Source organism: Nocardioides sp., from assembly GCF_964228225.1.
In the GTDB taxonomy this organism is placed as follows: Bacteria; Actinomycetota; Actinomycetes; order Propionibacteriales; family Nocardioidaceae; genus Nocardioides.
The window spans coordinates 1-85,522 of record NZ_CAXQZB010000025.1 but is presented as its reverse complement, the minus strand read 5'-3'; the positions used below and the strand labels follow the sequence as shown (position 1 = coordinate 85,522).

The window sequence follows — 85,522 nt, the reverse complement described above, 5'->3', positions numbered from 1 at the left end:
TTGCGGTGCGTGCTGCGGGTGCCGCGGATCCCGAGGGTGCCGCGGGTCTCGTTGTTGTCCCACGCCACGACGCCGCCGCCACGCACGGTGCCGAAGGTGTAGCCCGCCGCCAGCACGCCGGTGGTCTTGGCGGCGCCGCCCGTGGGGGTGAGGAAGGCGATCGTGCGGGGGCCGTCGAAGTCACGCTGGATCGCGGCACGGTCGTGCTCGTAGGCGATCTCGGCGGGCCCCATCGCCGGCCTGATCAGCCCGCCCGACCAGCGGCGCACGCGCCCGCGCCAGCCCCAGGTGGCCGGGCCGAGCTCCTTCTCGCTGTCGCGGCGGTCGAGGAAGTCGGTGGCGCTCATGAACCGGGGCACCTCGCCCTGCGGGATCGCCCCGGGCGCCTCGACCGCCGGCGACGGCGGACCGACGGGCGGCGGCGACAGCGGGACGGACGACGGCACGGGGGCCGGCGCGGGCGGCGGTCCGCTCAGGGGCGGGGACGTCGGCGGTCCGACCGGCGGCGCCACCGGCCACCCGGCGGGCGGAGCCGCAGGCGGGGCAGCGGGCGGGGCGGCGGGCGGAGCCGCGGGCCGGGCGGCGGGCTGGTCGATCTGCTGGTCGAGCGCCTGGTCGAGCGGTTGGTCGAGCGGCTGGTCGAGCGGCTGGTCGATCGGGTCGGTGAGGGGGTCCCCCATCCCGTCGCGGGCGGCCAGCTGGCGGCGGGCGAACTCCTCCAGCTCCTCGGGGCTGTAGAGCCGGTCGCTGGTGTCGCGGACGGGGGCGGAGGGCTCGGTGCCCGGGACGTCCGGGCTGCCCTGCGACCCGTCGGTCTCCTGGATGCTCGTCACGGCGTCCTCCTGGTGGCGCACGGCGCCCGGGCGGGTCCCGGGCCTCCCCCGCCGTGGTGCCCGCCCGAGGGCCCGCGGAAACGCGGACCGGGACGCCACCGCCGGCGCGGGCCGGGGCCCACGCCGGCGGCGTGCGGTGCGGATCAGGTGCGGATCAGGTGCGGATCAGGTGCGCAGGAGCCGCGGGGCGGCGTGCCTCAGTCGCGCGCGGCGGTGACGGCGGGATCGCGCCGGATGGCGCCCAGGACGCCGTTGACGAACGTCGGGGAGTCGTCGGTGCTCAGCTCCTGCACCAGCGCCATCGCCTCCGCGATCGCCACCGGCGGCGGGACGTCGTCGGCGTGCAGCAGCTCCCAGACGCCCAGGCGCAGCACGTTGCGGTCCAGGGCCGGCATCCGCTCCAGCGTCCAGCCGGTGGAGTGCCGGCTGAGCAGGTCGTCGATCTGCTCGGCGTCGGCCGCGACCCCCTCGACCAGGGTGGTGGTGTAGGGGTTGGCCGGAGCCTGCCCCTCGGCGATCACCCGGGCGAGGGCCTCGCGCGGGGTCTCACCGCGCAGCTCGGCCTGGTAGAGGACGTCGAGGGCGCGGCGACGTGCCTTCGAACGAGCCGCCATCAGCTCTTGACGCGACCCAGGTAGGAGGAGTCGCGGGTGTCGACCTTGATCTTCTCGCCCTGGTTGATGAACAGCGGGACCTGGATCTCGTGGCCGGTCTCGAGGGTGGCCGGCTTGGTGCGGCCCGTGGCGGAGTCGCCGACGACGCCGGGCTCGGTGTAGGTGACCTCGAGCTCGACCGAGGCCGGGAGCTCGATGAACAGCACGCGGCCCTCGTTGGTGGCCACGATGGCGTCCTGGTTCTCGAGCAGGAAGTTGGCGGCGTTGCCGACGATCTCGGGGGCGATCTCGGTCTGCTCGTAGGTGCCGGTGTCCATGAAGACGTAGGAGCTGCCGTCGTTGTAGAGGTACTGCATGGTGCGGCGGTCGACCGTGGCGGTCTCGACCTTGGTGCCGGCGTTGAAGGTCTTGTCGACGGTCTTGTTGGACTCGACGTTCTTCAGCTTGGTGCGCACGAAGGCGGGGCCCTTGCCGGGCTTGACGTGCTGGAACTCCACCACGGCCCAGAGCTGACCGTCGATGTTGAGGACCATGCCGTTCTTGAGGTCGTTCGTGGTTGCCATGCGCGTGCGTCAGCCTTTGCTCGGTGGGGTGCGTTCGTGGTGCGTGCGGATCGTGCCGCGGGTCGCGCCGGTCGTGCGGGAGCACGGGCCGCGGCGCCAGCGGCCGAGTCTAGCGGTCGGTGCCGGAGGAGCCGGATTCGCCGGTCAGCGCCGCGAGCGCCTCGAGCGCCTGCCGGTAGCCGTCGACGCCGTGGCCCGCGATCACCTGCGCCGCGTGGGGCGTGACGACCGAGGTGTGGCGGAACACCTCGGGCCGCTGCAGCGGCTCGGAGAGGTGCACCTCGATCAGCGGCGCGGTCAGCTGGGCGCAGGCGTCGTAGATCGCGTAGGAGTAGTGGGTCCACGCGGCGGCGTTGAGCACCACCGGGGTGCCGGTGTCGGCGGCGTCGTTGAGCCAGTCGAGCATCTCGCCCTCGTGGTTGGTCTGACGCACCTCGACGGCCAGACCCAGGGCCGCGCCCCAGGCCACGCACCGCTGCGCGAGCTCGGCGTGGGTGGTGGTGCCGTAGATCTCGGGCTGGCGCCGGCCGAGCCGGCCGAGGTTGGGGCCGTTGAGCACCAGCACCGGCCGGCTCATCCGGACACCCCGGCGAGCGCGGCGTAGGAGGCGCGCAGGTGCTCCTCGTCGGGGCCGGCGAGCACGGCGGGACGGCCCACCTCGGTGAGCACGATGAAGCGCAGCTGGGCGCCGCGCGACTTCTTGTCCACCCGCATCGTGGCGAGCAGGTCCTCGAACGGCGCGGCGTCGTAGGTGGTGGGCAGGCCCACCTTGCCGAACAGCTCGCGGTGGGCGGCGACGGTCGCGGCGTCGAGCAGTCCCGCGCGGCCGGCGAGCTCGGCCACGAACACGCAGCCGATGGCGACGGCCTCGCCGTGCCGGATGCCGTAGTCCTCGGCCCGCTCGATGGCGTGGGCCAGGGTGTGGCCGTAGTTGAGGGCCTCCCGGCCGGGGTGGCCGTCCACGCCGCCGGTCTCCTTCAGGTCGGCCACGACGACGTCGATCTTCACCCGGATCGCGCGCTCCACGAGCTCGCGCAGCACCTCGGAGCCGGGCGTCAGCTCGTCGGCGTCGTGCTCGCGCACCAGCCGCAGGATCTCGGGGTCGGCGATGAAGCCGCACTTCACGACCTCGCCGAGGCCGGCGATCAGCTCCTCGCGGGGCAGGGTCTCGAGCAGCGCGAGGTCGCACAGCACGCCGCCGGGCTCGTGGAAGGCGCCGACGAGGTTCTTGCCGGCTCCGGTGTTGATGCCGGTCTTGCCGCCCACAGCGGCGTCGACCATGGCCAGCAGGGTCGTGGGCACGTGCACGACCTTCACCCCGCGCAGCCACGACGCCGCGACGAACCCGCCGAGGTCGGTGGTGGCGCCGCCACCGAAGGTGACCACGACGTCGGAGCGGGTGAAGCCCTCCTCCCCCAGCGCCTCCCAGCACTCCACGGCCACCTCGGCGGTCTTGGCGTCCTCGCCCTCGGGGATCGCCAGGACGGTGACCTCGTGGCCCTCGAGCAGCGGCTCGGCGAACTGCTGGGCGAGCTCGACCAGCGACTCCGCGCAGATCACGGCCACCCGCAGCGCGCCGGCGACCATGTCGGGCAGGTAGCCCGCCAGGTGGTGCCCGACGACGACGTCGTAGGGCGAGGCCCCGCCGACGTGCAGGGTGGTGTCGGGGGCGTGCTCGTGGGGGTTCGGTGCGGTCATGCCAGCGCCTCCTCGATGCGGGCGGCGACCGCGACGGGGTCGAGGTCGTCGGTGTCGACCACCACGGTGGCGACCGAGGTGTAGATGGGGGTGCGCTCGTCGAGCAGCGCCTTCACCCGGGCCCGGACGTTGCCCAGCAGCAGCGGGCGTCCGGCGCCGAGCCCGACCCGCTTGACGGCCTCGGCCAGCCCGACCTGGAGGAACACCACGCGGTGGCCGGCCAGCAGGGCGCGGGTGTCGGGGTCCAGCACGGCGCCGCCGCCGAGCGACAGCACGCCATCGTGCTCGGCCAGGGCGGCCGCGACCGCGGCCTTCTCCAGCGCCCGGAAGGCGGCCTCGCCGTCGTCGACGAAGATGTCGGAGATGCTGCGGCCCTGCGCGGCCTCGACGTCGTCGTCGGTGTCGCGGTGGGCCACGCCCCAGCGCTCGCTGAGCACGCGGGCCACCGTCGACTTGCCCGCGCCCATCGGGCCGACGAGCACGACGCGGGGACCGCTCACGCGAACCTCAGGTTCGCCAGGTAGGTCTCGACGTTGCGGCGGGTCTCGCCCACCGAGTCGCCGCCGAACTTCTCCAGCACGGCGTCGGCGAGCACGAGGGCCACCATGGCCTCGGCGACGATGCCGGCGGCGGGCACGGCGCACACGTCGGAGCGCTGGTGGTGGGCCACGGTCTCCTCGCCGGTGGCGACGTCGACGGTGCGCAGCGCCCGCGGCACGGTGGCGATGGGCTTCATCGCCGCCCGTACGCGCAGCACCTCGCCGGTGGTCATGCCGCCCTCGGTGCCGCCCGAGCGGTGGGAGACGCGACGGATCCGGCCGTCCTCGCTGACGATCTCGTCGTGGGCCAGCGAGCCCGGGGTCGCGGCGACCTCGAAGCCGTCGCCGATCTCGACGCCCTTGATGGCCTGGATGCCCATGAGCGCACCGGCCAGCCGGGAGTCGATGCGACGGTCCCAGTGCACGTGGCTGCCCAGGCCCGGCGGGAGGCCGTGCACGACGACCTCAACGACGCCGCCGAGGGTGTCGCCGTCCTTGTGGGCCTGGTCGATGCGGGCCACCATCGCCGCGCTGGCCTCGGGGTCGAGGCAGCGCACGGGGTCCTCGTCGAGACGGGCGACCACCCCGGCGTCACCGGCCTCGGGCCACACACCGCTCGGGGCGCGGACGCCGCCGAGCTCGATCACGTGGGACACCACGCTGGCGCCGACGGTCTGCTCGAGGAAGTTGGAGGCCACCCGACCCAGCGCCACGCGGGCGGCGGTCTCGCGGGCGGAGGCCCGCTCGAGGATGGGGCGCGACTCGGTGAAGTCGTACTTCTGCATGCCGGCGAGGTCGGCGTGACCCGGGCGGGGGCGGGTGAGCGGGGCGTTGCGCGCCGAGCCCTCCAGCGCCTCCGCCGGCACCGGGTCGGCGGCCATCACGGTCTCCCACTTGGGCCACTCGGTGTTGCCGACCTCGATGGCGACGGGGCCGCCCTGGGTGAGGCCGTGGCGCACGCCGCCGACGATCCGGACGGCGTCCTGCTCGAACTTCATCCGCGCGCCGCGGCCGTAGCCGAGGCGGCGGCGGGCCAGGGAGTCGGAGAGGTCGTCGGTCGTGACCTCGACGTGGGCCGGCAGGCCCTCGAGGATCGCGACCAGGGACGGGCCGTGGGACTCACCCGCGGTCAACCAGCGCAGCATGGCACCAGTGTCCCACCGACGCCGCTCCCCCGGTCGGCGCCCACCCCGTCGGCGAGACGTCAGGCCCGGTCAGGCGGGCACGAGCAGGGCGCCGACGGCGAGCGCGAGGCCGTAGCCCAGGATCAGCGGCGGCCCGAACGGCAGGTGGGTGCGCCACGTGAGACGCCGCGTGGCGACGCCGACGAGGGTCACGGCCACGAGCAGGATCGGCCCGAGGAGCACCAGCAGCAGCACGAACCCCGATCCGAGGTAGCCGGTGGCGAGCCCCAGCAGGGCGATCAGGCGCACGTCACCGAAGCCCAGGCCGGAGCCGAGGAACCACATCAGCCAGAACACCGACCGCACGACCGCGGCCAGCACCAGCGCCCGCAGGAGCGCGGCGGCGTCGTCGGTGACCAGGGCGTCGAGACCGAGCAGGAGCACCAGCCCGAGGGTCGCGCCGAGCACGAGCGATCGGGGCAGGTGGCGGGTGCGGGCGTCGACGACGGCCAGCACCGCCAGCACCGGGGCGAGCAGACCCAGGCCGACACCCAGCGCCCCCGGGCCGGCCAGGCCGCAGCCGAGCGCCCCCAGGAGCGAGGCCAGGGCCGCGGAGACCGCGACGAACGCGGGACGGACGGCGAGGTCGGCGTAGAGCGGCTTCGGCGGCTCGGCCTCGCGGACCGCCCGTTGGGCGTCGCTGAGCCGGGACAGGTCCGGCGGCGGTGGTTCCGGCAGTCGGGCCACCACCCGGGCCAGCAGCGGGACGAACGCCGGCGCGGTGAGTGCGCCGACGACGGCCCCGAGCAGGTCCACGGCCGCCTCAGCCCTCGGTCCGGGCGGCGAGGTCGGCCTCCCCGGCCGCGCGCATCGCGGCCAGCGGAGCCGGTACCCCGGTGAACAGCGTGAACTGGAGCGCGGCCTGGTGCACCAGCAGGTCGAGTCCGCTCACCAGCGCGCGCCCGTCGGCGAGCGCGGCGGCCGCGAGCGGGGTGGGCCAAGGGTGGTAGACGACCTCGAAGACCACCGGCACCTGCGCGCAGCGCGCGACCAGGGCGTCGTCCTGCGCGCCGGCGGGCACGGTGGAGATCAGCAGCTCCCCCACCGGGCGCGCGTCGAGGCCGAGGACCTCCACCACGGGCGCGGCGGGGTGGGCCCGCAGCACCGCGGCCGTGGGAGCGGCCCGCTCGGCGTCGCGGGCGATCAGGCGCAGCCGGCGGGCGCCGCGCTCGACGGCGGCGAGTCCGGTGGAGGCGGCCGTCGCGCCGGCGCCCAGGATCGTGGCGGCGGTGAGCGGCGCGTCGTGACGCTCGGCCACGGCGGCGACCGCGCCGGGCAGGTCGGTGTTGTCCAGCCGCGTCGGTCGGCCGTCCCGGGCGAGCACGACCGTGTTGGCGCCGCCGGCGAGCTCGACCCGCGGGTCGCGGTGCGGCACGAGGTCGAGCACCTCGCGCTTGAGGGGCATAGTCAGCGACAGGCCGCGCCAGGAGGGGTCCTCGGCGATGCCGTCGAGGAACGCCGTGAGCCCGCCGGCCGGCACCCGCACGGCGTCGTAGCGCCAGTCCAGGCCGAGGGCCGCGTAGCCGGCCCGGTGCAGGGTCGGGGAGAGCGAGTGCGCGATGGGATCGCCGAGCACCGCGCAGCGCGGCACCCCGGCGGGCGGTCGATCAGGGACCTCAGCAGGCATCGCTGCTCGTCCGGCAGTACTCCTGGTACTCGGCCTTGAAGCGCAGGAACTCGTCGTAGCTGGTGGCGAACTTGGTCTCACCGGTGCTGAGGTCGACGGTGACGTAGTAGTACCAGTCGCCCTCGGCGGGATCGGCGGCCGCCTTCAGCGCCGCGTCGCCCGGGCTCTCGATCGGTCCCGGCGGCAGCCCGGCGTTGAGGCGGGTGTTGTAGGGGCTGTCGACGGCCAGCTGCTCGGGCGTGAGCGCCGTGCCGGGGTTGAACCCGAGGGCGTAGGCCACGGTGGCGTCGATCTCCAGGCGCCCGATCGTGCCGGCGGTGCCGGGGTTCTCGAGGCGGTTGTAGATCACGCGCGCGATCTTGGGCATGTCCTTCGGGAAGCCCTCGGCCTCCACGAGGCTGGCGATGGTGACCAGCTCGTGCTCGGTGTAGCCCAGGCGCCGTGCCGCGCGGGCGAGGCCGGCGTCCTCGGCCGCCTGCTCGAAGCGGTCGACCATCGCGGCGAGCATGTCGGTGGGCGTGGCGTCGGGCGCGAAGGCGTAGGTGGCCGGGAAGAGGTAGCCCTCGGGCTCGCCCTGCGCGGAGGCGGGGAGGCCGATCGCGTCGGGGTCGCGCAGCGCCCGGCGGAAGTCCTTGGCCGGGTAGTCGGTGTTCTCGGCGAGGACCTGCACGATCTGGGCCACCGTGTAGCCCTCCGGGATCGTGATCTGGTCCTGCACCACCTGGTCGGGATCGGTGAGGATCGCGACGACGGCGTCGGCCGCCATCTGCTTCCTCAGCTGGTAGAAGCCGGCCTGGATGCTCGCACCGTCGGCGGCATCGACGAACGCCTCACCGGAGGCGACGATGCCGGCCTCGGTGAGCTTGTGCCCCATCGCGGTGAGGCTGTCGCCGGGCGCGACCTCGAAGGTGACCGAGCCGCGGCCCGGGCCGTCGAAGTCGGCCGCGGGGCCGAACTGGTCTCGGATCGCGTCGATCCCGCGCGTCACCGCGAGGTAGCCGCCACCACCGAGCAGGGCGAGCACCAGCAGCACGGGCACACAGCCGCTGCGGCGCTTGCGACCGCGACGGGAGCCGCGGCGACCGGCGGCGTGCCCGGCAGCACCGCCGGCCGGCGCGGGAGCGAAGAACCCGTCGTCGGGGACGACGTCGTCGGGTCCCGGGCCGGTGGGGTCGGTGGGGTCGCTCACGGGGTCTCCTCGGTGTGGACGAGCTCCCCCGGAGGAGCACCGGTGCCGCGCTCGCGGTCGAGCGCGCTCTGCAGGATCACGACGGCCGCCGCCATGTCGACCACGGACCGCCGGTCCGCGCCGTGGCGGCCGCGCTCGCGCAGCATGGCCTCGGCGGAGACGGTGGTCAGGCGCTCGTCGCACAGCCGCACCGGCAACGGACGCACGGAGTCGGCGAGGCGCTGGGCGAACTCGCGCACCTTGTCCGCCGCCGGTCCCTCACGGCCCGACAGCGAGCGCGGGAGCCCCACGATCACCTCGATCGGCTCGTGCTCGCGGATGAGACGGCGGATCCGCTTGAGGTCGCCGGGACCCCGCGGCACGGTGTCGACCGGGCTGCACAGCACCCCGCCGGCGTCGCAGCGCGCCACCCCGATGCGGGCGTCGCCGGGGTCGAGACCCAGCCGGACGCCGTAGCGGAACGGGCGCGGCCCGCCGTCCTCCACCTGCTCGCTCACGCGCCGGCGCCCACCGCACGGGTGATCGCGGCCAGCGCCTCGGCGAGCCGGGTGGTGTCGCCACCGCCGCCCTGGGCGACGTCGGCCTTGCCGCCGCCGCGACCGTCGATGAACGGACCGACCGCCTTGACCAGCTCACCGGCCGCCAGACCGCGCGCCTGGGCGGCGTCGTTGAGGGCCGCGACGACGGCGACCTTGCCGTCGGCCACCCCCAGCAGGACCACGACGCCCGGCCGGTCCTGCGGCAGCCGGCCGCGCACGTCGAGGGCCAGGGTGCGCACGTCGCCGGCGCCGGCGCCGTCGACCTGCTGGGCCACCAGCTGCACCCCGGCCACGTCGACCGCTGCGGCGGCCAGCCCGGCACCGCCGGCCAGCAGCTGCTGCAGGCGGATCCGCTCCAGCTCCTTCTCAGTGGCGCGCAGCCGCTCCACGAGGTCGCCGACGCGCCCGAGCAGGTCGTCGGGCTGGGTCTTGAGCAGGGTGGTCAGCTGGGCCACGACGTCGCGCTCGCGGGCGAGGTAGGCGAACCCCTCGACGCCGGTGAGGGCCTCGATGCGGCGGTTGCCCGACCCGACGGAGGACTCGCCGGTGACCACGACGGTGCCGATCTGGGAGGAGTGGTCGACGTGCGTGCCACCGCACAGCTCGCGCGACCAGGGCCCGCCGATCTCGACGACCCGCACCTTGGTGGAGTCGTAGGTCTCGCCGAACAGGGCGACCGCGCCCCAGTCCTTGGCCTGCTCCAGGGTCATGTACTGCCAGCCCACCGGGAGGTCGGCGCGCAGCGCGCGGTTGGAGACCTCCTCGATGTCGCGCACCTGCGCCTCGGAGAGGCCGCTGGTCCACCCGAAGTCCAGGCGCAGGTAGCCGGGGCGGTTGTAGGAGCCGGACTGCAGCGCGGTGGGACCGAGCACCTCGCGCAGCGCGGCGTGCACCACGTGGGTGCCCGAGTGCGCCTGCCGCGCGCCGATGCGCCACTCGGGGTCGACCTGGGCGTGCAGGCCGCCGCGCACGGCATCGGGGGTGAGCTCGCCGTCGACGACGCGCACCTGGTGCACCACCAGGCCCCGCACGGGGCGCTGGACGTCGATGACCTCCAGCCGACCGCCCTCGAAGTCGATCACGCCGGCGTCGGCCACCTGGCCGCCGGACTCGGCGTAGAACGGGGTGCGGTCGAGCACGATCTCGCCGACCTCGTCGGGGCCGAGCGCGGCCGCGGGCTGGCCGCCGCGGAGCAGGGCGCGCACGCGCGACTCGGTGGTGAGGGTCTCGTAGGCCAGCCACTCGGTGGGGCCGTGCTCGTCGAGGATCCCGCGGTAGATGCCGGTGTCGGCGTGCTGGCCCTTCTTGGCCCGGGCGTCGGCCTTGGCGCGCTCGCGCTGCTCGGCCATCAGCGAGCGGAACCCGGCCTCGTCGACGGTGAGGCCGGCCTCGGCGGCCATCTCCAGGGTGAGGTCGATGGGGAAGCCGTAGGTGTCGTGCAGCGCGAAGGCCTGGTCGCCCCCGAGCACGGTGGCGCCCGACTGCTTCACCTGCGCCGCCGCGGTGTCGAAGATGGTGGTGCCCGAGGCCAGCGTCTTGCGGAACGCCTCCTCCTCGGCGTAGGCCACCCGGGCGATCCGGTCCCAGTCGGTGACGAGGTCGGCGTAGGTCTCGCCCATCTTGTCGCGGCTGATCGGCATCAGCTCGGGTAGCGCGGGGTCGCCGTAGCCGAGCAGGCGCACCGAGCGCACGGCACGGCGCAGCAGCCGGCGCAGGACGTAGCCGCGGGCCTCGTTGCCCGGGGTGACGCCGTCGCCGATGAGCATCATCGAGGAGCGCACGTGGTCGGCGATCACGCGGAACCGGACGTCGTCGACGGGGTCGGCGCCGTAGCGCTTGCCCGTGAGCTCCTCGGCCCGCTGGATGACCGGGTACATGACGTCGATCTCGTACATGTTGTCGACGCCCTGGAGCAGGAACGCGACCCGCTCCAGGCCCATGCCGGTGTCGATGTTCTTGGCCGGGAGCGAGCCGGCGATGTCGAAGTCCTCCTTGGACCGCACCGCGCTGAGCTCGTCCTGCATGAACACGAGGTTCCAGATCTCGAGGTAGCGGTCCTCGGCGCCGAAGTCGCCGTCGGGACCGAAGGCGGGCCCGCGGTCGTAGAGGATCTCCGAGCACGGGCCGCCGGGACCGGGCACGCCCATGGACCAGTAGTTCTCGGTCTTGCCCAGGCGGATGATGCGGTCGTCGGGCAGGCCGGTGACCGTGCGCCACAGGTCGACCGCCTCGGGGTCGTCGGTGTAGACGCTGGGGTAGAGGCGGCTCTCCTCCAGGCCCCAGCCGCCCTCGGCGAGCGGCTTGGTGACCAGGTCCCAGGCCAGCTCGATGGCGCCCTGCTTGAAGTAGTCGCCGAAGCTGAAGTTGCCGCACATCTCGAAGAACGTGCCGTGGCGGGTGGTCTTGCCGACGTCCTCGATGTCGGGGGTGCGCACACACTTCTGCACGCTGGTGGCGCGCGGGTACGGCGGGGTCTCCTGCCCGAGGAAGTAGGGCTTGAACGGCACCATGCCGGCGTTGACGAACAGCAGGTTCGGGTCGTCGAGCAGCAGCGAGGCCGAGGGGACGACGGTGTGCCCGGCGCGCTCGAAGTGCGCCGTGAATCGTCGCCGGATCTCGGAGGTGTCCATCAGTCGGTGCCTGCTTCCTGTGCGTGCGGTGCGTGCGGGGACGGCTGGTGCGGCTGGTCGGGCGCGGGGTTCGGGGCGGCGGCCAGGGCCTGGGGAGTCGGCGTGCTGCCGGGACGGGGGACGCCGAGCCGCTCGCGCACGACGGGTTCGGCCTCGGCGCGGCCGCGGGCGACCTCCTCGCGCAGCAGCCGGAGGCCGAGCACCGCGGCGCCGGCGCGGTCCTGCAGCCCCTCGACGCTGAGGGCCTGGGCGGCGCGGCGAGCGCGGACGCTGGCGTACACGCCGGCCCCGGCGCCGGCCACGAACCAGACCGCGCGCCTCATGCGACGTCCATCGCGGTGCGCTGGCGGGCGGCCTGCTCGCGCAGCAGCCGCTTGGCCTCGGCGCGACGGTGCTTGCGGGCGCGCTTGACCTCCCGGCGCATCTCCACCCGGATCCGGGCCCGGGTCTCGGGCGCCAGGGCGCGCTTGACGCCGGCCGCCAGGGAGGTGGCGTGCACGACGGTCTCGCGCAGCACGGTGTCGGCGAACAGCGGCGGCGCCACGGTGGGCACGGGCCCGGGGGCCGACGGCTCCTCGCCCAGCGTGGTGATCCGGAACTCCGCGACAGCGGGCGCAGCGGCACCCGTCGGGTCGGCGGGGTCGCGGGAGGCGCGCGCACCGGCCGGGGCACGCCGCCCCTGCCACCGGGCGACCTCGGCCGCGAGGGCGGCGACCTCGGCGCGCAGCACGTCGTCGGCGAGCCGGGAGGCCGCGCGGTCGCGCCGCCCCACCAGCAGGGCGACGGCGGCCAGGAGCAGGGCGAGCACCAACCCCAGCACCGTGGCCAGGACCGCCCAGGCGGGAAGGGTCCAGGTCGCGGTCACGGTGGGTAACCCTACCGGCCGCGCACAGCCCGGCGGAGCCGCTCCCACCGGTCCTTGATCGCCGCCTCGGCGCCGATCTCCTTGGGCCGGTAGTAGGTGCGGTCGGCGACCTCGTCGGGGGCGTACTGCTGGGCGACGACGCCGTACGGGCCGTCGTGGGCGTACTGGTAGCCGACGCCGTGCCCCAGCTTCTCCGCGCCCCGGTAGTGGGCGTCGCGCAGGTGGGAGGGCACCGCGCCGAGCCGACCCGCGCGGATGTCGGCGCTCGCCTCGCCCAGCGCGACGGTCACGCTGTTGGACTTCGGAGCCACCGCGAGGGCGATCGTGGCGTGCGCGAGCGGGAACGCCGCCTCGGGCATGCCGAGCAGCTGCACCGCCTGCGCGGCCGCCACCGCGGTGGTGAGCGCGGTCGGATCGGCCAGCCCGATGTCCTCCGAGGCCAGGATCACCAGCCGCCGGGCGAGGAAGCGCGGGTCCTCCCCCGCCTCCATCATCCGGGTGAGGTAGTGCATCGCGGCGTCGGCGTCGGACCCGCGCACCGACTTGATGAAGGCGCTGACGATGTCGTAGTGCTGGTCGCCGTCGCGGTCGTAGCGCACGGCGGCGCGGTCCACGGCGGTCTCAGCGGTGGGGAGGTCGATCGTGCTCGCCTGCTGCGAGACCGCGGCCCCCGCCGCCGCCTCGAGGTAGGTCAGGGCCCGGCGGGCGTCGCCTCCCGCCAGCCGCACGAGGTGGTCGCGGGCCTCTGGCTCGAGCGTGAGGGCGCCGCCGAGTCCGCGCTCGTCGGCCAGTGCCGTGTCGACGACGTCGCCGATGTCGGCCTCGGTGAGCGACTCCAGGCGCACCAGCAGACTGCGCGAGAGCAGCGGGGCGATCACGGAGAACGAGGGGTTCTCGGTGGTGGCCGCCACCAGCGTGACCCACCGGTTCTCGACCCCGGGGAGCAGCGCGTCCTGCTGGGCCTTGCTGAAGCGGTGCACCTCGTCGACGAAGAGCACCGTCTCGGCCCCACCCGCCACCAGCTCGCGGCGTGCGGCGTCGATAGCGGCGCGGACCTCCATGTCGCCGGCCGCGACGGCGGAGATCTCCACGAACCGGCGGCCGGTCTGCTGGCTCAGGATGGAGGCGATCGTGGTCTTGCCGGTGCCGGGCGGACCCCACAGCAGCAACGACATCGGCTGGTCGCCCTCGATCAGCCGCCGCAGCGGCGAGCCGGGCGCCCGCAGCTGCTGCTGGCCGACCAGCTCCTCCAGGGTGCGGGGCCGCATCCGCACCGCCAGCGGGGCGGAGGCGTGGGCGGTGGAGGACAGCGAACCGGCCCCACCCACGACCCGGCTGGGGTGGGTGGGGCCGGTCGGCGCGTCGAACAGACCCTCAGGCTCGGGCAAAGGTCTTGGTGTCGAGGTCGAACCAGCGGTCGGCGTAGCCCGGGGTGACCGGCGGGACGTCGGTGGTGCCCCCGGCGTCGCGGTTGCCGGCGGAGTCGACGCCGAGCAGTCGCGCCGTCAGCGGCTCGGCGGGGTGCTTGCCCAGCTCTCCCGGGAAGTGGCAGGCCACCTTGTGACGCCGTCCGATCTGCAGCAGTGGCGGCTCGTGCTTCGCGCAGATCTCCGCCGCGATCGGGCACCGGGTGCGGAACCGGCAGCCCGAGGGCGGGTTGATCGGGCTCGGCACGTCGCCCTGCAGCCGGATCCGCTCACGGCGTCCGCCGATCGCCGCCTGCGCGACATCGGGCACGGCGGAGAGCAGCGCCTGGGTGTAGGGGTGGTGGGCCCGGCCGTAGATGCTGTCGCGATCGCCGATCTCGACGATCTTGCCGAGGTACATCACCGCGACCTCGGGGCAGAAGTGCCGCACGATGGCGAGGTCGTGGGCGATGAAGAGGAAGGCGACGTCGAACTCGCGCTGGATGTCCTGGAGCAGGTTCACGACCTGCGCCTGGATCGAGACGTCGAGCGCGGAGACCGGCTCGTCGGCCACGAGCACCTTGGGCTGCAGGGCCAGGGCGCGCGCGATGCCGATGCGCTGGCGCTGGCCGCCGGAGAACTCGTTGGGGTAGCGGTTGTAGTGCTCGGGGTTCAGGCCGACGACCTCGAGCAGCTCCTGCACCCGCGAGAGCACCTGCTTCTTGGGCACGACCTTGTGCACGAGCAGGGGGGCGCCGACGATCGAGCCGACGGTGTGGCGCGGGTTCAACGAGCTGTACGGGTCCTGGAAGATCATCTGGATCTCCCGGCGGTACGGCATCATCTCGCGCTTGTTGAGCGTGGCGAGGTCGGCGCCGTCGAACTGGATCCGCCCCGCGGTGGGCTGGTAGAGCCGGGTGAGCAGTCGGCCGGTGGTGGACTTGCCGCACCCGGACTCCCCGACCAGACCCAGGGAGCCGCCCTCGGGCACCTGGAAGGAGACGCCGTCCACCGCCTGCACGTGCCCGACGGTGCGACGCACGAGGCCGCCCCCCTTGATGGGGAAGTACATCTTGAGGTTGTCGACCTCGAGCACCGGCGGCCGGGAGGTGTCGAGCTCGGCGGGGGCGTGCGGAGCGAGGGCCTGCGTGCTCAGGTCGGCGACGGACCCGTCGGTGGTCGGGTCGATGGGCTCGTTCTCGGCGCTCACGCCGTCTCCTTGCTCTGACTCGGGTCGACGACCGGCAGCACCCGCGCGCGGTAGGTGGCCAGCGGATCGGGGAGGTGACAGCGACGCAGGTGGCCCGCGCTGCTGCCCGGCACCAGCTCGGGCAGCACCGTGCTGCACAGGGCACCGGGCACCTCGGAGGCGTACACGCAGCGCGGGTGGAACGCACAGCCCGACGGCGGCGACAGCAGGCTCGGCGGCGTGCCGGGGATGGGCACCAACCGCTGGGTGGTGTCGGCGCTCAGCTCGGGGATCGAGGACAGCAGACCCCAGGTGTAGGGCATCTCGGGCTGCACGAGGATCTCGCGGGTCGGGCCGTACTCCACCGGCCGGCCGCCGTACATGACGAGCACGTCGTCGGCCATCTCCGCCACGACGCCGAGGTCGTGGGTGATGATCACGATCGCGGAGTTGTACTCGCGCTGCAGGTCCTGCAGCAGGTCCAGGATCTGGGCCTGCACGGTGACGTCGAGCGCGGTGGTCGGCTCGTCGGCGATCAGCAGCCGCGGCGAGTTGATCAGCCCCATCGCGATCATCACGCGCTGGCGCATGCCGCCGGAGAACTGGTGGGGGTAGTCGCGCACCCGGGCGTCGGGCTGCGGGATGCCCACGCGGTCCAGGGCCTCGATCGCCGCCCTGGTGGCGTCGCGCTTGCTGGCCCCCCGGTGGTGCAGCTGGTAGGCCTCCACCAGCTGGGCGCCGATGGTGAAGAACGGGTGGAGCGAGGCCAGCGCGTCCTGGAAGATCATCGCGACGTCGTTGCCGCGGATCTTGGCCAGCTCGGCCTCCGACATGCCGACGATCTCGCGGCCGCCGACCTTGATGGACCCGCTGATGCGGGTGCGCTTGGCGTCGTGCAGGCCGAGCACGGCCATGCTGGAGACCGACTTGCCGGACCCGGACTCACCGACGATGCCCAGGGTGCGGCCCATCTCGACGGAGTAGCTGAGGTTGGAGACCGCGCTGACGACGCCGTCCTCGGTCGGGAACTTCACCGTGAGGTCGTCGACGACCAGGTACGGCTCGGAGGCACCCACGTGACTCCCCTTCGGGCTCGGGGCGGCGGTCACGACAGCTTCACCCGCGGGTCGAGGAAGCTGTAGACGATGTCCACCACCAGGTTGGCGGTGATGATGAAGAACGCGGCGATCAGGACCGTGGCGGTGACGACCGGGATGTTCGAGGGGTTGCCGGTGATCGCCCGCAGGCCCCAGTTGCCGATGCCGTCGATGTCGAAGATGTACTCGGTGAACACCGTGCCGCCGAGCAGGGCGCCGAGGTCGAGCCCGAAGATCGTCACGACCGGCACGATCGCGGCCCGCAGCGCGTGCTTGTAGATCACGACCCGGGAGGACTGACCCTTGGCGACGGCGGTGCGGATGTAGTCCTCACCGATCGTCTCGAGCATTTGGCCGCGGGTGAAGCGGGAGTAGGCCGTGGCGTTGGTGAGGCCGAGCACGAGCCAGGGCAGGAGCAGTCCACCGGCCCAGGTCAGCGGATTCTCGAGGAACGGGTGGTAGGTCGTCTCCGGGAAGACCGAGACCTTCTGGGTGAGGAAGATCCACGCCAGCAGCGCGACGACGTAGTACGGGATGGCGGAGACCACCAGGGTGGAGGCCACGAGGAACCGGTCGCCGAGACTGCCGCGCACCCGCGCGGCCGACACCCCGATCGCGACGCCGAGGAGCAGGTAGATCGCGGAGCCGCCCAGGGCCAGCGACAGGGTCGCGGGGTACTTGTCCTTGAGCTCGTCGGTGACCAGCGCGCGGGTGTTGTAGGACACGCCCAGGCAGGGGGCGCTGCAGTCGTACTTCTCCGCCTCGGAGAACTCGATCTGCCGACCGGCGACCAGGCCCTTGGACCACTCGCCGTAGGCGACCAGCAGCGGCTTGTCCAGGCCCATCGAGGCGGTGATCGCCTCGAGTCGTTCCGGGGTGCACCGTCCCCGGGCGTCGCACAGCGCCTGGGCGGGGTCGCGCGGACCCTTGAAGAAGAGCGTGAACACGATCAACGAGGTCAGTGCGAGGACGAGCAGGGCGGCGATGAGACGCCGCAGGATGAAGCCAGCCATGGGGGCCTTCCGTCGGTCACCGAGTGTGGACGTGACTCCGGTTCGCCCGCCGTGGAGGCCGGGCGAACCGGATCAGATCGACACTCGTGGTCGAGATCCGACCGGGGACGGTCGTGTGGACCGTCCCCGGCCCCGGGTCCTCGACCCGCGGCGGGCGCGGAGCCCGCTGCGGGATCGAGCGACGCCGGATCGGGTCTGGATCAGCTCTGGGTCAGCCAGATGCTCTTGAACGTCGGCATGCCGAAGACCGGGTCGTCGTAGTGGCCGTTGACGTTCGAGCCGTGGGTCTGGATGACGCCGTCGTACCCGGTGACGATGAGCGGGTAGTAGGTGTCGTGGATGTACTTGTCCAGCTCGTCCCAGGCGGCCGGCTGCTCCTCGATCGGCAGCTCCTGGATCGACGCGATGCGGTCGTCCACGTCCTGCTCGGAGAACACGGCGTAGTTCTGGGAGATCTGACCCTGGGCCTCGAGGTCCTCGGTCTTGAGCAGCGGCGGGAACCATGAGCCACCCGAGGGCCAGTCCGAGCACCAACCGGCGGAGCGCACGTTCACCGGGGCGTCGGGGTCCTCCCGGTCCGCGGTGGCGTTGGCCAGCGTGGTCGGGATGGGCTTGGCGGTGAAGCCACCCTCCTCCAGGCCCTTGACGATGGCGTCCTTGGTGGCGACGGCGGCGGGGTCGTCGGAGATGAAGAAGAACCGCAGCTCGTAGCCCTCCTCGCCGGCCTCGGCCAGCAGCTCACGGGCCTTGGCGGGGTCGGTCTCACCGACCGACACGCCGGGCAGCGGCTCGTACTCGGTGCGGCCGGGGGTGCCCGGGGGCATCAGGTTGGAGCCGGGGGCACGGTTGACGCCCTCGATCAGGCCGGCGGCCTTGATGGCGGCCTTGTAGGGGAACGCGTAGCCGATGGCCTGGCGGACCCGGATGTCGGTGATCTGGCGGTAGTCCGGCGCCCAGTAGCGGGTGCAGGGCGTGCCGCCGACGACGAGCCGGTCGGAGGCGTTCTCGGTGAAGGCGCGGTAGTTCGAGCCCTGGATGTCGTCCATCGTGAAGGTGTTCTTGGCGTCACCCTCGTCGTTGAGCAGGATCTGGTCGACCTTCTCGCTCGGGACGGTGTAGTCGAACTCCCAGCGGTCCGGGTACGCGGTGCGGCCGGGGTCGGTGGCGGGGTCCCAGTTGGGGTTGCGCACCAGGGTCAGCTTCTCGCCCGGGGTGTAGTCCTCGAACATGTAGGGACCGGTCGCCAGGGGGTGCAGCTTGTACTTGGCGGGGTCGGACTTGGCACCGGCCGGGATCGGGCCGTTGGCCGGGAACGCCGCCCAGTACGCCATGTCGGGGAAGGGCTTGGCCATCGTGATGGTGATGTCCATGCCGTCGACCTTGATCGAGTCCAGCTCCGCACCCTTGCCGGTGTACGGGCCCTCGTAGTCGGCGCCGCCCTCGTAGTAGTCCTTGCTGTAGAAGCCGGGGGACTCGGGGAAGGTCGAGATGTCCATGGTGCGCTCGAGGCCGAACTTGATGTCCTCGGGCGTGACGGGGGTGCCGTCCTCGTACTTGATGCCGTCACGCAGGGTGAAGGTCCACTCGGTGAAGTCCTCGTTGGGACGACCCGTGTCGGTGGCGAGGTCGGGGACCAGGGTGACGCCCTTGGTCTCCGGGTCGTAGACGTACTGCGTCAGCGACCGGGTGACCAGGCCGCTGAGCAGCGAGGCGGTGTGGACGTAGTAGGACTCGCTGGGGTCCATCGTCTCGAGCGGGGTCACCGAGATCATCTTCACGGTGCCGCCGGTCTGGGCGCCCTCGATGGTCACCGGGCCCTGACGGGTCGGGTCCTGGGCGTCGCCGAGGTCGCCACCGGTCTGGAGGCCGGAGTTCTCGCCGGGGCCGTCGGACCCCTCGTTGTCGTCACTCCCGCCGCACGCGCTCAACGCGAGCCCGAGCGCGAGCGAACCGGCCACCAGCCGGGTTGTCCTTCGCATCATGCATGTCACCTTTCGTGGATTCCCGACCGGGCGAACCTTGATCACCGGCGAGTCTTGGGGTCGAACGCGTCGCGCACCGCGTCGCCGAGGAGATTGAGCGCGAGCACCAGGACGGCGATCAGCGTCACCGGCGCGAAGAGGTAGAGCGGGTACTGGTCGTAGTACTTCGAGGCCTGGTTGATCATCTGGCCGAGCGAGGGCCGGCCGGTGATCCCGATGCCGAGGTAGGACAGCCCCGCCTCCGCCGTGACGTAGGCCGGCAGCCCGAGCGAGATCGCGATGACGATCGGCGCCACGAGGTTGGGCAGCAGCTCGCGGAACAGGATGCGCGAGGTGCGCGCGCCCATGACCTCGGCGGCCTGGACGAACTCGCGCTCGCGCAGGGAGAGCACCTGGCCGCGCACCAGTCGCGCCAGGCTCATCCAGCCGAAGGTCACCAGGATCGCGATGAGGGCGATGAACTGGGCACGGGCGAGCTCGGCAGCGCTGGCCCCGAAGCGGTCGACCAGGATCGGGGTGAGGGCGAGGGCGCCGAGCAGGAACGGGAAGGACAGGAACAGGTCGATCACGAACGAGATGACCCGGTCGACCCAGCCGCGGGAGAACCCGGCGACGAGGCCGATCACGACGCCGAGCACGGTGCTCGCCACCGTGGCGATCGTGGCGATGATCAACGACGTCCGCAGTCCGACCAGCAGGGTGGCGAGGTTGTCGGTGGCCGTGGCGGGCGCGATGCCGAGCGGGTGGTCCCAGGTGAACGGGTGCAGCGGCGGCCCGAAGGCCGGCAGGCCGTCGAACTCGGTGGCGGTGGCGATGTCGAGGGAGTACTTGCCGTCGACGGTCGCGGAGATCTTGAGCAGGTCGGTGATCAGGCCGGAGAAGACCGCCAGGAGCACCAGCAGGGCCACGATGGACAGGCACACCATCGCGACGGTGTCGCGACGCAGCCGGCTCAGGGCGATCCGGAACGGCGAACGACCGTGGAACCGGGCCGCCTCGGAGGCCGACACCGTCTCGGTGTCGTCCGAGGGCCCTTCGGCCGCCACCTGCTCCAACATCGCCATCGAGGCGCCTCCTTCGAGGTGGTGCGCACGGCGCGCACCGCCTCGAAGGACATTAGGCGATCAGGTCTCGCAAGTCGGGTTCGAAGAGGTAACGATCACGTCTCGATCCCCGGTCCGGGCGAGCGGCCGAATCAGGGCGAAAACAGCGCCGGACTACTTCCCCGCCGCAAGATCGGCGGTCGCCTCGTCGTCCTCCGGGACGATGTCCACCCCGGCCTCGGCGCGCTGCTGGGCGCTGATGGCCGCGGGGGCGTCGGTGAGCGGGTCGACGCCGCCGCCGGACTTCGGGAACGCGATCACCTCGCGGATCGAGTCGGTGCCGGCGAGCAGGGCCACGACCCGGTCCCAGCCGAACGCGATGCCGCCGTGCGGCGGGGCGCCGTACTTGAAGGCGTCGAGCAGGAACCCGAACTTCTCCTGCGCGGCGTCCTCGTCGATCCCCATGATCGCGAAGACCCGCTTCTGCACGTCCTCGCGGTGGATACGGATCGAGCCGCCCCCGATCTCGTTGCCGTTGCAGACGATGTCGTAGGCCCAGGCCAGGGCGTGGCCGGGGTCGGCGTCGAACCCGTCGAGGTCCTGGGGGGAGGTGAAGGCGTGGTGCACCGCGGTCCAGGCACCGTCGCCCACCGCGACGTCGCCGGCCGCCGTGGCGTCGTCGGCCGGCTCGAAGAGCGGGGCGTCGACGACCCACAAGAAGCTCCAGGCGCTCTCGTCGAGCAGGCCGCAGCGGCGGCCGATCTCCAGGCGCGCCGCACCGAGCAGGGCGCGGCTGGGCTTGGGCAGTCCGGCGGCGAAGAAGATGCAGTCGCCGGGCACGGCGCCGACGTGGGCCGCGATGCCGGCCAGCTCGGTCTCCGAGAGGTTCTTGGCCACCGGGCCGGTGAGCGAGCCGTCCTCCTGCACCAGCACGTAGGCGAGCCCGCGCGCACCCCGCTGCTTGGCCCACTCCTGCCAGGCGTCGAGCTGCTTGCGTGGCTGGCTCGCTCCCCCGGGCATGACGACGGCGCCGACGTAGGGCGCCTGGAAGACGCGGAAGGTGGTCTCGGCGAAGAAGTCGGTGCACTCGACCAGCTCCTGGCCCATCCGCAGGTCGGGCTTGTCCGAGCCGTAGCGGGCCATCGCCTCGGCGTAGGTCATCCGGGGCAGCGGGAGCGGGACGTCGTGGCCGATCAGCTTCCACAGCGCGGCGACGATCTCCTCGCCGAGCGCGATGACGTCGTCCTGGTCGACGAAGCTCATCTCGATGTCGAGCTGGGTGAACTCCGGCTGCCGGTCGGCGCGGAAGTCCTCGTCGCGGTAGCAGCGCGCGATCTGGTAGTACCGCTCGAGGCCACCGACCATGAGCAGCTGCTTGAACAGCTGGGGGCTCTGCGGCAGGGCGTACCAGGAGCCCGGGCGCAACCGCGCGGGCACCAGGAAGTCGCGCGCACCCTCGGGGGTCGAGCGGGTCAGGGTGGGGGTCTCGACCTCGACGAAGTCGTGGCCGGCCAGGACGGTGCGGGCCGCCTGGTTGACCCGGCTGCGCAGCCGGATCGCCTGCGCGGGACCGGAGCGGCGCCGGTCGAGGTAGCGGTGCCGCAGCCGCGACTCCTCCCCCACCTCCACGTGGTCGTCGATCGGGAAGGGCAGCGGTGCCGCCGCGCTGAGGACCTCCAGCTCGGAGGTGATGACCTCGATCTCGCCGGTGGGCAGCGCCGGGTTGGCGTTGCCCTCGGGACGACGCGCGACCTCCCCGACGACCTTGATGCAGTACTCGCTGCGCAACGCCGAGGCGACGGCCTCGTCGCGCACGACCACCTGCACCACGCCGCTGGCCTCCCGCAGGTCGAGGACGGCCACCCCGCCGTGATCGCGACGCTTGGCGACCCACCCCGCGAGCGTGACGGTGGTGCCGATGTGCTCGGCGCGCAGGGCGCCGGCGTCGTGGGTGCGGATCACGAGTCCTCCTTGACGATGACCCGAGGCCGCAGGTCGGCCTCGGGCGGGGTCCAGACGGCGGGGTCGGCCGCGGTCTGCTCTCCTGAACGGATGTCCTTGACCTGGTGGTCGGCCGGGTCGCCCTCAGGGCCGGGGAACCAGACGTAGGGGATGCCGCGCCGCTCGGCGGTGCGGATCTGCTTGCCGAACTTCGCCGCAGTCGGGGCGACCTCGCAGGCGATGCCGCGGGACCGCAGGGCGTCGGCGACGGCGTCGCTCTCGGCGCGCCGCTCCTCCTCCACCACCGCGACGAGCACGACGCTGGGCACCGAGCGATCGCCCACCAGGGCGCCGCGGCCCAGGATCGGCACCAGCACCCGGCTCACGCCCAGCGAGATGCCGACGCCGGGGTAGGTGGCGCGTCCGTCGCTGGCCAGGGCGTCGTAGCGGCCGCCGGAGCAGATCGAGCCCAGGCCCTCGGCGCCCACCAGGCGGGTCTCGAAGACCGTGCCGGTGTAGTAGTCGAGGCCGCGGGCGATGGAGAGGTCGGCCACGACGGTGACGCGCTCGCGCCCCGGGGCCGCGGCGAGGGCGGCGCAGCCGCGCCCGACCTCGGCGAGCTCGGCGAGACCCTCGTCGAGCAGCGGGTGCTCCACGCCGAGGGCGCGCACCTGCGCCACGAAGCCGTCGTCCTCGGTGCGGATGGCGGCCAGGGCGAGGCACTGCTCGGCCTGGGCGCCGGTGAGCCCGGCCTCCGCGACCAACAGCTCGGCGACCTTCTCGGCCGGCAGCTTGTCGAGCTTGTCGACCAGCCGCATGACCTCGTCGACGTCGGGGGCACCGAGACCGGCGTAGAAGCCCTGGATGAGCTTGCGGTTGTTCACCTGCAGCCGGAAGCCGGGCAGGAAGTCCAGCCGCGAGAGCGCGTCGAGCATGACGCGCGCGACCTCGACGTCATGGTGGAAGGGCAGCGTGTCGCGCCCGATGATGTCGATGTCGGCCTGGGTGAACTCGCGGTAGCGCCCGTCCTGGGGCCGCTCGCCGCGCCAGACCTTCTGGATCTGGAAGCGGCGGAAGGGGAACTCCAGCTTCCCGGCGTTCTCCAGGACGTAGCGGGCGAAGGGCACGGTGAGGTCGAAGTGCAGGCCTAGACCGGCCGTGCGGTCGGCGTCGGCCCTCTCCTGCGGGGCCTCCTGCAGGCGGCGCAGGACGTAGACCTCCTTGGAGGTGTCGCCCTTGCGGAGCAGCTGGTCCATCGGCTCCACCGCGCGGGTCTCGATGCCGGCGAAGCCGTGCAGCTCGAAGGTGGCGCGCAGGGTGTCGATCACCTGCTGCTCGACCACCCGCTGGGCGGGCAGCAGCTCGGGGAACCCGCTGAGCGGGGTCGGCTTGGCCATGGCTCACAGACCCCGCGTGACGGGGCCCGCGCCCGGCCGGCCGTCGTCGAGGAGGTCCAGCAGGTAGGGGTTGGTGGCGCGCTCGCGGCCGATCGAGGTCTGCTCGCCGTGACCGGGCAGCACGACGACGTCGTCGGCGAGCGGCAGCACCTTCTCGCGCAGGCTGCGCAGCATGGTGGCGTGGTCGCCGCCGGGCAGGTCGGTGCGACCGATCGAGCCGGCGAAGAGCAGGTCGCCCGAGAACATGACCTCCGAGACCTCGGGGGCGTCGTAGGGCGTGCGGAACGCCACCGAGCCGGCGGTGTGGCCCGGCGCGTGGTCCACGACGAAGCGCAGGCCGGCCAGCTCCAGCTCCTGGGCGTCGGTGAGCTCGCGGACGTCGTCGGGCTCGGCGAACTCGTACTTCCCGCCGAGCAGCATCGCGGTGGTCTCGCGAGACATGCCCTGCATCGGGTCGGCGAGCAGGTGCCGGTCGGCCGGGTGGATCCAGGCAGTGGCGTCGTAGGTGCCGGCCACGGGGGCGACGCACCACATGTGGTCGACGTGGCCGTGGGTCACCAGCACGGCGACCGGCTTGAGGCGGTGCTCGCGCACGACCTGCTCGACACCGGCGGTGGCGTCCTTGCCGGGGTCGATGATCACGCACTCCGTCCCGGGTCCGGTGGCGGCGACGTAGCAGTTGGTGCCCCACGGTCCTGCGGGGAAGCCGGCGATCAGCACCGACTCAGGGTAGCGAGACCGTCTCGTTCCGCGCCTTCGGGTATCGCGGGGGCCCCCCCCTGCTGCCGTAGGGTGGCCTGCGTGCCCGCCGGGACGCGCGGGTAGTCGGTACCGACGAAGAGGATCCGCAGTGACGAGCAACGACTGGGGCCGGGTCGCCGAAGACGGCACGGTGTACGTCAAGACCATCGAGGGCGAGCGGGCCGTGGGCTCCTACCCCGCCGGCACCGCCGAGGAGGCGCTGGCGTTCTTCACCGAACGCTTCGCCGCGCTGGCCTTCGAGGTGCAGCTGCTCGAGCAGCGCATCGCAGGCGGGAAGCTGGGCCCCGAGGAGGCCGCCTCGTCGGTCAAGACGGTGCGCGAGCAGGTCACCGGCGCGAACGCCGTGGGCGACCTCGCCGGTCTGGTGGGCCGCCTCGACGCCCTCGCCCCGCTCATCGCCGCCCAGCGGGAGGCCCGACGCGCCGAGCGCGCCCAGGCCACCGCCGCCGCCAAGGAGGCCAAGGAGGCGCTGGTCGGCGAGGCCGAGGCCATCGCGGCCGGCACCGACTGGCGGGGCGGGGCCAACCGCCTGCGCGACCTGCTGGACCAGTGGAAGGCGCTGCCGCGCATCGACCGCGCCGCCGACGACGCCCTGTGGAAGCGCTTCTCCGGCGCCCGGACCTCCTACACCCGCCGCCGCAAGGCGCACTTCGCCGAGCAGGACCAGCGCCGCGAGGGTGCGCGCGCGGTGAAGGAGAAGCTGTGCACCGAGGCCGAGGCGCTGGCCACCTCCACCGACTGGCGCGCCACCGCCGAGCGCTACCGCGACCTCATGCGCGACTGGAAGGCCGCCGGCCCGGCCCCCAAGGACGTCGACGACGCCCTGTGGAAGCGGTTCCGCGGGGCGCAGGACGCGTTCTTCGGTGCCCGCGAGGCCGCCAACGCCGCCCTGGACGCGGAGTTCGAGCAGAACGCCGTGGTCAAGGACGCCCTGCTGGTCGAGGCGGAGGCACTGCTGCCGATCACCGACCTCGACGCCGCCAAGAAGGCGCTGCGCGACATCGCCGACCGCTGGGAGGCCGCGGGCAAGGTCCCCCGGGCCCGCATGAAGGAGCTCGAGGGCCGGATGCGCGCCGTCGAGCAGGCCGTGCGCGCCGCCGAGGACGACCAGTGGCGCCGCTCGGACCCCGAGAAGTCCGCCCGCGCCGACGACATGGTGTCCAAGCTCGAGGCCGCGATCGCCCAGGTGGAGGCCGACCTCGAGAAGGCCCGCGCCGCCGGCGACGAGAAGAAGGTCGCCTCCCTGGAGGAGAACCTCGCCTCCCGCGAGCTGTTCCTCGAGACCGCCCGCCGCGCCTCGGCCGACTTCGGGCGCTGACCCGGCCCGCACTTCGGCGATGACCCGCGACGACGACCCCCGGCTCGACACCCGGTTCGAGCCGGGGCCCAGCGGCGGGATGGTCTGCCTGATCTGCCGCGCGATCGTGCGCTCCGGCCGCGCCGACCTCAAGGTGCACCTCTCCTGGCACGACGACGTCGCCCGCCGCTAGCCCCGACGTCCCTCGGGGTCGCCCGGGGTGGTCGTCGTACCAACCGCTGCTGCTGTTGCGCGGCCGCGGAACAGCACCGACGGTTGGTACGACGCCCTACTGCGTGACCCGGTAGGCGTCGAAGACGCCGGGCACCGAGCGCACCGCGGCCAGCACGGTGTCGAGGTGCTTGGCCTCGGCCATCTCGAAGGTGAACCGCGACTTCGCGACGCGGTCGCGGGTGGTGGACAGGGTGGCGGAGAGGATGTTCACGTGGGCGTCGGAGAGCGCCATCGTGATGTCGGAGAGCAACCGGGCCCGGTCCAGCGCCTCGACCTGGATGTTGACCAGGAAGGTCGACTGGCCGGTGGGCGCCCACTCCACCGAGAGCACCTTCTCGGGCTGGGTGCGCAGCTCGGCGGCGTTGGTGCAGTCCTCGCGGTGCACCGACACGCCCCCGCCCTTGGTGACGAAGCCGAGGATCTCATCAGGCGGCACCGGGGTGCAGCACTTGGCCAGCTTCACCCACACGTCGGGCGCGCCCTTGACGATGACGCCGGCGTCGCCGCCGGTGGGCATCCGGGAGCGGTGGCGCCGGCCCGTGATCGTGACGGCCTCGGCGAGGTCCTCGCGCGCCCCTTCGTCGCCGCCGTGGAGGTCGACGACGCGCCGCACGACCGCCTGGGCCGAGAGGTTGCCCTCCCCCACCGCGGCGTAGAGCGCGGTGACGTCGGCGATGTGGAAGTGGGTGGCGACCTCGGTGAGCGTCTCGTGCGAGAGCAGGCGCTTGAGGGGCAGGCCCTCCTTGCGCATGAGCTTGGCGATCTGCTCCTTGCCGCGCTCGATCGCTTCCTCGCGCCGCTCCTTGGTGAACCACTGGCGGATCTTGGAGCGGGCGCGCGGGGACTTCACGAACGTCAGCCAGTCCTGGGAGGGACCCGCGGTGGGCGACTTGGTGGTGAAGACCTCCACGACGTCGCCGTTCTCCAGGGTGGACTCCAGCGGCACCAGCCGGCCGTTCACCCGCGCCCCGATGGTGTGGTGGCCGACCTCGGTGTGCACCGCGTAGGCGAAGTCCACCGGGGTGGCGCCCGAGGGCAGCGCGATGACGTCGCCACGGGGGGTGAAGACGTAGGTCTCGGACTGGTTGATCTCGAAGCGCAGCGACTCCAGGAACTCCCCCGGGTCCTCGACCTCGTTCTGCCAGTCGAGCAGCTGGCGCACCCAGGACATCTCCTCGGGGCCGGCCTGCTTGTCGGTGTCGCGGCCCTCCCGGCCGTCCTCCTTGTACTTCCAGTGCGCCGCGACGCCGTACTCGGCGCGGCGGTGCATCCCGAAGGTGCGGATCTGCATCTCCACCGGTTTGCCCTGCGGCCCGATCACGGTGGTGTGCAGCGACTGGTACATGTTGAACTTCGGCAGCGCGACGTAGTCCTTGAACCGCCCCAGCACCGGGTTCCAGCGCGAGTGCAGCACGCCCAGCACCGAGTAGCAGTCGCGGTCGTCGTCGACCAGGATCCGGATGCCGACCAGGTCGTAGATGTCGGAGAACTCCCGGCCCCCCACGATCATCTTCTGGTAGATCGAGTAGTAGTGCTTCGGGCGGCCGGTGACGGTGGCCTTGAGCTTGGCCTCGCGCAGGTCGCGCTCGACCTGGCTGATCACCTGGGCCAGGAACTGGTCGCGCGAGGGCGCCCGCTCGGCCACCATCCGCACGATCTCGTCGTAGATCTTGGGGTGCAGGGTCGCGAACGCGAGGTCCTCGAGCTCCCACTTGATGGTGTTCATGCCCAGCCGGTGGGCCAGCGGGGCGTAGATGTCGAGGGTCTCGCGGGCGGTGCGCTCCTGACTCTTGAGCGGCACGTAGCGCAGGGTGCGCATGTTGTGCAGCCGGTCGGCGAGCTTGATGACCAGCACGCGGATGTCGCGCGACATCGCCACGATCATCTTGCGGATCGTCTCGGCCTGCGCGGAGTCGCCGTAGACGACCTTGTCCAGCTTGGTGACGCCGTCGACCAGGCGGGCGACCTCGTCGCCGAAGTCGCGTCGACACTGCTCGAGGGTGTACTCGGTGTCCTCGACGGTGTCGTGCAGCAGCGCAGCGACCAGGGTCGGCTCGGTCATGCCGATGCCGGCGAGGATCGTCGTGACCGCCAGCGGGTGGGTGATGTAGGGGTCGCCGCTCTTGCGTGTCTGGGTGCCGTGCAACCGCTCGGCCATCGTGTAGGCCTTCTCGAGCAGCGCGAGGTCGGCCTTGGGGTGGTTGGCCCGCACCGCCCGGAACAGCGGCTCGAGCACCGGGTTGGTCGACGACGGCCGGCTGCCGACGCGCGCGAGGCGGGCCCGCATGCCCCGACCCGACCCGCCCGCGCCCCCTGGGACGCCGGGGGTCGACGGCTCGGACGCGCTCGCCCCACCCGGCGTGCGGGGATCCGCAGGGGCCGTGGTGCGCTCGGTCGTCATGACCCGATCCTAGTCGCCCGACACGATCTCGACGGCGTGCACCGGCAGATCACCGAGGCGTGAGCGACCGGCCAGGAACCCGAGCTCGAGCAGGACGGCCAATGCCGTCGGCACCGCCCCGCCGGCGCGGACGAGGTCGCAGGCGGCGGCCGCGGTGCCGCCGGTGGCCAGGACGTCGTCGATCACCAGCACCCGCGCGCCGGGGGCGAGGGAGTCGCGGTGCACCTCGATCTCGGCGGCACCGTACTCGAGCTCGTAGCTGACGGCGTGGGTGGCGCGGGGCAGCTTGCCGGCCTTGCGGACCGGCACGAACCCGACCCCGAGCTCCAGGGCGACCGGGGCGCCGAGGATGAAGCCGCGGGCCTCGAGCCCGACGACGACGTCCACCGCCGTCGCACCGGTCGCGTCGCGCCCGGCGTCGGCGAGCGAGGCGACGACGGCGCGCAGCCCGGCGGCGTCGGCGAAGACCGGGGTGAGGTCCTTGAACACCACCCCGGCCTCGGGGAAGTCCGGCACGTCGACGGTGAGCGAGCGCAGGGCCCGCCCCGCGGCCTCACGCCGCAGCACCACCGCGGGATCGGACACGGACTACTTCTTGCCGCGCTTGGAGCGCGCCTTGCGGCTGGGCTGCACCCGACCGGCGCTGCCCGAGCGCTCCACGGGCCCGCGGGCCTCCGGCACCGTGCGGCCACGACCGGGTCCCGAGGGCTCCTTGTCCAGCCGCGGCGGGGCCTGGAACGGCTTCTGCGGCACAGTCGCGACCGGCACGCCGGCGCCGTCCTCGCCCTGCTCCATCTCGGCGTCCAGCCCCGGCGGGGCGGCGGCGATCGGCATGTCCTCCCGGAAGGTCGGCACCGACGCATAGCGGTCGGCCTTGGCCCGCTCGCGCGCCTTGGCGCGCTTGGCGGCGAGGACGACCTCGGTCTCGGTGGACTTCAGGTGCACCAGCACGCGCGGGGCGAGGATGACCGAGGAGTAGACGCCCACGGCCATGCCGACGAACTGCGAGAGCGCGAGGTCCTGCAGCGAGCTGGCGCCCAGCTGCACGGCGCTGACGTAGAGGATCGCGCCGATCGGGATGAGCGCCACGATGCCGGTGTTGATCGAGCGCACCAGGGTCTGGTTGACCGCGAGGTTGGCGGCGTCGGCGTAGGAGAGCCGGGTCTTCGGCATCTCGTGGGTGTTCTCCTTGACCTTGTCGAACACCACGACGGTGTCGTAGAGGGAGAACGCCAGGATGGCGAGCAGACCGGTGACCGCCGACGGCGTGACCTGGAAGCCCGAGAGGGCGTAGATGCCGATGGTGATCGTGACGTCGTGGGCCAGCGCGACGAACGCGGCCACCGACATCTTCCACTCGCGGAAGTACAGGGCGATGAAGATCAGCACCAGGACGAGGAACACCGCGACGCCGAGCAGCGCCCGCTGGGCGACCTCCTCACCCCAGCTGGCGCCGATCTCGGAGGTCGTGATGTCGTCCGGCGCGACGCCCGAGGCCTCGCTGAGGGCCTGGGAGACGGTGTCGGTCTCACCGACGGTCATCTCCTCGACCTGGATCAGCACGGCGTCGCCCGCGGTGGTGACGATGGGCGCGTCGGCCGCAGCGATGTCGGTGCCGGCGACGCTCTCGCGCAGCCGGTCGGCGTCGTCCTGGCTGGGCGCGCTGATCGGCACGCGGAACTCGGTGCCACCGGTGAACTCGATGCCGAAGTTGAGGCCCTTGACCACGATGGCGCTGGCCGCGAGGGCCACCACCGCACCGGTGATGGCGTACCAGAGCCAGCGACGACCGACGAAGTCGATCGACCGGCGGCCGTTGTAGAGCTGGTTGCCCAGCCGTGACATCTTGCCCATCAGGCCTTGCCTCCCGCCGCGGCCGGCACCCGTGCCGGCTGGTCGTCGCCGTCGATGCCGAGCGTCTCGGGGCTGAGCCCGGAGAGCCGGTGACCGCTGTTGAAGAAGTGGAACCGCGCCAGCCAGGACACCATCGGCTTGGTGAACCAGAACAGGATCGCGAGGTCGACCAGGGTGGTCAGGCCCAGCGCGAAGCCGAAGCCCTTCACCGCTCCGGTGGCGAAGATGTAGAGCACCAGCGCGGAGAGCATCGAGACCACCTGGGCGGCCAGACGCGTGACCCGCGCGCGACGCCAGCCGCTCTCGACCGCGACCCGCATCGACTTGCCCTCGCGCATCTCGTCGCGGATGCGTTCGAAGAAGATGATGAAGGAGTCGGCCGTGATGCCGACCGCGATGATCAGGCCCGCGATGCCGGGCAGGGTGAGGGTGAACCCGATGCCCTCGCTCAGCAGGACCACGAGCGCGTAGGTGGTGGCGGCCGCCGCGAGCAGCGAGGCCACGACCACCAGGCCGAGGCCGCGGTAGTAGAGCAGGCAGTAGATCAGCACCAGGCCCAGGCCGAACGCACCCGCGGTGAGGCCCGCGGTCAGCTGGTCGCCGGCGAGCGAGGGACCCACGGTCTCGGTGGTCGGCTCGAAGGAGATCGGCAGGGCGCCGAACTTCAGGCTCGTGGCCAGGCTCTCGGCCTCGGTGGTGCTGAAGGTGCCGGTGATCTGCGCGTCGCCGTTGGGGATGCTGCCGTTGAACGTCGGCGCCGAGAGGACGACGCCGTCGAGGACCATCGCGAACTGGTTGTCGTTGCCGGCCCACTGGGCGGAGAGGTCGGCGAAGACCTGCTTGCCCGGGTCGCCGATCTTGAGCTGCACCACCGGGGCCACGTCGCCCGACGGGATCGTCCACGACGCGTCGTCGAGGTCGGTACCGGCGATGACCGACGGGCTGAGCAGGTACTTGGTGGCGGGCTGGGCCGGGGACCGGCTCGTCTCGGCCTGTGCGGGCGCGCACGCGACCAGGGGCTCGGTCGGGGCGTCCACCGGGGTGGCCGGCACGTCGGCGGGGGCGCCGGCGGCCTTGACCGTGATGCCCTCGTCGGTGCACTCGTAGGCGTTGAAGAGGTCGACGTCGGCTTGGGTGAAGCCGCCGTTGAAGAACGCCAGGGCGTCCTGGAGCGACACCACCGCGTTGGGGTCGGCGACATCGGCCGCGTCGTCGGCGGGGGCCGGGGTCGGCTCCGCGCCCGGGCCGGCCGACGGGCTGGCGGACGGGCTGGCCGACGGGCTGGCGCTACCGCTCGGGCTGGCGCTACCGCTCGGGCTGGGCGAGCCGCTCGGACCCTCCGCCTCGGCGAGGGAGGGAGCGAGGCCGAACGGGGCCACGCGGTTGGCGCCACCGCTGGCGGGGGCGCTGGGCTGGCCGCCCTGACCGCCCTGGCCGCCCTGGCCGCCCTGCTGGCCGGCACCGGTGCTCGGGGCACCGCTGGGGGCACCGCTGGGGGCACCGGTCGCGTCGGGGGCCTCGGTGGGCAGGATGCTCGGGTCGATCGGCGTCTGCGCGCCGCCCGCGCCACCGGGCGTGCAGCTCGGGTTGATCGCGCTGGGGCAGGTCACGAGCCGGAACCGCAGCTGCGCCTGGCGCTGCACGGTCTCGATCAGGTCGCGGCGCTGCTCGCCCGGGATCTCCACCACGACGGTGTTGCCGTTCTGGGTGGTGACCTCGGCCTCGGCGACACCCGAGCCGTTCACACGGTCGTCGATGATGCGGCGGGCCTGCTGCAGCGCCTCGTCGTTCGGGACGCTGTCGGCGGTGAGGGTGATGCGCGTGCCGCCCTGGAGGTCCAGGCCCAGCTGCGGCTTCCAGACGCCGTTGAGGGCCACGAGGCCGAAGAGGATCGCCAGGCCCAGGAGGAAGGACACCAGGGTCCGACCGGGCCGGTACTGCTTGTTCGCCATAGCCTTGCGTCAGCCCTTCGGGGTCTGGTCGGTCGGGTCGATCGGGTCGTCTGAGCCGGTCGAGCCGGTGGAGTCGGTGGACGGCTCGGGGTCGCTCAGACGCGCGCCCACGGCGCCGCGGGCGACGGTGAGGACGACGCCGGGCGCCACCTCCACCCGCACGCGGTCCTCCTCGAGGCCGCGCACGTGGCCGTAGACGCCGCTGGTGAGCATGATCTCGTCGCCCGGGCCGAGTGCGTCCTGGAGCGCGACGTGCTCGGCCTGCCGGCGGCGGGCCGGGCGGAGGACGAGCAGCCAGAAGACGGCCACCGCTCCCACGAGGGGCAGGAGCTGGAGGAGCTCGGGCACACCGTCGCCTTCCTGTGGTCGTGCGCCGACGACCCGGTCGTGGGGTGTCGTGCGGCGGCGCGGACGGGGTGCCCGCGGTCCGACGGGCAAGCATAGCCAGGGGGGTGAGGCGGTCCCGCATCGCAGCCCTCCCGCTCGGCGGGCGCCGGACTCAGCCGAACAGGGTGGCGCCCTCGGTGGGGGGCGGGGGTCGCAGCCCCAGGTGCTCCCAGGCCGCGGGGGTCGCGACCCGCCCGCGGGGGGTGCGGGCGAGGAAGCCGGTGCGCACGAGGAAGGGCTCGGCGACCTCCTCCACGGTCTCGCGCTCCTCCCCCACCGCGACCGCGAGGGTGGAGACGCCCACCGGTCCCCCGCCGAAGCGCCGGCACAGCACGTCGATGACCGCGCGGTCGAGCCGGTCCAGGCCGAGCCGGTCGACCTCGTAGAGATCCAGGGTGGCCTGGGCGACCGCCAGGGTGACGACGCCGTCGGCGCGCACCTGGGCGTAGTCGCGCACCCGCCGCAGCAGCCGGTTGGCGATGCGGGGGGTGCCGCGCGAGCGCGAGGCGATCTCGGCGGCGCCGTCGTCGGTGAGGACGACGCCGAGGAGGCCCGCCGAGCGCCGCACGATGGCGTCGAGCTCGGTGGGGTCGTAGAACTCCAGGTGCCCGGTGAACCCGAACCGGTCGCGCAACGGCCCGGGCAGCAGACCCGCCCGGGTGGTCGCGCCCACGAGCGTGAACGGCGGGATCTCGAGCGGGATCGCGGTGGCGCCGGGACCCTTGCCGATCACGACGTCGACCCGGAAGTCCTCCATCGCGAGGTAGAGCATCTCCTCGGCCGGGCGCGACATCCGGTGGATCTCGTCGATGAAGAGCACGTCGCCCTCGTTGAGCCCCGAGAGGATGGCGGCGAGGTCGCCGGCGTGGGTGATCGCCGGACCCGAGGTGAGGCGCAACGGCACGCTCATCTCGGCGGCGATGATCATCGCCAGCGTCGTCTTGCCCAGACCGGGCGGGCCGGAGAGCAGCACGTGGTCGGGCGCCCGCCCGCGCTGGCGGGCCGCCTCGAGGACCAGGCTGAGCTGGTCGCGCACCCGGGCCTGCCCGACGACCTCGTCGAGACTGCGCGGGCGCAGCGCTGCCTCGACCGCGCGCTCGTCGCCGTCGGCGTCGGCGGCGGTGAGGGAGCGCAGGTGCGACTCCTCGGCCTGCTCCAGCTCGTCCTCGTGGAAGGGCACGCCCGATCCTCTCAGGCCTTGGAGAGCAGCCGCAGGGCGGCGCGCAGCAGCGCGCCGACGTCGGGCACCGGCCCGGCCTGGTCGGCGACGGCGTCGACGGCCCGCTCGGCGTCACGGGGGTTGTAGCCCAGGCCCACCAGGCCCTCGTGCACCTGCGCGCGCCAGGCCGCGGCCCCCACGGGCGCGCCCGAGGACACGGCCCCGGTGGGCGCGCCGATGCGGTCCTTGAGCTCGAGGATGATCCGCTGGGCGCCCTTCTGACCGATACCGGGCACCTTGGTGAGGGTCTTGACGTCCTCGGAGGCGATGGCGGTGCGCAGCCCGTCGGGCGAGAGCACCGCCACGATGGCCTGGGCGAGCTTGGGTCCGACCCCCGAGGCGGTCTGCACCAGCTCGAAGAGGACCTTCTCCTCCTCGTCGGCGAATCCGTAGAGGGTGAGGGAGTCCTCGCGCACGATCATGCTGGTCGGCAGGGTGGTGCTCTGCCCGGGACGCAGCGTGGCCAGGGTCGCGGGAGTGCACAGCAGCTCCAGCCCCACCCCGCCGACCTCCACGACGGCGCTGGACAGGCTGACGGCGGCCACCTGGCCGCGCACGAAGGCGATCATCGGGCTCCTCCGGGGAGTCGGGACTGGATCGGGGGATGCGTGGTGCGACGCCCGGCGGCCGGGCCGCCGGTGCCGCGCGCGGCGGCCACGGCGTCGTCGAGCCGCTGCTGGCTCGCGCCACGCCAGATGTGGGTGATCGCGAGGGCGAGGGCGTCGGCGGCGTCGGCCGGCCTCGGCGCGGCGTCGAGGCGCAGGATCCGGGTGACCATGGCCCCGACCTGGGCCTTGTCGGCCCGGCCGTTGCCGGACACCGCGGCCTTGACCTCGCTGGGGGTGTGCAGGGCGACCGGCAGCCCGAGGCGCGCCGCGCAGACCATCGCGATCCCGGCGGCCTGGGCGGTGCCCATGATCGTGGAGACGTCGGAGCGGGCGAAGATGCGCTCGATCGCCACCGCGTCGGGACGGTGCTCCTCGATCCAGGCCTCGATCCCGCGCTCGATCGTGACCAGTCGCTGGGGCACCTCGAGGTGCGCGGAGGTGCGCACCACGCCGACGTCGATCAGGTGCAGCGGTCGCCCGACCGTGCCCTCGACCATCCCCAGGCCGCACCGGGTGAGTCCCGGGTCGATGCCGAGCACCCGCACGCGCGCCACCTCTCGTCCGAACACATGTTCGCACGCCACGCTAACGGATCGGCCGGGACCGCAGGCGTCCGACACGCCCGCCGGTGGGGCGGGCGACGGGCGATCCGGTCAGGCGTCGAGCGCCTCGAGCACCTCGGCGGGGATGTCGGCGTTGACGAACACGTTCTGCACGTCGTCGAGGTCGTCCACGACGTCGACGAGCCGGAACACCTTGCCCGCGGCCTCCGGGTCGGCGATCGGGATGTCGAGGGAGGCCACGAACTGCACCTCGGCGGAGTCGTAGTCGATGCCGGCGTCCTGCAGGGCGGTGCGGACCGCGACGACGTCGCTGGGACCGGACTGCACCTCGAACGCCTCACCGAGGTCCTTGACCTCCTCCGCACCGGCGTCGAGCGTGGCCTCGAGGACGTCGTCCTCCGAGACCTCCTTGCCCTCCTGGGTCTTCGGGACGACGACGACGCCCTTGCGGTCGAAGAGCCGCGAGACCGAGCCGGGGTCGGCCATGGTGCCGCCGTTGCGGGTGACCGCGGTGCGGACCTCCATCGCGGCGCGGTTGCGGTTGTCGGTGAGGCACTCCACGAGCAGCGCCACGCCCTGGGGCCCGTAGACCTCGTACATGATCGTCTCGTAGTCGACGCCGCCGCCCTCGAGGCCCCCGCCGCGCTTGACCGCGGAGTCGATGTTCTTGTTCGGCACCGACTGCTTCTTCGCCTTCTGGATGGCGTCGAACAGCGTGGGGTTGCCGCCCGGGTCGGGGCCGCCCATCTTGGCCGCGACCTCGATGTTCTTGATCAGCTTCGCGAACAGCTTGCCGCGCTTGGCGTCGATGGCGGCCTTCTTGTGCTTGGTGGTCGCCCATTTCGAGTGCCCGGACATCGTTCCCTCTTCCTGCTGGCTTGCTGCTGCTGGGGCCGCCCCGCCGCTCGGCGTCAGGCGGCGGCCGCCATCTCGGCGAACATCGCGTGGAGCCGGTGGTCCTCGCCGACCTCGGGATGGAAGGAGGTGGCGAGCACGTGGCCCTGACGGACGGCCACGATCCTATCCAGCGCCGTGCCGAGCACCTCGACCCCCGGCCCGACCTGCTCCACCCAGGGCGCCCGGATGAAGACCCCGTGCACCGGGTCGTCGAGCCCGGCGATCGCGACCGGCCCCTCGAAGGAGTCGACCTGGCGGCCGAAGGCGTTGCGCCGCACGGTGACGTCGAGTCCGCCGAGTCCGCCCACCCGCGCCTGCTCGGCGGTGCCGTCGAGCACGCGGTCGGCGAGCAGGATCAGGCCGGCGCAGGTGCCGAAGGCCGGCATCCCGGCGGCGATGCGGGCGCGCAGCGGCTCCCACAGGTCGAAGGCGAGGGCGAGCTTGACCATCGTCGTGGACTCCCCGCCGGGCAGGACCAGCCCGGCCACGGCGTCGAGCTCGGCGCGCCGCCGCACGGTGACGGCCTCGACCCCCACCCGCTCGAGCGCCTGCACGTGCTCGCGGACGTCGCCCTGCAGGGCCAGCACACCGATCCTCACGGTCGGCATGGTCCCATCCGTCGCGTGCCCGCTGTCGCACCGGGGGCCCGCGGTGGAACAGTGGGGAGGTGGCCACCCCCCGCACCGTCGTCCGCCGCGACACCCACCCCCGCACCCCCACCGTCCCCCGCGCGCTCGTGGCCGTCGTCCTGCTGGTCGCGGCCGGGACCGCCGGCTGCGGCGACGACCCCGGGGCGCGCGGCGTGGCGGCCACCCCGGCCACTCCGGTCGCTCCGGCGCCTGCGACCACCGGCGCTTCGGCGGAGCCCGGCGGGGCGTCGGCGTTCGACGTGACGACGCCCGACGGTGCCTACGGGGCGTGGTTGGCCGCGCTCGCCGACCGCGACGCGGTCGCCGCCTGCGCCCGGCACGCCCCCGAGTTCACCATCGCGCTGCGGCAGGAGGCGATCCTGCGCGACCGCGCCGAGCTGGGCGACCCGTGCACCGGGTTCGCGGCGCTGCTGTGGGAGGACCCCGCGCGCGAGACCGACCCCACCTCGGTGGAGGTGACACTGCAGACCAGCGAGGACGCCGTGGTCGCGGCCGGTTTCCCGGGCGGCGACCGGACGGTCACCCTGGAGCGCCGCGACGGCGCCTGGTTCGTGCTCACCGACGTGCCGCGCGCCGGGACCGGTGCCGCGGCCGGGGCCGCGACCGCCCGCTGGCGGGACGCCTGGTGCACCCTCGAGGTCGGCATGGGGGTGGAGGACCTCGTGGCCGCGATGGGCGAGCCGAGCGGCACCTACACCGTGCGCGACGGCGGCGAACCGCAGCTGTACTGGGCGCAGGCGCCCTACGACTTCCGGGCCTACCTCGACGCCGACCCCCCGCTGGGTCGGGTGCTGGACCTGGTCGGCGACTACGACGCGCTCAGCGCGACCGACCGCGCCGCGCTCCCCTGCCCCGAGCTGCGCTGACGGCGGCGCCGCTCGACCAGTACGTCCTCAGCCCGGATCCACCGACCTGCGACGCCTGAGCCCCACCATCTCGGCACGACAGCAGCGTTGCCGACGCTCGACAACCGACCAGGGTGCCCTCGCATCGGGCGCCTTGCTCTCGCACCCATCTGGTGACGCTCAGCGCGCCGGATGCCGGAGGATCAGGGCTCAGCGGGTGACGACGTCGAGCACCCGCAGCCGGCCCAGCGCCGGGTCAGGTGTCTCCGCGCGCGGACCGCGGGGGGTGAACACCAGCAGGCCGTCGTCGTCGGCCCGGGGCCAGGCCGGCAGGCCCGCGACCTCCGGGCGGCCGGTGCGGGCGAAGGCCACCCAGTACTCAGCGAGGCTGGGATCCCGCTCACCGGTGTCGTCGAACAGGAAACCGACCTCGCTGCCGTGCCGTGAGGCGCCGCGCTCGGCGGCGAAGACGAAGCGGTACGTGGGCGCGCGTCGCGCGTGCCACCGGGCCAGGCGCAGGGCCGGGAGGCGGAACAGGGCGTCGTCGAGCACCTCCTCGGCGTACCGCGAGCCGTAGGCGGCGACGAGCCGCCGGTGCTGCGGGCCACCGAGCGCCGCTCGCAGCGCGTCGGGATCGGTGTCGAAGGAGCGGAAGTCGGCGTCGTCGAACTCGGTGGCGGTGGAGCCGAGGACGTAGGGCACCGCGGTCTCCTCACCGCGGGCGAAGGCCTCGACCGAGGGCCGCGGGAGGACGTCGTCGAGGATCGGGGCGCTGCCGGAGAGCACGTTGAACCGCGAGTCGAGCAACCGGTCGGCCGGGAGCGCGCGCAGCGCCCCCGCGCCCAGGCCGGGGAAGCGCCGCTCGCCCGCGCGCCGGGCCTGCGCCAGCGCGACGGCGTTGTGGTCGCTGGGGGCGGACTGCGCGATGGCGGCGTCGAACAGCCCGGCGGCCCGCGGGGCGGCCATGAGGGCGTTGACCGACATCGCCCCGGCGGAGCCGCCCACCAGCGTCACCCGGGCCGGGTCGCCCCCGAAGGCGGCGGCGTTGTCGCGCACCCAGCGCAGGGCCGCGATCTGGTCGAGCAGGCCGTAGTTCGCCACGCCTCCCGGCAGCGCGGGGTGGGCGAAGAACCCGAGCAGGCCCAGGCGGTAGTTGATGCTCACCAGCACCACCCCGCGTCGGACGAACGCGTCGGCGGCGGCGTCGGCGGTGGCACCGGAGCCGGCGAAGAACCCGCCGCCGTGGAGCCACACGACCACCGGCAGGGGGCCGTCGTCCGCGGGGGCGATCGGGCGCGCGACGTTGAGGTAGAGGCAGTCCTCGCTGCTGCCGGGGCGCGGCTGCAGTCCGCTGGACCCGAAGGCGTAGTCGACCGTGGGCTGCAGGCACGGGGCGCCGTAGGCGTCGGCCGCGCGGACGCCGTCCCAGGCCGGCATCGGCTGTGGCGGCTGCCAGCGCAGCGCCCCGACCGGCGGACGGGCGTAGGGCACCCCGCGCCAGTGGCGCACGCCGTCGTCGTCGACGCCGCGCACGAGCCCGGTGCGGGTCTCGACGGTGCGGGACTCCCCGCCCGACCGGACCGACGGGTCCCCCTCCCGCAGTACGACCGCCCCGAGGACGGTGGCCGCGACGAGGACGAGCGCCCCCACCACGGCCACCGTCACGCGGGACGGCCGGGCGCGACCCGAGATCAGCGGGACCTACCAGCCGCGCTCGGCGAGCCGGTGGGGCTGCGGGATCTCCTCGACGTTGATGCCGACCATGGCCTCGCCCAGGCCGCGGGAGACCTTGGCGATCATGTCGGGGTCGTCGAAGAAGGTGGTGGCCTTGACGATCGCCTCGGCGCGCTGGGCGGGGTTGCCGGACTTGAAGATGCCCGAGCCCACGAACACGCCGTCGGCGCCCATCTGCATCATCATCGCGGCGTCGGCGGGGGTGGCGATGCCGCCGGCGGTGAACAGCACGACGGGCAGCCGGCCCTCGCGGGCGACCTCGGCGACCAGCTCGTAGGGCGCCTGCAGCTCCTTGGCCGCGACGTAGAGCTCGTCGGCCGACAGCGAGCTGAGCCGACGCAGCTCACCGAGGATGGTGCGCATGTGGGTGACGGCGTTGGACACGTCGCCGGTGCCGGCCTCGCCCTTGGAGCGGATCATGGCCGCGCCCTCGGTGATGCGCCGCAGCGCCTCGCCGAGGTTGGTGGCACCGCACACGAAGGGGACGGTGAACTTCCACTTGTCGATGTGGTGGGCGTAGTCGGCCGGGGTGAGGACCTCGGACTCGTCGATGTAGTCGACCCCGAGGCTCTGGATGACCTGGGCCTCGACGAAGTGGCCGATGCGCGCCTTGGCCATGACCGGGATCGAGACGGCCTCGATGATGCCGTCGATCATGTCGGGGTCGCTCATGCGCGACACGCCGCCCTGGGCACGGATGTCGGCGGGGACCCGCTCGAGCGCCATGACGGCGACCGCGCCGGCGTCCTCGGCGATCTTGGCCTGCTCGGGGGTGACGACGTCCATGATGACGCCGCCCTTGAGCATGTCGGCCATTCCGCGCTTGACCCGAGAGGTGCCCTGAAGGTGCTGCTGATCCTGCGACATGACGCCGATCCTACGGCGTGGCCGCTCCCCCTTCGGCGGGGAGGTCGACGGCCTGACGGTAGACCTTCCTCACACGGAAGATCACCGTGTAGGTGTTGGCGACGACCAGGATCCACAGGGCCGCGTACATCAGGAACGGGACGTCGAACAGGTCGCCCAGACCGGTGGCGACGAGGATCAGCACGAGGCGGTCGGCGCGCTCGGCGAGCCCGCCCTTGGCGTCCATGCCGAGCGACTCCGCACGCGCCCGGGCGTAGGAGGTGACCGAGCCCATCACGAGGCAGTAGAGGCTGACGCACAGGTAGAGGTAGTCGTCGCCCTGGTTCTCACCGGTGCCGGCGAAGTAGAGCGCCAGGCCGCCGAACACCGCGCCGTCGCCGATGCGGTCCAGGGTGGAGTCCCAGAACGCGCCGAAGCGGGAGGAGCGCCCGAGCTCGCGCGCCATCTTGCCGTCGATGAGGTCGCTGAACACGAAGGCGGTGATGAACAGGACGCCGGCGAGGAGGTGGCCCTGGGGGAAGAAGATCAGCGCGCCCGCGACCACCCCGAGGGTGCCCACGAAGGTCACGGTGTCGGGACTGATCCCGAGCCGGATGAAGAGTCGCACGAACGGCAGGAGCACGACGCCCTGCCAGAAGCCCTTGAACCTGTCCAACATGGTGGCTGCAACCTAGTGGACGACGCCGCCCGCCGTCGCATCGTGCACGATCCGGCGACAGCGGGCACGCGACGGTTTGCTCGGCTGACCGAGGAAACCGTCGCGCCCGGCGCTCAGCCCTGCCAGTGGGCGGCGAGCAGGTCGCGGGTGTCGCCGAGCAGCTCGGGCAGGGTCTTGGTGCGGCCGATGACGGGCATGAAGTTCTGGTCGCCGGGCCAGCGCGGGACGACGTGCTGGTGCAGGTGGGCGGCGATGCCGGCGCCGGCGATGGCGCCCTGGTTCATGCCGAGGTTGAAGCCCGCGGCGTGGGAGACCGCACGCAGGGTGCGCATCGCCTGGCGCGTCAGGTCGGCCATCTCGGCGGCCTCGGCGTCGGTGGTCTCGGTGTAGTCGGCGATGTGGCGGTAGGGGCACACCAGCAGGTGGCCCGGCGCGTAGGGGTAGAGGTTGAGGACGGCGAACACCAGCTCGCCGCGACGCACGACCAGGCCGTCGGGCTCCTGCGCCGACGGGATGCGGCAGAAGGGGCACTGCCCCGCGCTGGCGTCGTCGGGCTTGTTCTCCCCGCGGATGTAGGCCATCCGGTGTGGGGTCCACAGCCGCTCGAGCTGGTCGGGCTCGCCGACGCCGTCGTGCCGCACCTCCCCCGGTGCGCTCACGCGCCGTCACCGTCGACGGCGAGCAGCTCCTCGGGCAGGTTGAGCAGGTGGGCCATGGGCAGGTCGGGGTCGATCTCCAGACCGAGGCGCCGGATGTGGCCGTCGAGCAGGTTCCAGACCGACATCGAGAGCAGCTCGGCCAGCCGCGCGGCGTCGGGCACCCTCTCCTTACGGGAGAGCCAGCGCAGCACCGTCGCGAACACCGCGCCGACCAGGCCGTGGGCCAGCGGGTCGACCAGCGCCTCCTCGTCGGCGTCGAGGTCGGCGCCGAGCATCGCGATCGCGATCTCGAGCAGGTCGGCGAGCGCGGAGGCGATGCGGTGCAGCCCGAACTCGACGGCGCCGCCGGTGTCCTGCACCGCGAAGGTGTGCAGCGTCGGGTGCTCGACGGTCCAGTCGACGTAGGTGCTGATGATGCGCCGGATGATCTCGTTGATCGAGCCGTCGAGGTTGAGCGCCGGCAGCATCTGCTGGGTGAGGTCGTCCAGCACCCGCGCGCGGATGGCGAGGTCGAGGTCGGTGCGGTCGGTGAAGTGGCGGTAGACCACGGTGCGGTTCAGGCCCGCGCGCTCGGCGATCTGCTGCACGTGGAACTCCGCACCGGCGGGCTGCTCCTCGATGACCGCGATGGCGGCGTCGAGGATCTGCGTGCGGCGCTCCTCGTTGTGCTTGGTCCAGCGTGCCTGCCGACCGTCCTGCGCCATGTCACCTCCGCCTGTCCGACCCCCGGATGATCTCTCGCACCGAAGCGTAACGACGAACGGCAGCCGCGGCACCGCCGCCCCGCCCGGCCCGGCCCGGGCGGCCGGGGCCGGTCGCCTCACCCGCGCGGGCGAGTCGGCGCATCTCGGCGAGCTCGACGACCTTGGCACGGGGCCGGCCGCGGGCCGCGCCGCGGCGCCGCTCCTCGGCGTCCAGGCGCCGCCAGCCGGCGAGGTCGATCACCTCCGGGGCGCGCTCGGCGACCACGGTGGCGATGGTGTCGGCGGTGCCGACCGGCGCGGGCAGACCGGGCCGCCCGGCGTCGAGGTCGTCCAGGATCGCGGTGACGGTCTCCTGGGCGCAGGTCTTGTTGGTGCCGATGAACCCGGACGGGCCGCGCTTGACCCACCCGGCCACGTACAGGCCGGTCTCGACGCGGCCGGCGTCGTTCGGCACGGTGCCGGTGGCCTCGTCGTAGGGGAGGTCGGCCACCGGCAGGCCGCGGTAGCCGATGGCCCGCAGCACCAGGCCGCAGTCGAGGTCCTCCTCGACGCCGTCGCGCACGACCCGCAGGCCGGTCACGGCGTCCTCGCCGAGCACCGCGACCGGGCTGGTGTGGAAGCGCAGCACCAGCCGACGCCGCCCCTCCACCGGGGTGCGGGAGGCGATCTCGCGCAGCAGCTCCAGCTTGGCGCCGTCACCGGGCGCCCCGGGGGCCAGGCTCGCCGGGTCGGCGTCGACGACGACGTCGACGTCCTCGAGCGCCGCCAGGCCGACCAGCTCGGGCAGGGTGAAGGCGGCGTCCGCGGGACCGCGACGGCCCAGCACCACGACCTCGCGGATGCTGCTGCGCTGCAGCGCCGCCCAGGCCAGCGCCGACATGTCGGTGCGCTCGAGCGCGGTGAGGTCGGCGGTGAGGATGCGGGCGACGTCGAGGGCGACGTTGCCGTTGCCGATCACGACGGCCCGCTCGTGCTCGAGCGGCACGGGGAGGTCGGCGCGGTCGGGGTGGCCGTTGTACCAGGCCACGAGCTCGGTGGCCGACAGGCTGCCGGGCAGCTGCTCCCCCGGCACGCCGAGACGACGGTCGGAGGCGGCACCGGTGGCGTAGACGACGGCGTGGTACTGCTCGCGCAGGTCGGCGAGGGTGACGTCGCGGCCCACCTCGACGCCGAGGAAGTAGCGGAAGCCCGGCAGCTCCTCCACCGCGCGGAACAGCTGCTCGACCTGCTTGGTGTGGCCGTGGTCGGGCGCCACGCCGTAGCGCACCAGCCCGTAGGGCGTGGGCAGGCGGTCGTAGACGTCGACGCCCTCGATCTCGGGGTGCTTGAGCAGCTCGTCGGCGGTGTACAGCCCGGCGGGACCGGCACCGATCACCGCGACCCGGAACGGACCGGGCACCTGCAGGCGCCGCTGCTTCTCGATGATCGCCAACGGGTGCCGGTCGGCGTGCGGGAAGCAGTCGTAGTAGGCGGCGTTGAGCGCGAGGAACGGCTGCTCGGCCGGGGTGAGGGTGGTGTGCGGCTTGATGGCCTCCACCGGGCAGGCGGTGGCGCACGCGCCGCAGTCGACGCAGGACTTCGCGTCGACGTAGAGCATCTCGGCGGTCCCGAAGCCGGGCTCACCCGGCGCGGGGTGGATGCAGTTGACCGGGCAGGCCTGCACGCAGGAGGCGTCGGCGCAGCAGGACTGCGTGACCACGTAGGGCATCGGGACTCCGGAGGTCGGGAACGGGATCGGCGTCCGACCCGGGGGCCGGACGCCGATCGGAGGATCGGGGGACTCAGGCGGCGGCGGAGGCCGGCTCGCTGCGGAACCGCGAGGGGCGGCCTGCGATGCCCATCAGGCGCCACACCCGACGCGAGACCGGGTTCATCATCCCGGTGTCCTCGGCGAGCATCCGGACGTCGCCGAACAGGTCGCGCAGGAACTTCTGCGACTCCGGCTGGTCCCAGTACAGGTCCTTGATGACCGACTTCGGGATGCCCATGTCCTTCTGGGCCTTCTTGCTCGGCACCAGGATCTCGTTGCACAGCCACTTCATGATCACCGGCACGAGCACCGACAGGACCGCACGGTCGGCCTTGGACAGCTTCGGGGCGTTGTGCTCGAGGAACTGGTGGGCGAAGCCGATGTGGCGCGCCTCCTCGGCGATGTGGATCTGCATGATCCGCTGCAGCAGCGGGTGCTGGTTCTCCCCGCTGCGCACGATCGACTTCTGCACGTGGTCGATCGGCTCCTCGCCGGCGAGCACGCCGTAGAAGAAGCCGAACGGCACGACCCGGGCGGCCAGCGGCAGGAACGGGCTGAGGGCGTGGAAGAGACGCGAGCCGCCGGCGACGTCCTGGCCGGAGCGGTTCACGAACTCCTGGAACATCTGGGTGTGGTGGCACTCCTCGGTGGCCTCGTGCGTGGAGTAGCGGAACTCCGCGCTGCCGTTGGGGAGGCTGAAGGCGTAGTTCATCAGCCCGGCGATGAGGATCTGCTCGAACTGCAGGCCGACCTTGGTGATGTTGGCCTGGCGGTACAGGCCGATGCGGATCTGCTCCTCCTTCGGCAGGCTCCGGTACCACGGGTGGCCGCCGAGCGGGTCGATCGAGGGCAGGATCCACCGCTCGTCGGTGGGGTCGATGGCGTTGGCCGGGTTGTCCCAGTCGATGTCGAGGAACGCGTCGAAGTGCTGGTGCACCGAGGCCTCGGACAGCGTCCGCAGCCGCTCCTCGTAGGTCTGGAACGGGGACTCCTCCACGCGGCCGGACTCGGCCAGGAGCTCGGTGGTGGGTTCCAACGTGCTGGTCATCGCGTCTACCTCTTCCGGTCTCGCTCATCCGCGGTCGACTGCCTTGTCGACCCGACACGTCGAGGTTAGTGCGACGCCGCGTTGCATGTAAAGGATATCCGCGACGTTACGTCACAGTAACTTGGCGCGAGTGCATGTCGAGGCGGCCGCCTCACCCGAAGGGCGGGCGGTGGAGGACGTGCCGGACGCCGGGGCGCCGGGCGGTGCGGCTCAGCCGTCGGCGAGCCGCGCGGGGAAGCCCCCGGTCGCGATCGGGCCCCACGCGGTGGGGGTGATGCGCAGCAGCGACTTGCCCTGGTCGCGCATCGCCTGGCGGTACTCGTCCCAGTCGGGGTGCTCCCCCGCGATCGCGCGGAAGTAGTCCACCAGCGGCTCGATGCTCTCCGGCAGGTCCAGCACCTCGCAGGTGCCGTCGACCTGCACCCAGGCGTCGTCGAAGTCCTCGCTCAGCACCAGCACCGAGACCCGCGGGTCGCGGCGGGCGTTGCGGGTCTTCGCGCGTTCGGGGTAGGTCGAGACCACCAGGCGGCCGGCGTCGTCGACTCCCCCGGTGACCGGGGACAGCTGGGGCGAGCCGTCCCGCTTGCGGGTGAGCAGGATGAACCGGTGGCGCGGCCGGAGGAACTCCAGCAGGGCGTCGCGGTCGACGGTGGACGTGGTGGCGATGCGTCGGGCCATACCTCCACCTCATCACCCCCGACCAACCGTTCGAACGGCTGACCGGTCGACCAGTCGATCAGCCGACCCGCAGGAAGCGGACCGGCCCCGGGTGAGCAGTGTGCTCCCCCGGGGCCGGACGGCGCCGTCGTCGGCGGGGTCTGGGCTGGGATCAGACCTGGGCGCGGGTGGCGACGGCGTCGAGCACGCGCTGGATCGCCTCCTCCACGGGGACGCCGTTGTCCTGGCGGCCGTCGCGGTAGCGGAAGGAGACCGCGCCGGCGGCGATGTCGTCCTGCCCGGCGATGAGCATGAAGGGCACCTTCTGCAGCTGGGCGTTGCGGATCTTCTTCTGCATCCGGTCGTCGGAGTCGTCGACCTCCACGCGCAGGCCCCGGGTGCGCATGGTGCGCGCGAGGTCGTGGAGGTAGTCGGCGGCGAAGTCGGCCACGGGGATGGCCTGCACCTGCACGGGGGCCAGCCACGGAGGGAAGGCGCCGGCGTAGTGCTCCACCAGCACACCGAAGAACCGCTCGATCGAGCCGAACTTGGCCGAGTGGATCATCACCGGCTGCTTCTTGGTGCCGTCGTTGGACTGGTACTCCAGGCCGAAGCGGGCGGGCTGGTTGAAGTCGTACTGCACGGTGCCCATCTGCCAGGTGCGGCCGATGGCGTCCTTGGCCTGCACGGAGATCTTGGGGCCGTAGAACGCCGCACCGCCCGGGTCGGGCACGAGGTCGAGCCCGGTCGCGGCGGCGACGTCCTCGAGCACCTTCGTGGCGACCGCCCAGTCCTCGTCGGAGCCGACGAACTTGTCCTTCTTGGCGTCGTCGCGGGTGGAGAGCTCGAGGTAGAAGTCGTCGAGCCCGAAGTCGCGCAGCACGCCCAGCATGAAGTTGAGCAGGTGCTGCACCTCGGCGGGCGCCTGCTCGGGGGTGCAGTAGGAGTGGGAGTCGTCCTGGGCGAAGCCTCGCACGCGGGTGAGGCCGTGGATCACGCCGGACTTCTCGTAGCGGTAGACGCTGCCGAACTCGAACAGCCGCAGCGGCAGCTCGCGGTAGGAGCGCCCGCGGCTGCTGAAGATGAGGTTGTGCATCGGGCAGTTCATCGCCTTGAGCTGGTAGTTCGCGCCCTCGAACTCCATCGGCGGGAACATCGTGTCGGCGTAGTAGGGCAGGTGCCCGGAGGTGTGGAACAGCCCGTCCTTGCTGATGTGCGGGGTGCCGACGTAGGAGAAGCCCTCCTCGATGTGGCGCTGGCGGACGTAGTCCTCCATGACCCGCTTGATGACGCCGCCCTTGGGGTGGAAGACCGGCAGGCCCGAACCGATCTCGTCGGGGAAGGAGAACAGGTCGAGCTCGCGGCCCAGCTTGCGGTGGTCGCGGCGCTCGGCCTCCTCCAGCCGGTGCAGGTGGGCCTCGAGGTCCTCCTTGGAGGGCCAGGCCGTGCCGTAGACGCGCTGGAGCTGCTTGTTCTTCTCATCGCCGCGCCAGTACGCCGCAGCACTGCGCATCAGCTTGAACGCCGGGATGCGCTTGGTGGTGGGCAGGTGCGGGCCGCGGCACAGGTCCTTCCAGACGACCTCGCCGCTGCGCCCGACGTTGTCGTAGATCGTCAGCTCGCCCGCGCCGACCTCGGCCGAGGCCCCCTCGGCGGCGTCCGCGGCCGAACCCTTGAGGCCGATCAGCTCGACCTTGTAGGGCTCCTCGGCCAGCTCGACCAGGGCGTCGGCGTCGGTGGTGACGCGGCGCGAGAACCGCTGGTTCTCCTTGATGATCTTGCGCATCCGGGTCTCGAGCTTGTCGAGGTCGGCCGGGGTGAACGGGGTCTCGACGTCGAAGTCGTAGTAGAACCCGTCGGTGATCGGCGGACCGATCCCGAGCTTGGCCTCGGGGAACAGGTCCTGCACGGCCTGGGCCAGCACGTGGGCGCAGGAGTGGCGCAGGATGTCCAGACCGTCCTTGCTGGCCATCGGCACCGACTCCACGACCTCACCCGCGGCGAGCTCGTGGGAGAGGTCCTTGAGCGCGCCGTCCACCCGCGCCGCGATGACGTCGGCGTCGTCGGCGAACAGCTCCCAGGCCTTGGTGCCCGTGGTCACCGTCCGGTCCTCACGCACCTCGGCGTGGACGCGGACGACCTGGATCTCGGACACAGCGGGGCTCCTCAGCACTGATGACGGGGACGACGTCGTCGCCGCCGTGATCGTAACGAGCCCGCACCGGGGGCGTCGCACGGGTTTGGCGCGGTGGTCGGCGCGGCGCGGGCGTCACCGGGAACGACGACGGCGGGCCGCCCCCGAGGGGACGACCCGCCGTCGCGCGCAGCGGTGGGGCTCAGACGAGCGCGGAACCGTCGGCCGCGTTGACCTTGCGCAGCACGATCAGCACGAAGTCGATGATCGCCCAGATGCCGGCGCCACCGCAGGTGACCAGCTTGAGGATGCCCAGGCCGGTGTAACCCAGGTAGAAGCGGTCGACACCGAGGGCGCCGAGGAAGAACGAGAGCAGGACGGCGGTCGTGAACGACTTGCTGCCGGCCGGCGCGGGAGGAGCGGGGTGCGTCATGGTGATCCTTCGCGGAGATGGGAGAGGGAGCAGCCGCCGAGACGACCGCGAGAGACGCTAAGCGCTGATCAGGCGCGTGGCAACCGGCGCGCGCACGAACCCACGTGAGTGGGAGCCACCTCACAGGTCCGACGGCGCGTTCCCGGCGGTGACGGCTGCGGACAGCACACGAGCCGCCCTCCGGATCGGAGAGCGGCTCGAGTAGGTGTCGGTGGGCGATACTGGGTTCGAACCAGTGACCTCTTCGGTGTGAACGAAGCGCGCTACCACTGCGCCAATCGCCCGACTGCGACGCGAGCGCCGCGATCACGGACTGTAACGCATGGCACCGGTGGGACGACAAACCGGCCCCTCCCCCGATCTGCGTGCCGCCGCGGCCTCCGGGCCGCCCCGGCCCTCTCCCGGCGGCCGCACCGCCCGGTGCCACCTGATCGACGCGCCATCGAGTCCCGTCGATCACCACGCTGGCCACCACCCCCGGGGACGTCCGTCCGGCACCTCCTCCCCCATCACGCCACGCCGCCACCTCGTCGGCGGAAGCTCGTTCCTGCAGGTCAGGGACCCGTGGACCCGGGATCCGGCACGCCGATGGACCCCGGTTTTGGCACGACCCCGGGGTTGGGCTAATGTTCTCAACGCGCCAGCCGCCAAGGCGAAGCGCAAGCGGACGTAGCTCAGTTGGTAGAGCGCAACCTTGCCAAGGTTGAGGTCGCGAGTTCGAGCCTCGTCGTCCGCTCGAGAGGCCGGTGGAGGCCAGCCTGTCTCCGTGGTGGGTTGGCCGAGAGGCGAGGCAACGGACTGCAAATCCGTGTACACGGGTTCAAATCCCGTACCCACCTCCACCACGCCCCATCAGGGGTGGACAACTCCAGACCCGGGCGATTGGCGCAGCGGTAGCGCGCTTCCTTGACACGGAAGAGGTCACTGGTTCAAACCCAGTATCGCCCACCAGAGACAGCGCAGAGGCCCTCCGGGGCCTCTTGTGCTTTCCGGGGTCGGAGCGGACGTCCTCCGACGTCACCGTCGCGTCCTTCCCGAATCTGCCACGGCATGGCGACCGAGCCCCATCTTCGGCGCATGATCGGTCTCGGGACCACGAACCCCCGGCGCACCAGGGCCCGACGGGCCGCCCTCGTGCTGCCTCTCCTCGCGCTCGCCTCCTGCAGCGACGGTGACGCCGACGCGGAACCCTCGGAGCCGACCGCAGTGGAGCTCACCGAACCCGATGGACGGACGACGACGCTCACGCCGACGTCGGTGGAGTGCGGCCCGAGCAGCTACGACCCCGACACCGAGGTCGTCCTCGTGCGTCTCGTCGCCGAGCAGACCGCCCTGACGGTCGAGGTCGTGCCGGCGGATGTCGCTGACGGGGGTTCCTTCGATCTCCCGCTCGATGCGGGGAGCGGGACGGACGGCCCGGCCAACGCGTCCGTCTTCGTCGGCAGCGAGCGCTTCCAGGCATCGTCCACGGAGGAGGAGTCGACCGGGACCCTGGAGGTGACTCGGGCGACGTGCGATCCCGTCGCCCTGGACCTGAGCATCGAGGCCACCCTGGGCCCGGAGAGGTCCGACGGGTACGGCGTGCGGGTCGAGGGTCGCATCTCGCTGAACGGCTGACCCCGGGAGCAGGCAGCCGGCGCCGGCCCGCGGAGGGCAGGTGGTCGTCGGGGCGGGCGGGTGCCCCGGCACGATCGGGCCCCGTCGTCACCGCCACCGCACCCGACGACGGGCGCGCCGCTCCCGGCACCGCTGTCCCGGCACCGCTGTTCCGTCGGCGCGGCCAGGGAGCAGCCGCGCCGACGGGTGGAGGTCAGCGGATGACGCGCACCCGGACCGGTGCGGAGGTAGAGGGTGCGGTGGTCCGGGTACCGGGGAACACCGCGCGGAGCACGTGGACGCCGGGCGCGAGCCGCGGGAGCCGGACGGCGCGCGAGCCGTCGTCGCCGGCGGCCAGGCGGACGGTGTCGAGCACGCGGTCGCCGTCGAGGATCCGCACGACGCCGGCGGGGTCCAGCCCCACGGCGGCCAGACCGAGGGTCACGACGGGTCGGACGTCGGCCGGGACGCGGGCCGGCGCGTCGAGGGAGAGAGTCGACAGCGCCCGGGCGACGGTGACGGCGGCGCTGGTGGCGTAGCCGAGGTCGGCACCGGTGAGCGGGGCGGCGACGAGGGCGCTGATCCGGCGTCCGGCGTCGGCGGCGACCGGGGTGTACTGCGCGCCGGTGGCGCCGGGGATGACCGTGCCGTCGCGCAGCCAGCGGTACAGGAACACGTCGGGAGCACCCGACCAGGTGCCCGTCGTGGCGCTGAGCAGGCCGCCCGGGCGGGCGCTGCCGGAGATCGCGGGCGCGACGCTGGCCACGAGGGCGTCCGCGAGGTCGACCAGGACCGGCGCGCTGGAGAACGCACCGGTGGCACCGGCCTTGGTGCCGATCACCTTCACCGCGATCTGCTTGGCGAGGTCAGCGGCCGTGAGCCGGTAGGTCGCCGACGTCGCACCCGGGATCGGCACCGAGTTGCGCAGCCACTGGAAGGTGGTCGACACCCCGCTGGTGGCCCAGGCCGGCGAGGCGGCGCTGAGCAGGCTCCCGACCTTGCCCGCGCCGGTGAGGGTGGGCAGGCCGTCGGCGGTGAGCGAGGAGGCGAGGTCGCCCACCCCGAGCGCGCCGGTGAGCACCGACACCACGGGGATGCCGGCCAGGGTGCCGGTCACCAGCGCCGAGATGTCGGTGCCGCTGAGCGCCTCGGTGAGCGGCAGGCTCAACCCGGTGGCGCCGGGGATCGGCAGGCCGTTGCTGAGCCACTGCACCGAGCTGGTGACGCCCGGGACGCTGAACTCCCCGGGGACCAGGGTGAGCACGTCACCGACGACCGGGACCCCGGAGAGCAGCGGGGCGACCGTCGCGACCACCTGGTCCACGACGTCCGCACCCGGGATCGTGGCGGCGCTGCTCAGCACCGACGTCGGCAGCAGGCCGAGCAGCCGGCCCGTCACCAGCGCGGTGATCTGCCGGCCCGCATCGGCCGCCACCGGGACGTACTGCGAGCCCGTCGCGCCGAGGATCGGCACGCCGTCGCGCAGCCACTGCACCGACGTGACGACGCCGGGCAGGTTCCACTGCGTCGCCGACAGGCTGAGCACCTGCCCCACACCCGGCACCCCGCTCAGCAGCGGCAGCACGGTGGCGAGCAGCGAGGTCGGGTCGGGCAGACCGGAACCGCCGGCGATCGGGAGGACGTTGCTCAGCACCGAGACGGGAAGCAGACCGAGCAGCTTCCCGGTGACCATGCCGGTGATCTGCCGCCCGGCGTCCTCGGCCACCGGCAGGTAGGTCGCGCCCGTCGCCCCCGGGATCGGCACGCCGTCGCGCAGCCACTGGTAGGAGTTGGTCACCCCCAGCAGGCTCCACACCGGGTCCGCCAGCGTCAGCACCGAGCCGACGTCGCCCGCCCCGGACAGCACCGGCAGCTGGACGGCGGACAGCAGCGAGCCGAGCAGCCCCCGCTGCGCGACGGGCGCACCGGGAGCGACGTGGGCGACCGGCGCGTCAGGGGCGGCACCGGCCGGCGCGACCACCCCGAGGGCGGCGCCGGAGCCGAGGACCGCCGCAGCGACCAGGCCGGTGAGCGGGCCGGCGAGCGGGCCGGTGAGCGGGCCGGTGAGCGGGGTGGACAGCGGACGTGAGGTGCGGAGCATCGGATCCCTTCCCGACGGACGACATCGGGCCACCGTCGGCCCGATACCCCGGAGGGTATGGACCCGAACGCCTCGCGCACACGAGAACCACCCCCACTCTGGGCGACCGACGTCGCACCTGACCCGATCGGAGGAGTCGAGCAGGCCCGAACGGCTCTTGCGCACGGCCCCGGCTCCCCCGGCCGGCCTGGTTAGGGTCGGGATCATGCCCTCCACATCTCGGGACCCCCACGACCTCCCCGACGACGCCGCCCCGGGCGTCCTCGCCGCCTACGTCGGCGAGGACGTCGGGCGGCAGCTGATGGTGCGGCTCTGCCTCGGCGTGGCCGCCCTCGGGCTGCTGGCCGGGGCGTTCAGCGAGGCCTCCGACGCTGCGCGCACCGCCGTCGCGGTGGTGAGCGGCCTCGGGATCGTGCTGCTCGCGACCGCCGGCCTGGCGCGCTGGTCGCGACCGCGCCAGTGGCTGGCCATCGCCGCGGTGCTGGTCACGACCACGCCCCTGGTCGCCCTCGTCCTGGCGCAGCACCGCGACGCCTGAGGGTTTGCGGCGGGGGCGATCGGGCATCGCCCCGGGCACCAGATCCACCACTCTCGGGGGGACCACCATGCCTGTCGCCGACGACCACGCACCCACGACCTCGCGCCAGCTCGAGGTGCACCTGCCCACGATGCGGGGCTATGCCGCGTACCTCGACCGCACCAGTGCCGACCTCGGCGCGATCGCCCACCGCGCCCGGACCTCGTGCTCGAACGCCGACTTCGGTCGGATGCTGGAGGACCTGTGCGGCGACTACGAGACCCTCCTGCCGGTGCTGCACGAGATGCTGGCCGAGCAGGAGCGCATCATGCAGCGCTACGGCGTCGCCGTCGACGCCCTCACGATGGACTTCGAACGCACCGACGACGGCGTCGCGCAGGCGTTCGGCGGCGCCGACTCCATCACGGGCGGCGGCTCGACCTCCACCGCCTTCGCCGGGCTGGGGCCCACCGGTTCGGTCCCCACCCCCTATCCGACCGAGAGCGAGATCCCGGAGGTGTCCTTCGGGTTCGTCTTCGACAAGCTGGCGTGGGCGCTGGAGGAGTTCTGCGGCTTCGACGTGCGCCGTGAGGTCACCGACTACCTCGCCGGCGACGTCGTCGGGCTGACCACCCAGGCGATCTGCTGGGAGCAGATCGGCACCCGCGTCGGCCAGCACCGCGACGGCCTCGTGGTCGCGCAGCGGCTCGCCTCCACCGACTGGGAGGGCGACGCCGCGACCAGCCACTTCGCGGCCATGATCGGCTGGGACCAGCCGCTGGAGGACCAGACCACGAAGCTGCCCGAGCTCGGCGGCTACCTGCGCGACCTGGGTCGCCAGGCCGTGCACACCGCGCAGTTCGTGGTGGACTGCATCCGGCTCGCGATCGACCTCATCCTCGGCGCGTGGTCGCTGATGTACATCCCGATCGTCGGCCAGGCCCGGTTCGTGAAGAAGGCCTGGGACGCCTACAAGCAGGCCAGCAAGGCCACCGCCTACCTGCGGATGCTGTGGTCGTTCATCCGCACGGTCAAGGACTACTTCGTGGTCCTCCACGACACCCTCACCCCCGCCCACCTCCCCGCGGCACCGCAGACGGTGGCCCGATGACCCGCCTCGACGACGTGCGGGCGGCGATCGCGCAGAGCAGCGCGGCCCTGAGCGAGCAGCTGGCCCGCGGCCGCGCCGAGCTCGACGCCGATCGGGCGCGACCGCTCTTCACCGACGCCGAGCGCCGCGAGCTCCAGGAGGTCGCCGAGGGCGGCGCGATGGGGCCACGGATGCGCGAGTTCGCCGACGCCGTCCGGCGCGGCGAGGCCGACTGGGACGACTTCGTGCGTCGCCAGGACGGACGCGAGGGACTGCTCGAGGACCTGGTGCAGGAGAGTCAGGACCGGTTCGGCGAGGAGGCCGCGCGGGCGTTCGCGGCCTCCGAGGCACCCGAGGACGTCGTGGATCCGCGACCGCGCCCGCACGACCCCGACCACGCCTGACCGGCTCGGCCTGCGCAGGTGGCCGGCCGGGAGGTCAGTCCAGGCAGAACTCGTTCCCCTCGACGTCGGCCATGACCAGGCACGACTCGTTCACGCCGTCGGCCTCCAGCAGGCGCAGCCGGCGGGCGCCCAGCGCCTCCAGACGTGCCCCCTCGGCCTCGAGCACCGCCAATCGCTCGGCGCCGACCTTCCCGGCGCCCACCTTGACGTCGAGGTGCAGCCGGTTCTTGACGACCTTCCCCTCGGGCACCCGCTGGAAGTACAGGCGTGGGCGCAGCCCGGCGGGGTCGGCGCAGGCGTAGGCCGACCCCCGCTGGTCGGCGGGCAGGGTGTCCTCGAACCGCTCCCAGGAGTCGAAGCCCTCCGGCGGGGGCGGCTCGGCGTAGCCCAGCACGTCGCGCCAGAACCGACCGACCCGGACCGGATCCGCACAGTCGAAGGTCACCTGCACCGCGACTCCGCTCACCGGTCCACCCTACGGCGATCCCCGCCATCGGGTGCTCCCCCACGTCCCCGGTGGGGCCGCAGGCGCCGTCGTACGCCGCCGGGACCGCTAGCCTCGCACCCGTCGGACGGCACCGGGCCGTCAGGAGGAGGCGGATCATGCTGCGCTGGGCCAACACCATGGCCGCACTGCTGACGGCGCTGTGCGTCGCCGTCTTCGCGGTGGTGGAGGACCTCTCGGCGTTCCTGTGGGTCGCCGTGGTCGTCATGGTGGTCAGCGGCGTCGCGGCCGACGTCCTGCGCGCCCGCACCGGCCGGAGCTGACGCGGGCGGGGAGGACGGGGTGACGCCGGTCGGACCTGCGGCCTCGGACCTTCGTCGCACGCGGCTGTCACACCTGCTCCCGGACCGGACATGAACCGGTCGTGACCCTCACCGACGACTCGCGCGAGGCCCGCTTCAGCGGGCTGTACGCGAGCACCTTCGACGCCCTGCTGGGCTTCGCGCTGCGGCGCGTCGCCCGTCCCGAGGACGCCGCCGACGTCGTGGCCGAGACCTTCCTCGTCGCGTGGCGCCGTTTCGACGACATCCCACCCGGGGACGAGGCCCGCCTCTGGCTCTACGGCGTCGCCCGACGCACCCTGGCCAACCAGCGTCGCGGCTCGGAGCGGCGGATGGCCCTCACCGAGCGCATCGGCAGCCGGCTGCGCCGGGAGCTGGCGGCCGCCGTCCCCGACCCGGCGGACCGGATCACCGAGCAGGTCGTCGTGCGCGAGGCCCTGGACCGGCTCGCCGACCGCGATCGCGAGGTCCTCGAGCTCACGGCCTGGGAGGGCCTGACCGGACCCGAGATCGCCGTCGTGCTGGGGGTCTCCGAGGTGGCGGTGCGCGCACGCCTCTCGCGGGCCCGACGACGGTTCCGCGAGGCCGGCGGTCACGGTCCACCCGAGGACGGACATGTCCCGGTCAAGAGCATCACCACCGCCCACGTCCACGAGGAGCACCGATGAGCGAGCAGCCCCGTCCCCGGATCACCGACGCCGAGGTCGCCGCCCTGCCCATCGCCGCGGGACGTGCCGAACTCCTGGAGCAGATCATGGCCGACACCACCACCTCGACCCGCCCGACCTCGACCTCGCCGACCGCTCGGACCACCGGCTCCGCCCGGCGCTGGCTCGTGCCCGCCACGGTCGCCGCCGCCGTCGGCGTCGTCGCCACCCTCCCGCTGTGGGTGGGCGGCGACGGCGCGGGCGCCGACCGCGGCGCCGTCGCGACCACCCCGCCCTCCCCCACCGCCCCGGCCGTCGCCGGCACCCTGCCGGCCCTCGTGGCCCCCGGCTGGACCCTGCACGACATCGAGGCACGGCCCGGCGACGGCGAGATCGACTACCGCGACGCCCGGGACCGCGAGGTCCTGCTGCAGTGGGACCCGATCGCCGCCGGCGACCCCGCCTACGACCAGTACTACGACGGTGACGGCCTCGGGAAGGGCCGGCCGGTCGAGTTCGCGGGCGGTGAGGCCCGGCTGTGGGGCACCGATGGCGACGTCCGCATCGTGCGGGAGGCCGTCGGCGGCCACCTCATCGTGTTCCGCGCCGAGCTGCCCGAGCAGCAGGCACTCGACGTCGCCGCCCAGGTGCGCCTGGTCGACCTCGACGGCCTGGCCGCGCTCATGCCCGACGACGTCGTGACCCCCGACACCGCGGCGCAGGCGATCGCCGACGCGGCGGCCGACGTGCCGCTGCCGCCCGGACTCGACGTCGAGGACATCGAGCTGCCCGGGGTCAACGACCGGTACGAGCTGGGCGTCGCGGTGACCGGCACCGCCGTCTGCGGCTGGTCCGAGGCCTACTTCGCCGCCCGGGACGCCGGCGACGACGCCGGCGTGCAGGCGGCCGTCACCGCGCTCTCCGGCTCGCAGCAGTGGGCCATCCTCCAGGAGATGGCGGCCACGGGCGACTGGGGCAGCGTGGTGGCCGAGGTCGGCGACGCGATGGCGGCCGGCACGCTGCGACGCGACGACGTCGACACCAGCCTGGGCTGCGCGGAGCTCCGCGCCGGCTGAGTCGTCCTGGGTCCTCCTGGGCCTTCCGCATCCGCGGATCGGAGGGCCTCAGGGCCGCCAGCGCTGCCCGATCCCCGGATCCGTCCCGTCGCGCCCCGTCCCACCCGTCCCGGGTGCGGCGGGGCCTGACGGCGTCGGGCGCTGCTCCGTCTCGGACCCGGCGACCTCGGCGAGGTGGTCGGTGTACGCCACCAGCGCAGCCAGGAGCACGAGCGGGGCCAGCACTCCCCCACTCCGCCGCGGGCGCCGGCTCCGGCGCGGCGGAGCGCTGCGGCGTCCGGACCGCCTCTCGGGCCGGCCCGGACGCCGCACCGGCGTGGGTCCCGGCAGGGGCGCCGCCACCGTCTCCGGCCGCGCTCGTGCCGCCTCGACCGTGCTGCGCAACCGGGCCTGGAGGGTCAGGACGGCGTCGGCCACCTCGTCGACCCCCATCACCACCGGGCTCTCACGCAGTACCGCGGCCACCGAGCCGGCAGAACACACCACGACGTCCTGCACCTGCGCGTGGATCGGGTCCGGGCGCACCACGCAGACCACCCCGCGGACCCGGTCGGCGTAGCGCGGCAGCAGACGCGCCACCGCCAGGGCCGCCTCGCCGGCGCCCGAGACCTCCCGGTCCCGGCGGTAGCCCTGCTGGCGCAGCACCCCCTCACGCACGGTGACGGCGCCGGACCAGTTCTTGGAGTCGATCACGAAGATGCCGCCGGGTCCGATGACGAGGTGGTCGAGGTTGGCCCGCTGGCGCCCGGGCCAGTGCAGGTCGTGCCAGGCCGTCCAGGTCGGGTCGAGCTCGGCCAGCGCGGTGGCGGTGAGCGCCTCGCCCGCCGCCCCCTTCTCCCAGGCGAGGGCGCGCTGCGCCCACCGATCCGCCTGCGCGCGGGCGCGCCTGGCCTGTTCCCGAGCCGATTCCCCTGCCACCGTCCGTGGGTATCACGCTCCCTCGATACCCCGTGGGGCATTGTCAAGATCCTTGCTGTGACCGACGTCATAGTTTCACCCGGAGAGACGGGGTCCGCCTGGATCGAATCTGGTCTAGAGTTCAACTACCGATCCGCTGGCGACCCGAGACGCCAGCGGATCGGCTCCATTTTCGGGCCGATCGGTCGGTCGGCCGGCCGGCCGGCCGGGTCAGCCGGATCACAGAGAGCCCCGGCGCGACACCACCGGCCCCTCACGAGCCTCGAGCGCGCGAGGCGGCCTCCGGGACCGGGATGACGATCGGCCGCAGCCGCTCCGCGGGCAACCACTCCTCGACCACCATCCAGGCCTCCGCGCCGGGCTCGGGGCTGCGCAGGGCGACGTAGATGACCCGGCCCATCCACGACGGGCCGGCGCGACGCCATTCCACCAGCAGGCCCGGGCGCTGGACGCCGCGTCCGTCCACGGCGTCAGTGACCCAGCAGTGCCGCGAGGGACAGGGCGCCGGCAGGGCACCGGCACCGGGCCGCGGGCGCGCGCCGAGGGGGAACCCACCACTCTCGCCGCCCCAGCCTCCGACCACGCGCCCATGATGCCACGCCGATCGAACACGTGTTCGACCAATCCCTGGAACGGGATGCCCTCCCGAGGTCGCCCGGAGCGTCAGTCGTGACCCAGCGAGATCCGGCACGCTGAGCGTCACCAGATGGATGCGAGGGCAAGGCGCCCGATGCGACGGCACCCTGGCCGGTTGTCGAGCGTCGGCAACGCCGCTGTCGTGCCGAGATGGTGGGGCTCAGGCGTCGCAGATCGGTGGATCCGGGCTCAGTCCTCGTCGGTCGCGAGGTCCTCGTTGTGGGTGCCGGGGCGCGGCGCCCAGGGCAGCTCGCGGGCCGGACGCACCACGATCAACCGGTCACCCCGGGCCAGCAGCGCCACGACCGGGTCGAAGTAGCGGTACACCTTCTCGTCGCGCACCACCGCGATCACCTGGTCGGGCAGCCGTTGCGGCTGCTTGCCGACCTCGCTCACCAGCAGCTCGCGCTCGGCGACCTCGAGGCCGTCGCCGTAGGACAACAGGTCCTCCATCACGGTGCCGAGCGTGGGCGACATCGAGGACAGCCCGAGCAGGCGGCCCACGGCGTCGGAGGAGGTGATCACCGAGTTGGCGCCCGATTGGCGCATCAACGGGGCGTTCTCCTGCTCGCGCACCGCCGCGACGATCCAGGCGTCCGGGTTCATCTGACGCACGGTGAGGGTGGCGAGCACGTTGGTGTCGTCGCGGTTGGTGGTGATGATGACCTGCTCCGCCGTGGCCGTGCCCGCGCGGCGCAGCACCTCGGCCCGCGTGGCGTCGCCGGAGATCACCGCCAGGCCGTCGGCGTGGGCCTCGGCGAGCCCGGCCGGGCTCGGGTCCACCACCACGACGTGCTCGCGGTCCAGACCGTTGTTGACCAGGGTCTCCACCGCGCTGCGGCCCTTGGTGCCGTAGCCGACGACGACGACGTGACGTCCCATGCGCTTCCTCCAGCGGGCGATGCGGATCTGCTCGCGCCCCTGGGAGGCCAGCACCTCCAGGGTGGTCCCGATCAACAGGACCAGGAAGGCGACGCGGGCGGGCGTGATGACGAAGGCGTTGACCAACCGGGCGGTGTCGGTGACCGGTGCGATGTCGCCGTAGCCGGTCGTGCTCAACGTGACGGTGGTGTAGTAGATGGCGTCGATGAGGCTGATCTCGTTGCGCGGGTCGCCCCCGTCGCGGTAGCCGTCGGCGTCGAGGTACACCAGCAGGACGGTTCCGACCAGGATGCCGAACGCGAGCAGCACCCGCCGGGTCAGCAGCCACCACGGTGAGCGGACGCGCTCGGGGAGCGCGATCGTGCCGCGGCCGCCGCCCGCCGGCCCGTGCTCGGTGTCGCTCACGACCGGCAATCTAGCGGGCCCGAGGGCCTCGGAGCGGCGCCGGTCCCGCGCAGGCACGTCCGGGGAGGGGTCACGTGCCCGTCGGGGGGCGGGGCGGGCGCTCGTCGTCGCGCTGTCGTGCGACGCTGGCGCGCCAGCGTCGCCACAGCTCGCGGCGGGCCTGCTGGGTGGCGTGCTGGCCCAGGACCTCGTCGCAGGCCGCGTTCACCGCCGCGCCGATCAGCACCGCCAGCGCCAGCAGGTAGAGCCACAGCAGCACCGCGATCGGCGCCGCGAGCGGGCCGTAGACCGAGCGCGAGTCGGTGGAGGTCACGGTGAGGAACCATCGCAGCACCGTGGAGCCCAGGATCCAGGCCAGCAGCGAGAACGTGGCGCCGGGCAGGTTGAAGCTCCAGTTCGTCCGCACCGGCACCGAGACGTGGTAGAGCGTGGCGAGGAAGCAGATGCACACCGCCACCACGACCGGCCAGTAGAAGCCCATCAACACGTCCGCGCGGTGGGGCAGCCACTGCCGGACCAGACCGGGGCCGGCGACGACGAGCGGGATGCAGACCGCCCCGCTGAGCATCGCCAGGACGTAGAGCAGGAACGACAGGGCCCGGGTGCGCACGATGCCCCGGTGCCCGCCGAGGCCGTGCATGATCGTGATGGTGTCGACGAACACGTTGAGGGCCCGGGAGCCCGACCACAGCGCGAGCACGAACCCGACCGAGATGACGTCGAACCGGCCGCCGGCCAGCACCTCGTTCATCGTCGGCACGATGACGTTGTCGACCGCGCTCTCGGTGAGGAAGCGGCCCGAGAGCTCCACCACCGCGGCCCGGACGTCGTCGATCTGGGACTCGCTGAACTGCGCCGAGACGTAGCCCACCGCACCGGCGAGGGCGAAGATCAGCGGCGGGATCGAGAGCACCGCGAAGAACGCCCCCTCGGCCGCGAGGCCGGTGACGCGGTGGCGCAGGCAGGAGCCGACCGTGGTGACGACCAGGCGCCACAGGGTGTGGAGCAGGGATCGGGCCAGCGCCCGCGCCCGATCCAGGGAGGTCGACAGCGCGGCCCACTCCGGTCGGTCCGCGGCCACCGGCTCACGGTAATCGACCCGGACCCGACCGTGGTTCAGGCTCGGCGCAGCAGTGGCACGGCTCTCACGCGAGGGGACCCCTCGCTCCCCGAGGCCGACCCGCACCTCACCGCGTCTCGTGACGGCGCCGGGGCGCCTCCTCGACGAACGAGGATGCAGACGGTCGTCGAGGAGCGAGCCCAGCGAGCATCACGAGACGCCCGCACCCGACAGACCACCTCCCGCGACCGCGCCGGGGCGCCTCCTCGACGAACAGCGGGGACATGGTCGTCGAGGAGCGAGCCCAGCGAGCGTCACGAGACGCCCGCACCCGACCCACCACCTCCCGCGACGGCGCCAGGGCGCCTCCTCGACGAACGTAGGACCAACGGTCGTCGAGGAGCGAGCGCCAGCGAGCGTCACGAGACGCCCGCACCCGACAGACCACCTCCCGCGACCGCGTCGGGGTGCTGCGGTCAGCTCCCGGACTTCACCAGGCGCGAGGCGTCCGGAGCCGCCGGGGTCGTCACGTCGCTCGCGGGGGCACCGTGGCCGTCCCCCAGCATCGAGGACTCGTCGAAGGGGAGGCGGCCGGCGAGGACGGCGTCGAGGCGGGCGCGGTCCAGGCCCCCGGTCCAGTGACCCATCAGCACGGTCGCCACCGCGTTGCCGGCGAAGTTCGTCACCGCACGGGCCTCGGACATGAAGCGGTCGATGCCGACGATGAGGCCGACGCCGTCCACCAGCTCGGGGCGGTGGGAGCTCAGGCCCCCGGCGAGAGTCGCCATCCCGGATCCCGTCACGCCGGCCGCGCCCTTGGAGGCGATCATCATGAAGGCCAGCAGCGAGAGCTGCTCCCCGATCGAGAGCGGGTCGCCCAGCACCTCGGCGATGAACAGCGAGGCCATCGTGAGGTAGATGGCGGTGCCGTCGAGGTTGAAGGAGTAGCCGGTCGGCACCACGATCCCGACGGTGGACCGGTCCACCCCGGCGTGCTCCATCTTGGCGATCAGGCGGGGCAGCGCCGACTCCGAGGAGGACGTGGAGACGATGAGCAGGAACTCCCGGCCCAGGTAGCGCAGCAGGGCGAGGATGTTGACCCCGGTGACGACCCGCAGCAGCGTGCCGAGCACGACGAGGATGAACAGCGCGCAGGTGGTGTAGAAGCCGAGCATCAGCACGCCGAGACTCACCAGGGCGCCGGCACCCGTGGCCCCGACGACGGCGGCGATCGCCCCGAAGGCACCCACGGGTGCGGCCCACATGATCATCGAGAGCACGGTGAACACCAGGCGCTGCACGGAGGCGATGACGGCGAGGGTGGGGCGCCCGGCCTCGCCGAGCTGCTGGAGGGCGAACCCGACGAGCAGCGCCACCAGCAGGGTCTGGAGCACCTCGCCCGAGGTCAGCGCGCTGAGGAGGGAGTCGGGGATGATGCCGAGCAGGAACTCCGAGGTCGTGGCGTGGTCGCTGCTCACCTGCGCCTGTCCGGCGTCAGCCAGCTCGGGGGTGATCCGCAGTCCGCTGCCCGGGTGGAGCAGGTTGCCGACCACCAGACCGATCGCCAGGGCGAAGGTCGACATCGTGATGAAGTACAGCAGCGCCAGGCCGCCGACCTTGCCGACGCGGGCGGCGTTGGCCACCGAGCCCACGCCGAGCACGATCGTGCAGAAGATGACCGGCTGGATCATCATCTTGATCAGGGCGACGAACCCGGTGCCGAGCGGCTTCAGCGCGACCCCGGTCTCGGGTGACACCAGGCCGACGACGATGCCGAGGGCGACCGCGGCGATCACCGCGAGGTAGAGGTAGTGGGTGCGTGCCCCCCGCTGCGGGGCGCGCCGGTCGCGCGGGTCGGTGTCGCGGTTCCTGCGTCGGGTGATGGTCACGGGTGTCCCCTCGTCCACGGGGCCGGGGCGATCCCGGCACGGCCCAGCGTGGTCGCGGATGTGACCCCGGTCACCGTTGTGGTCGTTGTGTTCGTCGAGACCGCCGACGTCGTGGGGCACGATGGGGCCGTGCCGCGTCCGCCGTCCGTCGCCCGTCAGGTCCTGCTGCTGCAGATCGGGGTCGTCGTGGTGCTCGTGGTGACCGCCCTGGGCCTGGCCGCGCTCGACGCACGGCGTGACGCCCGCGAGTCCGCGACCGCGCGGGCGCTCGCCGTCGCCCGATCGGTCGCCGACTCCCCCGCGGTGCTCGCCGCGCTCGCCTCCGCCGACCCGTCGGCGAGCCTGCAGCCCTACGCCGAGCGCGTGCGCCGCGACGCCGAGGTCGACTTCGTGACGATCATGGCGCCCGACCGCACCCGGTACACCCACCCGGACCCGGCGAACATCGGCCGCCCCTTCGTCGGCGACCTGGGCGATGCCCCGCAGGGCGGGGTGTTCACCCAGGAGTACACCGGCACCCTGGGCCGCTCGATGCGTGCGGTCGTGCCCGTCCTGGACCCCGCCCGCAGCGACGACGGCCGGCCCGCGGTGGTCGCGCTCGTCTCGGTGGGGATCACCCTGCGCGCGATCGACCGCACCGTCGCCGACGACCTCCCCGTGATCGCCGGTGCCGCCGGCCTGGTGCTGCTCACCGGGCTGCTCGGCACGTGGCTGGTGGCCCGCCGGCTGCGCCGGCAGACCCACGGTCTCGGGGAGCGGGAGCTGACCCGCATGTACGAGTACTACGCGGCCGTGCTGCACGCGGTGCGCGAGGGCCTGCTGCTGCTCGACGACGCGGGGCGCGTGCAGTGGGTCAACGACGAGGCGCGCCGGCTGCTCGACCTGCCGGCCGACGTCGAGGGCCGGCCGCTCGACGACCTCGGCGTGCCGCCTGGCCTGGTGGCCGGGGCCCGCGACGCCGCCGCCAGCGCCGACGACGTCTATGTGGCCGGCGACCGGGTCCTGGTCGTGAGCTCCTCCCCCGCCCGGTGGCGCGGGCGACGGGTGGGTGCGGTCGTGACCCTGCGCGACCAGACCGAGCTGCGCGCGGTGAGCGGCGAGCTGGACCTCGTGCGCGGCCTCACCGACTCCCTGCGCGCCCAGACCCACGAGGCGGCCAACCGCCTGCACACCGTGGTGACCCTGGTGGAGATGGGCCGGCCCGAGCAGGCGGTCGCGTTCGCGACCGAGGAGCTCGCTCTCAGCCAGCAGCTCACCGACGACGTGCTGGGCGCGGTCGGGGAACCGGTGGTGGCCGCCCTGCTGCTGGGCAAGGCGGCCCAGGCACGCGAGCTGGGCGTGGACCTGCAGGTCCTGGGACGCCTGCCCGCGACCGGCGTCGCCGGCCGCGACCTGGTCACAGTGCTCGGCAACCTCATCGACAACGCCTTCGACGCCGTGGCCGAGCGCCCGGAGCGCCGGGTGCGGGTCGAGCTCGACGACGCCGCCGGACCACGGATCGCCGTCGCCGACTCCGGACCGGGGTGGAGCGAGGACGAGGCGGTCCGCGCACTGGCGCGGGGCTGGAGCACCAAGGCCGAGGGCCGGGGCGTGGGCCTGGCGCTGGTGGAGCAGATTGCGCGCCGCGCGGGCGGCGCCGTCACGCTGGGACGCAGCGACCTCGGGGGCGCGGAGGTCCGGGTCCGGCTCCCGGCCGCGCGGGAGCCCCGATGACGGGCCCGATCCGCGTGCTCGTCGTGGAGGACGAGGAACTGGCCGCCGAGGCGCACGCCGCCTACGTGGCCCGCACGCCGGGCTTCGTCGTCGCGGGCGTGGCGCGGTCGGTCGCCGAGGCGGGCCGCGTGCTCGCCACCGCCCAGGTCGACCTGGTCCTGCTCGACCTGCACCTGCCCGACGGCCACGGACTGGGGTGGCTGCAGCGGTTGCGCGCGGGCGGCGAGCTGGTCGACGTCATCGCGGTCACGGCGGCGCGCGACCTCGACGCCGTGCGGCACGCCGTGGCCCACGGGGTCGTGGCCTACCTCCTCAAGCCGTTCACCTACGCCGCGTTCCGCGCGCGCCTGGAGCAGTACGCCGCCTTCCGCGCCGAGCTGGCGGGGTCGGCCGAGCAGGTCGTGCAGGAGGAGGTCGACCAGGTGCTCGGCCGCCTGCGACCTGCGGGCGGTGCGCTTCCCAAGGGCATGAGCCAGGAGACGCTCACCGCCGTGGTGGCGGCGCTGCGCGCCGCGGGCGCACTCTCGGCGTCGGAGGCGGCGCAGGCGGTGGGCGCCTCGCGCGTGACGACCCGCCGCTACCTCGAGCACCTGGCCGCCACCGACGTCGTGCGGCGCCGGTCCCGCTACGGCGGCGGCGGCCGGCCCGAGGTCGAGTACGTGCTGCGCTGAGCGCGCGGGGTCGGCGCGCGACGTCGTCACCGGCGAACGGCCGGCGGATCGGTCCGGTCCGCCTGCCGTCCGCTTGGTGCGTCGGGAGACCTCAGGCCAGGTCGAGGCCCGGGTAGAGGGGGTGCTTCTCCAGCATCTCGGCGGAGGCGTCGCGCACCTTGTCGGCCACACCCTCGGCCACCGAGTAGGAGGCCTTGGAGACCGCGCCGGTGGAGGTGGTGCCGGGCTGGGCGTTCTGGAGCACGTGCACGATCAGCTCCGCGACGCGGTCGAACTCGTCGTGGCCGAACCCGCGGGTGGTGAGCGCCGGGGTGCCGAGCCGGATGCCGGAGGTGTACCAGGGGCCGTTGGGGTCGGCCGGGATGGCGTTGCGGTTGGTGACGATGCCGGCGTCGAGCAGGGCCGACTCGGCCTGGCGACCGGTGAGACCGAACCCGGAGACGTCGAGCAGCACCAGGTGGTTGTCGGTGCCGCCGGTGACCAGCGAGGCACCGCGGGACAGGAAGCCCTGCGCCAGCGACTGGGCGTTGTCGGCCACCTGCTGGGCGTAGGTGCGGAACTCGGGACGGCGGGCCTCGGCGAAGGCCACGGCCTTGGCGGCCATCACGTGGGCCATCGGGCCGCCGAGCACCATGGGGCAGCCGCGGTCGACGCTGGGCGCCAGCTCCTCGGTGGCGAGCACGATGCCGCCGCGCGGACCGCGCAGGGACTTGTGGGTGGTGCTGGTGACGATGTGGGCGTGGGGCACCGGGTCCTCGTCGCCGGTGAACACCTTGCCGGCGACCAGGCCGGAGAAGTGGGCCATGTCGACCATCAGCGTGGCGCCGACCTCGTCGGCGATCTCGCGCATGGTGGCGAAGTTGATGCGGCGCGGGTAGGCGGAGTACCCGGCGACCAGGACCAGCGGCTTGAACTCGCGGGCCTTGGCGCGCACGGCGTCGTAGTCGACCAGGCCGGTGGCGGGGTCGGTGCCGTACTGCTGCTGGTGGAACATCTTGCCGCTGATGTTCGGACGGAAGCCGTGGGTGAGGTGGCCGCCGGCGTCCAGGCTCATGCCGAGAAGGCGCTGGTTGCCGAGCTCCTTGCGCAGCTCCTCCCAGTCGGCCTCGGTGAGGTCGTTGACGTTCTTGGCGGCGGCCTTCGCCAGCCAGGGACCCTCGACGCGGTGGGCCAGGATCGACCAGAACGCCACGAGGTTGGCGTCGATGCCGGAGTGGGGCTGCACGTAGGCGTACGGGGCGCCGAAGAGCTCACGGGCGTGCTCGGCGGCGAGCGCCTCGACGGTGTCGACGTTCTGGCACGCCGCGTAGAAGCGGTGGCCGACGGTGCCCTCGGCGTACTTGTCGCTGAACCAGGTGCCCATGGTGAGCAGCACGGCCGGCGAGGCGTAGTTCTCGCTCGCGATGAGCTTGAGCGAGCCGCGCTGGTCGGCGAGCTCCTGGCGGGTGGCCTCGGCGACGCGGGGCTCCACCGCCGCGATCACCTCCAGCGCCTGCTGGTAGGCCGAGCTGGTGAGGGCGGACATCGAGGACTCATCGACCATGGCACCGGAGGATACCGGCGTCGCGTCACCCCTCCCGCATCCGCGCACGCGTGCGCGAGACGCCGGTCCGGGGCAGTCCGGGCGCCTGGTCACGACGGCGGATCCTTGCGCGTTCCTTGCGCGGTCCCTGCCGGAGCGCGCCCACCTGTCTGGACCACTCGGGCCCGATACCGGCGAGTAACCCACGTCACACCCCCCGGACCCGAGCACCCGCATGGCCCGACCGGGTGATCGCGCAGAACGTTCGACCAGATCGGCTCAGGACCCGACGCGGGGCGACCGATCCGACTCCTACGGTCACATTGCGGTCGCCACGGAGGGCGGCCGGATGTCATGGGGGCCTTACCCAGGCCCGGGGAGGAATCACAATGTCCGTTTCGAAGTCCCGCACCACCCGCCGTCTCGCCCAGGTCGTCGGCCTGGGCGCCGCCACGGCGGTCACCACCGGCATGCTCGCGGTCACCGGCCCGGCGGCGCACGCCGCGCCGGTCGGCCCGCTGCGCGCCGACACCACCGCCACCGACAGCAACACCGTGAAGTACGAGTGCACCGGTCCGCTCGGCTTCCTCAAGATCTCGGCCGAGATCACCACGACCAACCTGCCCTCGGACGCCACCACCGAGGCGGAGATGGTCAACGGCATCGCCTTCAACCTCGTCCTCGACTTCCCGGTCAAGCTCTTCGGGGGTCTGGGCCTGGGCACCGGCGGCATCTTCGGCGCCCTCGGCGGCGGCTTCGGCGGCGTCGGCACGGTCGGCGGCTTCGGCCTCGGCTTCGGCGGCGAGGACCTCGACACCGCCCCGGTCACCGACGACGTCGACAACGTGTCGTCCGACCCGACGCTGCGCAGCCGCGCCCGCACCGAGGACTTCGAGCTGCCGGCGCCCGGTGAGTACGAGGTCACCGCGCCGGAGTCCTTCACCTTCGTCCCGATCGCGATCTTCGGCATCCCGCTGTTCACGATCACCTGCGACGTCGTCGGTGACGACGTGGTGGACGAGGTCGTCGTCGACGAGCAGGACTCCGAGACCGACACCGAGGTCGTGGGCGGCACCGAGGACGACCCGGTCGTCGAGGCCGTCGTCACCCGCCAGCTCGGCGGCAAGGCGACCGGCAAGGTCGTCGCCGTCGCCGGCAACAAGGTGGTCGGTCAGGCCAAGCTCGTGCGCGGCCAGGCCACGATGAAGCTGCGCAACGTGGGCGGCAAGCCGGTCAAGGTCCGCTACGTCGGCAACAAGACCACCCACCCCAGCATCGCCCGCGTGAAGATCGGCTGATCCGAAGCCTCACGCATCGACCGGGGCGCACCGGGGACTGATCACACCCCCGTCACCCCCCGTCACCCCAGCAGCACCGCACCACCGCAGCACCGCAGGGAGCGAGCGGCGTCGACCACCCCCCCGACCACCGGTCGGCGTCGCCGCTCACGGGCCCGGCCTCACGGACTGAGGATCGGCCCACCTGCCCCCGGCACCACCCACCACGGGCCCATCTCCCCCGCACCTGCCCCGCGCGGCCGGGCGCACGCCGCAGCACGGACACCGGAAGAGGCGCTCCGCAAACGTGACCTCGGCCACGTTCGCCGACGTTTCTGCACGTGGGGCGTCCACATCACGGAACCGACGTCCGAAATACGAGATGAACGTTTGTGGTGAGGGTGTCCACCTCCTGAGACTCATTGACATGGTCTCCGCTGCGACGCACGCCTACCTGGTCGAACGACGCCATGTCGACCTCGGGCGCACGGGCAGCGCGATGTGTCCGGGTCCGCGCTGACACCGGGCTCCCCGCCCACGACCCCTCGCCGGACCCAGACCCCGAAGGACCACCGTGACCGACCTGCGCTACCAGGCCGCGCCCGCCCAGCAGACCGAGATCCCGCGCCCCAAGCGCGCGGAGGGTCAGTGGGCGCTCGGCTACACCGAGCCGCTGAACAAGAACGAGCAGTCCAAGAAGGACGACGACCCGCTCAACGTCCGTGACCGCATCCTCTACACCTACTCCAAGCTCGGCTTCGACTCGATCGACCCGGCCGACCTGCGCGGCCGCTTCCGGTGGATGGGTCTCTACACCCAGCGCGCCCCCGGCTTCGACGGCGGCAAGACGGCCACCGTGCCGGAGGAGGAGTTGGACGACAAGTACTTCATGCTGCGCGTGCGCTCCGACGGCCGACTGCTCACCGCCGCCGCCGTGCGGGCGCTCGGCGAGATCGGCGTGGAGTTCGCCCGCGACACCGCCGACGTCACCGACCGCGAGAACATCCAGTACCACTGGATCCGCATCGAGGACGTCCCGGCGATCTGGGACCGGCTCGACGAGGCCGGCCTGTCCAGCCTCGAGGCGTGCGGCGACTCGCCCCGCCCCTTCCTCGGCTCGCCGGTCGCCGGCGTGGCTGCCGACGAGATCATCGACGGCACCGAGGCGCTGGATGAGATCTTCCGTCGCTACATCGGCGACCCGGCCTTCTCGAACCTGCCGCGCAAGTTCAAGACCGCCCTCACCGGCCACCCCAGCCACGACGTCTCCCCCGAGACCAACGACATCGCCTTCGTCGGCACCGTGCACCCCGAGTACGGCCCGGGCTTCGACTGCTGGGTGGGCGGTGGTCTGTCCACCAACCCCATGCTGGCGGCCAAGATGGGCGTCTGGATCCCGCTCGAGGACGTCGCCGACGTCTGGGCCGGCGTGGCCTCGATCTTCCGCGACTACGGCTACCGCCGGCTGCGCTCGCGGGCCCGGCTGAAGTTCCTCGTGGCCGACTGGGGCGTGGAGAAGTTCCGCGAGGTCCTGGAGAACGAGTACCTCGGCCGGCCGCTGGTCACCTGCGAGTCCCCCGCCTCCCCCACCGGCCACCGCGACCACATCGGCGTCCACGACGCCAAGGACGGCCGCAAGTACATCGGCGTCGCCCCCGTCGTGGGCCGGGTCTCCGGCTCGCTGCTCGTGCAGCTGGCCGACCTGATCGAGGAGTTCGGACTCGACGGCGCCCGCCTCACGCCCTACCAGAAGATCGTGCTGATCGGCGTCGACGCCGAGAAGGTCGAGCCGCTGGTCGAGCGGCTCGCCGCGATCGGCCTGGAGGCGCGCCCCTCCAACTGGCGGCGCAACACCATGGCCTGCACCGGCATCGAGTTCTGCAAGCTCGCGATCGTCGACACCAAGAACCGCGCCCGCGACCTCGTGGCCGAGCTCGAGCAGCGGGTGCCCGAGCTGGACGTGCCGATCACCATCAACGTCAACGGCTGCCCCAACGCCTGCGCCCGCACCCAGGTGGCCGACTTCGGCCTCAAGGGTCAGCTGGTCACCGTCGACGGCGCCCAGGTGGAGGGCTTCCAGGTGCACCTGGGCGGCGCCACCGGGTTGCAGGCCAACTTCGGCCGCAAGCTGCGCGCCCACAAGGTCACCAGCGAGGGCCTGGGCGACTACGTCACCAACGTCGTGCGCGCCTACCTCGCCGACCGGGCCGAGGGCGAGAACTTCGCCTCCTGGGTCGCCCGGGCCGACGAGCAGCTGCTGCGCGGCGAGGAGGTGGCACTCTCCTCATGAGCGAGCGCGCGGTCCCCTTCCACTGCCCCTACTGCGGTGATGAGAACCTGTGGCCCCACGAGGCGGCGCACGGGGCGTGGGAGTGCCGGTCCTGCCTGCGCGCGTTCTCGCTGAAGATGCTCGGTCTGGTGCGGCCCACCGGCGGCGCCCGATGAGCGCCTCCACCACCCGCGCCCGCGCGAACCGCGGGGTGCTGACCGAGGGTCGCTCGCCCGAGGAGCTGCGTGAGCTGGTGTCCCACTGGGGTGCCGAGCTCGAGCTCGCCCCCGCCGAGACGATCATCGAGTGGGCCGCCGCCACGTTCGGCGACCGCTTCTGCGTCACGTCCTCGATGGGCGACGCCGTCCTGGCCCACCTCGCCGCGGCGGTCGTGCCCGGCGTCGACGTGGTGTTCCTCGACACCGGCTACCACTTCATCGAGACGATCGGCACCCGCGACGCCGTCGCCGCCACCCTCGACGTCAACCTCATCACGATCACGCCGGCCCAGACCGTGGCCGAGCAGGACGCCGAGTACGGCCCCGAGCTGTTCCGCCGCGACCCCGACCTGTGCTGCGCCCTGCGCAAGGTCGCGCCGCTGGCGGACTCGCTGGCGGGCTACGACGCCTGGGCCACCGGCCTGCGTCGCGCCGAGACCCACAACCGCGTCATCGCCCCCGTCATCGGGTGGGACGCGAAGAAGGGCAAGGTCAAGGTCTCCCCCCTCGCTCGCTGGAGCGATGACCAGGTCGAGCGGTACATCCAGGACAACGGTGTCCTGGTGAACCCGCTCGTCTATGACGGCTATCCGTCGATCGGGTGCGCTCCCTGCACCCGGCGTGTCGCCCCCGGTGAGGACCCGCGCAGCGGGCGCTGGGCCGGCACGAGCAAGACCGAGTGCGGGATCCACACCTGAACCACCGCTCCACCCACTCCCCGTGGATCCCCACCCGCCGACACGAGAAGGAGGGCAGCGTGCCTGCTCCCGCCCTGGTGGCCCTCGCTCACGCCAGTCGTGACCCGCGGACCACGTCCACCATCACCGAGCTCGTCGACCAGGTGAAGACCCAGCGCCCCGACCTGCGGGTCGAGCGCGCGTTCGTGCAGCACGGCGCGCATCGTGGCAAGCCGGACTTCCAGACCGTCGTCGACCGGCTGGTCAAGGCCGGCCACGAGGAGATCGTCGTCGTCCCGCTGGTGATGTCCGAGGCGTTCGGCGCCCCCTCCGACATCGAGGGTGCCCTGGCCGAGGCCGGGGCCCGTCACCCCGGCCTGCGGCTGCAGTGCACCGCGATCCTGGGCATGGAGGCCTGTTTCCTCGAGGTCCTGGACCAGCGCATGCGCGAGGCACTCCAGGACGCCCGGGTGCGGGAGCTCGACGCGCTCGTGCTCGCGGCCGCCGGCTCCACCGACCCGCTGGCCAACCAGTCGGTCGCCCGCCTGGCCCGGTTGTGGGGCACCCACCACCGCCTGCCCGTCACCGCGGCCTACGCCGCCAACACCCCGCCGGCCACCGGCGAGGCCGTGCGGGCCTTCCGCGCCGAGGGACGGCGTCACATCGCCGTCGCCTCGCTCTTCCTCACCCCCGGCGAGCTCACCGACCGTGCCGAGGAGCTGGCCCTGGAGGCCGGCGCCATCGCGGTCTCCAAGCCCCTGGGCGCCCACCCGGAGGTCGCCCGGATCGTGCTGGCCCGCTACGCGGTCGGCGCCGTCGAGCTCGTCCCGGTCTGATCCGGACCCTCTCCGCCGGTCGACCCGCCGTCCCCGGCGGTCAGCCCACGAGCGTCCTCACCAGGTGCTCGAGGCTGGCCGCGGGGTCGCGGGTGAGCCCGCCGTGCACCGGCCCGGGCTGCAGCACGGTGCTGCGCGGCGCCCGGACGAGGCCGAACCGGGTGCCGGCGTCCTCCCGCACCTCCCGCGTGCCGTAGGCGGTGGCCCGCAGCGCCGCGGTGTACCCGCGCTGTCCTGCGCCCACGCAGATCCGCGCCACCGCATCGGCCGCCGCGCCGACCGCGGCGACGTCGAGGTCGGCGTGCAGGGCGGTGAGCCGCTGCTCGTCCAGGGCGAAGCGCGCCTGCAGGAAGTCGACCTCCGGGCAGTGCAGCACCACCCCCACGTTCACGAACTCCTCGCGCTCCACCCGCGGCACACAGCGCATCACGACGTACTGGTAGGCGTGCCAGCCCGCGCTCACGTGCGTCATGCCGGCTCCTCCGCCGGCAGCCACGTCCGCACGCCGTCGACGCCGTCGCGTCGCGCCGCCAGGAACCTCACGTACCGCGCCCGGAGCTCCGCGGGCGTGTCCGCCCCCGGGACCGGCTCCAACCAGACGTCCGGCACCGCCGCGAGGACCTGGGCCAGGGTCGCGTCGTCCAGACGTGCCGCCAGCGCGGCGTCCTGGCGCCGGGCCGAGGCCGCCGCCTCACGCAGCACGTGCTCGCCGGTGTCGTAGGGCTGCCGCGCGAAGCGGGCGGGATCACTGGGGCCACCGGGCCAGGAGTGGTGGAAGTACAGCGAGGCGCCGTGGTCGATCGCCTCGAGCGTGCCGTTCCACAGCAGCAGGTTGGGGTTGCGCCAACTGCGGTCGACGTTGGCGGTGAACGCATCCAGCCACAGCACCCGCCCGGCGAGGTCGTCGTCGCCGTGGCTGGCACCGGGGTCGTAGCCGAAGGAGCCCGGCAGGAAGTCGAGGCCGAGGTTCGCGCCCGGGCTGGCGTCGATGAGGTCCTGGACCTCCTCGTCGGCCTCGTAGCGGGCCAGGCGCGGGTCGACCTCGAGCACGACCTGGTCGGGCGTTGGGATGTCGAGCAGCCGGGCCAGACCAGCCACCACGACCTCGGCCACGAGCACCCGCGGACCCTGCCCCGCACCACGGAACTTGCAGACGTAGGTGCCGAGGTCCTCGCCCTCGACCAGTCCCGGCAGGCTGCCCCCCTCGCGCAGCGGCGCGACGTAGCGGGTCACCACGATGTGCGGCAGCGTCGTCATCGGCCGCCCTCCGGCTCCGTGGCGAGCAGCAGTCGGCGCTGCTCGGCGACGTCGTAGTCGGCCGCGGGCCAGTCCAGCCCCATCCCCTCCAGCGCGCTCAGGAGCAGGCGACCCACGGCCAGGTTGCGGTACCACTTGCGGTCGGCCGGTACGACGTGCCACGGCGCGTGCGGGGTGCCGGTGGAGCCGAGCGCCACCTCGTAGGCGGCCTGGAAGTCCGACCACCGCGCCCGGTCGACGAGGTCGTCGGGACTGTACTTCCAGTGCTTGGCGGGGTCGTCGAGCCGGGCCAGCAGCCGGGCCCGCTGCTCCGCCAGGCCGACGTGGAGGAACACCTTGAGCAGCACGACGCCGTCGTCGACCAGCCGCTGCTCGAAGTCGCGGATGGCGGCGAGCCGGCGCTCGCGCTCCGCGGCGTCGATCGAGGCCCGCACGACCGGCACGAGCACGTCCTCGTAGTGGGACCGGTCGAAGACCCCGATCCGCCCCGGCACCGGCAGGGCCCGCTCGATGCGCCACAGGAAGTCGTGCGCGCGCTCCTGCTCGGTGGGCGCCCCGAAGGAGGTGATCGCCACGCCCTGGGGATCCACCAGTCCGAGGACGCTGCGGATGGTGCCGCCCTTGCCCGAGGTGTCCATGCCCTGCAGCACCATCAGCACCCGACGGGCACCCCCGCTGCGGCCGTGGGCGAAGAGGCGCTCCTGCGCCTGCGCGAGCGCGGGCCCGAGCGCGGCGAGGGCGGTCGCCCCGGACGCCTTGTCCCGGGGCTCCTCGGCCCCGGCCGCGGCGAGCCGCGCCTCGGGATCGGTCGGCAGGTCGCGCAGGTCGACCGGCCCCGGCGGCAGCGGGGCGATCGTGGCGCTCATGCCGAGGCGGACGGCGCGGACTCCGAGCGACGCCGCAGCGGCGGCTTGTTCGACCACGGGAAGTCGATCCAGGCGTCGGTCGCGCGCCAGAGGTAGTCGGGCACGACCACCGAGCGCGGCTTGTGGTAGACCACGGCCGTGCGGGCCTCGGCCACGTGGTCGGCGCAGAACTCCTGCACGTGGCGCAGGGTGAGGCCGGTGTCGGCGACGTCGTCGGCGATGAGCACGCGCAGCCCGGCGAGATCGATCGCATCAGGGGTGGGCGGCAGCATGATCGGGACCGGCAGCCGACGGTCGACCCCGGTGTAGAACTCGACGTTGACCGCGGAGAGGTTCTTGACGTCGAGGGCGTAGCCCAGCCCCATCCCGAGCCCGAGTCCACCGCGGGCGATGCTGAGGATCAGGTCGGGCTCGAACCCGCTGTCGACCACCTGCCGGGCGAGGTCGTCGACCGCCACCCCGAAGTCGGACCAGGTCAGGATCTCGCGCTCCTCGCTCACGGGCCGAGTCTGGCATCCGGCCCCGGCCCGCGGTCTAGGGGCCGTCCCACTCCGGGGACTCCGGGAGGTCCTCCCCGGCCCCGCGGGCGGCGAGCTCCTCCTTGACGATCGCGAACGCGAGCCCGGGGCCGTAGCCCTTGCGGCCCAACATCCCGACCAGCCGCCGGGTGGCGACGACGTCGTCGACCGTGCGCAGGGAGCGCAGCTTCTTGCGCACCAGGGCGCGGGCGGCCTCGCGCTCCTGCTCGGGATCGACCTCGTCGAGCGCCTCCCGGGCCACCTCGTCGTCGACACCCTTGCGTCGCAGCTCCTGGGCCAGGGCGCGCCGCGCCAGCCCTTTGGAGGACTGCCGGGCCCCCACCCAGGTGCGGGCGAAGGCGGCGTCGTCGACGAGACCGACCTCCTCGAACCGGTCGAGCAGCCGGGTGGCGATCTCGGTCGGAACGTTGCGGGAGGCCAGCTTGTCGGCCAGTTCGCGCCGCGACCGGGCGCGGCCGGTGAGCTGCTCGAGCAGGATCGTGCGGGCCACCGACTCCGGGTCCGCGTCCGGCCCCTGCGCCACCGGGTCGAGGGGTGGCGCAGGAGCCGAACGGGTCCACGCGGCGACACCGTCAGCGATGTCGCCGAGCCAGGCCGGCGGCGGGGCCGAGGGATCCGGCCCGCCCGCCGAGGGATGGGTCGCGCTCATGCGGGCGCGACTCAGAAGTCGTCGATGCCGATCGGCTTGTCGGACAGCTCCTCGGAGTCGACGGTCGGGCCGACGCCGAGCTTCTCCAGGATCCGCTTCTCCAGCTCGTTGGCAAGGTCGGGGTTGTCGCGCAGGAACGTGCGCGCGTTCTCCTTGCCCTGGCCCAGCTGGTCGCCCTCGTAGGTGTACCAGGCGCCGGCCTTGCGGATGAGGCCCGCCTCGACGCCGACGTCGATCAGACCGCCCTCGCGGCTGATGCCCTTGCCGTACATGATGTCGAACTCGGCCTGCTTGAACGGCGGGGCGACCTTGTTCTTCACGACCTTGACCCGGGTGCGGTTACCGACCATCTCGGTGCCGTCCTTGAGGGTCTCGATCCGGCGCACGTCGAGGCGGACCGAGGAGTAGAACTTCAGCGCCCGACCACCGGTGGTGGTCTCGGGCGAGCCGAACATGACGCCGATCTTCTCGCGCAGCTGGTTGATGAAGATCGCGGTGGTGCCGGAGTTGTTGAGCGCACCGGTCATCTTGCGCAGCGCCTGGCTCATGAGGCGGGCCTGCAGACCGACGTGCGAGTCGCCCATCTCGCCCTCGATCTCGGCGCGGGGCACGAGCGCGGCGACGGAGTCGATGACGATGAGGTCGAGCGCGCCCGAACGCACCAGCATGTCGGCGATCTCGAGCGCCTGCTCACCGGAGTCGGGCTGGGAGACGAGCAGCGCATCGGTGTCGACGCCCAGCGCCTTGGCGTACTCGGGGTCGAGCGCGTGCTCGGCGTCGATGAAGGCCACGATGCCGCCACGGGCCTGGGCGTTGGCGACGGCGTGCAGGGCCACGGTGGTCTTACCGGAGGACTCCGGACCGTAGATCTCCACGACCCGGCCGCGGGGCAGGCCGCCGAGGCCCAGCGCGACGTCGAGGGCGATCGACCCGGTCGGGATGATCTCCAACGGCGCACGGGCCTCCTCGCCCAGCCGCATCACCGAGCCCTTGCCGAACTGCTTCTCGATGTTCAGCAGCGCGGTCTCGAGGGCCTTGTCGCGGTCTCCAGCCATGGTGGTTCCGTCCTCACGTGTGTGGTGATGGGTCGTGCGACCCGGGGTGGTCGGCAGCGTCGGGGTTCCCCTGCCGACCTGCACGAGGGACGCTAGACGCGACCACCGACAGACCGGGGACTGCCGCCCGGAGGCTGTGGAGAGCGGGATCTCCCCCGCTCCGCGCTCGACTCTAGACGAACACCTGTTCGAAGTCCGCGCGCGACACGCCGACACGCCGCCGCGAGGCGGTCAGGAGTCCACGACGTGCGCGGCCCGGTCCCCCCGGCCCGACTCGGTGTCGGGGTCGCCGGCCACCTCGGAGGCGCGCGGGAGCCGCACGGAGAAGACGCACCCGATCACCCGACCCTCGGCGTCGAGGCGGTCGGCGACGTCCGCCTCTCCTCCGTGCGCCTGGGCCACCGCCCGCACGATCGCGAGGCCGAGCCCGGCCTGCACCGTCGGGGCGTGCCCGACCTCCGGCGTCCGGGCTGCGCTGCCGCGCCAGCCGACCTCGAAGGCGTGCTCCTTCTCCGGCGCCGAGAGCCCGCCGCACTCGTCCGCGACCCCGATGGTGAGGAAGCCGCCCTCCTCGACGACGTCGACACCGACCTCGCCACCGTCGCGCGTGTGCCGCACGGCGTTGCCCAGCAGGTTGTCGAGCACCCGGGCGATCGCGTCGGCATCGCCGGACACGCCGGCTCCCGGAGGGCAGCTGCCCCACACCGTGACACCCCGCGCCACCGCGGCGGGCGAGGCCCGTCGCGCGGCACCGATCGCATCACTGACCAGGTCGGCCAACGGCACCGTGCCGTCGTCGAAGCGCAGGGCGCCGGCGTGGAGCCGGGAGAGGTCGAAGAGGTCGTCGACCATCCGGGTCAGCCGGTCGACGTCGCTGCGCATCTGGGCCCGGTAGCGGGCGGGGTCGGCGGCGAGGCCGTCGTCGAGCGCCTCCGTCATCGCGCGCAGGCCGGCCAGCGGGGTGCGCAGGTCGTGGGACACCCACGACACGAGGTCGCGGCGGGCCTGTTCGAGACGACGCTCCCGCACCCGCGACTCCTCGAGCCGCTCGCGGGTGAGCGCGAGCTCACGCGCCACGTCCTGCCACTCGCGCGGTCCGCCCACCCGGCCGAGGTCGGCGGCGGGGCCGGAGGGCTCCGCGCCGGAGGCGTCGTCGGCCAGGGACCGGATGGCGCTGGTGAGCGCATCGGACCACCGCACGGTGGCGAGCCCGATCACCAGCGAGACGCCGAGGGCCACCAGGGCCGCCAGCAGGCTGCTGACCACGAGGGCGTCGAGGTCCTGGCTGGAGATCACCATCCGCTCCGAGAGCGTCAGGACGCTGGCGAGGAGCGCGACGGTGGGCACGACGGCGACCAGGCCGAGCTGCCAGCGCAACGACCGGTGGCGGCCGAGGTAGGCCACGGTCAGGCCGAGCCCTCCGGTGGCGAGCGCGGCGCCGACGGGGATGACGATCATCTCGGTCGTTCTCATGGTGCCACCTCCCACCGGTAGCCGACGCCCCAGACCGTGACCAGCCGAGTGGGTTCCTCCGGCACGGGCTCGATCTTCTCCCGCACGCGGCGCACGTGCACGGTGACGGTCGAGTGGCCTCCGACGCTCCATCCCCACACCTGTTGCAGGAGGTGGTCGCGGGTGTGGGCCTGACCGGCCGTCGCGGCCAGGAAGTGCAGCAGGTCGAACTCGCGCTGGGTCAGCGCCACGGGGACGCCGTGGCGGGTGACGGTGCGACTCACGCGGTCGATGCGCAGGTCGCCGTCCTCGATCAGGTCGGGCAAGGCGGGGCGCTGCTGCTGCGCGCGCCGCAGCAGCGCCTCGACGCGCAGGACGAGCTCGCGAGCACTGAAGGGCTTGGTGAGGTAGTCGTCGGCGCCGAGCTCGAGGCCGGTCAGGCGGTCCTCGACCGCCCCGAGCGCGCTGAGCATCAGGATCGGCACCTGGTTGCCCCCGGCCCGCAGCCGGCGACAGATCTCCCGGCCGTCGAGCCCGGGCAGCATCAGGTCGAGCACGACCACCTCGGGCCGTTCCTCACCGATCACCCGCAGCGCCGCTCGGCCCTCGGCCTCCTCCCGGACGTCGTGGCCGGCGGCGCGCAGGTAGGAGACCACCACCTCGCGCACCGTCGCGTCGTCCTCGACGACCAGGATCAGTCCCACTCCCCCGCCTCCCGCCCCGCACGCGGGTCGGCCGCTGGTCCGCCGTCCGCAGTCGCCCGGTGGGCGCGGCGCAGCCGCCACGAGGCGGAGACCGCCACCCCCAGCACCAGGATCACAACGGTCAGGATGGCACCAAGGCGGTAGTCGACGTCGAGCAACGTCGGGTTGTCGGCCTTCGCCCCGAACCTCCCCCACGCCGGCAGGGACACCGCGGCGACGACCGCCCCCAGGACCAGCCCCACGGCGACCGGCGCACGCACCGGGCGCGGGAGCCGCAGCACGACGGCTCCGAGGAGGATGCTCAGTCCGGCGATCACGACGTCGTGCACCACGACGCCGGCGGCCAGCCAGATCCCGACCCGCCACAGGGTGTCGGAGGGCTCGGGTGCCAGCAGCAGCACCCCGTACCCGAGGACGCCGGCACCGAGGACCACGGTCAGCGACCGCCCGATCGACGGGCGGGAGCGCGACGCGCCCGTCGGCGGCGTGCTCACAGCACCTCCAGGGAGGACAGCCACTTGGTCTGGTAGACGCCGGGGCGGTTGGGCGCGATCAGGCGGCACGGGAAACCGTGGTCGAGGGCGAGGGGCTCGCCGTCGAGGTCGAGCGCGAGGAGCGTGGCGTCGTCGTCCACGAAGTCGGCGGGCAGGACGGTGACACCGCGCCCGGAGAGCTGCAGCGAGCGGAACCGGACCTCGCGACCGCGGGGCACCTCCAGACCGTCGAGCAGCTCGCGCAGCCCCACGCCGCGCCACTCACCGGACGCGCTCCAGCCCTCGACGCAGGCGATGGGCAGGGTCCGGGTGCGCTGCGGGAGCGACCGCAGCTCAGCGAGGCTGAACGCGCGCTCGCCGGCGCTCGTGCGCACGGTGAGGGCCCACGACGCCGCGGTGGCGTTGCCGACGACCCGGGCGGCCCGGGCGGTGGTGTTGATCGGGATCCCGCCGGGGCCGTCGCCGCTGCGCGCGGCGAACAGCGAGAACGGGCGCAGCGCCGGGACGGTGCCACCGGCGGTGAGCACGACCGCGGAGGCCGCCGCGACGCCGGTGAGCCGCAGCAGACCACGCCGTTCGAGCACGCCGGCGGGCGCCGGGACGTCGTCGTCGGTGGGTGCCTCGCCGTGCTGGTCGAGCCGACGGTCGTCGACGTCGTGACGCCACGCGGCGGTGATCAGCGGCCACTTGACGCCGAGATGGATCACCAGGGCGCCGATCAGGACCCATGACACCGCGTAGTGGACACTGCGGAAGTCGAAGCCCCACGGGTACCACTGGGCGCTGTTCTGCAGACCGATGACGAGCTGGAAGATCGAGGACGCGACCAGGAGCGCGATGCTGCCCCGCTCGGCGATCGTCACGAGCACCCGGCGCGGGTCCCGCAGCGACGGGGGCGGCGCGAACAGGTGGTGGTAGACCGACCAGAGCTTGACCAGCAGCAGGGGCACGGCGGCCGTGCCGCTGACGACGTGGAGCCCCTGGGTCACGCGGTACCCCCACGCCGGCCGGGTCGGGAAGGCCAGCCACGGGTCCGGGGTGCGGGCCCAGTGGCTGATGAGTCCGGTCACGAAGCACACGGCGAATGCGACGCCGAGCCAGGTCCCGACCCGCGCGGCGACCGCCGGGCTGCGCAACGGGCTGGTGAAGTCCTCCGGGCGCGGCGGGCGCACCGGCACCAGGGCGCGGACGCGGCCGCTCACGGCCGGTCCTCGAGCACCACGAACCAGCGCTCGTCGGCGGCGACCGTCTCGACGACCCGCAGCTCGGCGCGGCGGGCGACGCCCTCGATCTCGTCGACCCCCACCTCGGCCCACCGGAACGGACGGCTGCGCATGGAGCCGCACACCAGGTGCGCCCACTCGGCGCGCGTCGCCGCTCCGGGCGGGAGCACCTCGACCACCACCCGGCCCAGGGGTTCCACGAGGTGGCGACTGCGTCGCAGCAGCTGGACCGGGTCACCACCGATGCCGACGTTGCCGTCGGCGAGCAGGGCGGTGCCCCACCGGCCCTCGGCCGGGACGTCGTCGAAGACGCTGCGCACCATCGCCGATCCACCGCGCTCGCGGGTCAGGCCGACGGCCGCGGGGACGATGTCGATGCCCAGCGCGACGTGCCCCCGCTCCATGAGCGCGGCGGTGAGCCGGCCCGGACCGCAGCCGATGTCGAGGGTCGCCCCGCGGCACAGGTCGAGCAGCGCCAGATCGGCCTCGTCGGCCGGTCGACGCCAGTCGGCGACGGGAAGCGGTCGGGAGTCGCCGTCGGCACCGACGACGTCGCACGGCGTGCCGTGCAGCGCGCGGCCGAAGACCTCGCTGAAGGAGTGGTGGACCAGGGTCATGCTCGGCTCCCGGGGTGCAGCGGACGGGGATCGGGTGCGCCGGCGAGGTCGGCGCCTCGCTCTCGCGCGCGGCGCCAGGCGCGGGCGAAGCGACTGTCCGGCACGAGTCGGGCCACGACGTCGGCGTCGGCGGCCTCGTCGACGTCGCGCAGCTCGCGGGTCAGGTGCACCCCCGCTCCGGCCGCCACGAGGGCGGCGACCGTGTCGGCGCAGGTGTCGGGCGAGCTCATCCGCACCTCGGGCAGTCCGCGCAGGTGCTGCGGGTCGTGGCGCCCCAGGGCCCACCATCCGCCATCCTCGGCGGGCGCCACCACGGCGTCGTGGGTCAGCAGGGCGGCGGCCACCGCCCGCAGGTCGGACGGGGCGGCCTGGGGCGTGTCCATCCCGACCTGCACCAGCGGGCCGGGGCCGACGTCGGTGTGCGCGGCCAGCAGCCGCTCGCCCAGGTCGTCACCGCGCTGGGGGATCACGCGCCAGCCGACCAGGGCCGCCCGCAGCGCGGCCGTGCCGGATACGGCGTCGTCGAGGCCGCCGCCGAGAGCCAGCACGCAGTGCTCCACCCCGACGGCGCTCTCGGCGGCGGCGATCGTGTCGGCCAGCGCGGCCGCCGCCACCTCGGCGGCCGCCTCGGGGCCGATGCGGGCCGCGAGCCGGGTCTTGACCCGCCCGGGGCTCGGCGCCTTCGCCATCACCAGGATCCGGGTGCCGAGCGGGATCGCGGCGCTCATGCCAGCACCCGCCGGAAGTCGCGGGCCGCGCGCAGACTGCCGCGCACCGAGCCGGAGACCTTCGACCGGGTCCCCTCCGCACGCGGGTGGTAGGCGACGTCGTGCTCCAGGCAGCGCCATCGCGCCGTCGTCGCCCGCTGGAGCAGCTCGGCGGGGTAGCCGAAGCGGCGGTCCTCGACGCCGAGGTCGAGCAGGTCCTGACGGCGACAGACCCGCATCGGCGCGATGTCGTGCACCGTCATCCCGATCCGCCAGCGCATCCAGCGCACGACCAGGGCGTTGCCCAGCCGGGCGTGCCACGGCCAGATCCCCCGGCGCACGGGCCGGCGACGACCGACGGCGAGATCGGCACGGCCGGCGACGACCGCGGCGAGCAACGGCAGCAGGTCCTCGGGGTCGAAGGAGCCGTCACCGTCCATGACCGCGACGTAGGTGGCCTCGGCGGCCTCGACGCCGGCGTGGACGGCCGCGCCGTACCCGGGGCGCGACTCCTCCACGACGGTGGCCCCGAGGCTGCGCGCGACCGCCACGGTGTCGTCGGTGGAGCCGTTGTCCACCACGATCGTGCGCAGGCCCGCGGGGATGAGGGGCAGCAGGCGGCGCAGTGCCGCCGCCTCGTCCAGGCACGGCAGGACGAGGTCGCAGTCGAGGTCCGGGGGCGCCGACGAGGCCGGCGCCGGATCGCTGCTGGAGGACCTGGTGGAGGGCATGGTCATGACGCTAGGTGCCCCCGCGGCGGCGCGGGGATGACAACGGTGACGAAGCGATGACGGCTGTCTCCGGCGTCCCCCGGGGCGACCCGCGGCGCCTACGGTGGCGGGGTGCAGCCGTCCCCGACCCCGACCGCGCGCCCGTCCGACTCCCGGGCCGGGCGCGGCGGTCTCGCCGTCACCCTGGGGCTGATCGCCACCGCCGTGCTCGCGCCCGTGCTCACGGGGTGGACGGTCTACAGCCGGCTCGATCCGACCACGCCGGGCTCGATCGATCCGATCGTGGCGATCCTCGACCCGCAGTGGATCGGTCCCGGCACGGTGCCCGCCCTGCTGGTCGCGGTCATCGGGGTGCTCCACGGTCCCCGGTGGGCGGAGACGGTGCGCTGGCGCACCCTGCTCACCGGCGCGACCGCGGCGTCGCTGGCGTGGCTGGTGTCGCTCGCCACCATCCGCGGCGGTTCGGGAATCGGCGACGTGCTGGCCCGACGCTCGGAGTACCTGCCCACGGCCCGCGCGATGGACGTGACCGTCGCGCTGGACACCTGGATCTCGCGGATCCCGCTGGGGGCCGAGGACAACTGGCCGGTGCACGTGGCCGGGCACCCGCCCCTGGCGACGCTGTTCTTCGTCGGGCTCGATCGGATCGGTCTCGGCAGCGGCGCCGCCGCAGGTCTCGCGGTGTGCCTGGTCGCCTCCACGACGACGGCGGCGGTGCTGGTGACCCTGCGCCGGCTCGGGACCGAGGAGCACGCCCGGACCGCCGCGCCGTTCCTCGTGCTGACCCCCGCGGCGCTGTGGATGGCGGTCAGTGCCGATGCCGCGTTCGCGGCGCTGGCGACGTGGGGACTGGCCGCGCTCGCCGTGGCCGGCACGACGACGGGGCGGTGCCGGGTCGCCGCGGCGAGCGCGGCGGGTCTGCTCCTGGGTGCTGCGGTGATGTGCTCCTACGGGCTGCCGCTGCTCGGGGTGATGGCGCTCGCCGTGCTGGTGCTCGCCCGGTCGTGGCGACCCCTGCCGATCGCGGTGCTGGCCGCGCTGGTGCCGGTCGCGGTGTTCGCGGTCGCGGGTTTCTCGTGGTGGGAGGCGTTCCCGGTGCTGCGGGAGCGCTACTGGGACGGGCTCGCCTCACGGCGGCCTGCGGCGTACTGGACCTGGGCCAACCTGGCCAGCCTGGCGATCGCCTGCGGCCCCTGGGTGGGGGCGGGCCTGGCCGTCCTGGCCGCGCGTCGGCGAGAGGCCTCCCGGGTGGTCCTGGTCCTGGTCGGTGCCGCCGTCACGAGCGTGCTGCTCGCCGACCTGTCCCAGATGAGCCGGGCGGAGGTCGAGCGGATCTGGCTGCCGTGGATGCCGTGGCTCACCCTCGCCGTCGTCGTCCTGCCGCCACGCTGGCGGCGGCCGGCCCTGGTGGGTCAGGTGGTGTGGGCCCTCGCGCTGGAGACCCTGCTGCGCACGGCCTGGTGAGTCGGGCGCGGGCTGATCAGTCGCGCAGCGGCGCCTGCGCGAAGTCGCGCAGCCCGTCCTCGGGCGCCACCGCCGCCCGGAAGCCGAGCTCGCGCGCGGCGAGCGCGGGCGAGGCCACGATGTGCCGCACGTCGCCGATCCGGAACTCCCCGGTCACGCGGGGCGCGAGCCCCGCGGCATCGGTGGTGCCGGCGACGATCGCCGCCGCCACCTCGCCGATCGCGACGGGGCGACCGGAACACACGTTGTAGGCGGCGTGCGACCCCGGTGCGCGGTCCGGACACGCCTCGATCGCCAGCACGTTGGCGCGGGCGACGTCGGAGACGTGCACGAAGTCGCGCATCTGCGCACCGTCCTCGAACACCCGCGGTGGCTGCCCGGCCGCCAGCGCGGACCGGAACATCGCGGCGACGCCGGAGTAGGGGGTGTCGCGCGGCATCCCCGGGCCGTAGACGTTGTGGTAGCGCAACGAGATCGCCGCGGCACCGGCCTGCCGTGCCCACACCGTCGCGTACAGCTCCTGGGCGAGCTTGCTCACGGCGTAGCTGCTGCGCGGGTCGAGCGGGGCGTCCTCGGGCACCGTGTCCCAGGTCAGCGGCGCACCGCAGCGGTCGCAGGCGACGTCGAACGCCCCGGTCTGCAGCGCCTCGCGAGGACGCGGGGGCGCGGGTCGCTCGCCGTGCTCGGCGCAGCGGTACCGACCCTCTCCGTAGACGACCATCGAGGAGGCCTGCACCAGGCGTGTGACGCCGCGGGCCGCCATCGCAGCCATCAGGGCGGCGGTCCCGAGGTCGTTGTGGGCGGCGTAGAGCGGCAGGTCGGCCACGGTGACCCCGGCCCCGACCACGGCGGCCTGGTGGCACACGACGTCGACTCCGTCGAGGTGGTGCTGCCACCGGTCGGCGTCGCGCACGTCGAGGGCCAGCACCCCCTCGGGCGGCGTCGCGTCCCGGTGGGCATGCGGCAACATGAGGTCCACCGCCACCACCTCGTGCCCGGCGCCGAGGAGTTGGCGGTGGATCTCGGCACCGATGAAGCCCGCAGCGCCGGTGAGCAGCACCCTCATCCCAGGTCCGGGATCGCGTAGGGCAGCGTCATGCCCTCGGCCCAGGAGCCGCAGGTGCAGGTGGCGGGGTCGGGCAGGGCGCCGATCGCGGTGGTCAGCAGGGCCGTGAGCCGGTCGAGGTTGGCGCGGAAGCGGGCGAAGACCTCCTCCTGGCCCACGCCGTCACCGCTCTCGGCGCCGGCGTCCATGTCGGTGACGAGCGCGAGGGCGGCGTAGCACTGGCGCATCTCCCGGGCCAGCGCGGCCTCGGGTGCCCCGGTCATGTTGATCAGGTCCCAGCCGGCGGCGGCGTAGTCGCGCGACTCGGCGCGGGTCGAGAACCGGGGGCCCTCGATGACGACCATGCTGCCGCCGCGGCGCACGTCGGGGGCCGCCCCGGCGAGGGCCTCGCCCAGCCCCGGGCAGTAGGGGTCGGCGAAGGGCAGGTGACAGGCGCCGGACTCCACGTAGCTGCCGATCCGGCGGTGGGTGCGGTCGACGAGCTGGTCCGGCACGACGAGGTCGCCGGGGGCGACGGTGTCGCGCAGTCCGCCGACGGCGCAGGGAGCGAGCACCTGCCGCACGCCGAGGGAGCGCAGCGCCCACAGGTTGGCGCGGTACGGGATCGCGTGGGGCGGGTAGCGGTGGTCGCGGCCGTGGCGTGGCAGGAAGGCCACCCGGCGTCCGGCGGCCTCCCCCACCGCGATCGGCGCGGACGGCGCACCGTAGGGCGTGTCGACCTCGACGTGCACGGCGTCGGGGAGGAAGGCGTAGAACCCGGTGCCGCCGATGATGCCGACGTCGGCGCGCGCGGCCGGGTCGGCGGGGTCCAGGACAGCGGTGGAGGCACTCACCCGCCCGAGCCTAGGGGGCGGCGGACGCGTACAGGGACGCGGCGGGTGACATCCCGGTGACGGATCGGGCGCCGCGCTCAGCGCTGGTGCTCGGGGATCTCCAGCATCTCCGCCACCGCCGCCCACACCTCACGCGGCGTGAGTCCGGCGGCGAGCGCCTCCTCCACCGTGCGACTGCCCAGCGCGGTGATCGTGGTGTGCTCGGCCCACGACTCGGCCCGGGCCCCCAGGGCCTGACTCATCCGGGCTCGGAACTCGGTGTAGCGCACGCCCTCCAGCCTGCCAGAGCGCTCCTCCCCCGGCGCACCCGCACCGTGGGCCCCACCGCGGGTCCCGGGGTCAGCCTGCGACGTCGTGCAGGTGGTGCACCACGTCGTGCAGGTGGTAGCGGCCCAGGCTCGCGACCGTGAACACGCTGCCGTTGCTGCGACGTCCGGTGCGGCCGTGCTCGCGGGGGTCGAGGTCGTCGTAGATCGCGGCCACCCGCTCCGCCGATGCCCCGAGCTCGGTGGCGACGTCGGCGGCGTGCGCGAGGTCGTAACGACGCTCGAGGGCGGTGGCGTCCTGGTCCCAGTTCGCGAAGGCGGGGTCGTGCTCGTCGCGCATGAGGCGCAGTCGGTCGGCGAAGATCTCGTGCACGTCGCGCACGTGGGCGGCGTACTCGACCGCCGACCACACGGTCGGTGCCGGGCGCACGGCGGCGTCGGGACGCGCCAGCACGGGCGCCCAGGCGGCGGCGTTGGCGCGCACCCGCTCCCCCAGGTGCTCGACCGCGACCGCCGAGGCGTCGAACCCGCAGTCCGGGCAGGGCCGGTCGAGCACCCAGGTCCAGTCCTTGTCGTCGGCCGGCGGGGCGGTCGGGCCGCTGGCGATCGGGGCGTCGGCGCTCATGCGCCCATCCTCGCGGATCCAGCGGGGGCGACGCAGCCCTGACGCCGGACCGTCGGGGGTCGTCGTACCAACCGTCTGTGCTGTTGTTCGGCTCGAAATCAGCACAGACGGTTGGTACGACG

At 73.3% G+C, this 85,522-nt stretch carries 85 protein-coding genes, 4 tRNA genes and 1 pseudogene; 21 read left to right on the top strand and 69 right to left on the bottom strand.

All coding sequences use genetic code 11. The features are described 5' to 3' along the window. From ACERUJ_RS06720 to ACERUJ_RS06610, 23 genes and pseudogenes are all read right to left on the bottom strand, one after another. Positions 1–833: pseudogene (locus ACERUJ_RS06720) on the bottom strand (hypothetical protein); the annotation flags it as partial. A 197-nt stretch (positions 834–1,030) separates the two neighbouring features. Beyond that, positions 1,031–1,447 carry a transcription antitermination factor NusB gene (gene nusB / locus ACERUJ_RS06715; protein WP_370247705.1) on the bottom strand — a complete coding sequence of 139 codons (417 nt, stop codon included), beginning with the start codon at positions 1,445–1,447 and terminating at the stop codon, positions 1,031–1,033. Continuing rightward, positions 1,447–2,010: an elongation factor P gene (gene efp / locus ACERUJ_RS06710; protein ID WP_370247704.1), complete on the bottom strand. Its 564-nt coding sequence runs from the start codon at positions 2,008–2,010 to the stop codon at positions 1,447–1,449. Before efp ends, nusB begins: the two co-directional genes overlap by 1 nt. A 109-nt stretch (positions 2,011–2,119) precedes the next feature. Next, complete coding sequence (locus ACERUJ_RS06705) at positions 2,120–2,587, bottom strand: type II 3-dehydroquinate dehydratase (RefSeq protein WP_370247703.1); 468 nt, start codon at positions 2,585–2,587, stop codon at positions 2,120–2,122. Beyond that, on the bottom strand, positions 2,584–3,708 hold the full coding sequence (gene aroB / locus ACERUJ_RS06700) for a 3-dehydroquinate synthase (RefSeq protein ID WP_370247701.1): 1,125 nt from the start codon (positions 3,706–3,708) through the stop codon (positions 2,584–2,586). The genes ACERUJ_RS06705 and aroB overlap by 4 nt, the downstream gene beginning before the upstream one ends. Further along, positions 3,705–4,175 (bottom strand): shikimate kinase, encoded by a 471-nt coding sequence (locus tag ACERUJ_RS06695; protein WP_370247708.1) that lies wholly within the window; start codon positions 4,173–4,175, stop codon positions 3,705–3,707. Before ACERUJ_RS06695 ends, aroB begins: the two co-directional genes overlap by 4 nt. A gap of 29 nt (positions 4,176–4,204) precedes the next feature. Further along, complete coding sequence (gene aroC, locus ACERUJ_RS06690) at positions 4,205–5,392, bottom strand: chorismate synthase (protein ID WP_370247700.1); 1,188 nt, start codon at positions 5,390–5,392, stop codon at positions 4,205–4,207. A 69-nt stretch (positions 5,393–5,461) separates the two neighbouring features. Beyond that, positions 5,462–6,187 (bottom strand): prepilin peptidase, encoded by a 726-nt coding sequence (locus ACERUJ_RS06685; protein ID WP_370247698.1) that lies wholly within the window; start codon positions 6,185–6,187, stop codon positions 5,462–5,464. A gap of 7 nt (positions 6,188–6,194) precedes the next feature. After that, positions 6,195–7,058, bottom strand: coding sequence for a shikimate dehydrogenase (locus tag ACERUJ_RS06680; protein ID WP_370247697.1), 864 nt, complete (start codon positions 7,056–7,058; stop codon positions 6,195–6,197). Then, positions 7,048–8,247, bottom strand: a complete 1,200-nt coding sequence (mltG, locus tag ACERUJ_RS06675; RefSeq protein ID WP_370247696.1) for an endolytic transglycosylase MltG — start codon at positions 8,245–8,247, stop codon at positions 7,048–7,050. Before mltG ends, ACERUJ_RS06680 begins: the two co-directional genes overlap by 11 nt. Then, complete coding sequence (ruvX, locus tag ACERUJ_RS06670) at positions 8,244–8,744, bottom strand: Holliday junction resolvase RuvX (RefSeq protein WP_370247695.1); 501 nt, start codon at positions 8,742–8,744, stop codon at positions 8,244–8,246. The genes mltG and ruvX overlap by 4 nt, the downstream gene beginning before the upstream one ends. Further along, entirely contained in the window at positions 8,741–11,416 is a 2,676-nt protein-coding gene (gene alaS, locus ACERUJ_RS06665; protein ID WP_370247694.1) for an alanine--tRNA ligase, read from the bottom strand. Before alaS ends, ruvX begins: the two co-directional genes overlap by 4 nt. Then, entirely contained in the window at positions 11,416–11,739 is a 324-nt protein-coding gene (locus ACERUJ_RS06660) for a DUF6167 family protein (protein ID WP_370247693.1), read from the bottom strand. Before ACERUJ_RS06660 ends, alaS begins: the two co-directional genes overlap by 1 nt. Beyond that, on the bottom strand, positions 11,736–12,281 hold the full coding sequence (locus tag ACERUJ_RS06655) for a hypothetical protein (protein WP_370247692.1): 546 nt from the start codon (positions 12,279–12,281) through the stop codon (positions 11,736–11,738). The genes ACERUJ_RS06660 and ACERUJ_RS06655 overlap by 4 nt, the downstream gene beginning before the upstream one ends. A gap of 11 nt (positions 12,282–12,292) precedes the next feature. After that, positions 12,293–13,669 (bottom strand): replication-associated recombination protein A, encoded by a 1,377-nt coding sequence (locus ACERUJ_RS06650; protein WP_370247691.1) that lies wholly within the window; start codon positions 13,667–13,669, stop codon positions 12,293–12,295. Further along, the gene (locus ACERUJ_RS06645) at positions 13,656–14,759 is read right to left on the bottom strand and encodes an ABC transporter ATP-binding protein (protein ID WP_370247707.1); all 1,104 of its coding nucleotides are present in this window, start codon (positions 14,757–14,759) and stop codon (positions 13,656–13,658) included. Before ACERUJ_RS06645 ends, ACERUJ_RS06650 begins: the two co-directional genes overlap by 14 nt. 134 nt (positions 14,760–14,893) lie before the next feature. Further along, positions 14,894–15,952, bottom strand: coding sequence for an ABC transporter ATP-binding protein (locus ACERUJ_RS06640; protein ID WP_370247690.1), 1,059 nt, complete (start codon positions 15,950–15,952; stop codon positions 14,894–14,896). A 29-nt stretch (positions 15,953–15,981) separates the two neighbouring features. Continuing rightward, on the bottom strand, positions 15,982–16,986 hold the full coding sequence (locus ACERUJ_RS06635; protein ID WP_370247689.1) for an ABC transporter permease: 1,005 nt from the start codon (positions 16,984–16,986) through the stop codon (positions 15,982–15,984). Positions 16,987–17,186: 200 nt separating this feature from the next. Beyond that, positions 17,187–18,968: an ABC transporter substrate-binding protein gene (locus ACERUJ_RS06630; protein WP_370247688.1), complete on the bottom strand. Its 1,782-nt coding sequence runs from the start codon at positions 18,966–18,968 to the stop codon at positions 17,187–17,189. Between the two features lie 41 nt (positions 18,969–19,009). Further along, positions 19,010–20,032: an ABC transporter permease gene (locus ACERUJ_RS06625; RefSeq protein ID WP_370247687.1), complete on the bottom strand. Its 1,023-nt coding sequence runs from the start codon at positions 20,030–20,032 to the stop codon at positions 19,010–19,012. A gap of 153 nt (positions 20,033–20,185) precedes the next feature. Then, the gene (gene aspS / locus ACERUJ_RS06620) at positions 20,186–21,973 is read right to left on the bottom strand and encodes an aspartate--tRNA ligase (protein WP_370247686.1); all 1,788 of its coding nucleotides are present in this window, start codon (positions 21,971–21,973) and stop codon (positions 20,186–20,188) included. Further along, positions 21,970–23,349, bottom strand: a complete 1,380-nt coding sequence (gene hisS, locus ACERUJ_RS06615; RefSeq protein WP_370247685.1) for a histidine--tRNA ligase — start codon at positions 23,347–23,349, stop codon at positions 21,970–21,972. Before hisS ends, aspS begins: the two co-directional genes overlap by 4 nt. A gap of 3 nt (positions 23,350–23,352) precedes the next feature. Next, on the bottom strand, positions 23,353–24,069 hold the full coding sequence (locus tag ACERUJ_RS06610; RefSeq protein ID WP_370247684.1) for an MBL fold metallo-hydrolase: 717 nt from the start codon (positions 24,067–24,069) through the stop codon (positions 23,353–23,355). 130 nt (positions 24,070–24,199) lie between these two features. On the opposite strand from ACERUJ_RS06610, the gene ACERUJ_RS06605 reads away from it, so the two are divergent. After that, positions 24,200–25,429: a DUF349 domain-containing protein gene (locus ACERUJ_RS06605; RefSeq protein ID WP_370247683.1), complete on the top strand. Its 1,230-nt coding sequence runs from the start codon at positions 24,200–24,202 to the stop codon at positions 25,427–25,429. A gap of 19 nt (positions 25,430–25,448) precedes the next feature. Further along, positions 25,449–25,601 carry a hypothetical protein gene (locus ACERUJ_RS06600; RefSeq protein ID WP_370247682.1) on the top strand — a complete coding sequence of 51 codons (153 nt, stop codon included), beginning with the start codon at positions 25,449–25,451 and terminating at the stop codon, positions 25,599–25,601. Between the two features lie 96 nt (positions 25,602–25,697). Here the strand turns inward: ACERUJ_RS06600 and ACERUJ_RS06595 are convergent, their stop codons facing one another. From ACERUJ_RS06595 to pdxT, 10 genes are all read right to left on the bottom strand, one after another. After that, a complete protein-coding gene (locus tag ACERUJ_RS06595) occupies positions 25,698–27,929 on the bottom strand; it encodes a bifunctional (p)ppGpp synthetase/guanosine-3',5'-bis(diphosphate) 3'-pyrophosphohydrolase (protein WP_370247681.1) in 2,232 nt (743 codons plus the stop codon). Between the two features lie 123 nt (positions 27,930–28,052). After that, positions 28,053–28,628, bottom strand: coding sequence for an adenine phosphoribosyltransferase (locus ACERUJ_RS06590; protein ID WP_370247680.1), 576 nt, complete (start codon positions 28,626–28,628; stop codon positions 28,053–28,055). Between the two features lie 3 nt (positions 28,629–28,631). Beyond that, the gene (gene secF, locus ACERUJ_RS06585) at positions 28,632–29,897 is read right to left on the bottom strand and encodes a protein translocase subunit SecF (RefSeq protein ID WP_370247679.1); all 1,266 of its coding nucleotides are present in this window, start codon (positions 29,895–29,897) and stop codon (positions 28,632–28,634) included. Further along, complete coding sequence (gene secD / locus ACERUJ_RS06580; protein ID WP_370247678.1) at positions 29,897–31,849, bottom strand: protein translocase subunit SecD; 1,953 nt, start codon at positions 31,847–31,849, stop codon at positions 29,897–29,899. The genes secF and secD overlap by 1 nt, the downstream gene beginning before the upstream one ends. 9 nt (positions 31,850–31,858) lie before the next feature. Continuing rightward, complete coding sequence (yajC, locus tag ACERUJ_RS06575) at positions 31,859–32,197, bottom strand: preprotein translocase subunit YajC (protein ID WP_370247677.1); 339 nt, start codon at positions 32,195–32,197, stop codon at positions 31,859–31,861. A gap of 151 nt (positions 32,198–32,348) precedes the next feature. Further along, the gene (gene ruvB, locus ACERUJ_RS06570; RefSeq protein WP_370247676.1) at positions 32,349–33,416 is read right to left on the bottom strand and encodes a Holliday junction branch migration DNA helicase RuvB; all 1,068 of its coding nucleotides are present in this window, start codon (positions 33,414–33,416) and stop codon (positions 32,349–32,351) included. Positions 33,417–33,427: 11 nt separating this feature from the next. Further along, entirely contained in the window at positions 33,428–34,024 is a 597-nt protein-coding gene (gene ruvA / locus ACERUJ_RS06565; protein ID WP_370247675.1) for a Holliday junction branch migration protein RuvA, read from the bottom strand. Then, positions 34,021–34,608, bottom strand: coding sequence for a crossover junction endodeoxyribonuclease RuvC (ruvC, locus tag ACERUJ_RS06560; protein WP_370247706.1), 588 nt, complete (start codon positions 34,606–34,608; stop codon positions 34,021–34,023). The genes ruvA and ruvC overlap by 4 nt, the downstream gene beginning before the upstream one ends. A gap of 108 nt (positions 34,609–34,716) precedes the next feature. Further along, the gene (locus ACERUJ_RS06555) at positions 34,717–35,484 is read right to left on the bottom strand and encodes a YebC/PmpR family DNA-binding transcriptional regulator (protein ID WP_370247674.1); all 768 of its coding nucleotides are present in this window, start codon (positions 35,482–35,484) and stop codon (positions 34,717–34,719) included. 53 nt (positions 35,485–35,537) lie between these two features. Continuing rightward, positions 35,538–36,131: a pyridoxal 5'-phosphate synthase glutaminase subunit PdxT gene (gene pdxT / locus ACERUJ_RS06550; protein WP_370247673.1), complete on the bottom strand. Its 594-nt coding sequence runs from the start codon at positions 36,129–36,131 to the stop codon at positions 35,538–35,540. Positions 36,132–36,190: 59 nt separating this feature from the next. Between pdxT and ACERUJ_RS06545 the strand changes: the two genes are divergently transcribed. Then, the gene (locus tag ACERUJ_RS06545; RefSeq protein ID WP_370247671.1) at positions 36,191–37,039 is read left to right on the top strand and encodes a hypothetical protein; all 849 of its coding nucleotides are present in this window, start codon (positions 36,191–36,193) and stop codon (positions 37,037–37,039) included. Positions 37,040–37,228: 189 nt separating this feature from the next. Here ACERUJ_RS06545 and ACERUJ_RS06540 read toward each other — a convergent pair whose 3' ends face one another. The 11 genes from ACERUJ_RS06540 to ACERUJ_RS06490 form a co-directional block, all read right to left on the bottom strand. Further along, positions 37,229–38,668: a carboxylesterase/lipase family protein gene (locus ACERUJ_RS06540; protein ID WP_370247670.1), complete on the bottom strand. Its 1,440-nt coding sequence runs from the start codon at positions 38,666–38,668 to the stop codon at positions 37,229–37,231. A 51-nt stretch (positions 38,669–38,719) separates the two neighbouring features. Beyond that, entirely contained in the window at positions 38,720–39,619 is a 900-nt protein-coding gene (pdxS, locus tag ACERUJ_RS06535; RefSeq protein WP_370247669.1) for a pyridoxal 5'-phosphate synthase lyase subunit PdxS, read from the bottom strand. A gap of 10 nt (positions 39,620–39,629) precedes the next feature. After that, positions 39,630–40,277, bottom strand: a complete 648-nt coding sequence (gene pgsA, locus ACERUJ_RS06530; RefSeq protein ID WP_370247668.1) for a phosphatidylinositol phosphate synthase — start codon at positions 40,275–40,277, stop codon at positions 39,630–39,632. A gap of 113 nt (positions 40,278–40,390) precedes the next feature. Then, the gene (locus tag ACERUJ_RS06525) at positions 40,391–40,936 is read right to left on the bottom strand and encodes an HIT domain-containing protein (RefSeq protein ID WP_370247667.1); all 546 of its coding nucleotides are present in this window, start codon (positions 40,934–40,936) and stop codon (positions 40,391–40,393) included. Continuing rightward, positions 40,933–41,640, bottom strand: coding sequence for a TetR/AcrR family transcriptional regulator (locus tag ACERUJ_RS06520; protein ID WP_370247666.1), 708 nt, complete (start codon positions 41,638–41,640; stop codon positions 40,933–40,935). Before ACERUJ_RS06520 ends, ACERUJ_RS06525 begins: the two co-directional genes overlap by 4 nt. Before the next feature lies 1 nt (position 41,641). Further along, positions 41,642–43,348: an FAD-dependent oxidoreductase gene (locus ACERUJ_RS06515; protein WP_370247665.1), complete on the bottom strand. Its 1,707-nt coding sequence runs from the start codon at positions 43,346–43,348 to the stop codon at positions 41,642–41,644. A gap of 73 nt (positions 43,349–43,421) precedes the next feature. Beyond that, positions 43,422–44,438 (bottom strand): diiron oxygenase, encoded by a 1,017-nt coding sequence (locus ACERUJ_RS06510; RefSeq protein WP_370247664.1) that lies wholly within the window; start codon positions 44,436–44,438, stop codon positions 43,422–43,424. Positions 44,439–44,648: 210 nt separating this feature from the next. Continuing rightward, positions 44,649–45,116: a PPOX class F420-dependent oxidoreductase gene (locus ACERUJ_RS06505; RefSeq protein ID WP_370247663.1), complete on the bottom strand. Its 468-nt coding sequence runs from the start codon at positions 45,114–45,116 to the stop codon at positions 44,649–44,651. Between the two features lie 151 nt (positions 45,117–45,267). Then, positions 45,268–47,250, bottom strand: coding sequence for a threonine--tRNA ligase (gene thrS / locus ACERUJ_RS06500; protein WP_370247662.1), 1,983 nt, complete (start codon positions 47,248–47,250; stop codon positions 45,268–45,270). Between the two features lie 181 nt (positions 47,251–47,431). After that, positions 47,432–47,662 (bottom strand): TM2 domain-containing protein, encoded by a 231-nt coding sequence (locus ACERUJ_RS06495; protein ID WP_370247661.1) that lies wholly within the window; start codon positions 47,660–47,662, stop codon positions 47,432–47,434. Positions 47,663–47,874: 212 nt separating this feature from the next. Beyond that, positions 47,875–47,946 (bottom strand) — tRNA-Val (locus tag ACERUJ_RS06490). 379 nt (positions 47,947–48,325) lie between these two features. Between ACERUJ_RS06490 and ACERUJ_RS06485 the strand changes: the two genes are divergently transcribed. The 4 genes from ACERUJ_RS06485 to ACERUJ_RS06470 all read left to right on the top strand — a co-directional run bounded on the left by ACERUJ_RS06485 (position 48,326) and on the right by ACERUJ_RS06470 (position 49,279). Next, positions 48,326–48,398, top strand: a tRNA-Gly gene (locus tag ACERUJ_RS06485). A 32-nt stretch (positions 48,399–48,430) separates the two neighbouring features. Continuing rightward, positions 48,431–48,504: transfer RNA gene (locus tag ACERUJ_RS06480), tRNA-Cys, on the top strand. Positions 48,505–48,538: 34 nt separating this feature from the next. Further along, positions 48,539–48,613, top strand: a tRNA-Val gene (locus tag ACERUJ_RS06475). A gap of 126 nt (positions 48,614–48,739) precedes the next feature. After that, the gene (locus tag ACERUJ_RS06470) at positions 48,740–49,279 is read left to right on the top strand and encodes a hypothetical protein (RefSeq protein WP_370247659.1); all 540 of its coding nucleotides are present in this window, start codon (positions 48,740–48,742) and stop codon (positions 49,277–49,279) included. 193 nt (positions 49,280–49,472) lie between these two features. Here the strand turns inward: ACERUJ_RS06470 and ACERUJ_RS06465 are convergent, their stop codons facing one another. After that, a complete protein-coding gene (locus ACERUJ_RS06465; protein WP_370247658.1) occupies positions 49,473–51,359 on the bottom strand; it encodes a hypothetical protein in 1,887 nt (628 codons plus the stop codon). A 205-nt stretch (positions 51,360–51,564) separates the two neighbouring features. Between ACERUJ_RS06465 and ACERUJ_RS06460 the strand changes: the two genes are divergently transcribed. The 3 genes from ACERUJ_RS06460 (at position 51,565) to ACERUJ_RS06450 (ending at position 53,370) form a co-directional block, all read left to right on the top strand. Then, positions 51,565–51,897, top strand: coding sequence for a hypothetical protein (locus ACERUJ_RS06460; protein WP_370247657.1), 333 nt, complete (start codon positions 51,565–51,567; stop codon positions 51,895–51,897). Between the two features lie 67 nt (positions 51,898–51,964). Next, positions 51,965–52,987: a hypothetical protein gene (locus ACERUJ_RS06455; protein ID WP_370247656.1), complete on the top strand. Its 1,023-nt coding sequence runs from the start codon at positions 51,965–51,967 to the stop codon at positions 52,985–52,987. Then, on the top strand, positions 52,984–53,370 hold the full coding sequence (locus tag ACERUJ_RS06450; RefSeq protein WP_370247655.1) for a hypothetical protein: 387 nt from the start codon (positions 52,984–52,986) through the stop codon (positions 53,368–53,370). Before ACERUJ_RS06455 ends, ACERUJ_RS06450 begins: the two co-directional genes overlap by 4 nt. 34 nt (positions 53,371–53,404) lie before the next feature. Here the strand turns inward: ACERUJ_RS06450 and ACERUJ_RS06445 are convergent, their stop codons facing one another. Then, on the bottom strand, positions 53,405–53,836 hold the full coding sequence (locus ACERUJ_RS06445) for a VOC family protein (RefSeq protein ID WP_370247654.1): 432 nt from the start codon (positions 53,834–53,836) through the stop codon (positions 53,405–53,407). 137 nt (positions 53,837–53,973) lie between these two features. Between ACERUJ_RS06445 and ACERUJ_RS06440 the strand changes: the two genes are divergently transcribed. The 3 genes from ACERUJ_RS06440 (at position 53,974) to ACERUJ_RS06430 (ending at position 55,879) form a co-directional block, all read left to right on the top strand. Next, complete coding sequence (locus tag ACERUJ_RS06440) at positions 53,974–54,138, top strand: hypothetical protein (RefSeq protein ID WP_370247653.1); 165 nt, start codon at positions 53,974–53,976, stop codon at positions 54,136–54,138. A 101-nt stretch (positions 54,139–54,239) separates the two neighbouring features. After that, positions 54,240–54,824: an RNA polymerase sigma factor gene (locus ACERUJ_RS06435; RefSeq protein WP_370247651.1), complete on the top strand. Its 585-nt coding sequence runs from the start codon at positions 54,240–54,242 to the stop codon at positions 54,822–54,824. Next, a complete protein-coding gene (locus tag ACERUJ_RS06430) occupies positions 54,821–55,879 on the top strand; it encodes a hypothetical protein (RefSeq protein ID WP_370247650.1) in 1,059 nt (352 codons plus the stop codon). Before ACERUJ_RS06435 ends, ACERUJ_RS06430 begins: the two co-directional genes overlap by 4 nt. Before the next feature lie 48 nt (positions 55,880–55,927). On the opposite strand, the gene ACERUJ_RS06425 is transcribed toward ACERUJ_RS06430, so the two are convergent. From ACERUJ_RS06425 to ACERUJ_RS06405, 5 genes are all read right to left on the bottom strand, one after another. Further along, a complete protein-coding gene (locus tag ACERUJ_RS06425; RefSeq protein WP_370247649.1) occupies positions 55,928–56,797 on the bottom strand; it encodes a nuclease-related domain-containing protein in 870 nt (289 codons plus the stop codon). A 253-nt stretch (positions 56,798–57,050) separates the two neighbouring features. Beyond that, entirely contained in the window at positions 57,051–57,263 is a 213-nt protein-coding gene (locus ACERUJ_RS06420; RefSeq protein WP_370247648.1) for a hypothetical protein, read from the bottom strand. A 359-nt stretch (positions 57,264–57,622) separates the two neighbouring features. Next, positions 57,623–58,720: a TrkA family potassium uptake protein gene (locus tag ACERUJ_RS06415; protein ID WP_370247646.1), complete on the bottom strand. Its 1,098-nt coding sequence runs from the start codon at positions 58,718–58,720 to the stop codon at positions 57,623–57,625. A gap of 70 nt (positions 58,721–58,790) precedes the next feature. Then, the gene (locus ACERUJ_RS06410) at positions 58,791–59,801 is read right to left on the bottom strand and encodes a YihY/virulence factor BrkB family protein (protein ID WP_370247644.1); all 1,011 of its coding nucleotides are present in this window, start codon (positions 59,799–59,801) and stop codon (positions 58,791–58,793) included. Positions 59,802–60,256: 455 nt separating this feature from the next. Continuing rightward, positions 60,257–61,669, bottom strand: a complete 1,413-nt coding sequence (locus ACERUJ_RS06405; RefSeq protein WP_370247643.1) for a cation:dicarboxylate symporter family transporter — start codon at positions 61,667–61,669, stop codon at positions 60,257–60,259. Positions 61,670–61,798: 129 nt separating this feature from the next. Here ACERUJ_RS06405 and ACERUJ_RS06400 point away from each other — a divergent pair, with 129 nt between their 5' ends. After that, positions 61,799–63,382, top strand: coding sequence for an ATP-binding protein (locus ACERUJ_RS06400; protein ID WP_370247642.1), 1,584 nt, complete (start codon positions 61,799–61,801; stop codon positions 63,380–63,382). After that, positions 63,379–64,053, top strand: a complete 675-nt coding sequence (locus ACERUJ_RS06395) for a response regulator (protein WP_370247641.1) — start codon at positions 63,379–63,381, stop codon at positions 64,051–64,053. The genes ACERUJ_RS06400 and ACERUJ_RS06395 overlap by 4 nt, the downstream gene beginning before the upstream one ends. 91 nt (positions 64,054–64,144) lie before the next feature. Here the strand turns inward: ACERUJ_RS06395 and ACERUJ_RS06390 are convergent, their stop codons facing one another. Next, positions 64,145–65,596 (bottom strand): glycine hydroxymethyltransferase, encoded by a 1,452-nt coding sequence (locus tag ACERUJ_RS06390; RefSeq protein ID WP_370247640.1) that lies wholly within the window; start codon positions 65,594–65,596, stop codon positions 64,145–64,147. Between the two features lie 368 nt (positions 65,597–65,964). Here ACERUJ_RS06390 and ACERUJ_RS06385 point away from each other — a divergent pair, with 368 nt between their 5' ends. The 5 genes from ACERUJ_RS06385 (at position 65,965) to ACERUJ_RS06365 (ending at position 70,852) form a co-directional block, all read left to right on the top strand. Beyond that, positions 65,965–66,873 carry a hypothetical protein gene (locus ACERUJ_RS06385; RefSeq protein ID WP_370247639.1) on the top strand — a complete coding sequence of 303 codons (909 nt, stop codon included), beginning with the start codon at positions 65,965–65,967 and terminating at the stop codon, positions 66,871–66,873. Positions 66,874–67,426: 553 nt separating this feature from the next. Then, positions 67,427–69,142, top strand: coding sequence for a nitrite/sulfite reductase (locus ACERUJ_RS06380; RefSeq protein WP_370247638.1), 1,716 nt, complete (start codon positions 67,427–67,429; stop codon positions 69,140–69,142). Further along, complete coding sequence (locus ACERUJ_RS06375; protein ID WP_370247637.1) at positions 69,139–69,297, top strand: hypothetical protein; 159 nt, start codon at positions 69,139–69,141, stop codon at positions 69,295–69,297. The genes ACERUJ_RS06380 and ACERUJ_RS06375 overlap by 4 nt, the downstream gene beginning before the upstream one ends. Beyond that, positions 69,294–70,037 (top strand): phosphoadenylyl-sulfate reductase, encoded by a 744-nt coding sequence (locus ACERUJ_RS06370; RefSeq protein WP_370247636.1) that lies wholly within the window; start codon positions 69,294–69,296, stop codon positions 70,035–70,037. The genes ACERUJ_RS06375 and ACERUJ_RS06370 overlap by 4 nt, the downstream gene beginning before the upstream one ends. A 59-nt stretch (positions 70,038–70,096) precedes the next feature. Then, a complete protein-coding gene (locus ACERUJ_RS06365) occupies positions 70,097–70,852 on the top strand; it encodes a sirohydrochlorin chelatase (RefSeq protein ID WP_370247635.1) in 756 nt (251 codons plus the stop codon). 40 nt (positions 70,853–70,892) lie between these two features. Here ACERUJ_RS06365 and ACERUJ_RS06360 read toward each other — a convergent pair whose 3' ends face one another. The 13 genes from ACERUJ_RS06360 to ACERUJ_RS06300 form a co-directional block, all read right to left on the bottom strand. Next, positions 70,893–71,324, bottom strand: coding sequence for a DUF3037 domain-containing protein (locus ACERUJ_RS06360; protein WP_370247634.1), 432 nt, complete (start codon positions 71,322–71,324; stop codon positions 70,893–70,895). Next, the gene (locus tag ACERUJ_RS06355) at positions 71,321–72,109 is read right to left on the bottom strand and encodes a HipA family kinase (protein ID WP_370247633.1); all 789 of its coding nucleotides are present in this window, start codon (positions 72,107–72,109) and stop codon (positions 71,321–71,323) included. Before ACERUJ_RS06355 ends, ACERUJ_RS06360 begins: the two co-directional genes overlap by 4 nt. Beyond that, complete coding sequence (locus ACERUJ_RS06350) at positions 72,106–72,975, bottom strand: PPK2 family polyphosphate kinase (RefSeq protein WP_370247632.1); 870 nt, start codon at positions 72,973–72,975, stop codon at positions 72,106–72,108. The genes ACERUJ_RS06355 and ACERUJ_RS06350 overlap by 4 nt, the downstream gene beginning before the upstream one ends. Next, positions 72,972–73,475 carry a phosphoribosyltransferase gene (locus tag ACERUJ_RS06345; protein WP_370247631.1) on the bottom strand — a complete coding sequence of 168 codons (504 nt, stop codon included), beginning with the start codon at positions 73,473–73,475 and terminating at the stop codon, positions 72,972–72,974. Before ACERUJ_RS06345 ends, ACERUJ_RS06350 begins: the two co-directional genes overlap by 4 nt. A 34-nt stretch (positions 73,476–73,509) precedes the next feature. Continuing rightward, positions 73,510–74,163 carry a regulatory protein RecX gene (locus tag ACERUJ_RS06340; RefSeq protein WP_370247630.1) on the bottom strand — a complete coding sequence of 218 codons (654 nt, stop codon included), beginning with the start codon at positions 74,161–74,163 and terminating at the stop codon, positions 73,510–73,512. Positions 74,164–74,174: 11 nt separating this feature from the next. Then, positions 74,175–75,218, bottom strand: coding sequence for a recombinase RecA (recA, locus tag ACERUJ_RS06335; RefSeq protein WP_370247628.1), 1,044 nt, complete (start codon positions 75,216–75,218; stop codon positions 74,175–74,177). A gap of 231 nt (positions 75,219–75,449) precedes the next feature. Next, the gene (locus ACERUJ_RS06330) at positions 75,450–76,691 is read right to left on the bottom strand and encodes a sensor histidine kinase (protein ID WP_370247627.1); all 1,242 of its coding nucleotides are present in this window, start codon (positions 76,689–76,691) and stop codon (positions 75,450–75,452) included. Beyond that, the gene (locus ACERUJ_RS06325; protein ID WP_370247626.1) at positions 76,688–77,374 is read right to left on the bottom strand and encodes a response regulator transcription factor; all 687 of its coding nucleotides are present in this window, start codon (positions 77,372–77,374) and stop codon (positions 76,688–76,690) included. Before ACERUJ_RS06325 ends, ACERUJ_RS06330 begins: the two co-directional genes overlap by 4 nt. Beyond that, positions 77,365–77,868: a hypothetical protein gene (locus ACERUJ_RS06320; RefSeq protein ID WP_370247625.1), complete on the bottom strand. Its 504-nt coding sequence runs from the start codon at positions 77,866–77,868 to the stop codon at positions 77,365–77,367. Before ACERUJ_RS06320 ends, ACERUJ_RS06325 begins: the two co-directional genes overlap by 10 nt. Next, positions 77,865–79,070: a molybdopterin-dependent oxidoreductase gene (locus ACERUJ_RS06315; protein ID WP_370247624.1), complete on the bottom strand. Its 1,206-nt coding sequence runs from the start codon at positions 79,068–79,070 to the stop codon at positions 77,865–77,867. Before ACERUJ_RS06315 ends, ACERUJ_RS06320 begins: the two co-directional genes overlap by 4 nt. Next, complete coding sequence (locus ACERUJ_RS06310; RefSeq protein ID WP_370247623.1) at positions 79,067–79,708, bottom strand: class I SAM-dependent methyltransferase; 642 nt, start codon at positions 79,706–79,708, stop codon at positions 79,067–79,069. Before ACERUJ_RS06310 ends, ACERUJ_RS06315 begins: the two co-directional genes overlap by 4 nt. Then, the gene (locus ACERUJ_RS06305) at positions 79,705–80,436 is read right to left on the bottom strand and encodes a DUF2064 domain-containing protein (protein WP_370247622.1); all 732 of its coding nucleotides are present in this window, start codon (positions 80,434–80,436) and stop codon (positions 79,705–79,707) included. The genes ACERUJ_RS06310 and ACERUJ_RS06305 overlap by 4 nt, the downstream gene beginning before the upstream one ends. Then, positions 80,433–81,146, bottom strand: coding sequence for a glycosyltransferase family 2 protein (locus tag ACERUJ_RS06300; RefSeq protein ID WP_370247621.1), 714 nt, complete (start codon positions 81,144–81,146; stop codon positions 80,433–80,435). The genes ACERUJ_RS06305 and ACERUJ_RS06300 overlap by 4 nt, the downstream gene beginning before the upstream one ends. Before the next feature lie 111 nt (positions 81,147–81,257). On the opposite strand from ACERUJ_RS06300, the gene ACERUJ_RS06295 reads away from it, so the two are divergent. Further along, on the top strand, positions 81,258–82,610 hold the full coding sequence (locus tag ACERUJ_RS06295) for a hypothetical protein (RefSeq protein WP_370247620.1): 1,353 nt from the start codon (positions 81,258–81,260) through the stop codon (positions 82,608–82,610). 16 nt (positions 82,611–82,626) lie between these two features. Here the strand turns inward: ACERUJ_RS06295 and ACERUJ_RS06290 are convergent, their stop codons facing one another. The 4 genes from ACERUJ_RS06290 to ACERUJ_RS06275 form a co-directional block, all read right to left on the bottom strand. Further along, positions 82,627–83,676 (bottom strand): NAD-dependent epimerase/dehydratase family protein, encoded by a 1,050-nt coding sequence (locus ACERUJ_RS06290; RefSeq protein ID WP_370247619.1) that lies wholly within the window; start codon positions 83,674–83,676, stop codon positions 82,627–82,629. Next, the gene (locus tag ACERUJ_RS06285) at positions 83,673–84,509 is read right to left on the bottom strand and encodes an S-methyl-5'-thioadenosine phosphorylase (protein WP_370247618.1); all 837 of its coding nucleotides are present in this window, start codon (positions 84,507–84,509) and stop codon (positions 83,673–83,675) included. Before ACERUJ_RS06285 ends, ACERUJ_RS06290 begins: the two co-directional genes overlap by 4 nt. Before the next feature lie 77 nt (positions 84,510–84,586). Next, positions 84,587–84,778, bottom strand: a complete 192-nt coding sequence (locus tag ACERUJ_RS06280) for a DUF3046 domain-containing protein (RefSeq protein WP_370247617.1) — start codon at positions 84,776–84,778, stop codon at positions 84,587–84,589. Positions 84,779–84,848: 70 nt separating this feature from the next. Further along, a complete protein-coding gene (locus ACERUJ_RS06275; RefSeq protein WP_370247616.1) occupies positions 84,849–85,400 on the bottom strand; it encodes a DinB family protein in 552 nt (183 codons plus the stop codon). Positions 85,401–85,522: the final 122 nt, after the last annotated feature.

Bases quoted from the DNA above. Each gene is read 5' to 3' on its own strand.
- nusB (WP_370247705.1), bottom strand. From the start codon at position 1,447: ATGGCGGCTCGTTCGAAGGCACGTCGCCGCGCCCTCGACGTCCTCTAC.
- efp (WP_370247704.1), bottom strand. From the start codon at position 2,010: ATGGCAACCACGAACGACCTCAAGAACGGCATGGTCCTCAACATCGAC.
- ACERUJ_RS06705 (WP_370247703.1), bottom strand. From the start codon at position 2,587: ATGAGCCGGCCGGTGCTGGTGCTCAACGGCCCCAACCTCGGCCGGCTC.
- aroB (WP_370247701.1), bottom strand. From the start codon at position 3,708: ATGACCGCACCGAACCCCCACGAGCACGCCCCCGACACCACCCTGCAC.
- ACERUJ_RS06695 (WP_370247708.1), bottom strand. From the start codon at position 4,175: ATGGGCGCGGGCAAGTCGACGGTGGCCCGCGTGCTCAGCGAGCGCTGG.
- aroC (WP_370247700.1), bottom strand. From the start codon at position 5,392: ATGCTGCGCTGGTTGACCGCGGGTGAGTCCCACGGCCCGTCCCTGGTC.
- ACERUJ_RS06680 (WP_370247697.1), bottom strand. From the start codon at position 7,058: ATGCCTGCTGAGGTCCCTGATCGACCGCCCGCCGGGGTGCCGCGCTGC.
- alaS (WP_370247694.1), bottom strand. From the start codon at position 11,416: ATGGACACCTCCGAGATCCGGCGACGATTCACGGCGCACTTCGAGCGC.
- ACERUJ_RS06660 (WP_370247693.1), bottom strand. From the start codon at position 11,739: ATGAGGCGCGCGGTCTGGTTCGTGGCCGGCGCCGGGGCCGGCGTGTAC.
- ACERUJ_RS06645 (WP_370247707.1), bottom strand. From the start codon at position 14,759: ATGTACTTCCCCATCAAGGGGGGCGGCCTCGTGCGTCGCACCGTCGGG.
- ACERUJ_RS06635 (WP_370247689.1), bottom strand. From the start codon at position 16,986: ATGGCTGGCTTCATCCTGCGGCGTCTCATCGCCGCCCTGCTCGTCCTC.
- ACERUJ_RS06630 (WP_370247688.1), bottom strand. From the start codon at position 18,968: ATGATGCGAAGGACAACCCGGCTGGTGGCCGGTTCGCTCGCGCTCGGG.
- ACERUJ_RS06625 (WP_370247687.1), bottom strand. From the start codon at position 20,032: ATGGCGATGTTGGAGCAGGTGGCGGCCGAAGGGCCCTCGGACGACACC.
- hisS (WP_370247685.1), bottom strand. From the start codon at position 23,349: ATGGCCAAGCCGACCCCGCTCAGCGGGTTCCCCGAGCTGCTGCCCGCC.
- ACERUJ_RS06600 (WP_370247682.1), top strand. From the start codon at position 25,449: ATGACCCGCGACGACGACCCCCGGCTCGACACCCGGTTCGAGCCGGGG.
- ACERUJ_RS06595 (WP_370247681.1), bottom strand. From the start codon at position 27,929: ATGCGGGCCCGCCTCGCGCGCGTCGGCAGCCGGCCGTCGTCGACCAAC.
- secF (WP_370247679.1), bottom strand. From the start codon at position 29,897: ATGGGCAAGATGTCACGGCTGGGCAACCAGCTCTACAACGGCCGCCGG.
- secD (WP_370247678.1), bottom strand. From the start codon at position 31,849: ATGGCGAACAAGCAGTACCGGCCCGGTCGGACCCTGGTGTCCTTCCTC.
- ruvA (WP_370247675.1), bottom strand. From the start codon at position 34,024: ATGATCGCCTTCGTGCGCGGCCAGGTGGCCGCCGTCAGCCTGTCCAGC.
- ACERUJ_RS06555 (WP_370247674.1), bottom strand. From the start codon at position 35,484: ATGTCCGGGCACTCGAAATGGGCGACCACCAAGCACAAGAAGGCCGCC.
- pdxT (WP_370247673.1), bottom strand. From the start codon at position 36,131: ATGCCGACCGTGAGGATCGGTGTGCTGGCCCTGCAGGGCGACGTCCGC.
- pdxS (WP_370247669.1), bottom strand. From the start codon at position 39,619: ATGTCGCAGGATCAGCAGCACCTTCAGGGCACCTCTCGGGTCAAGCGC.
- pgsA (WP_370247668.1), bottom strand. From the start codon at position 40,277: ATGTTGGACAGGTTCAAGGGCTTCTGGCAGGGCGTCGTGCTCCTGCCG.
- ACERUJ_RS06520 (WP_370247666.1), bottom strand. From the start codon at position 41,640: ATGGCGCAGGACGGTCGGCAGGCACGCTGGACCAAGCACAACGAGGAG.
- ACERUJ_RS06515 (WP_370247665.1), bottom strand. From the start codon at position 43,348: ATGCCCTACGTGGTCACGCAGTCCTGCTGCGCCGACGCCTCCTGCGTG.
- ACERUJ_RS06510 (WP_370247664.1), bottom strand. From the start codon at position 44,438: ATGACCAGCACGTTGGAACCCACCACCGAGCTCCTGGCCGAGTCCGGC.
- ACERUJ_RS06505 (WP_370247663.1), bottom strand. From the start codon at position 45,116: ATGGCCCGACGCATCGCCACCACGTCCACCGTCGACCGCGACGCCCTG.
- ACERUJ_RS06495 (WP_370247661.1), bottom strand. From the start codon at position 47,662: ATGACGCACCCCGCTCCTCCCGCGCCGGCCGGCAGCAAGTCGTTCACG.
- ACERUJ_RS06470 (WP_370247659.1), top strand. From the start codon at position 48,740: ATGATCGGTCTCGGGACCACGAACCCCCGGCGCACCAGGGCCCGACGG.
- ACERUJ_RS06465 (WP_370247658.1), bottom strand. From the start codon at position 51,359: ATGCTCCGCACCTCACGTCCGCTGTCCACCCCGCTCACCGGCCCGCTC.
- ACERUJ_RS06460 (WP_370247657.1), top strand. From the start codon at position 51,565: ATGCCCTCCACATCTCGGGACCCCCACGACCTCCCCGACGACGCCGCC.
- ACERUJ_RS06455 (WP_370247656.1), top strand. From the start codon at position 51,965: ATGCCTGTCGCCGACGACCACGCACCCACGACCTCGCGCCAGCTCGAG.
- ACERUJ_RS06450 (WP_370247655.1), top strand. From the start codon at position 52,984: ATGACCCGCCTCGACGACGTGCGGGCGGCGATCGCGCAGAGCAGCGCG.
- ACERUJ_RS06440 (WP_370247653.1), top strand. From the start codon at position 53,974: ATGCTGCGCTGGGCCAACACCATGGCCGCACTGCTGACGGCGCTGTGC.
- ACERUJ_RS06430 (WP_370247650.1), top strand. From the start codon at position 54,821: ATGAGCGAGCAGCCCCGTCCCCGGATCACCGACGCCGAGGTCGCCGCC.
- ACERUJ_RS06395 (WP_370247641.1), top strand. From the start codon at position 63,379: ATGACGGGCCCGATCCGCGTGCTCGTCGTGGAGGACGAGGAACTGGCC.
- ACERUJ_RS06390 (WP_370247640.1), bottom strand. From the start codon at position 65,596: ATGGTCGATGAGTCCTCGATGTCCGCCCTCACCAGCTCGGCCTACCAG.
- ACERUJ_RS06385 (WP_370247639.1), top strand. From the start codon at position 65,965: ATGTCCGTTTCGAAGTCCCGCACCACCCGCCGTCTCGCCCAGGTCGTC.
- ACERUJ_RS06375 (WP_370247637.1), top strand. From the start codon at position 69,139: ATGAGCGAGCGCGCGGTCCCCTTCCACTGCCCCTACTGCGGTGATGAG.
- ACERUJ_RS06370 (WP_370247636.1), top strand. From the start codon at position 69,294: ATGAGCGCCTCCACCACCCGCGCCCGCGCGAACCGCGGGGTGCTGACC.
- ACERUJ_RS06360 (WP_370247634.1), bottom strand. From the start codon at position 71,324: ATGACGCACGTGAGCGCGGGCTGGCACGCCTACCAGTACGTCGTGATG.
- ACERUJ_RS06355 (WP_370247633.1), bottom strand. From the start codon at position 72,109: ATGACGACGCTGCCGCACATCGTGGTGACCCGCTACGTCGCGCCGCTG.
- ACERUJ_RS06350 (WP_370247632.1), bottom strand. From the start codon at position 72,975: ATGAGCGCCACGATCGCCCCGCTGCCGCCGGGGCCGGTCGACCTGCGC.
- ACERUJ_RS06340 (WP_370247630.1), bottom strand. From the start codon at position 74,163: ATGAGCGCGACCCATCCCTCGGCGGGCGGGCCGGATCCCTCGGCCCCG.
- recA (WP_370247628.1), bottom strand. From the start codon at position 75,218: ATGGCTGGAGACCGCGACAAGGCCCTCGAGACCGCGCTGCTGAACATC.
- ACERUJ_RS06330 (WP_370247627.1), bottom strand. From the start codon at position 76,691: ATGAGAACGACCGAGATGATCGTCATCCCCGTCGGCGCCGCGCTCGCC.
- ACERUJ_RS06310 (WP_370247623.1), bottom strand. From the start codon at position 79,708: ATGACCCTGGTCCACCACTCCTTCAGCGAGGTCTTCGGCCGCGCGCTG.
- ACERUJ_RS06305 (WP_370247622.1), bottom strand. From the start codon at position 80,436: ATGAGCGCCGCGATCCCGCTCGGCACCCGGATCCTGGTGATGGCGAAG.
- ACERUJ_RS06300 (WP_370247621.1), bottom strand. From the start codon at position 81,146: ATGCCCTCCACCAGGTCCTCCAGCAGCGATCCGGCGCCGGCCTCGTCG.
- ACERUJ_RS06290 (WP_370247619.1), bottom strand. From the start codon at position 83,676: ATGAGGGTGCTGCTCACCGGCGCTGCGGGCTTCATCGGTGCCGAGATC.
- ACERUJ_RS06275 (WP_370247616.1), bottom strand. From the start codon at position 85,400: ATGAGCGCCGACGCCCCGATCGCCAGCGGCCCGACCGCCCCGCCGGCC.